The sequence below is a fragment of the Shewanella inventionis genome, assembly GCF_014641855.1.
GTDB lineage: Bacteria > Pseudomonadota > Gammaproteobacteria > Enterobacterales > Shewanellaceae > Shewanella > Shewanella inventionis.
In genome coordinates, this window is record NZ_BMII01000001.1 from 57,672 (window position 1) to 173,014 (window position 115,343).

The 115,343-nt window shown below is 43.4% G+C and carries 111 protein-coding genes, 1 other RNA gene and 1 pseudogene (1 of these 113 only partly in view); 64 read left to right on the forward strand and 49 right to left on the reverse strand.

What is annotated here, in order from left to right; all coding sequences use genetic code 11:
• Positions 1–1,349, forward strand: the 3' portion of a protein-coding gene (locus IEW93_RS00235; RefSeq protein WP_188735686.1) for a ShlB/FhaC/HecB family hemolysin secretion/activation protein. 298 nt of this gene lie to the left of the window's left edge; 1,349 of the gene's 1,647 nt are visible here — the last part of the coding sequence; its start codon lies off the left edge, out of view; the stop codon is at positions 1,347–1,349.
• Positions 1,350–1,382: 33 nt separating this feature from the next.
• Here the strand turns inward: IEW93_RS00235 and IEW93_RS22315 are convergent.
• The 4 genes and pseudogenes from IEW93_RS22315 to rsmI form a co-directional block, all read right to left on the reverse strand.
• Positions 1,383–1,577, reverse strand: a pseudogene (locus IEW93_RS22315) (hypothetical protein); the annotation flags it as partial.
• A gap of 83 nt (positions 1,578–1,660) precedes the next feature.
• The gene (locus IEW93_RS00240; RefSeq protein WP_373284845.1) at positions 1,661–3,781 is read right to left on the reverse strand and encodes a TonB-dependent siderophore receptor; all 2,121 of its coding nucleotides are present in this window, start codon (positions 3,779–3,781) and stop codon (positions 1,661–1,663) included.
• Between the two features lie 1,271 nt (positions 3,782–5,052).
• Positions 5,053–5,420: RNase P RNA component class A (rnpB, locus tag IEW93_RS00245), an RNA gene on the reverse strand.
• A gap of 54 nt (positions 5,421–5,474) precedes the next feature.
• Positions 5,475–6,317: a 16S rRNA (cytidine(1402)-2'-O)-methyltransferase gene (gene rsmI, locus IEW93_RS00250; protein WP_188735689.1), complete on the reverse strand. Its 843-nt coding sequence runs from the start codon at positions 6,315–6,317 to the stop codon at positions 5,475–5,477.
• An 89-nt stretch (positions 6,318–6,406) separates the two neighbouring features.
• Between rsmI and IEW93_RS00255 the strand changes: the two genes are divergently transcribed.
• The 4 genes from IEW93_RS00255 to dolP all read left to right on the forward strand — a co-directional run bounded on the left by IEW93_RS00255 (position 6,407) and on the right by dolP (position 9,854).
• Positions 6,407–8,239: a penicillin-binding protein activator gene (locus IEW93_RS00255; RefSeq protein ID WP_188735691.1), complete on the forward strand. Its 1,833-nt coding sequence runs from the start codon at positions 6,407–6,409 to the stop codon at positions 8,237–8,239.
• Positions 8,236–8,562: a YraN family protein gene (locus tag IEW93_RS00260; protein ID WP_188735693.1), complete on the forward strand. Its 327-nt coding sequence runs from the start codon at positions 8,236–8,238 to the stop codon at positions 8,560–8,562. Before IEW93_RS00255 ends, IEW93_RS00260 begins: the two co-directional genes overlap by 4 nt.
• 123 nt (positions 8,563–8,685) lie before the next feature.
• Positions 8,686–9,279 (forward strand): phosphoheptose isomerase, encoded by a 594-nt coding sequence (locus IEW93_RS00265; RefSeq protein ID WP_124017505.1) that lies wholly within the window; start codon positions 8,686–8,688, stop codon positions 9,277–9,279.
• A complete protein-coding gene (dolP, locus tag IEW93_RS00270; RefSeq protein WP_188736068.1) occupies positions 9,279–9,854 on the forward strand; it encodes a division/outer membrane stress-associated lipid-binding lipoprotein in 576 nt (191 codons plus the stop codon). Before IEW93_RS00265 ends, dolP begins: the two co-directional genes overlap by 1 nt.
• 92 nt (positions 9,855–9,946) lie before the next feature.
• On the opposite strand, the gene trpS is transcribed toward dolP, so the two are convergent.
• From trpS to rpe, 3 genes are read right to left on the reverse strand one after another with little or no spacing between them, the layout of a single operon-like run.
• Positions 9,947–10,945 carry a tryptophan--tRNA ligase gene (trpS, locus tag IEW93_RS00275; protein WP_188735695.1) on the reverse strand — a complete coding sequence of 333 codons (999 nt, stop codon included), beginning with the start codon at positions 10,943–10,945 and terminating at the stop codon, positions 9,947–9,949.
• A gap of 37 nt (positions 10,946–10,982) precedes the next feature.
• The gene (locus tag IEW93_RS00280) at positions 10,983–11,687 is read right to left on the reverse strand and encodes a phosphoglycolate phosphatase (protein ID WP_188735697.1); all 705 of its coding nucleotides are present in this window, start codon (positions 11,685–11,687) and stop codon (positions 10,983–10,985) included.
• Positions 11,688–11,694: 7 nt separating this feature from the next.
• On the reverse strand, positions 11,695–12,363 hold the full coding sequence (gene rpe / locus IEW93_RS00285; RefSeq protein ID WP_188735699.1) for a ribulose-phosphate 3-epimerase: 669 nt from the start codon (positions 12,361–12,363) through the stop codon (positions 11,695–11,697).
• A 342-nt stretch (positions 12,364–12,705) separates the two neighbouring features.
• Here rpe and IEW93_RS00290 point away from each other — a divergent pair, with 342 nt between their 5' ends.
• Positions 12,706–13,077 carry a hypothetical protein gene (locus IEW93_RS00290; protein WP_223418851.1) on the forward strand — a complete coding sequence of 124 codons (372 nt, stop codon included), beginning with the start codon at positions 12,706–12,708 and terminating at the stop codon, positions 13,075–13,077.
• A 5-nt stretch (positions 13,078–13,082) separates the two neighbouring features.
• Positions 13,083–13,262: a DUF2970 domain-containing protein gene (locus IEW93_RS00295; RefSeq protein WP_188735701.1), complete on the forward strand. Its 180-nt coding sequence runs from the start codon at positions 13,083–13,085 to the stop codon at positions 13,260–13,262.
• A 24-nt stretch (positions 13,263–13,286) separates the two neighbouring features.
• On the opposite strand, the gene IEW93_RS00300 is transcribed toward IEW93_RS00295, so the two are convergent.
• The 9 genes from IEW93_RS00300 to IEW93_RS00340 form a co-directional block, all read right to left on the reverse strand.
• Positions 13,287–14,123: a Dam family site-specific DNA-(adenine-N6)-methyltransferase gene (locus IEW93_RS00300; protein ID WP_188735703.1), complete on the reverse strand. Its 837-nt coding sequence runs from the start codon at positions 14,121–14,123 to the stop codon at positions 13,287–13,289.
• Positions 14,124–14,251: 128 nt separating this feature from the next.
• Entirely contained in the window at positions 14,252–15,649 is a 1,398-nt protein-coding gene (locus IEW93_RS00305; protein WP_188735705.1) for an ATP-binding protein, read from the reverse strand.
• An 18-nt stretch (positions 15,650–15,667) separates the two neighbouring features.
• Positions 15,668–16,744, reverse strand: coding sequence for a 3-dehydroquinate synthase (gene aroB / locus IEW93_RS00310; protein ID WP_188735707.1), 1,077 nt, complete (start codon positions 16,742–16,744; stop codon positions 15,668–15,670).
• 9 nt (positions 16,745–16,753) lie between these two features.
• Entirely contained in the window at positions 16,754–17,269 is a 516-nt protein-coding gene (gene aroK / locus IEW93_RS00315; RefSeq protein ID WP_188735709.1) for a shikimate kinase AroK, read from the reverse strand.
• 265 nt (positions 17,270–17,534) lie between these two features.
• Positions 17,535–19,583 carry a type IV pilus secretin PilQ gene (locus IEW93_RS00320; RefSeq protein ID WP_188735711.1) on the reverse strand — a complete coding sequence of 683 codons (2,049 nt, stop codon included), beginning with the start codon at positions 19,581–19,583 and terminating at the stop codon, positions 17,535–17,537.
• 21 nt (positions 19,584–19,604) lie between these two features.
• Positions 19,605–20,123, reverse strand: a complete 519-nt coding sequence (locus tag IEW93_RS00325; protein WP_188735713.1) for a pilus assembly protein PilP — start codon at positions 20,121–20,123, stop codon at positions 19,605–19,607.
• A complete protein-coding gene (locus tag IEW93_RS00330) occupies positions 20,123–20,737 on the reverse strand; it encodes a type IV pilus inner membrane component PilO (RefSeq protein ID WP_188735715.1) in 615 nt (204 codons plus the stop codon). Before IEW93_RS00330 ends, IEW93_RS00325 begins: the two co-directional genes overlap by 1 nt.
• Entirely contained in the window at positions 20,734–21,318 is a 585-nt protein-coding gene (locus tag IEW93_RS00335; protein ID WP_188735717.1) for a PilN domain-containing protein, read from the reverse strand. The genes IEW93_RS00330 and IEW93_RS00335 overlap by 4 nt, the downstream gene beginning before the upstream one ends.
• Positions 21,306–22,385: a pilus assembly protein PilM gene (locus IEW93_RS00340; protein ID WP_188735719.1), complete on the reverse strand. Its 1,080-nt coding sequence runs from the start codon at positions 22,383–22,385 to the stop codon at positions 21,306–21,308. The genes IEW93_RS00335 and IEW93_RS00340 overlap by 13 nt, the downstream gene beginning before the upstream one ends.
• Positions 22,386–22,573: 188 nt before the next feature.
• Between IEW93_RS00340 and IEW93_RS00345 the strand changes: the two genes are divergently transcribed.
• Positions 22,574–25,177, forward strand: coding sequence for a penicillin-binding protein 1A (locus tag IEW93_RS00345; RefSeq protein WP_188735721.1), 2,604 nt, complete (start codon positions 22,574–22,576; stop codon positions 25,175–25,177).
• Positions 25,178–25,247: 70 nt separating this feature from the next.
• On the opposite strand, the gene yjjG is transcribed toward IEW93_RS00345, so the two are convergent.
• From yjjG to IEW93_RS00360, 3 genes are all read right to left on the reverse strand, one after another.
• Positions 25,248–25,940 (reverse strand): pyrimidine 5'-nucleotidase, encoded by a 693-nt coding sequence (gene yjjG / locus IEW93_RS00350; protein ID WP_188735724.1) that lies wholly within the window; start codon positions 25,938–25,940, stop codon positions 25,248–25,250.
• A gap of 38 nt (positions 25,941–25,978) precedes the next feature.
• The gene (locus IEW93_RS00355; protein ID WP_188735726.1) at positions 25,979–27,046 is read right to left on the reverse strand and encodes a phosphotransferase enzyme family protein; all 1,068 of its coding nucleotides are present in this window, start codon (positions 27,044–27,046) and stop codon (positions 25,979–25,981) included.
• A gap of 70 nt (positions 27,047–27,116) precedes the next feature.
• Positions 27,117–28,409 (reverse strand): DUF805 domain-containing protein, encoded by a 1,293-nt coding sequence (locus IEW93_RS00360; RefSeq protein ID WP_188735729.1) that lies wholly within the window; start codon positions 28,407–28,409, stop codon positions 27,117–27,119.
• A 365-nt stretch (positions 28,410–28,774) separates the two neighbouring features.
• Between IEW93_RS00360 and gmk the strand changes: the two genes are divergently transcribed.
• From gmk to IEW93_RS00510, 30 genes are all read left to right on the forward strand, one after another.
• The gene (gene gmk, locus IEW93_RS00365; protein WP_188736072.1) at positions 28,775–29,398 is read left to right on the forward strand and encodes a guanylate kinase; all 624 of its coding nucleotides are present in this window, start codon (positions 28,775–28,777) and stop codon (positions 29,396–29,398) included.
• 60 nt (positions 29,399–29,458) lie between these two features.
• On the forward strand, positions 29,459–29,737 hold the full coding sequence (gene rpoZ, locus IEW93_RS00370; protein WP_188735731.1) for a DNA-directed RNA polymerase subunit omega: 279 nt from the start codon (positions 29,459–29,461) through the stop codon (positions 29,735–29,737).
• A gap of 13 nt (positions 29,738–29,750) precedes the next feature.
• Positions 29,751–31,859, forward strand: coding sequence for a bifunctional GTP diphosphokinase/guanosine-3',5'-bis pyrophosphate 3'-pyrophosphohydrolase (gene spoT, locus IEW93_RS00375; protein WP_188735732.1), 2,109 nt, complete (start codon positions 29,751–29,753; stop codon positions 31,857–31,859).
• A gap of 28 nt (positions 31,860–31,887) precedes the next feature.
• Positions 31,888–32,271, forward strand: coding sequence for a deaminase RidA (gene ridA, locus IEW93_RS00380; protein ID WP_188735735.1), 384 nt, complete (start codon positions 31,888–31,890; stop codon positions 32,269–32,271).
• Positions 32,272–32,647: 376 nt separating this feature from the next.
• Positions 32,648–34,303, forward strand: a complete 1,656-nt coding sequence (locus tag IEW93_RS00385) for an AMP-binding protein (RefSeq protein ID WP_188735737.1) — start codon at positions 32,648–32,650, stop codon at positions 34,301–34,303.
• Positions 34,304–34,444: 141 nt separating this feature from the next.
• Positions 34,445–35,374: a calcium/sodium antiporter gene (locus IEW93_RS00390; protein WP_188735739.1), complete on the forward strand. Its 930-nt coding sequence runs from the start codon at positions 34,445–34,447 to the stop codon at positions 35,372–35,374.
• 169 nt (positions 35,375–35,543) lie between these two features.
• Positions 35,544–36,224, forward strand: a complete 681-nt coding sequence (locus tag IEW93_RS00395) for a tetratricopeptide repeat protein (protein ID WP_188735741.1) — start codon at positions 35,544–35,546, stop codon at positions 36,222–36,224.
• A 65-nt stretch (positions 36,225–36,289) separates the two neighbouring features.
• Positions 36,290–37,381: a histidine kinase gene (locus tag IEW93_RS00400; RefSeq protein WP_188735743.1), complete on the forward strand. Its 1,092-nt coding sequence runs from the start codon at positions 36,290–36,292 to the stop codon at positions 37,379–37,381.
• The gene (locus IEW93_RS00405) at positions 37,378–37,977 is read left to right on the forward strand and encodes a response regulator transcription factor (RefSeq protein WP_188735746.1); all 600 of its coding nucleotides are present in this window, start codon (positions 37,378–37,380) and stop codon (positions 37,975–37,977) included. Before IEW93_RS00400 ends, IEW93_RS00405 begins: the two co-directional genes overlap by 4 nt.
• Positions 37,978–38,109: 132 nt before the next feature.
• Positions 38,110–40,185 (forward strand): ATP-dependent DNA helicase RecG, encoded by a 2,076-nt coding sequence (gene recG / locus IEW93_RS00410; protein ID WP_188735747.1) that lies wholly within the window; start codon positions 38,110–38,112, stop codon positions 40,183–40,185.
• A gap of 144 nt (positions 40,186–40,329) precedes the next feature.
• A complete protein-coding gene (locus tag IEW93_RS00415; RefSeq protein ID WP_188735749.1) occupies positions 40,330–41,223 on the forward strand; it encodes a DUF3014 domain-containing protein in 894 nt (297 codons plus the stop codon).
• 242 nt (positions 41,224–41,465) lie between these two features.
• A complete protein-coding gene (locus tag IEW93_RS00420) occupies positions 41,466–42,197 on the forward strand; it encodes a beta-ketoacyl synthase chain length factor (RefSeq protein WP_188735751.1) in 732 nt (243 codons plus the stop codon).
• The gene (locus IEW93_RS00425; RefSeq protein ID WP_188735753.1) at positions 42,190–43,071 is read left to right on the forward strand and encodes a lysophospholipid acyltransferase family protein; all 882 of its coding nucleotides are present in this window, start codon (positions 42,190–42,192) and stop codon (positions 43,069–43,071) included. The genes IEW93_RS00420 and IEW93_RS00425 overlap by 8 nt, the downstream gene beginning before the upstream one ends.
• Positions 43,049–43,303, forward strand: a complete 255-nt coding sequence (locus tag IEW93_RS00430) for a phosphopantetheine-binding protein (protein ID WP_188735754.1) — start codon at positions 43,049–43,051, stop codon at positions 43,301–43,303. Before IEW93_RS00425 ends, IEW93_RS00430 begins: the two co-directional genes overlap by 23 nt.
• An 8-nt stretch (positions 43,304–43,311) precedes the next feature.
• Positions 43,312–43,560, forward strand: a complete 249-nt coding sequence (locus IEW93_RS00435; protein WP_188735757.1) for an acyl carrier protein — start codon at positions 43,312–43,314, stop codon at positions 43,558–43,560.
• Positions 43,560–44,111 carry a COG4648 family protein gene (locus IEW93_RS00440; protein ID WP_188735759.1) on the forward strand — a complete coding sequence of 184 codons (552 nt, stop codon included), beginning with the start codon at positions 43,560–43,562 and terminating at the stop codon, positions 44,109–44,111. Before IEW93_RS00435 ends, IEW93_RS00440 begins: the two co-directional genes overlap by 1 nt.
• Positions 44,104–45,471, forward strand: coding sequence for an AMP-binding protein (locus IEW93_RS00445; RefSeq protein ID WP_188735761.1), 1,368 nt, complete (start codon positions 44,104–44,106; stop codon positions 45,469–45,471). Before IEW93_RS00440 ends, IEW93_RS00445 begins: the two co-directional genes overlap by 8 nt.
• On the forward strand, positions 45,464–45,838 hold the full coding sequence (locus IEW93_RS00450; RefSeq protein ID WP_188735763.1) for an ApeI family dehydratase: 375 nt from the start codon (positions 45,464–45,466) through the stop codon (positions 45,836–45,838). Before IEW93_RS00445 ends, IEW93_RS00450 begins: the two co-directional genes overlap by 8 nt.
• Entirely contained in the window at positions 45,835–47,577 is a 1,743-nt protein-coding gene (locus IEW93_RS00455; RefSeq protein ID WP_188735765.1) for a glycosyltransferase family 2 protein, read from the forward strand. The genes IEW93_RS00450 and IEW93_RS00455 overlap by 4 nt, the downstream gene beginning before the upstream one ends.
• A gap of 4 nt (positions 47,578–47,581) precedes the next feature.
• The gene (locus IEW93_RS00460) at positions 47,582–49,141 is read left to right on the forward strand and encodes an HAL/PAL/TAL family ammonia-lyase (RefSeq protein ID WP_188735767.1); all 1,560 of its coding nucleotides are present in this window, start codon (positions 47,582–47,584) and stop codon (positions 49,139–49,141) included.
• Positions 49,142–49,573 (forward strand): acyl-CoA thioesterase, encoded by a 432-nt coding sequence (locus IEW93_RS00465; protein ID WP_188735769.1) that lies wholly within the window; start codon positions 49,142–49,144, stop codon positions 49,571–49,573.
• Positions 49,573–50,307 carry an outer membrane lipoprotein carrier protein LolA gene (locus tag IEW93_RS00470; RefSeq protein ID WP_188735771.1) on the forward strand — a complete coding sequence of 245 codons (735 nt, stop codon included), beginning with the start codon at positions 49,573–49,575 and terminating at the stop codon, positions 50,305–50,307. The genes IEW93_RS00465 and IEW93_RS00470 overlap by 1 nt, the downstream gene beginning before the upstream one ends.
• A complete protein-coding gene (locus IEW93_RS00475; RefSeq protein ID WP_188735773.1) occupies positions 50,307–52,706 on the forward strand; it encodes an MMPL family transporter in 2,400 nt (799 codons plus the stop codon). Before IEW93_RS00470 ends, IEW93_RS00475 begins: the two co-directional genes overlap by 1 nt.
• Positions 52,707–53,969, forward strand: coding sequence for an NAD(P)/FAD-dependent oxidoreductase (locus IEW93_RS00480; protein ID WP_188735775.1), 1,263 nt, complete (start codon positions 52,707–52,709; stop codon positions 53,967–53,969).
• Positions 53,962–54,555: a DUF3261 domain-containing protein gene (locus tag IEW93_RS00485; RefSeq protein ID WP_223418890.1), complete on the forward strand. Its 594-nt coding sequence runs from the start codon at positions 53,962–53,964 to the stop codon at positions 54,553–54,555. The genes IEW93_RS00480 and IEW93_RS00485 overlap by 8 nt, the downstream gene beginning before the upstream one ends.
• A 29-nt stretch (positions 54,556–54,584) precedes the next feature.
• Positions 54,585–55,787 (forward strand): beta-ketoacyl-[acyl-carrier-protein] synthase family protein, encoded by a 1,203-nt coding sequence (locus tag IEW93_RS00490; protein ID WP_188735777.1) that lies wholly within the window; start codon positions 54,585–54,587, stop codon positions 55,785–55,787.
• A 4-nt stretch (positions 55,788–55,791) separates the two neighbouring features.
• The gene (locus tag IEW93_RS00495; RefSeq protein ID WP_188735779.1) at positions 55,792–56,295 is read left to right on the forward strand and encodes a hotdog family protein; all 504 of its coding nucleotides are present in this window, start codon (positions 55,792–55,794) and stop codon (positions 56,293–56,295) included.
• Positions 56,296–56,333: 38 nt separating this feature from the next.
• Complete coding sequence (locus IEW93_RS00500; RefSeq protein WP_188735781.1) at positions 56,334–57,059, forward strand: 3-ketoacyl-ACP reductase FabG2; 726 nt, start codon at positions 56,334–56,336, stop codon at positions 57,057–57,059.
• On the forward strand, positions 57,056–58,282 hold the full coding sequence (locus IEW93_RS00505; protein WP_188735783.1) for a beta-ketoacyl-ACP synthase: 1,227 nt from the start codon (positions 57,056–57,058) through the stop codon (positions 58,280–58,282). The genes IEW93_RS00500 and IEW93_RS00505 overlap by 4 nt, the downstream gene beginning before the upstream one ends.
• Positions 58,283–58,306: 24 nt before the next feature.
• On the forward strand, positions 58,307–59,074 hold the full coding sequence (locus tag IEW93_RS00510) for a hypothetical protein (protein WP_223418894.1): 768 nt from the start codon (positions 58,307–58,309) through the stop codon (positions 59,072–59,074).
• Positions 59,075–59,136: 62 nt separating this feature from the next.
• Here the strand turns inward: IEW93_RS00510 and IEW93_RS00515 are convergent, their stop codons facing one another.
• The 6 genes from IEW93_RS00515 to IEW93_RS00540 form a co-directional block, all read right to left on the reverse strand.
• Positions 59,137–60,639 carry a methyl-accepting chemotaxis protein gene (locus tag IEW93_RS00515; RefSeq protein WP_188735785.1) on the reverse strand — a complete coding sequence of 501 codons (1,503 nt, stop codon included), beginning with the start codon at positions 60,637–60,639 and terminating at the stop codon, positions 59,137–59,139.
• An 8-nt stretch (positions 60,640–60,647) separates the two neighbouring features.
• On the reverse strand, positions 60,648–61,259 hold the full coding sequence (locus tag IEW93_RS00520) for an SCO family protein (protein WP_188735786.1): 612 nt from the start codon (positions 61,257–61,259) through the stop codon (positions 60,648–60,650).
• Between the two features lie 1,936 nt (positions 61,260–63,195).
• Positions 63,196–63,789: an FMN-dependent NADH-azoreductase gene (locus IEW93_RS00525; RefSeq protein ID WP_188735789.1), complete on the reverse strand. Its 594-nt coding sequence runs from the start codon at positions 63,787–63,789 to the stop codon at positions 63,196–63,198.
• 135 nt (positions 63,790–63,924) lie between these two features.
• The gene (locus tag IEW93_RS00530) at positions 63,925–64,407 is read right to left on the reverse strand and encodes a thioesterase domain-containing protein (RefSeq protein ID WP_223418896.1); all 483 of its coding nucleotides are present in this window, start codon (positions 64,405–64,407) and stop codon (positions 63,925–63,927) included.
• Between the two features lie 86 nt (positions 64,408–64,493).
• Complete coding sequence (dtd, locus tag IEW93_RS00535) at positions 64,494–64,931, reverse strand: D-aminoacyl-tRNA deacylase (protein WP_188735791.1); 438 nt, start codon at positions 64,929–64,931, stop codon at positions 64,494–64,496.
• 23 nt (positions 64,932–64,954) lie between these two features.
• Positions 64,955–65,956 (reverse strand): virulence factor BrkB family protein, encoded by a 1,002-nt coding sequence (locus IEW93_RS00540; RefSeq protein WP_223418897.1) that lies wholly within the window; start codon positions 65,954–65,956, stop codon positions 64,955–64,957.
• A 105-nt stretch (positions 65,957–66,061) separates the two neighbouring features.
• On the opposite strand from IEW93_RS00540, the gene IEW93_RS00545 reads away from it, so the two are divergent.
• Complete coding sequence (locus IEW93_RS00545) at positions 66,062–66,286, forward strand: hypothetical protein (RefSeq protein WP_188735793.1); 225 nt, start codon at positions 66,062–66,064, stop codon at positions 66,284–66,286.
• Positions 66,287–66,349: 63 nt separating this feature from the next.
• The gene (locus IEW93_RS00550; protein ID WP_188735795.1) at positions 66,350–66,997 is read left to right on the forward strand and encodes a DUF2959 domain-containing protein; all 648 of its coding nucleotides are present in this window, start codon (positions 66,350–66,352) and stop codon (positions 66,995–66,997) included.
• 75 nt (positions 66,998–67,072) lie between these two features.
• On the opposite strand, the gene IEW93_RS00555 is transcribed toward IEW93_RS00550, so the two are convergent.
• The 4 genes from IEW93_RS00555 to glnA form a co-directional block, all read right to left on the reverse strand.
• The gene (locus IEW93_RS00555; protein ID WP_188735797.1) at positions 67,073–67,543 is read right to left on the reverse strand and encodes an Lrp/AsnC family transcriptional regulator; all 471 of its coding nucleotides are present in this window, start codon (positions 67,541–67,543) and stop codon (positions 67,073–67,075) included.
• Positions 67,544–68,038: 495 nt separating this feature from the next.
• Complete coding sequence (locus IEW93_RS22290) at positions 68,039–68,569, reverse strand: type II secretion system protein (protein WP_188735800.1); 531 nt, start codon at positions 68,567–68,569, stop codon at positions 68,039–68,041.
• Positions 68,570–68,601: 32 nt separating this feature from the next.
• Complete coding sequence (locus tag IEW93_RS00565) at positions 68,602–70,185, reverse strand: diguanylate cyclase domain-containing protein (RefSeq protein ID WP_188735802.1); 1,584 nt, start codon at positions 70,183–70,185, stop codon at positions 68,602–68,604.
• 346 nt (positions 70,186–70,531) lie between these two features.
• Positions 70,532–71,941 carry a glutamate--ammonia ligase gene (gene glnA, locus IEW93_RS00570; protein ID WP_188735804.1) on the reverse strand — a complete coding sequence of 470 codons (1,410 nt, stop codon included), beginning with the start codon at positions 71,939–71,941 and terminating at the stop codon, positions 70,532–70,534.
• Between the two features lie 575 nt (positions 71,942–72,516).
• On the opposite strand from glnA, the gene typA reads away from it, so the two are divergent.
• From typA to IEW93_RS00600, 6 genes are all read left to right on the forward strand, one after another.
• Positions 72,517–74,328 carry a translational GTPase TypA gene (gene typA / locus IEW93_RS00575; RefSeq protein WP_188735805.1) on the forward strand — a complete coding sequence of 604 codons (1,812 nt, stop codon included), beginning with the start codon at positions 72,517–72,519 and terminating at the stop codon, positions 74,326–74,328.
• Positions 74,329–74,632: 304 nt separating this feature from the next.
• Entirely contained in the window at positions 74,633–74,950 is a 318-nt protein-coding gene (gene ppnP / locus IEW93_RS00580; RefSeq protein ID WP_188735807.1) for a pyrimidine/purine nucleoside phosphorylase, read from the forward strand.
• 165 nt (positions 74,951–75,115) lie between these two features.
• Positions 75,116–75,643: a DUF4124 domain-containing protein gene (locus tag IEW93_RS00585; RefSeq protein WP_188735809.1), complete on the forward strand. Its 528-nt coding sequence runs from the start codon at positions 75,116–75,118 to the stop codon at positions 75,641–75,643.
• A 135-nt stretch (positions 75,644–75,778) separates the two neighbouring features.
• Complete coding sequence (glnL, locus tag IEW93_RS00590; RefSeq protein ID WP_188735811.1) at positions 75,779–76,816, forward strand: nitrogen regulation protein NR(II); 1,038 nt, start codon at positions 75,779–75,781, stop codon at positions 76,814–76,816.
• 34 nt (positions 76,817–76,850) lie between these two features.
• Positions 76,851–78,263, forward strand: a complete 1,413-nt coding sequence (gene glnG, locus IEW93_RS00595) for a nitrogen regulation protein NR(I) (protein WP_188735813.1) — start codon at positions 76,851–76,853, stop codon at positions 78,261–78,263.
• 227 nt (positions 78,264–78,490) lie between these two features.
• Complete coding sequence (locus IEW93_RS00600; RefSeq protein WP_188735814.1) at positions 78,491–79,720, forward strand: sensor domain-containing diguanylate cyclase; 1,230 nt, start codon at positions 78,491–78,493, stop codon at positions 79,718–79,720.
• Positions 79,721–79,743: 23 nt separating this feature from the next.
• On the opposite strand, the gene fieF is transcribed toward IEW93_RS00600, so the two are convergent.
• Both fieF and IEW93_RS00610 read right to left on the reverse strand, forming a co-directional pair.
• Positions 79,744–80,613, reverse strand: coding sequence for a cation efflux pump FieF (fieF, locus tag IEW93_RS00605; protein ID WP_188735816.1), 870 nt, complete (start codon positions 80,611–80,613; stop codon positions 79,744–79,746).
• A 194-nt stretch (positions 80,614–80,807) separates the two neighbouring features.
• Positions 80,808–81,302: a Spy/CpxP family protein refolding chaperone gene (locus tag IEW93_RS00610; RefSeq protein WP_188735818.1), complete on the reverse strand. Its 495-nt coding sequence runs from the start codon at positions 81,300–81,302 to the stop codon at positions 80,808–80,810.
• Positions 81,303–81,577: 275 nt separating this feature from the next.
• Here IEW93_RS00610 and IEW93_RS00615 point away from each other — a divergent pair, with 275 nt between their 5' ends.
• From IEW93_RS00615 to IEW93_RS00640, 6 genes are all read left to right on the forward strand, one after another.
• Complete coding sequence (locus IEW93_RS00615; protein ID WP_223418899.1) at positions 81,578–83,011, forward strand: thioredoxin family protein; 1,434 nt, start codon at positions 81,578–81,580, stop codon at positions 83,009–83,011.
• Positions 83,012–83,121: 110 nt separating this feature from the next.
• The gene (locus tag IEW93_RS00620) at positions 83,122–83,808 is read left to right on the forward strand and encodes a response regulator (RefSeq protein ID WP_188735822.1); all 687 of its coding nucleotides are present in this window, start codon (positions 83,122–83,124) and stop codon (positions 83,806–83,808) included.
• Positions 83,808–85,184, forward strand: coding sequence for an ATP-binding protein (locus IEW93_RS00625; RefSeq protein ID WP_188735823.1), 1,377 nt, complete (start codon positions 83,808–83,810; stop codon positions 85,182–85,184). The genes IEW93_RS00620 and IEW93_RS00625 overlap by 1 nt, the downstream gene beginning before the upstream one ends.
• A 62-nt stretch (positions 85,185–85,246) precedes the next feature.
• The gene (locus IEW93_RS00630) at positions 85,247–85,930 is read left to right on the forward strand and encodes a hypothetical protein (protein ID WP_188735825.1); all 684 of its coding nucleotides are present in this window, start codon (positions 85,247–85,249) and stop codon (positions 85,928–85,930) included.
• An 89-nt stretch (positions 85,931–86,019) separates the two neighbouring features.
• On the forward strand, positions 86,020–86,484 hold the full coding sequence (gene trmL / locus IEW93_RS00635; RefSeq protein WP_188735829.1) for a tRNA (uridine(34)/cytosine(34)/5-carboxymethylaminomethyluridine(34)-2'-O)-methyltransferase TrmL: 465 nt from the start codon (positions 86,020–86,022) through the stop codon (positions 86,482–86,484).
• Positions 86,484–86,819, forward strand: coding sequence for a DUF2956 domain-containing protein (locus IEW93_RS00640; protein ID WP_188735832.1), 336 nt, complete (start codon positions 86,484–86,486; stop codon positions 86,817–86,819). Before trmL ends, IEW93_RS00640 begins: the two co-directional genes overlap by 1 nt.
• Before the next feature lie 3 nt (positions 86,820–86,822).
• Here IEW93_RS00640 and IEW93_RS00645 read toward each other — a convergent pair whose 3' ends face one another.
• From IEW93_RS00645 to IEW93_RS00675, 7 genes are all read right to left on the reverse strand, one after another.
• Entirely contained in the window at positions 86,823–87,353 is a 531-nt protein-coding gene (locus tag IEW93_RS00645) for a hypothetical protein (protein ID WP_188735835.1), read from the reverse strand.
• Positions 87,354–87,485: 132 nt separating this feature from the next.
• Complete coding sequence (locus IEW93_RS00650) at positions 87,486–88,910, reverse strand: M16 family metallopeptidase (protein WP_373284846.1); 1,425 nt, start codon at positions 88,908–88,910, stop codon at positions 87,486–87,488.
• A 20-nt stretch (positions 88,911–88,930) separates the two neighbouring features.
• Positions 88,931–90,259: a M16 family metallopeptidase gene (locus IEW93_RS00655; RefSeq protein ID WP_188735838.1), complete on the reverse strand. Its 1,329-nt coding sequence runs from the start codon at positions 90,257–90,259 to the stop codon at positions 88,931–88,933.
• A gap of 43 nt (positions 90,260–90,302) precedes the next feature.
• Positions 90,303–91,610 (reverse strand): amidohydrolase, encoded by a 1,308-nt coding sequence (locus IEW93_RS00660; RefSeq protein WP_188735840.1) that lies wholly within the window; start codon positions 91,608–91,610, stop codon positions 90,303–90,305.
• A gap of 118 nt (positions 91,611–91,728) precedes the next feature.
• Positions 91,729–92,367, reverse strand: a complete 639-nt coding sequence (locus IEW93_RS00665; protein WP_188735842.1) for a class I SAM-dependent methyltransferase — start codon at positions 92,365–92,367, stop codon at positions 91,729–91,731.
• A 30-nt stretch (positions 92,368–92,397) separates the two neighbouring features.
• Complete coding sequence (locus IEW93_RS00670) at positions 92,398–92,781, reverse strand: hypothetical protein (RefSeq protein WP_223418901.1); 384 nt, start codon at positions 92,779–92,781, stop codon at positions 92,398–92,400.
• Between the two features lie 19 nt (positions 92,782–92,800).
• Positions 92,801–93,412, reverse strand: coding sequence for a tRNA-uridine aminocarboxypropyltransferase (locus tag IEW93_RS00675; RefSeq protein ID WP_188735844.1), 612 nt, complete (start codon positions 93,410–93,412; stop codon positions 92,801–92,803).
• Positions 93,413–93,535: 123 nt separating this feature from the next.
• Here IEW93_RS00675 and IEW93_RS00680 point away from each other — a divergent pair, with 123 nt between their 5' ends.
• Positions 93,536–94,510: a hypothetical protein gene (locus IEW93_RS00680; RefSeq protein ID WP_188735846.1), complete on the forward strand. Its 975-nt coding sequence runs from the start codon at positions 93,536–93,538 to the stop codon at positions 94,508–94,510.
• Positions 94,511–94,610: 100 nt separating this feature from the next.
• On the opposite strand, the gene IEW93_RS00685 is transcribed toward IEW93_RS00680, so the two are convergent.
• Complete coding sequence (locus tag IEW93_RS00685) at positions 94,611–95,816, reverse strand: multidrug effflux MFS transporter (protein ID WP_188735848.1); 1,206 nt, start codon at positions 95,814–95,816, stop codon at positions 94,611–94,613.
• A gap of 126 nt (positions 95,817–95,942) precedes the next feature.
• Here IEW93_RS00685 and IEW93_RS00690 point away from each other — a divergent pair, with 126 nt between their 5' ends.
• Positions 95,943–96,926 (forward strand): LysR family transcriptional regulator, encoded by a 984-nt coding sequence (locus tag IEW93_RS00690; RefSeq protein WP_188735850.1) that lies wholly within the window; start codon positions 95,943–95,945, stop codon positions 96,924–96,926.
• A gap of 180 nt (positions 96,927–97,106) precedes the next feature.
• The gene (locus tag IEW93_RS00695) at positions 97,107–97,439 is read left to right on the forward strand and encodes a hypothetical protein (RefSeq protein WP_188735852.1); all 333 of its coding nucleotides are present in this window, start codon (positions 97,107–97,109) and stop codon (positions 97,437–97,439) included.
• A 175-nt stretch (positions 97,440–97,614) separates the two neighbouring features.
• Here IEW93_RS00695 and IEW93_RS00700 read toward each other — a convergent pair whose 3' ends face one another.
• Genes IEW93_RS00700 through IEW93_RS00710 form a run of 3 tightly spaced genes read right to left on the reverse strand, consistent with a single transcriptional unit; the run spans position 97,615 to position 100,037 of the window.
• Entirely contained in the window at positions 97,615–97,827 is a 213-nt protein-coding gene (locus IEW93_RS00700; RefSeq protein WP_188735854.1) for a hypothetical protein, read from the reverse strand.
• Positions 97,828–97,858: 31 nt separating this feature from the next.
• Positions 97,859–99,298 carry a DUF4145 domain-containing protein gene (locus tag IEW93_RS00705; protein WP_188735856.1) on the reverse strand — a complete coding sequence of 480 codons (1,440 nt, stop codon included), beginning with the start codon at positions 99,296–99,298 and terminating at the stop codon, positions 97,859–97,861.
• A gap of 22 nt (positions 99,299–99,320) precedes the next feature.
• A complete protein-coding gene (locus IEW93_RS00710; protein WP_188735857.1) occupies positions 99,321–100,037 on the reverse strand; it encodes a hypothetical protein in 717 nt (238 codons plus the stop codon).
• A gap of 171 nt (positions 100,038–100,208) precedes the next feature.
• Between IEW93_RS00710 and IEW93_RS00715 the strand changes: the two genes are divergently transcribed.
• Positions 100,209–100,760: a DUF2780 domain-containing protein gene (locus IEW93_RS00715; RefSeq protein ID WP_188735859.1), complete on the forward strand. Its 552-nt coding sequence runs from the start codon at positions 100,209–100,211 to the stop codon at positions 100,758–100,760.
• Positions 100,761–100,847: 87 nt separating this feature from the next.
• Positions 100,848–101,303 carry a tellurite resistance TerB family protein gene (locus IEW93_RS00720; protein ID WP_188735861.1) on the forward strand — a complete coding sequence of 152 codons (456 nt, stop codon included), beginning with the start codon at positions 100,848–100,850 and terminating at the stop codon, positions 101,301–101,303.
• Here IEW93_RS00720 and yjeH read toward each other — a convergent pair whose 3' ends face one another.
• Positions 101,304–102,587 (reverse strand): L-methionine/branched-chain amino acid transporter, encoded by a 1,284-nt coding sequence (yjeH, locus tag IEW93_RS00725; protein ID WP_188735863.1) that lies wholly within the window; start codon positions 102,585–102,587, stop codon positions 101,304–101,306.
• A gap of 170 nt (positions 102,588–102,757) precedes the next feature.
• Here yjeH and IEW93_RS00730 point away from each other — a divergent pair, with 170 nt between their 5' ends.
• On the forward strand, positions 102,758–103,186 hold the full coding sequence (locus IEW93_RS00730; protein WP_188735865.1) for an Lrp/AsnC family transcriptional regulator: 429 nt from the start codon (positions 102,758–102,760) through the stop codon (positions 103,184–103,186).
• A gap of 44 nt (positions 103,187–103,230) precedes the next feature.
• On the opposite strand, the gene IEW93_RS00735 is transcribed toward IEW93_RS00730, so the two are convergent.
• Entirely contained in the window at positions 103,231–104,064 is an 834-nt protein-coding gene (locus tag IEW93_RS00735) for an HDOD domain-containing protein (protein WP_188735867.1), read from the reverse strand.
• A 211-nt stretch (positions 104,065–104,275) separates the two neighbouring features.
• Between IEW93_RS00735 and menD the strand changes: the two genes are divergently transcribed.
• Genes menD through menE form a run of 4 tightly spaced genes read left to right on the forward strand, consistent with a single transcriptional unit; the run spans position 104,276 to position 109,348 of the window.
• A complete protein-coding gene (gene menD / locus IEW93_RS00740; protein WP_188735870.1) occupies positions 104,276–106,015 on the forward strand; it encodes a 2-succinyl-5-enolpyruvyl-6-hydroxy-3-cyclohexene-1-carboxylic-acid synthase in 1,740 nt (579 codons plus the stop codon).
• On the forward strand, positions 105,997–106,815 hold the full coding sequence (gene menH / locus IEW93_RS00745) for a 2-succinyl-6-hydroxy-2,4-cyclohexadiene-1-carboxylate synthase (RefSeq protein ID WP_229706548.1): 819 nt from the start codon (positions 105,997–105,999) through the stop codon (positions 106,813–106,815). Before menD ends, menH begins: the two co-directional genes overlap by 19 nt.
• Complete coding sequence (gene menC / locus IEW93_RS00750; RefSeq protein WP_188735872.1) at positions 106,815–107,921, forward strand: o-succinylbenzoate synthase; 1,107 nt, start codon at positions 106,815–106,817, stop codon at positions 107,919–107,921. The genes menH and menC overlap by 1 nt, the downstream gene beginning before the upstream one ends.
• Positions 107,918–109,348 (forward strand): o-succinylbenzoate--CoA ligase, encoded by a 1,431-nt coding sequence (gene menE / locus IEW93_RS00755; RefSeq protein WP_188735874.1) that lies wholly within the window; start codon positions 107,918–107,920, stop codon positions 109,346–109,348. The genes menC and menE overlap by 4 nt, the downstream gene beginning before the upstream one ends.
• Before the next feature lie 69 nt (positions 109,349–109,417).
• Here the strand turns inward: menE and rpoH are convergent, their stop codons facing one another.
• The 4 genes from rpoH to ftsY all read right to left on the reverse strand — a co-directional run bounded on the left by rpoH (position 109,418) and on the right by ftsY (position 113,603).
• Complete coding sequence (gene rpoH, locus IEW93_RS00760) at positions 109,418–110,275, reverse strand: RNA polymerase sigma factor RpoH (RefSeq protein WP_188735876.1); 858 nt, start codon at positions 110,273–110,275, stop codon at positions 109,418–109,420.
• Between the two features lie 233 nt (positions 110,276–110,508).
• Positions 110,509–111,474 (reverse strand): permease-like cell division protein FtsX, encoded by a 966-nt coding sequence (ftsX, locus tag IEW93_RS00765; RefSeq protein ID WP_188735878.1) that lies wholly within the window; start codon positions 111,472–111,474, stop codon positions 110,509–110,511.
• Positions 111,471–112,154 (reverse strand): cell division ATP-binding protein FtsE, encoded by a 684-nt coding sequence (gene ftsE / locus IEW93_RS00770; RefSeq protein ID WP_188735881.1) that lies wholly within the window; start codon positions 112,152–112,154, stop codon positions 111,471–111,473. The genes ftsX and ftsE overlap by 4 nt, the downstream gene beginning before the upstream one ends.
• A gap of 3 nt (positions 112,155–112,157) precedes the next feature.
• The gene (gene ftsY, locus IEW93_RS00775; RefSeq protein WP_188735883.1) at positions 112,158–113,603 is read right to left on the reverse strand and encodes a signal recognition particle-docking protein FtsY; all 1,446 of its coding nucleotides are present in this window, start codon (positions 113,601–113,603) and stop codon (positions 112,158–112,160) included.
• A 180-nt stretch (positions 113,604–113,783) separates the two neighbouring features.
• Here ftsY and rsmD point away from each other — a divergent pair, with 180 nt between their 5' ends.
• Complete coding sequence (gene rsmD / locus IEW93_RS00780) at positions 113,784–114,392, forward strand: 16S rRNA (guanine(966)-N(2))-methyltransferase RsmD (protein ID WP_188735885.1); 609 nt, start codon at positions 113,784–113,786, stop codon at positions 114,390–114,392.
• 2 nt (positions 114,393–114,394) lie between these two features.
• The gene (locus tag IEW93_RS00785) at positions 114,395–114,691 is read left to right on the forward strand and encodes a DUF1145 domain-containing protein (RefSeq protein ID WP_188735887.1); all 297 of its coding nucleotides are present in this window, start codon (positions 114,395–114,397) and stop codon (positions 114,689–114,691) included.
• A 70-nt stretch (positions 114,692–114,761) separates the two neighbouring features.
• Here IEW93_RS00785 and IEW93_RS00790 read toward each other — a convergent pair whose 3' ends face one another.
• Positions 114,762–115,325 (reverse strand): NapC/NirT family cytochrome c, encoded by a 564-nt coding sequence (locus tag IEW93_RS00790; RefSeq protein WP_188735889.1) that lies wholly within the window; start codon positions 115,323–115,325, stop codon positions 114,762–114,764.
• Positions 115,326–115,343: the final 18 nt, after the last annotated feature.

Below are 115,343 nucleotides of genomic sequence, written 5' to 3' on the forward strand. Positions count from 1 at the left end.
AAGCCCAGCGCTTACTACGCTACGAACCCTATATCCGTGACGCCGAAATCAATATTGCTCGCAAAGACCCAATGGCTGAAGACAATATTGAAAATGTTGTACTGGTTGAAACGTGGGATAACTGGTCTTTGTTACCCACTGTGAGTCTGAGTAAGAATGGCGGTGACACTAAATATTCATTTGGAATAAAAGAAGATAACTTACTTGGGTTAGGGGTTAAAACCCAAATTAAGTACCAGTCTAGCGCTGATCGCACCGGCTATAAATTTGCCTTTGATGCCCCAGTAAGATGGGTAAAACATGGCAACATCGCCGTCGATTTTTATGATAACAGTGACGGCCAGGCCTCTGCTTTAGCCTTTAACAAACCTTTTTACACCCTCGACACAAAAGACATGTATGGCGTAGCCTGGTCAACTGACACCCGTATTGACACCCTCAGACAAAACGGTAAAGACATTTACGAGTTTGAACACATCATTGATTACGCCAATATAGGTTTTGGTTGGTTACTCAATAAACAAGATGATTACTTACAACGAATTAGCCTTGGGATCACTCAGGATAAACACACATTTAATCACATTGAAATGTTCCCAGACTCTACATTGCCGTTTGATCGCGACTTTATATACCCCTGGTTAAGTTACGAGTACTTACAAGATCAATACACTGTGCTTAATAACATTCATTTAATCAATAATAATGAAGACTTTAACCTAGGTTGGCGCCATGTTGTTACCCTAGGCTTAGAAACCAATGACGTGGCGAACAATGCAAAATTGGGCTACCACCTAAATTTACTCACCACCCGTGGCTGGCAACAAGATAATCAATTACTGCTAATGACGCTAAATGGCCAGGCGGATATAGAAACAGGGCAACAAGATTTTTATAATGCCAGTTTAGCGGCAGAGTATTTTCATCAAATTAACCCTAAGTGGACAGCCTATACCAAAGCAAAGATCGCTACATCGCATAATAATTATTTAGACCAAACCTTCGCTTTAGGTGATGAAACAGGCGTACGAGGCTATCCAAATGACTATCAACATGGCGATAATCAATGGTTGTTCACCGGCGAAATCCGTTATTACCCTAACATCAACTTATACCAGCTAGCCGAATTAGGCTGGGCAATGTTTGCAGATGTCGGCCATGCTTTTGGTGGCTCAGATGAATTAAATGAAGTCACTGATATTATTGGCAGTGTCGGCATTGGCGCAAGGTTGTACTCATCTAAATCAAGTTATGGCAACGTTGCCCATATTGATATCGCCATGCCAATGACATCGGGAAATGACATCAACGCTTGGGAGTTTCGATTCCAGGTTAAAGACCATTTTTAACGCTAAGCTCGGTTTATCAATACTACCGAGCCTAGGGTCTGTTGATCTTTCAAGATTGTTTTTGCAGCGAATTGTTGGTCTTTTATACAAGGCAGAGACTTTGAGGTGTAGTTATTCTACATAAAAAGTCGATAACGCAGTAAAAATGGCCAACAAACGCTGCCTGAAAGGTTCGGCTAAAAACGTTTTACTCTTTGTTGAATGGATTTTGCTTAGATGACTAGGCATCAATCCATTCGCCTCGATTAAAACGTTTTTAACTCGAACAAAATTCAAACAGCAAAGATCAACAGACCCTAGCGACTACAACATTAAAATTGATGCGATACTTGTAAGACAACTTCCCTCGGCGCGCCAGGAAAATGACCGTTGCGCTCAGAAAATCCACTTACTGCGTATTCTTTATCAAATAGGTTTTTCACATTTAACTGGTATTGAGTTTGCTGCCATGTGATGGTCCAGCTCATATCAAACACGGTATAAGGTTTTACGATTTGTGCATCTGCGCTGACTTGCTCACTGACATAATCGGCACCAAATGCAACGGCTGAATGCAAACTGTCAATATCATAACGGGTCCATAATCCCGCCTGGTGACGAGGGGCATTAGCAAATCGACTGCCATCTGCATAGGTGTCATCAAGATCACCCTGGGTCACGCGAGCATCGTTGTAAGCGTAATTAGCCATAATGGTCCAGTCGGTTGTGATATCACCAACCAAAGTAAACTCAACACCTTTGCTTTCAACTTCACCTAAATTAACGAGTGCTGCAATCCCATCGTCTGCACCCGTATCATCTGGGTTGCTCATGGCGACATCTTTTTTATTGATGTGGTAAATAGCAAGTGTGGTCATCATTTGGCCATTAAACCATTGATTTTTGACACCCAGCTCAACTTGATCGCCAATTTCAGGTGATAAACCGCCATCTAAGTCGGCATCTTCTTGATCGCCAATAGACGTTGGATTAAAGCTTTCAGAGTAGTTCACATAAAATGAGGTGTCTGGTGAGTATTTGTAAACCACGCCTGCGCGTGGCGACACGTGCTCGTCGCTAAATTCAAAACCGCTCTCTTTGTCATAATCATTAAAATGATCATAACGTAGGCCAACTAATAACAACCACTTGTCGGTTAATGTGATTTGGTCTTGAGCGTACAAACCCGTACGTTCGGTTTTTTCACCGTCGCGATTTTGATCCGTCAATATGTAATCAGCTGAGTCGCTTTGACCATAATTTAGCTCAAATATATTCAGGTTGGCTACGCCATCGGCTTCGTAACGTGCGCGCCAATAATCATATTCACTGTCTACATGATGATAATCAGCGCCAAACAACACCGTTTGCTCTATTGCGCTTTCAAGGCGATAAACAAAGTCAGTGGTAAGACTCAGCTCTTGATTAGCACGGTATTGTTTGCGGTATTCACGTTTAATGGTTTCATCATCAACATTGGCTTCACCGTCGCCATTAACATCAACCCAGCCTTGCGACTCGTGATACCCTTGAACCCGTTCGTTATCAACATAGCGCACCTTGGTATCTACGCTAAAATTGTCACTAAAAAAGTGCTCTAATTGCGCTTGCAGCACTAATGCCTCTAAATCCTGATAGTCAGACGCTTCATTGGCGTTATAACTTGGGTCAACCAAAAAATTACCCTCATCATCGACTGGAACTCCACGTAACCGACTGCCGCCCAAATCTTGCTTAATATAATCAACCATAGTGGTTAGTGCGGTGTTATCGTCAAGCTGAAATAGTAACCCACCCGCTAACTCAGTATTTTTAGCGTCGGCATTATTACGAAAGCTGTCTTTTTGCTCATAAAAAGCACCAAGACGATAAGCAAGATTATCTGTTAAACCGCCTTTTGAGTCTATTGAGCCACCGACGCGGTCATAATCACCCACAATCATTGTCACTTCAGTCTCTTTTTCGAAACTTGGCTTTTTAGTGACATAATTAATCATGCCACCTGGCTCTCCGCCACCGTATAGCGCAGCCGCAGGACCTTTTAATACTTCGACACGCTCAACGTTAAATAATTGTGGGATACCAAAGTCAGAAAAAGGATCGCCGCGCATTCCGTCATAAAACACATTGCTGTCATCACGAAAACCACGAAAGGTTACACCAGAGTAACTGTAAGCGCTCACTCCTGCGATAGAACGATATAAATCAGTAATTTCGCGCGCGGCCTGGTCAACAATCAGTTGTTCATTTAGTACTTGCGCCGATTGCGGCAAGTCCATCATGTCAGTTTCAACTTTAGTACCAACAGAGCTTGAAGACTCAAGATAGAATGTTTGCGCTCTACCCATTACTGAAATTTTTTCGATTGATTCTGTTGGCTCTGTATTAGCAGGCTCATTAGCACTGACACTCATTACAGGTAACAATAGGCTGAACAACCCAAGATTAACCATTTTCAATTGCATATATCTCTCAACGACAGCATTAAAATTGGTCGGCAATATAGCACTAAACACAAATGCTAACTATTATCATTTAATAATTTACATTTGTTTGTGTTGTTGGCTAAATGTTGGAATTTATGATGATTTTACACATATTGGTAAAACAAAAAGCCTCGCATTGCTGCAAGGCCTTTCATATTAAAGAGGTTGAGTTGGCCGATAAGTCGCCATGACTTGGTTTAGCGCGGAGTGGATAGTTATTTGACCACATCAGTGCGGGCAATACCCTCACGCACTATGGTGTGAGTAAAACACAAAAGGCCTCACATTGCTGCAAGGCCTTCTATTTCGAAAGGTTTGAGTTGGCCGATAAGCCGCCATGCCTTGGTTGAGCGTGGAGTGGACAGTTATTTATTTGACCACATCAGTGTTGGCAATACCCTCACGCACTATGGTGTGAGTAAAAAAACAAAAGGCCTCACATTGCTGTGAGGCCTTCTATTTCGAAAGGTTTGAGTTGGCCGATAAGTCGCCATGCCTTGGTTGAGCGTGGAGTGGACAGTTATTTATTTGACCACATCAGTGCCGGCAATACCCTCACGCACTAAGGTGTGAGTCAAAAAACAAAAGGCCTCGCATTGCTGCAAGGCCTTTCATATTAAAGAGGTTGAGTTGGCCGATAAGTCGCCATGCCTTGGTTGAGCGTGGAGTGGACAGTTATTTATTTGACCACATCAGTGTTGGCAATACCCTCACGCACTATGGTGTGAGTAAAAAACAAAAGGCCTCGCATTGCTGCAAGGCCTTTCATATTAAAGAGGTTGAGTTGGCCGATAAGTCGCCATGCCTTGGTTTAGCGCGCAGTGGACAGTTATTTATTTGACCACATCAGTGCCGGCAATACCCTCACGCACTATGGTGTGAGTAAAAAACAAAAGGCCTCGCATTGCTGCAAGGCCTTCTATTTCGAAAGGTTTGAGTTGGCCGATAAGTCGCCATGCCTTGGTTGAGCGCGGAGTGGATAGTTATTTATTTGACCACATCAGTGCCGGCAATACCCTCACGCACTATGGTGTGAGTAAAAAACAAAAGGCCTCGCATTGCTGCAAGGCCTTTCATATTAAAGAGGTTGAGTTGGCCGATAAGCCGCCATGCCTTGGTTGAGCGTGGAGTGGACAGTTATTTATTTGACCACATCAGTGCCGGCAATACCCTCACGCACTATGGTGTGAGTAAAAAACAAAAGGCCTCGCATTGCTGCAAGGCCTTTCATATTAAAGAGGTTGAGTTGGCCGATAAGCCGGGTCCTGTCGTGGACAGTTATTCATCTAGGCCTGCAATCACTCACAGGCTCAAGCAACCTACCCGGTTCCTACGCGAGCAGCGCATATACTATTTAAAGTAATGGAACCCTATTTGGTCTTGCTTCGGGTAGAGTTTACCTTGCTACGGACTATTGCTAGCCGCACGGTGCGCTCTTACCGCACCCTTTCACCCTTACCACTTTAGCCAAAGCTAAAATGGCGGTCTCCTCTCTGTTGCACTTGTCGTCGGTTCACACCGCCCAGGCGTTACCTGGTACCCTGCTCTTTGAAGCCCGGACTTTCCTCCCCGTACCTAAGTACGCGGCAACTGTCTGGCCAACTCGGCGCGGATTATAGCCTAAGCAAGCCGACAAACCAATGTTAAAAAGCATTCGCGGTTATAAATCCAGTTCTAGGCCGTATTTATACAAGGCATTTTTCTTTAAGCCGTGAATTTGAGCTGCAATAGCGGCGGCTTTTTTAAGCGGTAATTCTTCACTTAACAGTTTTAATGTAGCTACAGCAACGGCAGGTATACCTTCTTCATCAGACAATGCAAAACCGTGGCACATTAACACAATTTCACCTTTCTGCTGATTGTCGTCAGCTTCTACCATTGCCAGTACTTCTGCTGCGGTTCCGGTTAAGAATGTTTCAAAGGTTTTAGTCACCTCACGCGCCATAACCACTTGCCTATCGTCTCCAAGCACTTGTGCTATCGCGCTTAAACTATATACAATTCGATGTGGAGACTCGTAAAAGATAAGGGTTCGAGGATCTTCTTTGAGCATTTCAAGTTTGTCGATACGGGCTTTTTCTTTTGATGGTAAAAAACCCTCAAAGCTAAAACGATCTGACGGCAAACCAGAAGCACTTAATGCTGTAATCGCGGCGCATGCGCCAGGTAAAGGCACAACGCGATAACCCGCTTGGCGAACATGATTAACGAGATGATATCCAGGATCTGAAATCAACGGTGTGCCAGCATCTGATATCAGTGCAATCGATTTGCCTGAGGCTAATTGCTCAACAATCCACTGAGCACGGTCGCGCTCATTATGGTCATGCAAAGCCGTTTTACGGGTTTCAATACCAAAATGGCTCAGCAACTTGCCACTGTGCCTCGTGTCTTCACAAGCGATTAAATCGACCTGTTGCAGCACCTCTAATGCACGAGCGCTAATGTCGCCTAAATTGCCGATAGGGGTGGGAACAATATACAGCGAGACCATTTGGTCCATAATTACCTCAATAATGAATCTACCTGATACTTTCGCCAAGCGTAAGAGCAGGTTAAACTAGTAACAGTATCTTACCAGAGTGAAGCCAAGTGTTAAAAAGACTGAATACAACAAAATTAGTGTGCGCGATGATTTTCTCTGTCTTGTTGGTAGGTTGTGCTACCGAGCAACAGCGAAAGCAAAGAGAATACGTTGAAATAAGCACATCATTGGTTGCCGCCGAACATCCGGCTAAAATCTACTTAACCGAAGCCAAAAATAGCAGTTTACCAGAAAAGCGTGACCGTTATTTATTACTGGCGGCTCATGCATACATTAATAATGGTAACGTTAACTCTGCTACTAATATTTTAACCTCAATGCAAAAGTCGATGGTTAATGTGCCTACGCTACAAGCAGAACATATTTACTTACGCGCTCGCATCGCTGAAAAAACAACCAGCAGTGAGGCCGCATTAGATATCTTGCAATATCCACCACATTGGCAGCTTCCTCGCTGGCAAATGGCGAGCTATCATCAATATAAAGCTAAACTGTTTAAAAATACTCAACAATCAATTGATCAAGTCAAGCAACTGAGCTTACTGAGTAATTACTTACCTAAGTCTGAAACGACAACGGTTAATAATGTCATTTGGGCAATTTTACAGCCATTACAAGAAGAAACCGTGCAATCATTTATGCGCGATCCTTCTAACCCCATTTTTGCTGGTTGGTTACAATTATCATACATTGCAAAACACTATGCGGTTGAACCAACGCAGCTTGTTCGTTACCTTGGCGAATGGCAGCGTAATAATCCTTATCACCCAGCGGCCATAAAGCTGCCTGCTGATTTAGAAAAAGCCTTAAGCGCTAAGCCATTTAGGCCACAAAACATTGCCGTGCTTTTACCGTTAACCGGCCCTCGCGCTGCGGTTGCCGAGCCAATTCGCCAAGGAATTCTGGCCAGCTATTTGTCTGAATATGATATCAATGTCGCCATTAACTTTTATGACACTCAATTAGGTATTTTAGCGGCGTATAATGAGGCCGTCACTCAAGGCGCTGAATTTATCATTGGGCCGTTATTACCAAATGAAGTAGAAGAGCTGCAAAAAATAAACGATAAGCAAAAGAGTACAATTCCGCAGCTTTATTTAAATCAAACTGAGCATTTTAATCCACAGCCGAACCAGTTTTACTTTTCGCTATCGCCTGCACAGGAAGCCAGCGACGCCGCGCATAAACTGTTCAGTGATGGTGTGAAATTACCACTATTATTGGCCAGTAACGACCCTATTGGTAAACGCATGGCCGACAGCTTTAAACAAACCTGGCTAAGCTTAACCAGCAACCATGCAGAAGTGCATTATTACGATGCAGGCGATCAAATGAAGGTGACGGTCCAAACTGCATTGGGCGTTAATGACAGCCAGGCTCGAATTAGCAGAATGCGTGATTTGCTGGGCAGTCGTCTTGAATCAGATTTTCGTTCTCGCCAGGATATTGATGCGATTTACCTGATTTCAGGCTCGCAAGACCTTGCCTTATTAAAACCGTTTTTAGACGTTAACTTTAGTGTGTTTTCAACGCCTATTGCGCTTTATACAAGCAGCCGCAGCCGTGTTGAAAATGAGTCATCTCAAACGGCGCAAGATTTAAATAACTTAATGATTAGCGATATTCCTTGGTTAATGCGTCAAAGTTCAGAAACTCAGCTGGTTTCTGAACTTTGGAGCAGTTGGAGCAACAGTCAAAAGCGTCTTTACGTGATGGGGTTTGACTCGCTCGAACTGGTCAATCGTTTAGCGCAGATGAGGGCATTCCCGGGTTACCAATTTATGGGCCGTAGTGGTGCATTATCGGTTAAGCCAAATGGCGTTATTGAGCGCCAATTATCATGGGGTAAATACACTCAAGGGCAACTAAAACCGCTATGAATCGCGGCCAGTTAGCAGAGCAACGCGCCAGAACTTATCTTGAACAACAAGGTCTGATCTTTGTAGAAGCTAACGTTCGTTATCCATTTGGTGAAATAGATTTAGTGATGCGCCAACATGATGTATGGGTATTTGTTGAAGTGAAATTTAGGGCATCGAACCAATTTGGTGGTGCAATCAATGCGCTAACTCACAAGCAAATTACCCGTATTCGCAAGGCTGCTGATCATTATTTACAACGGCAAAAACTCAATCCACCCTGCCGTTTTGATGTTATCGCAATGAGTGCAAATGAAATAAACTGGCTACAAGGTTGTTTTTAAGCCACAACTGATTACCAATTCTTGGTTTTGTGGCATCATATATCCAAATTACCGATGCGGATTAATTTGCAAAAAAGCTTATTACCGATGTGGGTAGATATTATTTATCGTAAGGATTGTTGCATGTTAGAACGTATTAAAGATAGTTTCACCGAGTCAATTCAGACCAAAATAGATGCTGCCGAAGCACTACCGGAGTCAATTGAAAAAGCAGCAGAGATGATGGTGCAATGTCTTCTTGGCGGCAATAAAATTCTATCATGTGGTAATGGTGGTAGCGCAGGCGACGCACAGCATTTTTCTGCAGAGCTATTAAACCGCTACGAAATTGAACGTCCACCATTACCGGCAATTGCCTTAAGTTGTGACACGTCAACCATTACCGCTATTGCTAACGATTATAGCTACGATGAAATTTTCTCTAAGCAGATTTTAGCCCTTGGCCAACCTGGCGATATTTTACTGGCAATTTCTACCAGCGGTAACTCAGGTAATATCATTAAAGCAATGGAAGCGGCGTTAAGCCGTGACATGACCATTGTTGCATTAACCGGTAAAGACGGTGGCGCGATGGCTGGCTTAATGAGCGCTGGTGATGTTGAAATCCGTGTACCTTCTAATGTGACAGCACGTATCCAAGAAGTGCATTTACTGGTTATTCATTGCTTGTGCGACAACATAGACCGCACTTTATTCCCACAGGATGAGCAAGCATGATGAATAGATTATTCATCATCTCAGTATTGGTAATACTACTTCAAGGTTGTGCTGGAGCGGTGATGGTTGGCGCTGTGAGTGGTGCCAAAATGGCTAATGATGAACGCAGCATGAGCACACAAATTAGTGATACTAATGCTGACTTCACTATTGCTAGTGCCTTATCTAAATACGATGACTTGAATAATCAAACTAATATTGCCGCTGTGGTAATGAATAACAACGTGTTGTTGATTGGCCAGGCGCCAAATTCAATGCTTCGCGATAAAGCGATTAAAGTTGTGCAAGACCTAGAAATTGGCGGAAAAATACATAACCAAATTCGCATTGGCACACCAACCTCATTTACCACGCGCAGTAATGACACCTGGGTAACGACCAAAGTTAAAGGGCGCATGTTAAACGAAAAGTCGCTCGACATTACTCGCATTAAAGTCATCACAGAAAATGGTGAAGTGTTTTTATTGGGATTAATTGATCGTAAGCAAGCTGAATTAGCCGTCGAGATTGCGCGTAATACAGCTGGTGTGCGCAAAGTGGTTAAAGTGTTTGAATACGTTGAACCCGCCAGTTAACACTTTAAGCAATGATTACATTAAAGCCATCGGTGAACGATGGCTTTTTTATGGGTAAATCATCACTGGCTTTAAGTCGTTATCGATTTACGTTATACAATTAAGCCGATTTTCTCGTAGACCTTTTTAATGGTCACTTCTGCACGAGCTTGTGCCTTTTGTGCGCCCTCTGCCATCACTTGTCTTAAGAATGCATCATCAGCGCGGTACTCTTTAAAACGAGCTTGCAATGGCTCAAGCATGGCCACAACAGCTTCACCTGTAGCAACTTTAAGATGGCCATACATTTTACCTTCAAACTCCGCTTCTAACGATGCGATAGACTGCCCAGTACAACCTGCCATTAAACTAAGCAAATTAGACACACCTGGCTTTTGTTCAATATCAAAACGCACAACTGGTGGCTCTTCGCTGTCTGTCATGGCTTTTTTCACTTTCTTTAAAATCGCCTTTGGATCTTCGAGTAACCCAATAACATTGTTACGGTTATCATCTGACTTAGACATCTTTTTAAGCGGGTCTTGCAACGACATCACCTTAGCACCGTGTTCAGGAATAAACGGCTCAGGAATAGTAAATGTGTCGCCATAAGCATTGTTAAATCGCGTAGCTATATCACGTGTTAGCTCTAAATGCTGCTTTTGGTCCTGACCCACAGGAATTTCATTGGCTTGATAAAGCAAAATGTCAGCAGCCATTAACACAGGGTAACCAAATAAGCCCACATTGATGTTATTAGCATGCTTTTGCGACTTATCTTTAAACTGAGTCATGCGGTTAAGCTCGCCCATTTGGGTATAACAGTTTAATGCCCAGCCAAGTTGGGTGTGTTGCGGCACTTGAGACTGAATAAATACTGTGCTTTTTTTAGGATCAACACCGCATGCTAGGTACAATGCAAGGGTGTCTAAACATGCTTCGCGCAATTTTTGAGGATCTTGACGTACTGTAATGGCGTGCAAATCAACGACGCAATATAAGCAATCGTGGCTATCTTGCATGGCAACCCATTGACGTAGTGCGCCCATATAATTACCTATGGTTAATTCGCCTGATGGCTGTGCACCGCTGAGAACTATGGGTTTAGTCATGTGTTTTATTGCTCCAGATTATCTTATAAAATTCGAATTATTGTGAAAGTAAGTATTGGCGTAGTTGGGAAAAGTGTTCGCATACCGCATCAGGTTCACTTAAGCCGATATCTTCGCCGTAGTTATAGCCGTAGGTCAAGCCAATCGACATTACATTTGCCGCTTTAGCCGCTAAAATATCATTTTTTGAATCACCCACCATTAATAGCTGTGACGAATTAATGTTCCATTGATCCATTAAATGTTGCAAAGGCAGAGGATCAGGCTTCATTTTAGCCAGTGAATCACCACCTAGTACCTGCGTAAACAGCCCATCTAAACCAAATGCTTGTAACAAAGGAATAGTAAAGCGATAAGGCTTATTAGTCACAACCGCCAATTTATAACCCGCTTGCTTTAGCTGTTGAAGTACCTCTAACACGCCAGTGTATAAACGGCTATGTTGCTGTAAATGCTCAGCGTAGTGGTGCATAAAGCGCGGCATAGTTTGCTCAAGCCTTGCTTGAAGCTCTGGGCTATCTTCCGCTGTTGAATATGAATAGCTCAATGCTCGTTGCATTAATATTTGAGCGCCATTTCCAACCCAGCTCCTCACTAAGTCTTCTGACACTTTGGGCAAACTGCACTCTGCTAACGTGGCATTTGTTGCTGCGGCTAAATCTGGCACACTGTCAATTAATGTGCCGTCTAAATCAAACGCAATGGCTTGAATATTAAGCCATTGACTCTTTGGTAATATCATTTTTAACTTACACCTTGGCTAATTCGGCGCGCATTAGATCAACAACGACTTTATAGTCTGGCTGATTAAAAATGGCAGAACCTGCGACAAACATATCAGCACCAGCTGCTGCAATTTCAGCAATGTTGTCTACTTTAACGCCGCCATCGACTTCTAAACGAATATCAAACCCGCTAGCATCAATACGAGCACGTACCTGACGCAGTTTATCAAGTGTACTTGGGATAAATGACTGACCGCCAAAGCCTGGATTAACCGACATTAATAAAATGACATCAAGCTTATCCATAACATGATCTAGGTAGTGTAATGGTGTTGCAGGGTTAAACACTAAGCCGGCTTTACAGCCTGATTCTTTAATGAGTTGTAATGTACGGTCGATATGCTCTGAGGCTTCTGGGTGAAAAGTAATAATAGATGCACCCGCTTTAGCAAAATCGGGAATGATTCGATCAACGGGTTTAACCATTAAATGCACATCAATATCTGCGGTGATCCCATAATTACGCAACGCCGTACATACCATTGGGCCAATCGTTAGGTTAGGCACATAATGATTATCCATGACATCAAAATGGACCACATCGGTACCGGCATCTAATACGGCTTTTACATCATCGCCTAAACGGGCAAAATCGGCAGACAAAATTGATGGTGCTATTAAAAATGGGCGCATAATCTTCTCTATTGGTAGACCAAAGTGACGACATTTTACCCTTTGCAGCCACAGGGCTCTAGGTTGAAACGTTAAAAAAGCGCATGAAGTAGCGTATATTTGTCAAAAACTAGACCAGAAGTCGGATTTGTTGTGTTTTACTGATAAAGCAGTGTTCAATATCTAGGCTGTTTTGCTATAATTAAGATGTTACAATTTATTGAGTAAATAACCTCAATAATAATCGATATAGCACAAAATTAATCACTGAAGAATCAATAACCAGCTAGGCCTGTATTGGTACTTTGGTTTATTACCAATGATATTCATGCTCCTCGCATAAACCACGGATAGGGTAACCTTATGGTTAAGCAATTATTAAGCAAGATGTCTAATCGTGATGGTAAATTTTTACCAACACCGGTATATGCTGTATTTGCAACGGCTACTTTGGCGCTGCTGATTAGCCAAGTGCTAATGGCTACAGAGAATACGGCATCTAACACTCAAGCTTGTGTATGCGATAATAACAACAGTTACAATGCCAGCCTACCCAGCAGTCATCCTGCGAACCGTTGCGCTGAACAATCAAATAATATCAGTTGGAGTAATTGGGTTACGGGTAACAGCCGTTCAAGTCAATTTCACTTTATCGATTTGTTAGAACTTTTACATGGGCATAAAGATAAACCGCTACAGGATATGCCAACGCCTAATAGTTCCGAGCAGATATAACCATAATGTCATTTTGGCGGGTTTTTAGCAGTACGGTTGCAGCCTTTTTTGGGGTGCAAACAGAACATAATCGCCAAAAAGATTTCCAATCTCAATCGCCATTGCCTTTTATTATCATGGGCATTTTATTAGCGGTAGGCTTAGTTTTAACATTAGTCTTAATCGTTAACCAGGTGTTGAGTTAGCCCTGCAACTCATCGTTTCTTCCACTATTCATCATAACGATAATGATGATCGTATAAAGCCATAATCTCGTCGACTTTATTGCGTGAGCTGCCTTTTTGGCTGATATTGCGCTGCACCGAAATGGTTGAAAATGTCGCACCTCGGTATAACTCTCGAGTCAGCGGGATATCATGGTTGCTGATTAACACTGGAATATTGCGCTCGTGTGCAATATGTCTTGAATGACGCGCCAGTAAAGCTTGGTCGTCTAGGCTAAAACCAGGACCTGCATAGGTTGTAAAGCTGGCAGTCGTAGATAGCGGAGCATAAGGTGGATCGCAATAAATCACATCACCAACATCTGCTAACTCAAAAGCTTGTTCATAACTGATACATTCAAACGTCGCTTTTTTTGCCTTTACAGAAAAATAACGTATTTCTGCTTCCGGAAAGTATGGCTTTTTGTATGAACCAAAAGGCACATTAAAACCGCCTTTACTGTTATAACGGCACAGACCATTAAAGCCGTGGCGATTCATATACAAAAAATATACAGATCGAATAAAGGGGTCGCTGGTAGCATTAAATTCGGTGCGGACCTTATAATAAGCTTCTTTATTATTCATATCATCGACAAACATTGCCCTAGCAGCTTGAATGTAAACTTCTGGCTGATGTTTGACAATATTATACAGATTGATTAAATCTTGATTAATATCGCACAACAGATAGTGCTCATAATCAGTATTAAGAAAAACAGATCCTGCACCAACAAAAGGTTCAATTAAGCGATTACCTGCCGGAAGGTGTTTGGATAGCTCCTCAATGAGCGAATATTTTCCGCCTGCCCACTTTAGAAAGGCTCTATGCTTTTTTATCATGAATAGGAACTATGCCAGCAAATTAAAGCTGATGATTGTACTCTGTTTCGTGGTATCGACATAGTGTAAAGTCGAATAATTATAGTGATTGTGCACATTATCAGCCCAAACCAACAATGCGTTTATGGTCACTCAACTCGTTGATATTCTGTTAAATCTGCCCATTTTCTTACCCAGGGTGCGGCTAAACGATATTGAGTTTGCAGCTGCTTTGCTTTCACGTCTGCCGCAGCTGGAGTATCAAAGTCGCCTAACAGAATGACAAACCGTTGTTTGTAACTCATTATATAAACCTGTGGTTCATCGACCAGTTTGGTTAATATCGGCGACAGCGACTTTTTATCATTTACACTGGCTAATTGAAGAGTAAAGCCTTTAATTTTATTGGGTGTTTTATCTCTATCAATGATCTGCTGAGGTTGACTAACTGCATGTGCCTGGGCTTTAGCTAGCTTGCCTTGAAACGACAAGCCTTCAACTGATGAGTTAACTACCACATCAGTATGATTATCGAGCGGCACAATATCTGCGTCTTCAACGTGGCTTTCAACAACCACATTTTTTGCATCAATTTGCTGTTGTATCAGTAACTCAGCCTGCTTGTTTGCTGCCAGTTTAGTTTGCGCTAAATGACGTTGCGAAAAATATGGTGCTAAGGTTTGCTTACCATAATCAGCAAGATAATTCGTCGCTTGTTTACGACGTTCAGCCTGTTCTGCGGTTAATTCAATTGAAGCTTTAGGCTGCTCAACAACCAATAGTTGTTGATTGATAAACCAGCCACTGAGCACAACTAACATCACCACGACAGAGAAAAAAACGAGTTTAAACTGAATCGACTTTTGTGTGCTTATTTCTTGTGGCGACTCTATGGCTAACGTGAGTAATTCAACAACTTCTTTTGGTGTGCCTGACTGTTTTTCTAATTGCTTATGAATGATTTCACGCGGAATAAAGGGTGTTTTTTGGCTACGTAATAAAAGGCTTTGATACAAACCGTCACGCTCTGCAATTGGGAGTGATTCAATACTCACCTGCAGCAATAATGCCCGAGTTTCATCTGCCAGATCTGCAATTAACTCACGCCAAAAATTAGGTTCAACCGTCATTGTCACAGCAACAGGTTTACCAGCACAATGAATTTGGCTTAATAAAATGCACTCTGCCCAAATCTCTTTTGGCAATAAGTGGGCATCATCAATGATAATGTGTAGCGGTTTACCCAGGCTTGATTGGATCCTAAAAAGGGTGTCCATTAAAGGTCGTTCATCGTCAAAAATTGGAGCTGAAATTAATTGCACCAAAATTTTACGGCGTATCTCAGCACAATCAGCATGTTGAGGGCAGATAATTAAAGCAGAATTGTAATCGTCTAGTTCGCTGGCCAATGCGGCAACAAGGGTCGATTTACCGGCACCTTTTTCGCCACAGAGCACCAATAATTGCTCACTATAACTGGCGATATGTTGTAAACGCTGAACCAGCGCTTCTTGGGTAGGAAGTAACAAAAGTCCTGAAGCAGTCAAAATATCACCACACTGTATTTATGCGCGGTTAATAACCTGTTTGAGTAAGTCTTCACTCACATCACCAAACACATCAGCACGACCAATTTGCGTTGGCAATATTAAACGAATTTTACCACCTAACACTTTTTTATCTCGGCGCATGTGCTTTATAAAATGCTCAAAAGTCATCGCGTCGGGTGAAGTAATAGGTAGGTCGAAAGCCTGCATTAACTTGCTGATGCGCTCAACACTTGCAGAGTCTAGTAGCGACAACTTACATGCGGTTTGAGCAGCTAAAATGGTTCCTGCTGCTACAGCTTCGCCATGCAACCACACGCCATAGCCCATTTCTGCCTCAATAGCATGACCAAATGTATGCCCAAGATTAAGTAACGCTCTTACGCCCTGTTCAGTTTCATCCTGCGCGACAACATCAGCCTTAATCTGACAACATTTTGCAATGGCATACGTTAAGGCATCGGTATCAAGCGATTTTAATGCTTGTACATTTTGCTCTAGCCATTGGAAAAATTCGCCATCCCAAATAATGCCATACTTGATCACCTCAGCCATGCCGGCAGCAAACTCTTTTGCAGGCAATGTCGTTAAACACAAGGTATCAATAATGACAGATTTAGGTTGGTAAAACGCGCCAATCATGTTTTTACCCAGTGGATGGTTGACGGCAGTTTTACCACCAACAGATGAATCCACTTGCGAGAGCAGTGTCGTCGGAACTTGGATAAAATCGATACCGCGTTGATAACATGCTGCAGCAAAACCAGTCATGTCACCCACTACGCCACCACCAAGTGCAACTAATACTGAATCTCGTGCAAAATTATGTTCGAGTAGACCACTAAAAATTAGATCGAGGTGTTGTAAATCTTTGTATTTTTCACCGTCAGGCAAAATAACAGTTTCTATAGATGTGCAAACACTCATCGCCTGTTGTACCTGTTTAAGGTACAACGGAGCAATGGTGTCGTTTGAAACAATTAAGGCTTTTTTATTTTTTAAGTAGCGAGTAAAAATCTCGCTGTCATTCATCAAATTCTGGCCAATGTATATGGGGTAACTTCTATCACCTAATTGAACCTGAATCTGTTGCATGATTTTTACCTAAAAGCCTAGTTGCTCGATAATTTGGTTAGCGACGATTTTCGCGCTTTGCTCGTCAGTCTTAACAATAACATCCGCAATTTCTTCATACAAAGGATTACGAATTTCAGCTAAGTTTTCGAGCACTTCACGTGGATCGTCTACTTGTAACAACGGACGACGCTTATCACGCTGAGTACGCGCGACTTGCTTGTCGATGGTTGTTTCTAAGTAAACAACTATACCTCGAGCAGAAAGATAATTGCGAATATCTTTACTCTGAACAGAACCACCACCTGTTGCGAGAACGATACCTTGCCTTTCTGAAAGATCAGCGATGACTTGAGCTTCACGACGACGGAAACCCTCCTCACCTTCAACATCGAACACCCAGGCAATATCTGCACCGGTACGTTGTTCAATCTCGTGATCTGAATCGTGGAAATCTAAATGCAGCATTTGAGCCAGATGGCGACCAATTGTGCTTTTACCTGCGCCCATAGGGCCTACCAGAAAAATATTACGTTTTTCAGCCATTTCGTATACGTCTGAATCTTATATGGAAGAATGCCTTATCGACTTAAACTCAAGCCGACCTATAATTTAACCTTGCTCTAATGAGACTTGACGAAGGATTATCTCAGTTATGGGCTATTACTTGCAAGCCATCCCGGCTATTTAAACTAATTAAATTAACTTGTGCGATAAAGTCTTGTTCGCAAAGCTGGCAATTACCAATATAAAAGCCAGCTACGGTGAGCTGGCTTTTTTGTTCAACATGCAATAACAGCGTTGATTTAGCTTATAGTTTTTCCGTTACAATTTTTGGTGTCACAAATATCAGTAACTCCTGGCGCTCGTTAGAATCGGATGTATTTCTAAATAAAAAACCAACCAAGGGGATATCACCTAAAATAGGCACTTTACTGACACTACTGATTAGGTTTTGCTGATAAATCCCGCCCAATACAATTGTTTCGCCATTATTAACAAGTACTTGAGTACCAATACGTTGCGTATCGATTGCCACGGCATCACCTGTTGCAGTTGCCACTGTTGTACCTTGTGAGTCTTGAGTGATCTCAAGGTCAAGGATAACACGGTCATCTGGTGTAATTTGCGGCGTTACCCGTAATGACAATACCGCCTTTTTAAAGCTGACGGTTGTTGCACCACTCGATGCTGATTCTACATAAGGGATCTCAACACCTTGCTCAATGTACGCGGCCTTTTGATTTGACGTTGTAATACGAGGGCTGGCAATAATTTCACCTTTGTTTTCTTGCTCTAATGCGCTCAGCTCAAAATCAAGCACGGTTCCGTCAGCAAGCTTAGCAACATGGAAAGCAATGCTTGACGCTGAAGTGGCCGCAGAAGGTAAGTTTACATTTAACCTGTCATCGATACTCGGGATTGTGCCACCTGCAATATCAGCGGCTCCCTCTAGTGTACCAGAAGTACCGTCTGAGCCTTGTTGATCACTAATACCCCAACGAACACCGAGATCTTCGCTAACATCATCTTTTACTGTCACCATACGGGCTTCGATTAACACTTGCTTAATAGGGATATCAAGCACTTCAATTAAGCGATGTATGTTTTCTAAAATTTCAGCAGTATCTTTAACTAATAATGTATTAGTACGCTCATCTACCGCAACACTGCCTCGACTTGACAGTAATGTTGAGTCTGGTGTTTTAAGTAATTCAGAAATATCGACAGCTTTTGCATAATTTATCTGTAAATACTCAGAAAACAGTGGTGCGAGCTCTTTAACTTCTTGCTGGTTTTTAAGATCGTTACTTTCACGGATTGCCAGTTCTTCACTTGGCGCAACCATTAAAATATTACCTTCAATACGCTTATCAAGACCTTTGGTTTGCAAAATCAAATCTAAAGCTTGATCCCAAGGTACATCATCTAAACGTAACGTTATCTCGCCCTCAACCGTGTCACTTGTGACTAGGTTGAAGTTGTTATAGTCAGCAATAATTTGCAGCACTGTACGCACTGAAATATTTTGGAAGTTTAACGATAATGAACGACCATTATATTTTTTAGCTTCTTTGGCGACAGATACACGCTCAAGTTTATCTATACTAACTTTAAATACATCACCATCTTGACGATAGTTGTAATCATAGTTGCCATTGATATCAACCATAATGCGTGCAGTTAAATCATCTTTAAACGTTTCAAAGCTGCTAACAGGTGTCGCAAAATCTTGTACATCCATGACATACAATAAATCGTTGCTAATATCAGTATTGTATAACTTAATTTCAAGTTTTGAGCCGACTTGCTCTACATTAGCTGCAACGGAATGGTTATTTAAATTAAACAGTATCTCCCCACCACCGGTTTTATTACGGCGAAAATCAATACTTTTAATTCCATTAACAAAAGGGTTGTTTGCTTGTTCTGGGCCCGCAACATCATCGTTAATAGTCAATCGATAGCTATTACCAACAATCTTTCCTTGATAGGGTTTCACATTGTTTAATGCAACAACAATTTGTAAATCGCCACCTTGTTGCTGTGCAGTTAGCTTTTCGACTCCGACACTATCTACAGGGATAACACCCTTATTTAAATTAGATATTGTGTCTGCAAAATTAAGCATAATTTCTGCAGGATCTGCAGAAAGATCCACCGTCGGCGATGTTACTTCCGACTCAAAAACAAGTTCTAATTCTAATTGGTGATCAACCATAGAATGGTATTTGACGTCCATAAGACGATTTGCAGCTAATGCGTTTGGCATAAAACCAACGAATAAAACTGCACCAATAAGCGCTCTACAAAATGATGAGTTTGTTATTGCTTTTTTCATCGCGGCAGAAGATTCCATTATTCCCTCATCCTTCGCACGTTATTTTCCTGAAAGTTCTAAGTTACTGGATCTTTCTGCCCAGCAACCTGAACCATCAGGGATTAATTCAATAATTTCGATAAATTGCGGAGTTACTTTTGCAATTCGGCCATGGTAAAGCCCTAAATATTCACCGACACCTAAACGATAAACATTGGCATCCGTTGATTCAACTAACGCCCATATTGTACCGTCTTCACTCAATGTTCCGCGCATTCTTAAATTGTCTAGTGCGTAAGTTTCTAATCGCCCTTTTCGACGCTTTAAGTCAGGTTGCAAACAATCTTTAGACGTATCGATGACTTCTTCTGTTAATTCCCTTGAAGGAGGCACAAAAGGACTACGCATTAATTCTGCTTGATATTCAAAATGCTCAAATTTTGGTGTTTCTTTTAAAGGCGGAATACGTGCGACATGTTGCGCCTTTGTAGTAGTAACAAATAGCTCTAAATCGCTACGATCGCCAATACAACCCGTTAATAAAAGCAACATAAGTGCAAAAAGAGGTAATAATTTCATTATTTTGCCCCCTGATTTGCTGGCGGTAATTCTGCGCCTTCTTTAAAGCGGTATGTTTTAGCCAGAATATCCATGGATAAACCGCCTGTTTCATTTCGCTTAATAACAAAATCATGCAAGCTTACAATACGAGGTAATTTAGCAACACCACTGACCATATGGCCTATTTCGTGATAATCACCTTCAACAGCCATTTTAATCGGGAATTCAATATAAAAATCTCGTTCGATTTCAGCATCCCAATCAAGACTATTAATGCGTAACCCTGAATCAGTAGCAACAAAGGTTAAGTCGTCTAATAACCCTGGCATTTCGTTTTCAGATGGCAGCATTTTTAATAACTCTGCAAACTGAGCTTCCATCACCACCAGTTGCTCACGATACAACTTTAAGTTTGCAGCCAGGCGATATTTATTTTCAAAATCTTCACGCAATTGAATTTCTTTAGCTTGTTCAGCTTCCATAATATCAATTGAATCGGCAATAAATAAATAATAACTTGCACCAATAACACAAATAGAGAGAAATGCAGCAAACACCACTTTGACTAATTTAGGCCAACTACCAATATTTTCAAAATCGATATCATTAAACTGATCTAGGTCGAGATTCATTTTCTCGCTCCTTGGCTGGTATCGACAGCAGTTGATTGTGAATCATCGCGAATGGTCACTCTTAATTTAAAGTTTTGTAGCTGCCTTAAATCTTCATTTTGTGTCACGATAGATTGCATATTAGGATCGTTTAAATAAGATGAGGTTTTCACCTTTCTCATCATATTAGCTACGTTATTATTAGACTCGCTTCGCCCTTCTATCCACAAAATACTGCCTTTCTTTTCAATGCTAGAAAGGTAAACCCCTGGCGGAACAACACGCACTAACTCATCTAAAACATGAGTGGGTAAATTACGCGACTGTTGTAAATTGAGAATAATTTCTGTGCGGCGTTCAATGTCTTTTTTACGCTCAGTGATTTTTCTAATTTCAGCTATTTGCGTATCGAGTAAAGTGATTTCAGATTGGAGATATGCATTACGTTGGCGCTGATCATCAGTCACCAATTCTAAAAAGCTTAAAAATAAATACACCAATAATGATGTCACCAAGAAAACTAACGCTAAAATACCAATATAATCGCGTTTTTGTTTTTCTCTGGCTTCTTCACGCCAAGGTAATAAGTTTATGTTCGCCATTGAGCGTAACTCCTTAGCGCAAGACCACATGCCACCATATATTTACTCATAGTAGGCTGAAGTTGGCTTTTCATCACATCGTCCGCATGTAAACAGCCCTGGAAAGGATCGGCGACAATGGTCATCGCACCTAATTCATTCGTCAGTAGCTCTGCCATTCCTTCTAATTTAGCGGTACCACCGCATAACACGATATAGTCGACTTTTTCACGACCGCTGGCAGTACAATAAATTTGAAGGGTACGTTTTATTTGCTGTAATAATTGGGTTTGAAAAGGTGATAAAACTTCGAACATATAATTTCGAGGAAGTTGCCCTGTGACTTTAGCGCGCTCGGCTTCATCATGTGGCATACCATAAAACGACAAAATAGATTGAGTAAATAATTCGCCGCCAAAGGCCTGTTCTCTAATAAACGTTGTTTCACCTTTTTCGACCACAGAAAACGTCGTCATATTGGCGCCAATGTCGACCATTGCAATTGATTTTTGCTTGGCGCCATCGGGTAATTGACCATATATCAATTCAGCTGAGCGACCTAATGCATAAGCTTCCACGTCGACTACTTTTACATCAAGTTCAACGGCATCTAATGCGTCAACTCGCGAGTCGATGTTTTCACTGCGGCATGCACTGAGTAGCACGTCGACCTTTGTTGGGTCGGTAACATTAGGACTCAGTCTCTCAAAATCAATACTCACCTCATCAAGCGAATAAGGAATGAGGTTGTCAGCTTCGATTTCAATCTGAGCCTCCATTTCTTCTTCATTTAATGCCGCATCCATGTATATGACTTTGGTCATCACCGCAGAACCAGAAACCGCAACAGCAGCAAACTTTACCGATTTCGGCAAAATACGCTTAACCTGTCGCAGCGATTCCAGCACCGCTTCAGAATCTCGAATATCATGATCGACTACAGCTCCCTTCTTAACAGGAACTGAGGCATGATTTTGAATTTTGTATCCATCAGCAGTCTTGCTCAACAAAATGGCTTTTATTTCATGAGACCCAATATCGATCCCAACCATTTGAGGTGCTTGACGCTTCCATAGTTTAGAAAGCATAGTCCGTCATCACAATTCTATTATTATTTTGTTAGAGATTAGCACATAATCAACTCGTTATAAGTATTTGTATAAAATGTTTATGCAATTTAAAAATACTATTTTAACTCGATCATGTTTTACTTCACCAAAAACACTGTGGCTTATATACTATCACCACTATTTTTGTTTTTTCTTGGAATTATCGAGTGAAGTGGTTTAAACGTTTATTAATCGCCTTTTTTAGCCTATCACTTTTAGGAGTTGCAGCTATTACTGCAGCTTACTTCTATGTGTTGCCCGATTTGCCCGATGTCAATTCATTAAAGACGGTACAGTTACAAACTCCGCTGCGAATATACAGCCGTGACGGCAAACTTATTTCTCAGTTTGGTGAAAAGCGCCGTATTCCAGTAGAGTATGATGACGTTCCTGCACAATTAATTAATGCGGTGCTTGATACAGAAGACGCGCGTTTCTTTGAACACAGAGGGATTGATCCTATAGGGATTATTCGAGCCGCAACCATTTTGATCACCACAGGGAAAAAAAGCCAGGGTGCGAGTACCATTACTCAACAGGTTGCGCGCGGTTTCTTTTTATCAAACGAAAAAACATACATTCGTAAAATAAAAGAAATTTTTTTGGCGTTAAAAATAGAAAAGACATTAACAAAGAAAGAAATTTTAGCACTTTACTTAAATCGCTCATTCTTGGGCAACCGGGCCTACGGTGTTGGTGCTGCCGCACAAGTATATTATGGTAAAGAACTCCACCAACTTACATTACCAGAAATGGCAATGATAGCGGGGTTACCCCAAGCTCCATCTGCTGCCAACCCAATTAGAAATCCTGAGCGTGCTATCGCCCGTCGAAATTGGGTGTTAAGTCGTATGCTAGAAAAACGCAATATCACTCAAGCAGAGTACGAAGAAGCCATCAACAGTCCATCAACTGCCAAGTATCATGGAGCTGAAATAGACTTATATGCTCCTTATATCTCTGAAATGGCTCGTGATTACATGATTCAAAAGTACGGTGTAGAAGCGGCCTACACCAACGGATATAACGTTTACACCACGATTTCATCTGATTTGCAGTTAATGGCACAAGAATCATTACGGGATAATGTGTTTGCATATGATCAACGCCACGGCTACCGAGGTCCTGAAGCTCAATTGTGGACTGAAATGCCATTAACACAAGATGAGATTACTAACAAATTAAGACAAATCTCACCAATGCAGGGGATTATTCCTGCCGCTGTGATGAGTGTGAACGGTCAACAAGCACAAGTCTTAGACAGTGATGGAAAGCTCATCACACTTGAGTGGAAAGGGCTAAAATGGGCGCGTAAATTTATTAGCGATAAACGTCAAGGCCTACCACCTAAACAAGCAGCTGACATTCTCAGTGCCGGCCAGCAAGTGTGGATCCGCAACAATGGGCAACATTGGCAATTATCGCAAATACCATCCGTTTCAAGCGCCACCGTTTCACTGGAACCTCACGATGGAGCAATTAGAGCGTTAGTGGGTGGATTTAGCTTTAGCCAAAGCCAATTTAACCGTGTCACTCAAGCCAAACGCCAGTTAGGTTCAAACATTAAACCGTTTATTTATGCTGCAGCGCTTGAAAAAGACTACACCTTAGCGACATTAATTAACAATGCGCCAATTAACAAGCCAGATACACGTCAAGGTACCGCTTGGCGCCCTAAAAACTCGCCTGATATATATGGTGGTCCAACTCGATTGCGGGTGGGATTGGCACAGTCAATAAACGTGATGTCTGTTCGTGCAATGCGTCATGCTGGCTTAGATAACACCATTAAAGAGCTGGTTAAATTTGGCTTTGATCCTAATGATTTACCTCGTAATGAATCTTTAGCTTTAGGCTCGCCATCCGTCACACCTCTACAAGTTGCAACCGCATTTAACGTATTTGCCAATGGCGGCTATTTGGTTGAACCGTATTTTATTGACCATGTGACAGATGGTTATGACAATATGATTGAACAAACCATACCGGCAATCGCATGTGAAAAACCACAAGAAATAAATACCCAAGAAATCGATGTAGAAGACCCATTTGCTGCTATGGCAGAAGAGTTATCTCAACCAATCGAAGCACAAGCATCGTCAACAGAAGTGATTGAAAACGAAGATGAATTCAATGCATCAACGGTTACAACAACCAAAGAAGACAACATTTGCAGTAACCCCAATGCCCGATTTGCAAAAAAAGTAATTTCAGAGCAAACGGCTTTTTTAATCACTGAAGCATTAAAAAGTGTTATTTGGGGCGGCGGAGACTGGAGTAAGGGCACAGGCTGGAACGGCACGGCTTGGCGTGCAGCTAAGTTAATCAAACGTCATGATATCGCAGGTAAAACAGGTACAACAAACGAATCACGTGATACCTGGTTTAGTGGTTTTAATCCAACATTAACTTCAACGTTTTGGGTTGGTTTTGATGATCATGGTCGCCAGTTAGGGCGTTCAAGCTGGATGGCTAATGGTGAACCTGATCAAATATCAGGTGCTGAAGCCGGTGCAAAAACTGCAGGTCCTGGTTGGAATGACTTTATGAATAAAGCACTTGCTGGAACGCCAGAATACCCTGTGGTTCCACCAAAAGGGATTGTGTCTGCGCGTATTGATCTCGCAACAGGCAAATTGACTCGCAAAACAGATCACACTACAGAGTTTGAGTATTTTGTTGAAGGTACAGAACCTAAAGAGTATGTAACTGAAACGCCGCAAAATGGTGATATCTTTATCGACAACGTAGCAGAAGATTTATTTCAATAACTCGAACAAGGTTTGATCTAAAAAGCCATTCAATCGAATGGCTTTTTTTATCCCGAAATGATGATCATTTTTATTGCTGTAGTAGCAATTGATGCAACTCCGTTAGCGTTTTAACCTGATAACTCGGGGCGATGTCATCACTCACAGCTTCACCATGATGATTTAACCAGCACGTATCTATGCCAGCTTTATTACCGCCTAAAATATCTGAATGAAGATTGTCACCAACCATTAATACCTGATGCTTTTCAGGCTCACCCATTAAACTAAAAGCATGATTAAAGATGGCAATATCTGGTTTTGCTTTGCCTATTTGCTCAGAAATAACCACAGGGCTAAACGCATGTTCAAAGCCTGTCTTACTTAAACGTACACTCTGTAACTCGGTAAAGCCGTTGGTAATAATACCTAAATTCACTCGCCCAATAAGTGAATCAACTAATTCACGCGCCCCAGGCAAAGGCTGACAAATATCAGCCATGGCAGTTAAAAAATGACTATTTAACTCTTGCGGGGTTACAGAAAGCTTATGGGCCCATTCATTAAAACGAGTATGTTGCAAATGAGCCGCCGTAATTACCCCATTTTGATAATCAACCCATAAGGGTTTATTAACTTGTTGATAGCGATCAAAATCGTCAGTATTAAAATCAATATCAAAACGAGAAAACATTAACTTTAAACCTGAAAAAGCATCAAAATGAAATAATGTTTCGTCAGCATCAAATAAAATCCATTTATACTTACTGAGCAAATTAGGCATCCATACAAACCTTACTTTTATATGATATTCGTAGCGAATTAGTTAAACAATGTAATGAGTTGTGCTTGTTGTTTAACTAAACTTTGATAAATGGTTAACTGATTAATTGCGCGGTCTAAATTGTGCTGTGAATGCTCGGTTGCAAAATACACATCACCAGTTAAATAGTCTGTTAAAAAGCGCGCGCCGAGCATTAAAGACATCACCTTAATACCGAGCCATAAACTTTGTTTTTCTAATGGTGTAATGATCCCATTTAACGCTTCAAGATATGCCTTAGTTGCTATCGTGATAATTTCTGGGCGTGCATAAACATGATTTAGAAGGGTTGAATCCTCTGGCTCCGGGGAGCAAAATGCCCTGACCATATCACCAAAATCATACATTAAATAACCCGACATGCAGGTATCTAAATCAATAATGGCCATACTGGACATATCACGTTTATCAAATAACATATTATTGATTTTAGTGTCATTGTGACAAATACGTTTCGGCAATTTAGTTTCAAAGTCGGCCAACTGCGCTAACACTTCTGTTTGTGACAAAGCATATTCAGCCCATGGTTGACAAGTCGCCAATCGTCCACAGAGATCGCTATCAACAGATTGCCTTAATTGCGCTAGGCGCTGAGGTAAATTTAAAAAATTAGGGATAACATCAACCACGCTGTCAGTATGCATGTCGCTGAGCGCTGAAGCAAAATGGCCAAAAGCGTAAGCTGCCACTTCTGCTTGCTGCGCAATAGTCACAACATCAATGGTATGGCTATATTCTAAATAGTCGATTGCACGCCAAAAGCCTTGCTCGCCGAGATCAAGCCCTAACAAGCCACTCTCTGTCAATACGGGACTAATAACCTGCATGGCATAGTGTTTTTCTTTGCGTTTAGACAACAAATGATGGCTAATATTAGCGCTATTGTTAACAACTGCGTCAGGCATAGTAAATATGGCGGTATTAAGCTTTTGTAACACAACTTTCTTGGTTGGGTTTGCAACCAAGAACGTGTGATTGATATGTCCATTACCCAGAGGGGTAATGGTTGTATCTGCTGAATAAAAACCAAACTGAGGCACCACAACCTGCCTAATAAACGCTATCAATCCATTGTCCCTAATCACAATAAATGGTCATTATTGCTACGGCTTTATGTTACTTGCCACAGCACTTTTATTACTGACTTAATAAGCTTTCAAACTGAGGGTTTTGCATCAATGCAGCCTGGCTGCCTTTTAAACTAAATTCATAACCACACAACTTAAAACTTCCACGCAGTGCCACGTTATTCACCATGACATTTTTATCTAACGGAGAAAACCTTGCCTCAGTAGCGCCATCGGCTAATAAATCAACAGTAAGCGGCCTAAATTGGCTGCCATCATTAAATGCTAAATGGGCACATGTTTGATCGCCAACCGCACTGGCTAAACGCCACAAGTTTTGTGCATCTCCAGCATCACCAAGCCAGCGTAAAATAAGCACATCACCTTCTAACGCTAACCAAAAACCGTCTGGCAGCTTAACCATTTGTCGAGTCATTGATACAGGTTCAATGACACCTTGTGTCATTTCTGCATCGATGTCGTCGGAATCAGAGCTAGAAATGGCATTAACTAAGGCCATCACAAGATAAATTAATGCACAGGCGATGCCGATAGCAGCAATAATTTTTCCCGCCAATATCAACTTAAGTTGGTGCAGTTTCGCAACATTAATCCATGATTTAGCCAATTCGGTTATCGAGCCAGACTTCAGTGCATCTTGGTCAACATATAAAGGCTGATGAACGCGCTCACGAGTTGCGGCAAACAAACCGGTACTCAGATCGTCATCAACATGATGGGCCAAATGTGGCTCATTAGGTAAGTCATCCTCTGCATCTTCAATATCGTGAGGTTCGACATCTACCGTTGAGTGCATAGTAGGCGCTGATGATTGATCGGCCTTATTGTCACGCTCAACATGTGGCGTTAACTCATGCCCAAAAGAGTTCGATGAGGCATCTGTTAGCGGTGAAGAATGCTGCCCTTTAATAACAGGGTCTTGTCGCTGATGCATTGAATTTGAAGTAGCACTAACAACCAAATTGGGGCCGTTGTAACCAAGCTCGTATTGAATGTTATTTTTACTCGGCAAAAAGCTTAAATAGGCACCACAGGCTAACCCAAATAAAAAAAGCCCTGCTAATGCGCCAAATGGCGCCATAAAATATGCTGAAACACCAAAAATGAATACAGGCAGTATGCAAACAGTCACAAGCTTAATGGTTTTGTTAGCGTCATATAAGCGGCGTATTGCAGATAAGCCGACAATAGGTAAAGACACTAGCGTGAAGATTAAAATGATAATACTTGCAGGAAACACCATCGCTGCGAGGCTCAATAACGCAAACGCTGCAAATACAATGACCATTAACCTTAGACCTGTGTCACGACCTTCGTGGCACAGCAGGGTTTTTACTAACATCAAACATTCCTATGTTGGTTTACTGAGTAAATTGATAAAACAGTGTTATTAGTACAGATTATTAACCTTACAGTGCATCCGAGCTTGCACATAAAGCGTTTATTGGCGTAGAAAAACAACACCATAAATAACCATTTCACACAACAGCGCAAAGCCTACAGAATTTATCTTATAAAGCCAGATCCAATGCATGTTTTAAGCAATTATTTTATCGAAATAATGCCCTATTACCCATCAAAATTATGTCTTGGGGTTATCACACTGTCCAGGTAACACTCTGGCGCCTAATAGCCCTAGCATAACCTTACTATTAGCGAGTATAATATTAAGCTTTCTTAATGAATAATCGGATGAAAAACCAATTTATGAGCACTCGTGGAAATCTTTTTATTGTGTCCGCACCCAGCGGTGCAGGTAAATCGTCACTTATCTCGGCACTTTTAAAAGATAAACCCAGCGATAAACAGGTTTCAGTGTCACATACCACCCGCCAACCTCGCCCAGGCGAAATCGACGGACAACACTATCATTTTGTGAGTGTTGAGCAATTTAAAGCGCTTATTGCACAGAATGCATTTATCGAATGGGCAGAAGTATTCGGTAATTTTTATGGCACATCTAAAACCGTAATAGAGCAAACCCTCGCACAAGGTATTGATGTATTTTTAGATATCGACTGGCAAGGCGCAGAGCAAGTCAAAAAGCTAATGCCTTATGCCATAGGGGTATTTATTTTACCGCCTTCAAAGGCTGAATTAGAGCAACGTTTAACTGGCCGAGGCCAAGACAGCCAAGCAGTTATCGACTCACGTATGGCGCAGGCCGTATCAGAAATGTCGCACTATTCACAATATGAATTTGTAATAGTAAACGATGACTTTGATAGTGCACTGGCGGATTTAAGCGCAATTATTCGCAGCCAAAGGCTAACCTGTGCTAGTCAGCAGCATACCCACAATGATATGCTTGTTGATCTCTTGGCAGATTAATTGTCATAGTGTACAATTTTGCGTCATTTTTTCCCATAGATAACACTGGAGTTTCAACACATGGCTCGCGTAACTGTAGAAGACGCCGTAAACAAAATCGGCAACCGTTTTGATATGATCCTGGTTGCAGCGCGTCGCGCACGCCAAATCGCTGTGCAAGGTAAAGATCCTATGGTTGAGGAGATGAATGACAAGCCAACGGTTATCGCATTGCGCGAAATCGAACTTGGTTTGGTCACCTCAAACACATTAGATGCTGACGAACGCCAAACTGTTCGTGAACGTGAAGCTGCTGAAATCGCCGCAGTTGCAGCCATTGCAGAAGGCCGCGTAATTTAAGGAGTAGCGCCACTTGTATCTGTTTGAAGGTCTAAAAGAGTCAGCTTCCAGCTACTTAGAGCCGGAGCAAGTCGAATTACTCAAGCAGGCCTATTTGGTTGCGCGTGATGCCCACGAAGGGCAAATGCGCACAAGTGGCGAGCCTTACATTACCCATCCAGTTGCGGTTAGCCGCATCCTGGCAGACATGCGTCTCGATCACGAGTCGCTTATGGCTGCCCTGCTCCACGACACCATAGAAGACACCCCCGTCACTAAAGAAGAGCTCACCGAGTTGTTTGGTATTACAGTTGCGGAGCTTGTCGAAGGTGTATCTAAGCTTGACAAAATCAAGTTTCGCGACAAAAAAGAAGCTCAAGCGGAAAACTTCCGCAAAATGATGATGGCAATGACTCAAGATATACGAGTGATCCTCATTAAGTTAGCTGACCGCACACACAATATGCGAACCCTTGGGGCCCTTCGCCCAGACAAGCGTCGTCGTATTGCTCGTGAAACCTTAGAAATTTATGCCCCGATTGCAAACCGTTTGGGTATTCATAACATCAAAATCGAACTTGAAGACTTAGGTTTTCAAGCATATTACCCTATGCGCCACAGGGTAATACGCGATGTGGTTAAAGCTGCTAGGGGCAATCGAAAAGAGCTGATCAACAGTATCGAATCAGCAATCGCTTCTCGCCTAGAAGAAGCCGGGATCCCGGCAAAAGTCAAAGGCCGCGAAAAAAACCTCTATTCTATTTACCGCAAGATGCGCAGCAAAGAGCTGCAATTCCAAGAAGTGATGGACATCTACGCCTTTAGAATTATCGTCGACTCTATTGACACTAGCTACCGCGTACTTGGCGCTATGCATGGCCTATATAAACCTCGGCCAGGTCGCTTTAAAGACTATATTGCCATTCCAAAGGCAAACGGCTATCAATCATTACACACCTCTTTATTTGGCCCCCATGCCGTTCCAGTTGAAGTGCAAATTCGCACCGAAGAAATGGATCAAATGGCCGACAAAGGGGTTGCAGCGCATTGGATGTATAAAAATAACACCGATGCTTCTAAGCAAAACACAACCCAGGTACGTGCACATAAATGGATGCAAAGCCTGCTTGAACTACAGCAAAGTGCTAGCAGTTCATTTGAGTTTGTTGAAAACGTTAAGACCGAACTCTTCCCAGAAGAAATCTACGTCTTTACCCCTGAAGGTCGCATTCTAGAATTACCTGTTAACTCAACCGCCGTCGACTTTGCCTACGAAGTGCACACCGACGTGGGTAACTCATGCGTTGGTGCACGCGTTAATCGTCAAGCATACCCATTAAGCCAACCGCTTATTTCTGGCCAAACAGTTGAAATTATTACCGCCAAAGGCGCGCGACCAAACGCAGCATGGCTCAATTTTGTGGTCACGGGTAAGGCTCGCGGTAAAATTCGTCAGGTATTAAAGAGCCTTAAAGGTGATAATGCCATCGCACTGGGTAAACGCTTATTAAATCATGCGTTAGGTGATACAAAACTTGAGAGCATTCCGCCAGAATTACTCGACAAAGTCATTAAAGAAACCAAACATACCTCGCTCAACTCACTGTTGGCAGACATTGGCTTAGGCAATGCCATGAGCATAGTGATTGCTCAGCGATTAGTTGGCGAACAATTTGACTCGCATGATAACAACAAAGAAAAACCACAAATGCCAATCCGTGGCGCAGAGGGCATGCTAGTCACTTACGCTAACTGCTGTCGTCCAATCCCCGGGGATGCTGTGATCGCTCATGTGAGTCCAGGTAAAGGCCTAGTGGTGCACATGGAGAGTTGTGCCAATATTCGTGGTTATCAAGGTGAGCCAGACAAATACATTTCGGTGCACTGGGATAACGTAGAGGGCGTTGAATATCAAGCCAACTTGCGGGTTGAAATTGTCAACCACCATGGTGCATTAGCTAAAATTACGTCAATTATTGCCTCGGCTGGGTCTAATATTCACAACCTCAGCACAGAAGAGCGTGATGGCCGTGTGTATTTGATTAATTTACGAATTTCAGTGAAAGATCGTGTCCACCTGGCCAATGTTATGCGCCGGATCCGCGTGTTGCCAGAAGTACTGCGCACATCGCGTAATCGTTAATTACTATAAATGATAAGAGAGTACCCAAATGGCTGAAAAAATCATTATCGCTACCGACAAAGCCCCGCAGGCAATTGGCACTTATTCACAAGCAGTAAAAGTAGGCAGTACTGTTTATCTATCAGGGCAAATCCCATTAGATCCAAAAACCATGACCATGGTAAGCGATGATTTTTCTGAGCAAGTTGTACAAGTATTCGAAAATTTAACCGCTGTGTGCGAAGCCGCGGGCGGAAAAATGAGTGATATCGTTAAGCTCAATATCTTCTTAACCGATTTATCGCATTTTGCCACGGTAAACGAAATTATGAGCCGTTACTTCCAACAACCTTACCCTGCTCGTGCCGCGATTGGTGTAAAAGAGTTACCAAAAGGGTCTCTGGTTGAGATGGATGGCATCATGGAAATATAAGTACGAAGGTACATTATTTTCATCAGGCGCCTAGGGCGCCTTTTTTATAGCTCATTCATTTTTGTAGAGTAAATGCTCAACACCTATTGTTTATTCAACAGATTCTGCTAACGTAACTAAAGCGTGATCCTGCACACAGAGTGTGCAAACGGTTTGCGCCAGCGCACAAAAATCGCCATACTAAAGTGATTCAGTCATGTCGTAAAAAGATAATAACGTTAATCAAGACAAGCTGTAAGGCTCATAATCTCATTAATGTACACGGGTCACTATGCCCGTATCAGCGTACCTGAAAGTGATAAAACATGGGGATGTTTTTAACGATTCAGTTGATAGTATTAAAACCCAAATAACTATAAAGAAAATGGAAGTGTCGATGGAAAATTTAATTAAAACTCCCGTTGAGATGCTGTCTCACTGGGTAGATACACAAGGTGATAAAGTTTACCTTCGCCAGCCAATTGGCGGCAAATATGTTGATTTCACCTGGCGCGAAGTTCAACAAAAAATGCAACAAATTGCAGGTTCACTTCGCCACCTTGGTTTAGAACGTGGCGACAAAATTGCGGTTTTGTCCAAAAACTGTGCCGAATGGTTTATTGTCGACTTAGCCCTCATGTACGGTGGATACATTAGTGTACCTATTTACCCTACCGCCAATGCCGAAACCATCCGTTACGTGCTTGAACACAGTGGCGCCAAAGCCATTTTTACCGGCAAACTTGATCATTGGGCCGAGCAAGAAACCGCCGTAGGCGGTGAGATCCTGCGTTTAGCCATGCCATACGACACTATGCCAGCCCAATATCATTGGGAACAATTATTAAAACTCGGACAACCGCTTGTAGAAGAAGCACTACCCACAACAGACCAGGTGATGACACTGATTTATACATCTGGCTCAACAGGTAAACCTAAAGGTGCGATACAAACTTTTGCCAGCTATGGTTGGGCTTGTGAAGCCGTCATTCGCGACTTAAAAACCAATACGGCCGACAGATTACTCTCTTATTTACCGCTTGCACACATCACTGAGCGTGTCGCAATAGAAGGCTCATCTTTCTATTCTGGAGCAACCGTTTCTTTTGTTGAATCTCTCGACTCATTTGTTGACGATATTCAGCGCTGCCGCCCTACCGTATTTTTCTCGGTGCCGCGTTTATGGACAGTGTTCCAGTTAAATATCATTAATAAAATTGGCGAGAAAAAACTCAACACTTTACTCAAACTGCCCATTATTAGCAGCATAGTGAAACGTAAAATTAAAAAAGGGCTTGGGTTAGATCAATCTCGCTTAAACGGTTCAGGTTCTGCACCCATTCCACCATCGTTACTTGAATGGTACAACCGTATCGGAATCGATATCTGTGAGGCGTGGGGTATGACAGAAAACTGCGCATACTCAATCATTAATTATCCATTTAATGCCAAAAAAATTGGTACTGTTGGGCGTCCTGTTGAAGGTTGCTTAGTGCGTCAATCTGAACAAGGTGAACTGTTAGTTAAAAGCCCAGGTTTAATGAGCGGCTACTACTTACAAGAAGAAGCCACCGCTGCCGCATTTACAGAAGACGGGTTTTTCCATACTGGCGATTTATGCGAAATTGACGAAGACGGCTATATCGACATTACTGGTCGAGTTAAAGATAACTTCAAAACCTCAAAAGGTAAGTATGTCGCCCCAGTTCCCATTGAGCGTAAATTAGCTCAAGACTCGCATATTGAATTAATCTGCGTGATCGGTTCAGGCTTACCTCATCCGGTGGCACTAGTTCAATTGTCTGAAGGCTCTAAATTACAGCCTCGTGAAGAAGTAAGAACGTCATTAAAAGAAACCCTCGACAGCGTTAATCCTCACTTAGAATCACACGAGCATGTTGATGCTATTGTGGTTGTTAACGACGAGTGGAGTATCGAGAATGATGTATTAACACCAACATTAAAAATTAAGCGTCATGTGCTTGAAAAAGCATTCAGCACAAAAGTTGAAGGTGTACGCGGAGCCAAAGTTCGTTGGGAAGATGAATTGTAATTTGCAATCATTTTTTATTGCTAAATGAGAAAAAAATACACGCTACACAGCGTGTATTTTTTTGACATATTCTGTCATTATAGCCGCACTTAATTAGGCTGTACTAATGTGGTACCGCTTGACTTCACAAGGCAGAAAAACATGTTCATTGCGTTATCGATTATTGGCGGTTTTATTATTTTAACCTTTGGAGCAGAAGCGTTAGTGCGCGGAGCAAGCGCTGTGGCACTTCGTTTAGGGATTGCCCCGCTCATCATAGGGTTAACCATTGTTGCATTTGGTACAAGTGCGCCAGAACTCGCAGTAAGCGTTAAATCAGCGCTTGCAGGTAATCCCGGTATTGCACTGGGCAACGTAGTGGGGTCTAACATCGTTAACATCGGGCTTATTTTAGCCATAACCGCACTTATCCGCCCGATTACCGTGCAATCACAAATGGTTAAACGCGATATTCCTATCATGATCGCTGCATCGATTTTGGTGTGGTTTTTATTACTTGATGGCGATGTCAGTTTTATTGATGGTGCTATTTTATTTAGCCTACTCATCGGTTACTTGGGCTTTAGTTATGTTAGCTCAAAAAACAGCCCTGAAGAGTTAGACATTGATGCCACGCCACAAAACCCGCTAATTTCAATACTACTGATTGCAGTAGGTATTGCCATGTTAGTGGGTGGCGGTATTTTGTTTGTTGATGGAGCAGTTGATTTAGCTAAACAATTTGGTATTAGCGAAGTGATTATCGGCTTAACGATTGTGGCAATTGGCACAAGTATGCCTGAGCTGGTCACCTCGGTGATGGCTGCGTTAAAAGGTCAAAGCGACATCGCCATTGGTAACGTTGTTGGCTCAAACATCTTTAATATTTTAGGCATACTCGGTGCCACTGCACTTATTCATCCTGTTTCGGGTGCAGGTTTTAACGAGATTGATTTTATTGCCATGCTAATTTTTGCCATTATGGTTTTGCCATTTGCTTGGAGTGGTTTACGTATTGGCCGACGTGAAGGTGGTGTATTACTCGCGGGATATATTGGCTATACCAGCTACCTAGTTATGCAAGTGGTTTAATCCATCAAATATTGAGCGAACCCAATAAGGCCAACAACAATGTTGGCTTTTTTGGCTACAAAATGACATTTGTCACCCTTTATTGATGACCTTTGTGCCTGACAATCAAATCTGTGTTTCTCCATACTAACCTGACTCCCACATATCAGGGACAACCAAGGAGAGCACCATGAAAACACTACTATTAATTACCAGCCTTAGTTTAGTTAGCCACCACAGCCTTGCCGATATCAAGGAGATTGATGCCGCAGCTAACACCATGAACATGAATCAACTCGCGCAATATAGCCAAAACACCAGCGACTATGAACAGGCCTACGCGTTCTATCGATTAGCCATCACAGCGAACATTAGTGGCCAACGTAAGCAGGCTGGGGATTCGTTAAACGAAGCGCAAAAAGCCTTAGAAAACTTACTCGACGCACAAACAACCGCTGACTCACAAGCATTACTGGCTGCGGTATATGGCATGCAAATCGCGTTAGATAACAGCAAAGGAACTGAGTACGGTATGAAAACTGCCACACTATTGCAGCAAGCCACAGCGTTAGAGCCCAACAACCCAAGAGTGAGCTTAGTCAAAGCAATCAATGCCTTTTACACTCCGAGCGTATTTGGCGGCGGACTAGAAAAGGCACAAAACTTAGCAAGCCAGGCAATTACACTTTACGACCTACCTTGCGACACCATTTGTTGGGGTCATGCAGAAGCCTACACATGGCGCGGCTTAGCAAAGCAAGAACAAGGGGACATAAGTGGGGCACTACAAGATTGGCAACATGCAATCGATATCGATCCACAATACGGCTGGGCTAAATATCTATTAAGCCAACAAGCTGTAACGCAGTAATGCCTTACGTATTTGGCTTGAGTTAACGCGCAGTTACTCTATGATTAACTGCGCTAGGAGGCACAATGACAACTTGCTTACCCATAAAAAAAGAAAAAAGCTACGAACAAAAAATAGCTTGGGTTTACTTATTAAACCTTGGGTTTTACTTTATTCCACTGTACTTTATGGATGAACAGTGGCTAAAAATATTTTTTGCTATTGCACTGCTTATCCCTTTTGTTGTTGGCTACTTTTGGGCATATAGCAGTACAAAAGAGCACGCATTCAAACCTATTCTATTAATGCTCACCATTGCCATCGCGTCGGGGTTTCTCACAAGCGGCGCCATGTCTTTATTCAGTTTTTGTTGTTTCTTTATCGGTTTTTTCTACTCATTGCGCACCGCGATATTAAGCTATATAGGTATCAGTTTGCTGCTATTAGCTATCAATATTATCGTGGGGTATTCTGGTTACTTTTTTACTTTTTACGGGATGGGGATATGCCTAGGTGTGGGTGTTTTTGGGATTGTTGAGCAAAATCGTCAACGCATTAAGCGCCAACAAAAACAGTCTAAAGATGAAATATCTCACCTCGCCACAGCACTTGAGCGCGAACGCATAGCCCGTGATTTACACGACGTTATGGGTCATCATTTAGCCTCTATCGCACTTAAAACAGAACTCGCTGATAAACTCATAAGCGCAGGTAAAACTGATATGGCCCAACAACAAATCAACCAAGTGAGCCAAATAACCCGCGACTGCTTAAGCCAAATTAGACAAACCGTCACCAACTACAAACATCAAGGCCTAAGCCAAACCCTAAATACGCTATCACAAACCCTGAGAGATAAATCCATTGAGGTTAATATTGAAGGCCAGTGGCCAACGTTAAACAACCTCACAGAATCACAATTGTGTTTGATGCTAACCGAATTAGTTAACAATACCGTTAAGCACAGCAAAGCAGACCAATGCACTATTGCTTTTCAATCTACACCGCAAAGCATGGTAGTCAGCTATATCGAAAACAGTGCCGTTGATACCCTCATCAAAGGTAACGGACTAAACGGAATAACAGAACGAGCAGCGTTATTAGATGCCCAAGTGCAGTATCAATTAGGCCCCCACTTTACGGTTACCATTACTTTGCCAGTAACAGAGACACAATGAATATTTTATTAGCAGAAGATCAAGCCATGGTCCGTGGAGCGCTTGCAGCTCTACTCACATTGGCCGTAGATAACATCAATATCACTGAGGTCGAAGACGGTGATAAAGCCCTCGCCATGCTTAAATCTCAGCACTACGATTTATTATTAACCGACATAGAAATGCCCGGAAAGTCAGGTTTAGAACTCAGCCAATGGCTGCAGCAACAAAATTGCTCAACAAAAGTGATTATCCTTACAACCTTTGGCAGAGCTGGTTATATAAAGCGAGCATTAGAATACGGTGTCAGTGGTTTTTTATTAAAAGATGCCCCCTCAGATGAGCTTATCAGCACCATAAAACAAGTAATGGCTGGTAAACGCGTCATTGATCCTGAACTGGCGTTTAGCGCAATAGGTGAACTTGATCCGCTTAACGATAAAGAGCGTCGAGCGCTTCGCCTTGCAAGTGAAGGGCTGTCTACGGCTGATATTGCCAGCAAATTGTTTATTGCCGAAGGTACTGTACGTAACTATTTATCTGAAGCCATCAGCAAACTTAACGCCAGTAATCGAATCGATGCTGCAAGGATCGCTAAGCAAAAGGGGTGGTTGTAATCATGGTTAACATATTGCCTTGTGAGCAAACTCTGCTAAGATAACCTAAATATCTGTATATAATTACAGTGATCGGCTGGGGCCAATTGATATCACTGCTATTTTTACTTATCAATTTTAGGTGCACGCAATTTGCTACAACTGGATCGCGTTCCAATCACAGACCTTCAAGGCGTTGCCAAAAAGGTCGCTGAAAAGCTAGCTAAGCTCGGTATAAAAACAGTACAAGATGTGTTGTTTCACTTACCGCTGCGCTACGAAGACCGAACGCAAATCTACCCTATTGCCGCATTACCTCCAGCCAGTTACGGCACCATAGAAGCAGAAATTCAATCAACACAAATCATGCAAGGCCGTAAGCGCATGTTAGTGTGCCATGTCCGCGATCACAGCGGCGTAATGAGCTTGCGCTTTTTTAATTTTTCAATGGCGCAACGAAATGCCATGGAAAACGGTGCGATTATCAGAGCATATGGAGAGATAAGGCGCGGCAACCATCATAAAGAAATCGTTCACCCTGAATATCAAATCATCCACCCAGGTGAAACCGTCAACTTAAGTGACACACTAACGCCAATTTACCCAACAACAGAAGGCTTAAAACAAGCCAGTTGGATACGTCTAACTGAGCAAGCATTGGCTATGCTAGACCAAGGCGGATTACCTGAATTACTCCCAGCCAATTTGCAGCCCAATAACATTAGCCTGCGCGATGCGCTGCATACCCTGCACCGCCCATCTAGCTCAGTATCGCCTTATGAATTAGAGCAAGGACAACATCCTGCTCAGCAACGCTTAATACAAGAAGAGCTACTGGCCCATAACCTCAGCATGTTGCAACTACGCCAGCGAAGTAATCAAGACGCGGCAGTCGCCATGGCCGCTACAGGGCAGTTATTACAACCATTTTTGACTCAACTGCCCTTTTCGCCAACTGGGGCACAACAACGCGTGGTCGCAGAAATCAACCAGGATTTACAACACCCTACCCCCATGATGCGCCTTGTGCAGGGGGATGTGGGTTCAGGTAAAACCTTAGTGGCGGCACTTGCCGCTCTGCAAGCAATAGAAAATGGCTACCAAGTGGCAATGATGGCTCCCACCGAATTATTAGCCGAACAACACGCGGCGAACTTTGCCGCCTGGTTTGAGCCTTTAGGCATTAAAGTCGGCTGGTTAGCTGGCAAGCTGAAAGGCAAAGCCAGGGCTCAATCACTTGAAGACATCGCCAGCGGTGCAGCACAAATGGTGATTGGCACCCATGCTATTTTTCAACAAGCCGTTGTGTTTAATAAACTGGCATTAATCATTATTGATGAGCAGCACCGCTTTGGGGTGCATCAACGCTTAGGCCTTCGAGAAAAAGGCATTAGCCAAGGCTTTCACCCTCATCAGCTGATTATGACCGCAACGCCAATACCGCGCACGCTCGCCATGACCGCCTATGCCGATCTGGATACCTCCATTATTGATGAGCTGCCACCAGGGCGCACACCTGTAACAACGGTGGCGATTGCCGATACTCGCCGGCAACAGATCATTGAACGTGTCAGACATGCCGCCATTAACGATAACCGCCAAGCTTATTGGGTATGCACCTTAATTGAAGAATCTGAAGTCTTAGAATGCCAAGCCGCAGAAGACACCGCGGCAGAACTGAGCGCTGCACTGCCCGAGTTAAAAGTAGGTTTAGTGCATGGCAGGATGAAAAGCGCTGAAAAACAAGCCATCATGGCGCAGTTTAAGTCAGGTGAGTTGAACCTATTGGTGGCGACTACCGTCATAGAAGTCGGCGTAGATGTGCCTAATGCCAGTTTAATGATTATTGAAAATCCTGAGCGGCTTGGGCTAGCGCAATTACATCAACTTCGAGGTCGTGTTGGTCGTGGCGCAGTAGCCAGTCATTGTGTGCTGCTTTACAAAGCGCCGTTATCGCAAACGGCTACCAAACGCCTAGGAGTATTAAGAGACAGCAACGATGGCTTTGTGATTGCGCAAAAAGATCTTGAGATCAGGGGCCCCGGTGAAGTACTGGGCACAAAACAAACTGGCTTAGCCGACCTTAAAATTGCCGACTTAATTCGCGATCAGCACCTTATTGCCCCCACTCAAAAATTAGCTGTGCATATTAACCAACTGGTGCCGCAAAATATCGATGCCATCATTGAGCGATGGTTAGGAGACCGCCAACAGTACGTTCAAGCTTAAAAGTTTGCGCTAAAATTGAATTAATGCGGTTTATCACCAGTTACCACTAGACAAGTCCGTTGAATATTGCAAAATGATATTACGCAGTATTTTTCGATTCCATTTAGATACCTATATCGATAGCACACATGCCAAGGATTTGAAATGCAAGTTAATGAAGAAGATAGAATTACACCACAAGCAGATGAAAAGTCTGGTACCAATATAGCCTTTATTGCTATCGCAGTTATCGCGTTACTTGCTGCAAGTAGCTATTTTTACTTTACTAACGACAACACCGAAGAGTTAGATCCCGTTGTCATGACACCGGTTGAGTTACCTGAAACATTACCCGAAACACCGATTGAACAAGCACCGATTGAAGAGCCGCAACAAATCGTTGCAGCTGTTGATGATGATGTGGTTCCTACGGGTGAGCCTGAATCAAATGATGAAACCATTGCCGCTGAACCATTACCTGCGCTAGCAGAATCAGACGACTTTATTGAAAATAAAACCTTAGCCATCGCTAATGGGATGAAAATTGCGCCAATGATTTTGAAAAAAGACATTGCCCGTCAATTTGTCGTATTTGTCGACAACCTAGCGCAAGGCGAATTAGTGCGTAAAGCTAGCCCATTAAAAGGGCCAGAAACTGAGTTTTCAGTGAGCGAAATTACCAACAAAATCTTCTTAAATCCTGACAGCTACCATCGTTACGATTTGTATGCTGATTTTGTTGCTGGCTTAAATGAAAAAGATTTAGTCGCAACCTACACTGAGCTAAAACCGTTATTTGCCGAGGCATTTGCAGAGCTTGGGTACAGTGATATTGATTTCGATAATCGTATGCAAGCTATGTTTACTATGGTCGAAAACGCCCCCATTATTGAAGATCCTATCGAACTGTCTTCAGTAACAGTAAACTACCACTTTGCTGATCCAAATTTAGAAGCATTACCTAACGCGCAAAAATTATTGATCCGTATGGGCCCTGAAAACACGCGTAAGATTAAAGCCGCAGTCAAAAAACTACAGGCGAGTTTCCCAGCACAATAATCATGCTATGCCTATTGTTTTAAATAGCTTAGATAGCGCGACTTAACCAGCCGCGCTATTTTTTTCCTGTTTTGTGCACACCTTGTTTAACAAATAATCTAAAAAACGATTTTTCTTCTACGTGACTTCTTAAACCGCCTCTGTTAGGTGTACAATTGTCGCCGTTAACGAATACTCAGCAAATGCATGATTATTTATTAACACTTAGATAAGGATAGCTAGGCAGTTATAGAGGCAAAGTAGTGCACTTAACATTTCAACTTCTCTCATGGGGCGCGTGGTCTCCAAACTTTCAAACCAGTGAAAGCTGGCAACATTGGCAACAGCCAAATACAAGTGTGTCTGCTAGCCAAGCAACCCCAGCTCTATCACATATTCCTGCCATGCAACGCCGCCGATTTAGCCGCTTAACTAAAATGATGTTAACGGCAGCGCACCAATGTCAGGTTGCGCCACACACTCGCAGTATTTTTTCCTCTCGTCATGGTGAGTTAACCCGTACCCTAGGTTTGCTAGAAGACATAGTACAAAAACAACCACTGTCCCCAATGGCGTTTAGTCAGTCGGTACATAATACTGCCAGCGGTATCTTCGGTATTGTTACTCAAAACACAGCCGCATCGACATCGATTGCTGCAGGTGAACAAACCCTACCTCAGGCACTGATTGAAGCCTACGCTCAACTGACACAAAACCCCAGCCCATTATTATTGGTGTTTGGCGATGACCCTGTCCCGCCGGTCTACAGTGAATTTACCCACGAAGTTGAACTGCCTATTGCCCTAGGTTTGTATCTAGCACCCGCCAATAGCGTTACCAATGCCAGTATTACCCTAGGCTTATCTGAACGCCCAGTCACAGGGCAAAATCAAGATAACATCAGTTTTAGCCAATTAATTCACCATATTGCCACAGGTAAAAACATCCAAGGGTGTTTATGTCATTGGTATTGGTCTGTTGAACATCATGACTAATTCTTCGCAGTCAGCTCCTTTTACATCTCAACAGGGCCTTGCCCCAAAACTGACTGGGCTGAGGTATGCCCCAAGATGGTTTGGCGGGGTCATGTGTTATATGGTCTTTGGCCTTGGTGGGTTGCTCAGCTCATTAACCATCCTGCCAGTATTACGTTATTGGCCAGGGTCCAAGCAGGCACGTATAGCGCGAGTGCAACGTACCGTGAGTCTAATGTTTAAAGGTTTTGTTACCATGTTAACCGCGGTTGGCATCATTAAAGTGAGCACTCACAATCTGCATGTATTACAACAAGCTCGGGGTAACATTGTAATAGCCAACCACCCCACCTTGGTGGATGTAGTCGTACTGATTAGCCTTATGCCAAATGCGGGTTGCATTGTTAAACAAGCTTTATGGCACAATCCGTTTATTCGCGGCGTGCTCTCTAGCGTAGGTTATATCCCTAATCGCAGCGCAAATTTACTGCTACAAGATTGTAAGCAAGTATTAAATCGCGACACAAATTTAGTGATTTTTCCTGAAGGTACCCGCACACTGGTTGGCAACGTAATCAATCAATTTGCGCGCGGTGCGGCCAATATTGCGATACGTACTCAAAGTAATATTTTACCCGTTGTACTTCGCACTGATGTTCCAGGCTTAACCAAACAAGAGTCTTGGTTTCAAATACCAAGACAAACCATCAATATGTCGGTTGAAGTCGCCGACAGTGTACTGCAACATGACAATGAGATTACCCAAGGTAACGAAGCAAAAATGGCTCGGAAACTCACCCGAGATTTGCAACAGTTTTATTTAAACACCCTATCAACCACCATTGATAGCCATACTGATAAGAAACAAAAAAATGAACTTACACAACCAAATTAAACAGCTGATTATCGACAGCTTAGACCTAGAAGATGTCACCATTGACGACATAGATACTGATGCCGCGCTATTTGGCGAAGGCCTAGGTTTAGATTCAATTGATGCGCTAGAGCTGGGTTTAGCGGTAAAAAAAGAATTCGACGTCAAAATTGAAGCCAATTCAGACGCAACTAAAGCACACTTTTTCAGTGTGGCTAGCCTAGCTAGCTTTATTGAATCACAACGCGTTTAGGAGCCAGCATGCAAAGCCGTGAACAAATTTTTGCCATGCTCAGCACCATTTTAGTGGATGAGTTTGAAATTGACCCAGCAGACATCAGCTTAGACGCCTCATTGTATGAAGAGTTAGATTTAGACAGCATCGATGCGGTGGATCTTGTGATTAAGTTGCAACAACTCACGGGCAAAAAAATTCAGCCAGAAGAATTTAAAACCGTTAGAACCGTGAATGACGTGGTGAATGCCGTTGAAGGATTAATGCAAAGCTAATGCGGTTACTGTTGCAAATCATTACCACGTTAGTGATTGTTGCTTACCCATTAGCTGTGTATTTTGGTTTACAGTATTTACCCCCAGGTTACATAGCCTTATTACTGTGCGCGTTATTGCTCACACGAATGATAGTAACCAAGCAACAAGTGCGGGCAATGGTATTGCCGCTCATTGTTGGGATAGGGTTAACTGGGGCAAGTTTTATTGCTAAGCGTAATGACTGGCTACTGTATTATCCGGTGGTCATCAACCTCAGCTTATTGAGTTTATTTGGTTATTCTCTCATTCATGGCCCCAGTATGATTGAGCGCTTAGCACGTATAAAAGAGCCTGATTTACCAGGCTCAGCAACACCATATTTACGCACCATTACCCAATTATGGTGCGGGCTATTTGTTGTCAATGGTGCCATGGCAGCCTACACAGCAGTAGCCACCACAATTGAAATGTGGACGCTTTACAACGGACTGATAGCTTATGTGCTCATAGGTATGCTACTCAGTGGTGAATGGACTTATCGCAGGTTTTGGCTGAAAAAACATGACTAAACTTTTGCTTAACTGGCTTACTAATGGCCCCACTGCTCAGCAGCTGATTAGCTTTGACCATCATGACATCATGACAGGCTCGCTATTTTGCGCTCACGTCACGCACTTGCACAAACAGCTTAGCCAAAGCGATGCTAAGCGTTGGTTACTGGCAGCGAAAAAGAGTGATTTATTTGCCGCGGGTTTATGCGCAGCACTGCTCGCGGGTAAGCAAGTCATACTGCCAGCCAATACCCAGCACGGCACATTAAGCGAGCTAAACCACGAGTTTGATGCCATTATTGCCGATAAGCCATTATGCGAAGTCCGCGAATACGTTGCCCTCAAAAAAGAGCTCAGTCTTCCCGCTGCAACCTGGCCACAAGCCTCGACCTTAGGTGAACTGATTTTATTTACTTCTGGCAGTAGCGGCCAACCCAAAGCCATAACCAAAACCCTTGCCCAATTGGATGCAGAAGTCAGTATTTTAGAGCACACTTTTGCCCAACACCTGCCACATTGCTCTGTGGTATCAACGGTATCGCATCAACATATTTATGGATTGTTGTTTAAAATTTTATGGCCATTAGCGGCAAGTCGTGCTTTTTTAAGCGAACAAATCGACTTTCCAGAAACCCTAAGCTATTACCTCGCCATCATGCCCAATCTGTGTTTAATTAGCAGTCCAGCGCAGCTAACCCGCTTACCAGACGCGCTTGATAACCAGGCGCAACAACGCATTCCGAGCTTGATTTTTAGCTCAGGTGGGCCATTAAATTTTGAGTCGGCACAGGCGGTAAAACAGTGCTTTAAGCAATTACCCATAGAAATATTTGGCAGTACCGAAACTGGCGGTATCGCCTACCGCCGTCAACTTCACCCCATGCAAACCTGGCAACCCTTTGAACGTGTTAGCGTTGATATGGACCCAAGCGACGGAGCCTTGTTATTGCAGTCGGTTTACTTAGAAGATCCCGAAGCCTGGGTAAAGTGTGATGATAAAATTGAACTCGTTGAACATGGTCAATTTCGTTTACTGCACCGCTTAGATCGCATTGTAAAAATAGAAGAAAAACGCTTATCACTGGCACAGTTAGAGCATTTGTTACAAACACACCCGTTTGTCAGCGAAGCTGCCGTCACGGTATTAGAGCAACCACGCACCATGCTCGGCGCGGCTGTATGCTTAAATGAATTAGGCAGACAAACCCTCAAAAACGAAGGTAAGTTAGCAATTAACACCGCGCTTAAAAATCACTTACTCAGCCAGTTTGAACGCATCACGTTACCTAAACGTTGGCGCTACCCAAAAACCTTGCCGCTTAACAGCCAGGGCAAACGCACGCCAGCCGATATAGCAGCATTATTTATTCATGATTAAATCAGTATTACCGCAAATAATTAATCAGCACGTCGCGGGCGAGAGATGCCATTGGCGCTTATTCATTAGTGACAATTTGGCATTTTTTGATGGCCACTTTCCTGAGCAAGCCGTACTACCGGGTGTAACGCAATTAGATTGGGCTGTAAAGCTAGGGTGCGATGCTTTTGGTTATCGTGCCAATGTCGCCACGCTTGAGGTACTTAAATTTCAGCAACTCATTTTGCCTAATACCTATGTCGATTTAGTCATTGAACATCAGCCACAAAAGTCAAAGTTAATATTTAGCTACAGCGATGGTGACAAACGCTTTGCGTCTGGACGCATAGTGCTCAATGGCACAAAGCATGACGAGCGTGTCTCATGAAGCTGGCGTTAGTGATCCCTAATTACAATCACCATATCGCGATAGAAAAAACCTTAACCGATTTGGCCCAGTACCAATTACCCTGTTATTTGGTCGACGACGGCAGTGACGATCAAACCCGTTACGTGCTGCAAGGGCTAGCCGATAAGTTTAACTGGGTCACGTTAATTCAACATCCTTATAATCGCGGTAAAGGTGCGGCGGTTATGAGCGGCCTCCGCCAAGCTTACCGTGATGGTTTTAGCCATGCCCTGCAAGTTGATGCCGACGGCCAGCATAATTTAGCCGACATTCCCTTAATGCTCTCCACCAGCGAGCAGCACCCTGCAGCTTTGATATCAGGCCAACCACAATATGATGAGTCGGTGCCCAAAGGACGATTATATGGCCGTTACATTACCCATTTTTGGGTGTGGATAGAAACCTTAAGCTTTGATATTCAAGATTCTATGTGCGGTTTTAGGGTGTATCCGCTTGCCGCAACTGAACAGCTATTTAGCCAACAGGCGTTGGGTGAGCGAATGGATTTTGACATTGAAGTCATGGTTAAACTGCACTGGCAAGGCACACCCGTGGTGCATGTGCCAACCAAAGTAATTTACCCAGAAGATGGCATCAGTCATTTTCAAGGCGTAAAAGACAATGTGCGTATTAGTTGGATGCATACCAAGTTATTTTTTGGCATGTTAGCTCGTTTGCCACGCATTATTACTAAGCAAAATCAAACCGCTCAATCATTACAAACAACCCAGCATTGGTCAGCCATAAGTGAACGTGGCAGCTTTTGGGGGATTAAATTTTTAGCCCAATGCTATCGCTTTGGCGGTCATTGGTTGTGCCGCGCAGTCATGTATCCGGTGATTTGTTATTTTTTCCTTACTGGTAAAACCGCCCGCGATGCCTCGCTCGGTTTTTTGCAGCGGGTACAACAGCAACAGCCTAATCACCCAGACCTCAATAACCCAGTTAATTGGCGTGATAGCCTTAAGCACTTTTTTACGTTTGGTAATGCCGCCCTCGACAGAATCGACGCCTGGTGTGACAGAATTAACCTATCTCAAGTCGACTTTAACGACCGGCATATTCTGGCAGAACAAGTAGCTAGTGGACGCGGCGCAGTATTGATAGTGTCGCATTTAGGTAATATGGAATTGTGCCGCGCTATCTCCATCCACCAGCAAAAAGTGAAGGTGAATGTGATGGTGCTGACCCAGCACGCTGAGAACTTTAATAAAGTACTGCAACAACTTAACCCGCAAAGTAGCCTGAATTTAATCCATGTCAATGAACTCGACCCTAGCACTGCGATGCTGTTGCAACAAAAGATTGAACAAGGTGAAATTGTGGTGATTGCAGCAGATCGTACCTCATCGAGCAGTCAAGGTCGTGTGACCTATTTACCTTTTTTAGGCCAAGAAGCCGCATTTCCGCAAGGGCCATTTATTTTGGCCAGTTTACTCGATTGCCCAGTTTATACCCTATTTTGTATTCGCCAACAGGGCCGTTATCAAGTGCATGTTGAGCACTTAAGTGACACGCTAAAAGGCTCCAGGGCTGGCAGAAATGCTCGCTTAACCGATGCTATGAGTCTATATAGCCAGCGTTTAGCCCATTTTGCGCAACTCGCGCCAATGCAATGGTTTAACTTTTTCGATTTTTGGCGCAAGGACGAGCTGGTTACCCGTAACAACCAGCCTTCACAATCAAGTGCAGCCCCATTACCCAGTCAGGACAGATAATCTCATGAGCCACACATCTTCAGCAGACGCTTTCGATAACACAGTGCATTTTGGTCAGCAGTACCTCAACCTAGAACAAGTGGTTGCGGTCGCTAAAGGCGCCAAGGTTAAACTGACTGACACAGCCAATTACATTGAATATATTCAAAAAGGCGCACGCTTTATTGACAGTTTATTACATGAAGAAGGCGTAGTGTATGGTGTCACCACCGGCTATGGCGACTCTTGCACCGTCAATGTCAGCCTAGATTTAGTCCACGAATTGCCACTGCATTTAACCCGTTTCCATGGTTGTGGCTTAGGCGATATTTTTAGCCCAATGGAATCACGCGCCATTATGGCATGCCGTCTAAACTCACTCGCCGTGGGCAAATCTGGCGTAAGCTATCAACTGCTGCAACGCATTGAATGGCTATTAAACAACAACATCACGCCTATCATTCCTCAAGAAGGCTCGGTGGGTGCCAGTGGCGATTTAACGCCACTGTCTTATCTTGCTGCAGTGTTAGTTGGCGAGCGCGAAGTGATGTATCAAGGTAAACGCCAAGCCACTAAAGATGTGTATTTACAACTTGGCATAGTGCCACTGAGATTACGCCCAAAAGAAGGCCTTGCATTAATGAACGGCACAGCCGTGATGACAGCACTGGCATGTTTGGCTTACGACAGATCGCAATACTTAAGCCGTTTATCGAGTCGTATCACGGCAATGGCCTCGTTAACCCTTAAAGGTAACTCCAATCATTTTGACGATATTTTATTTGCCGCCAAACCTCACCCAGGGCAAAACCAAATCGCCAGCTGGATCCGTGAGGACTTAAACCACCACACGCATCCGCGTAACTCAGACCGCTTACAAGACCGATACTCAATACGCTGTGCACCGCATATTATTGGGGTATTGCAAGATGCGCTGCCGTTTATGCGCCAGTTTATTGAAACCGAACTTAACAGCGCTAACGATAACCCGATCGTGGATGCTGAGGGCGAACACATTCTCCATGGTGGTCACTTTTATGGTGGGCATATTGCCTTTGCCATGGATGCACTGAAAAACGCGGTGGCCAATATTGCCGACTTAATCGACCGCCAAATGGCATTAGTGATGGACCCGAAATTTAATAACGGTTTACCCGCCAATCTATCTGGAGCAACGGGTGAGCGCCGCGCCATTAACCACGGCTTTAAAGCAGTACAAATTGGCGTGTCAGCCTGGACCGCAGAAGCCTTAAAAAACACCATGCCTGCCAGTGTGTTTTCTCGCTCAACTGAGTGCCATAATCAAGACAAAGTTAGCATGGGCACCATTGCCGCGCGTGATTGCATGCGCGTATTACAACTCACAGAGCAAGTGGCAGCAGCGGCCTTGTTAGCCATGAGTCAGGGGATCAAACTACGGGTACTACAACAAGAGTTAGATCCGCAGTCATTGACCTCTTCGCTGGCTAAAACCCTTGAACAAGTGAGCACCGATTTTGAGTTGCTCACTGAAGATCGTCCTTTAGAATCTGTACTGCGCCAAACGGTTGAAAAAATTCAACTCGGTCAATGGGAGGTGTGCTAAATGAAAGGATTGTTACTCACCGAAATGGAAATGGTGATCCCGTTTCACGATGTCGACTCAATGGGCATTACCTGGCACGGTAATTACCTGCGTTACTTTGAAGTAGTGCGCTGTCAACTGCTCGATAAACTTGGCTATAACTATCGCACCATGCTCGAGTCTGGTTATGCCTGGCCAATTGTCGATGTGCAAATTAAATATGTTAAAAGCAGTACCTTTGATCAAAAAGTCAAAGTGATTGCCGCCATTGTTGAATGGGAAAACCGGTTACGAATTAACTATCAAATCATCGATGCTCAAACCAATGCACGTATTACCAAAGGCTATACCATTCAAGCTGCGGTAGAGATTGCCACCCAGGAGTTATGCTTTGTCACGCCAGAGGTATTTCAGCAAAAAATTAGGCCGCTATTAGATGAGAGCCAACGCTAATGCTTGCAGTTAAGTTGCTACCGCTAACATTTATTAGTCTTTTGCTGTGCTTAAGCGCACCGACGCAAGCCAATACTCAACTTAATCAGGCTTTGCTCACCGATGCTCAATTGACACAAATTAACAGCTTGTACCAACAGCCAGCTAGCACTCCCGCACTTGAGGCATTAGCTCAGCAACTGAATTTACATGCCGATACCCGCGGACAGTTTCTGCAACAGCGTCATCTAGCTGTACTCAAAAAGCCGTTACTCAGCCAAGGGCGATTTATCTTCAGCCCTAATCAGGGGTTGATTTGGCAACAACTTACTCCCTTTAATAGCTTAATGGTGCTTAAAGATCAGCAGTTAATTCAGCAAAACAGTCAGGGAAAAGTGCAACAACTCAGTGCAGCAACCAGCGGCAATCCCATCGCGCAGCAACTGCCACGCTTATTACAGGCCATCATGGCCGGCGACATAAACGCGCTCAGCACTGACTTTGCCTTATTTATGCCAACAGAAAAAACAGGCTCAGTGTGGCAACTCGGCTTACAAGCAAAAGACCCACAAATACATGCCGCTATGGGTAACATCACTCTCAGTGGTGATACACACATTCGTTCACTCATCATGAGCAGCCAGCAAGCCAATATTAGCGACTACACCTATATACAATTTACCGATACTGAACAAGGCGCGCTGAGTGACAGCGAACTAGCATTATTTAACCTTAACAGTGAGCTAGCCAAATAATGCCTCGCGGCCAGCAAAATAAAATAGTTTCAGCCAAAGGCGGTTTTGCGCTATGGCTAGTATTGCTATTAGCCATGTTATTAGGTGGCGCGATGCAATGGCAGCAAGGCGCAAAGATCCAAACTGATATTTTGGCCATGTTGCCACATTTGCAACAAGACAAACTCACCGAAACAGCATTAGAAACCGTCGAAAAAAAACTGGCTAACCAGGTGTATATAGCCGTGATGGCAGAAAACGACAACCAGGCCATTCATGCTGCTCAGCAGTTAATGGCTTCTTTACAAAGCCAGCCACAACAGTCTTTTATCGCCATTAGAAGCGGCGCCGACAACCAATTAGAACAGTTAGCCAAAGTGTATTTTGAGCATCGTTTTAGCTTACTGACCCAGGAGCAAGCACACGCGCTAGAAACAGGTAACTGGCAAGCGTTATTAGCGACAGCGCAAAACCAACTTTACAGTGCCTTTGGTTTTGCTAACAGCCAACTATTAGCGAACGACCCGCTGTTATTATTTCCAGCAAACTTGTTGGCGCTATCACCCAATAGCAAACTTCGTCGCCAGCAGGGTGTTTTACTTACCGACATAGACAATGGCGTGGCCGCTATCGTCATGGCCAAAGGCCGCGACAGCGCGTTTAGCCCCACGGCACAGCAACAGCAAATACTGGCGCTAGAAAGTGCATTTAGCCAGGTAAACCAACAGTATCCGCAAATCAGTTTTCTCAAAGCGGGTGCACTGTTTCACGCTATCGCCGCAACCGAGTCAGCCAAACAAGAGATCAGCAAAATCGGCCTAATCTCACTGCTGGGCATAGTATTACTGGTGTGGTTGGCATTTCGCTCGGTAATGCCATTAGTGGCTGCAACACTGACCTTAACCACAGGCGTCGTATTTGCTTTTGTTGCCACCCTAAGCCTATTTGGTGAGTTACATTTACTGACATTGGTGTTTGGCACCAGCTTAATTGGTGTGGCCATTGATTACAGCTTTCATTTTTATTGTGAAAAACAAGCCCACCCTACTGACAATGCTAGCGACACCATCAAACGTATCTTCCCTGCATTAACGCTCGCATTAGCCACCAGCGCCAGTGCATTTATCGCCATTGGTTTTACGCCTTTTCCGGGGATGCAACAAGTCGCGGTATTTTGCGCTGCGGGCTTAATCGGTGCCTATCTCACCTTGCTGTTGGTGTTCCCACTTTTGGGTAATTACCCATTAAAGCACACTCAAGGGCTTGGGTTTGCTCAGGCATATTTAAACGGGTTACAGCGCGTATTTACCCCAACAAAAACGGTACAAAAAGCAGTACTCATGTTGCTGCCTGTTGCTGTGTTAGTCATACTGTTTTTCGGGTTATCGCAACTCACCGCCAACGATGATATTCGGCAATTGCAGCAAAGCCCCGAGGCAATAACGGCAGAAGAAAACCAGCTGAGGCAATTACTCAGCGGCGGCACAGATAACCAATTTATTTTAGTCAGTAGCGCTAATGAACAAGACTTACTGCAAACACTTGAGCAACTCACCCCAGTATTAGGTGCCGCCATCGCAAACAATGAAATCGCTCAAGCGGTTGGCCTCAGTCGCTTTATGCCAAGTATTGCGCGCCAGCAACATCATTACCAATTACAACAGCAGCTCTACCAACAGCACCTGGCAGACATAATCGACCAAATGGGCCTAGATAACGACATCCAACCACATTTAATGGCAGAGCTTAATCAAGCCAATTCTGTATGGCTGACACCTCAAACTGTGCTTAAGCACGCCAATGATGACTTAAAAACCTTGTGGCTTGGCGATGTTGCAAGCGATGACAACGCTCAACAATTTGGTGCCATTGTATTACTGGGCGGCATTCATTCTCTGCCGTCGTTAGCCCAGCGACTCGACAGCCATAACTGGGCTTTGGGGCAAGTAAAAGTGATTGATAAAGTCGGCGACATATCCACATTAATGGGTCAGTATCGCCAGCTAACCTTTCAACTGTTACTGTGGGTATTTGCACTTGCCAGTGTTGCCTTTAGCGTTAAATATGGCATTAAACTGGCGCTTGCCATTGTTGCGGTACCGGCGTTTGCGGTGTTACTCACGCTGGCTTGTTTAGGTTTAGTTGGCTCAAGCATTAGCTTATTTCATGCACTAGCCTTTATTTTAGTGCTGGGTATTGGTATTGATTACAGCTTATTTTTTGCCGAGGCCAAACACAGCAATAGTGGCGTGATGATGGCCATCTTTATGTCGGCCTGCTCAACCCTATTAGCCTTTGGTTTATTGGCACTGAGCCAAACCCATGCGATTCATTTTTTCGGCCTGACGCTTTTATTTGGCATTAGCTTTGCTTTTGTATTAGCGCCATTTATCTCATTTTTTACAAGGAAGTCACTGTAAATGTTAAGCAGTCAAACAAGCATAGTTAGCCACATGGACGTTGATGTCGCCATTATTGGTGCTGGCCCGTCAGGCGCGATTGCAGCAAGCCTATTGCGTCAACAAGGTCATAAGGTTGTGGTCGTTGAAAAACAGCAGTTTCCACGTTTTTCTATCGGCGAGAGTTTGCTGCCATGTTGTATGCAATTTATTGAGCAAGCCGGCATGCTAGATGCGGTGAATCAGGCTGGATTTCAGTTTAAAAATGGCGCGGCATTTCGTCATCAAGGCCGTTATACCACATTCGATTTTACCGACAAGTTCACGCCAGGCCCTGGTACCACGTTTCAAGTTCAGCGTGGCCAATTTGATAAATTACTGGCTGACACAGCCATCAGTCAGGGCGTCGATATTCGCTTTGGACATCAGGTGGATTCGGTCGATATTAGTGGCGAACCGACCCTAAAAGTAACAAACGAGCAAGGCCAGCCTTATCAAATCAATGCCAAGTTTATTGTCGATGCCAGTGGTTTTGGCCGGGTATTGCCAAGGCTATTAAACCTTGAGCTACCATCAAGTTTACCGACACGCAGCGCGATTTTCACCCATATTGAAGACAACATCAGTGATAACGAATTTGACCGCAATAAAATCTTAATTAGCGTACACCCTGAACATAAAGACATTTGGTATTGGCTTATCCCGTTTAGCAATAACCGCTGCTCTATTGGGGTGGTCGGCGAGCCGCATTTATTAGCGCATTTAACAGGGAGTCTAGAGCAACAACTGCTGGAAATTATTGCGCAGGAGCCTGATTTAAAGCGTTTACTCGCCAATGCCAAGGTAGTGCAACCCTGTGCAACGCTCCAGGGTTATTCGGCCAATGTGACCACACTTGCCACCAACAAGTTTGCCTTATTGGGTAACGCGGGTGAGTTTCTTGACCCGGTATTTTCATCTGGGGTCACTATTGCCATGCAATCGGCTGCCATGGCGTGCAAAAGCCTTGATAGACAATTAAAAGGCGAAACCGTCGATTGGCAAGCCGATTACGCCCAGCCGTTAATGCTGGGGGTTAATACCTTTAGGACCTATGTTCAAGCCTGGTATGACGGCCGCTTTCAAGATGTGATTTTTTATCAGCAAGCGAGTAATAACGTAAAACAAATGATTTGCTCAATTTTAGCAGGCTACGCATGGGACTCTAAAAACCCGTTTGTGAAAGAGTCAGAGCGTCGTCTTAATACCATTGTTGAGTTATGTCGGGAGTTAGACGTTGCTTAAACGTAGTCGTGCTATCAAAGTGATTGGCGCAGTGTTGTTGCTGTGCGCATTGGCAAGTTGTAGCCAACAATTTGCCCGAAAAAGCTGTATGGCGATAACCAGTCAGGCTCAATATTGTCTTGCGCCTACAGTGAACGCATTGAGTGCCCAAAGTGACATCAGCCTTAGCCAAATGATCAGTATGAGCCATGGGCAGGATAACCATGAGTTAATGACTCAATTAGAACTCAGCTCACAACGCATGACCTTAGTGGGGCTCGCGCCATTAGGCCAGGCACTGTTTACCCTGGTGTACGATGGCGACACCTTACAAAGTGAGCAAAGTCGCTTGTTAGGCGATACATTTAATGCCGAATATCTCATGGCCATCATGCAGCTTATCTACTGGCCAACGGAGCAAATAAATCAGCACCTCACTGACGCTCAGCTAAGGGTTACGCCTTGCGAAAATGCCTTATGTAAACAGTTAATCGATGCCGATGGCGAGCAAATCACTATTAACTATAGTGAGCTCAACCCGTGGCAAGCAAAAATTAGCGTTACCATAAAGTCAGCCGACATTTTGTTGAACATTACGCCACTCTAGTAACCAATGACAAAGACTGAGTACAGAATATGAATAACCGAATCGCCATTTCCCATATCGGACTTTGTACCCCAATAGGCAACACGCCTGAAACCGTGCTGCAGCGCTTAGTAAATGGCGACAACAGCCCCATGCAATACCGTGATGACCTGTTGTTTAGTGGCCCAACCATTGTCGGTAGTGTAAACGATGACAGCCTGATTGATATTCCAGAGCACTTGCAGCTGTTTGCTTGTCGAAATAACCGCTTACTCCATACTGCAGCAATGCAAATCGCACAGGCAGTGAGCGAGGCTAAAGCGTGTTATGGCGCTGGTAGAATTGGCGTAGTTTTAGGCACCAGCACATCGGGGATTTCCAAAGGTGAAGCCGCATTAGCATACCAACTCGAACACGGCCACTTTCCACCGAGTTACCATTACTCACAACAAGAGTTGGGCAGCACGAGTGACTACCTCAAGCAGTTATTTGAGATCAGTGGCCCTTGCTACACAGTATCGACCGCATGTTCATCAAGTGCCAAAGTGTTTGCCAGCGCACAACGATTATTACAAGCAAACCTGTGTGACATGGTTATCGTGGGGGGAGTAGACAGTTTGTGCCAATTAACCGTAAATGGCTTTAACTCACTCGAATCTGTAGCTAAAGGGCATTGCAATCCATTTAGTCTACATCGCGACGGCATTAATATTGGTGAAGGAGCCGCCTTATTTACCCTGGAGCGTGGCCAAAGTGAGGTGATGCTGGCTGGTGTAGGTGAGTCTGCTGACGCACATCATATTTCAGCGCCGCACCCTGAAGGCTTAGGTGCGATAGCTGCCATGCACGCGGCATTAACTGCGGCCAACATCCAGCCTTCACAAATTGACTATGTAAATTTGCACGGCACCGCCACCCCCAAAAACGATGCAATGGAATCGCGCGCCATCACGGCAGTATTTGGCCAAACACTGCCAGCGTGTAGCTCAACTAAACCATTAACAGGCCACACCTTAGGTGCAGCAGGCGCCATTGAAGCGGCATTTTGTTACTTGTTACTTAGCCAACACAATCAGCTTGCACTGTTACCGCCGCATATATGGGATGGTCACGCAGACCAAAACGATCCAAGTATTCCCTTGGTAAGCGCCAACGCTTCACAGCCAGGCAATACACTCAGCTACATTATGAGTAACTCATTTGCTTTTGGTGGCAGCAATGCCAGCATTATTTTTTGTAAGAAGGATGCCTAACACCATGACGAGCCTAATTGCAGAACCCAGCTTATTAGCTCTCGATATCAGTGAGTTTGTACCGCATCGTGCGCCAATGATTTTGATAGATAATCTTCTAGAGCACCAACCGGACACCCTACTTACGGCTATCCACATTAGTCAATCAAGCGCTTACTTTGACAGCATTATCAATGGCGTGCCTAATTACGTGGGCATTGAATACATGGCACAAAGCATTGCCGCGCTAGCGGGGGTTGAAGCTAAGTTAGTGGGTGACAAGGTACGCGTTGGCTTTTTACTGGGCAGTCGCAAATTACAAATGCATATTGACCATTTTGAACTCGGGCAAACCTATCACACAAAGGTAAGTAGGCTTTATCAAGAACCCTCTGGCTTAGCCGTGTTCGACTGCCATATTTATCATCAAGACCAGGTTGTTGCGTCGGCAAACGTCAATGTGTTTCAACCTCAAGATACCCAAGCTTATATCAACGATAATCAACTCGAGCATAGTGCCTCAAAATAACTAAAACAGCCTAGCTCAACAACATCATGGAGAGACTTGTGACTAAAAGAGTATTAATTACCGGCTCAAGCCGAGGGATTGGCAAGGCCATTGCGATTAAATTGGCCGAAAACGGCTTTAACATTGCGCTGCATTTTCACAGTAATCACAGCGCCGCTGAAGAGGTAAAGCAAACACTTACCCACCTTGGCGTTAATGTGAGTTTATTGCAGTTTGATATTGGCGATCGCGCTGCAGTAAAACAGGCCATTGAAACTGATATTGCTGAGCATGGTGCTTATTACGGGGTGATTTTAAATGCGGGCATCAATCGCGACACGGCCTTCCCCGCGATGACAGAAAACGAATGGGACAGTGTTATCCACACCAATTTAGACGGTTTTTATAATGTGATTCACCCAACCGTTATGCCAATGGTGCAAGCACGTAAAGGTGGACGCATTATTACTCTCGCATCGGTTTCGGGCATTGCCGGCAATCGTGGCCAAGTCAATTACAGTGCTTCTAAAGCAGGCATTATTGGTGCAACTAAAGCATTGTCGCTTGAGCTCGCTAAACGCAAAATCACCGTCAATTGCATTGCGCCAGGTTTAATCGAAACCGACATGGTGAGCGATTTCCCAACCGATTTAGTTAACCAAATGGTGCCGATGAAACGCATGGGCAAACCCAATGAAATTGCCGGCCTAGCTAACTTTTTACTGTCTGACGATGCCGCTTACATCACTCGCCAGGTTATTTCGGTCAATGGAGGTATGATATGAAGCGCGTTGTTGTCACGGGCATGGGCGGGATTTCTGCTCTGGGTCAAGACTGGCCACAGATTAAAGCAAGCTTATTGGCCAAGCAAAATTGTGTAATCCGCATCGACGAATGGGATCGCTACCCAGACTTAAATACTCGCCTGGCCGCACCCGTGCAAGATTTTGAAGTCCCCTCGCATTACTCGCGTAAAAAAATTCGCTCAATGGGCCGGGTGTCGCTCATGGCAACCCGCGCTAGTGAGCTGGCATTAGAGGATGCAGGCTTATTGAACGACCCAATATTAAGCTCAGGTCAGGTCGGCGTAGCCTATGGCTCATCAACCGGCAGCACCGACCCAATTATGGGCTTTGGTGACATGCTCAAAACCGGCGAAATGTCAGGGCTTACTGCCACCAGCTATATCAGAATGATGGCCCACACTACCGCGGTAAATATCGGGGTATTTTTTGGCTTACAAGGCCGTATCCATACAACAAGTAGCGCCTGCACCTCTGCCAGCCAAGGTATAGGTTATGCCTACGAAGCCATAAAATATGGCATGCAAACCATAATGTTAGCCGGCGGCGGTGAAGAGTTATGCCCCACAGAAGCCGTGGTATTTGACACCTTATTTGCCACCAGCACTCAAAATGATACTCCCGAGCAAACCCCACGCCCATTTGACAAGCAGCGCGATGGTTTGGTTATTGGTGAAGGAGCCTGTACGTTAATACTCGAAGAGCTAGAACACGCTCAAGCGCGCGGAGCTACAATCTATGCGGAGCTTGTTGGCTTTGGCACCAACTCAGATGGCCAGCACGTTACCCAGCCCAATGCCAGCACCATGGAAGTGGCCATTCGTTTAGCCTTAAAAGACGCAAAACTCACGCCGCAAGATATTGGCTACATTAGCGCCCATGGCACAGCGACTGATCGTGGCGACATTGCTGAAACCACAGCCACCCACGCGGTATTTGGTGCCAGTACGCCGATTTCATCACTCAAAAGTTATACCGGACACACGCTTGGCGCCTGCGGCTCACTCGAAGCATGGACCAGTATCCAAATGATGAATGAAGGCTGGTTTGCACCTACTTTAAACCTTGATGAAGTCGACCCAGAATGTGGCGAGCTTGATTACATTAAAGGCGATATTCGCCAGCTTGAGACGCAATTTATTATGAGTAATAACTTTGCCTTTGGTGGCATCAATACCTCACTGATTTTTAAACGCTGGAACTAAGAAACTATTCTAAAAGGACGTAGCATGACCAAAAATGTAACAAGCATGGCAATCAATGGATTTCTGATAGCCGTAGGATTATTGAATTCATTATTCACTTCATTAGTCAGTGCGCAAGAACCCCTTGTCCAAGAGCAGCAATACTTGGCGATTTTTCAAAGTGACAGCCATGCTCAACAAATACAGGCCATTGAGACCTTAATTATTTCAGGGCCGCAAGATATAGCAGTATATGATGCGATAGAAGCATCGCTTAAACAGAGTTTAGCCAACACGAACAAACAAGCTATCGATCATTCATCTTGGCTTGCTAAAGGTTTAGGCTATTCTGGCAATGAGAAATATCGCTCGACGTTAACGCAAATCGTCGAGGGGGATTATCATAAAAAATTACGTAAATATGCTAACGAGGGTATTAGTAATATTAGCCAATACGCTATCTGGAATCCCATTTTGCATGTGCAAACTCACGCTGATTTATCGCCACGGTTAAATGCATATAGCAATGCCTTAGCCAGTAATGACTTAGTATTAATTCGAATCGCTGCTAAGCGGATCATGTATGAACGTGAATATAGCGAGGTGATATTAACTCAGTTAAGCGAACAGCTAACTCAACCTCGTCTGCTTGACGACAGCCGCTTAGCCATTGATACCTATGCCTGGCTAGCCAAAGCTCTGGCCAGCTCAGGTAACGATAAGTTTAAACCGGTCATTGAAGATATAGCTAATAACGCCGCCAATAAAAAGCTGCGCAGCTACGCCAAAAAGTACTTAAAAACCTATTTTTAAATGTGACCTCCAATTATGTATCAATAAAAACAGATGTGAGCAATCGCTGACATCTGTTTTACCTACACTTTATAAGCTGCGGCTTTAGCTTGATATTCTTCAGTAATACGTTTCATTTCAACGGCACCGACTGCAAGTTTTTGCACTTGCTCAGACAGTACCACTACCGCTTTGGCGTTATCTAAAATTTCAGCACCAATTTGATTCAGCTTATTAGCTTGCTCTTGTGTACTATTTGCAACGTTATTACTTAAGGTAGATACTTGGCCAATTTGTGCGGAGCGCTGCTCTAAACCCTTAGCAATATTATTAGTATGCTGCACGTTTTCTGCCGTTCGCTTTTTACCTTGATCCATCGAGTCGACCGTTTTTAACATGCTAGTATTTAATCTACTTAGCACCTTCTCAATTTCATCTGTTGAATGACTAGTTCGCTGCGCAAGCGCTCTGACCTCATCGGCCACTACCGCAAAACCGCGACCACTTTCTCCCGCTCTAGCCGCTTCAATGGCAGCATTAAGTGCCAGTAAATTGGTTTGCTCTGAAATACTGCGTATAGCTTGTAGCAATGACGTGATTGCACCGACATCTTTGGTCAGTTCGGTTAACGACTCAGTCACCGCGGTGGTATTGGTTTCAAGCAGCTGCATGTCTTTCATAATACTCAACGCACTTTGACGATCGCTTACGCTTGAGCTTGCTGCATCTTTTGCTTGCTCGGCAGACAACTGGCTGTCATGAGCCATTTGCTGAAAATGGTCGATCACTACTTGGGTTGCATCTGCAATCACTTGAGCTTGATGCGTTTGTTGCTGCACAGCATGCTGTGTCTTATCACTTAGCCCCATTAACTTGTCAGACGTATTGGCCATGTTAACCGCTATATCACGGTAATCGTCAAACAGCTGAGACAACTCTTCAAGCATAAGGTTAAACGACATTTCAGCGGGTGTATCAGCTTGAGCAAGGCGCACCGATAAATCTTTGTTAGCTGAAATAGTCTCAATAGCACCAGCAATACGCTGATTGGCAACGGCATCTGTTCGCATAAAAAGACAGATACGGATCAAAATAAAGGTCTCAGCCGCTGCAAACAGCGCATGGACAAACATGATCATCCAATTGCATTCACCGGAAAAAATCATGACTTGAGTATCAAATAAGCTGACACCTTGCAACTGTATGTACGTTAACACAATATGGTGTAGAGCCACTGTGAGCAATGCTGCCAACAAGGGTTGCCAGCGCAAATAGATTAAAAACACACCCATAGAGGCAAAAATATGAAAGTGCATTTCAATCATGCCCATTTGGCTTTGGATCAATAGACCTGAAACCGTCATCATAATGACCGCCGCTACGATGGCAAATAATTCAGTCCCTTTCAGTAAGCTATAAGCTAGCTGCACCAACACTATAATAGCGATGGCAGCAATGGTGCTAAACGTGAGCATGTTTGCACCCAAAAAACCACTGATAAACAGCAGAGGTGCTTGTAACATTAAGATTTTATATATATATGAATCATGTTTTTTTAATAGTGTTATTGTTTGATTATCATTCATAAATAGGCCTAAAGTTCAGATGAAATAATGTGTTTAAGCTCAAGCATCATTTTGGGGGTTGAAAGCTGCTCGGCGGTATATACCCTTACTATTTGTCCATCCGGGGACACTAAAAACAGTTTACCGACATGGTTAATACTGCTGAGTTCATGATTGATATTTTCAGACAATCGCCTATCGAGTTGCTGTAACTCTTCATCTGATAATGACGCACTCATAAAGCGAGACGATCGATTATCGATTAAGCTTTTACGCACGGCGGGAGTGTCGTTATTAGGGTCAATCGTCACAAACATAAATTGCACCTCAGCTTTCGTTAACAAAGCATCCTGCTGTAAATGTTGCTCCAATTGAATCAGTTGCTGGACTCGTATCGGGCATATTTCAGAGCACGATAAAAATCCTAAGAATAAGTATGTATATTTACCCGCGGACGCAGGAAATTGATGCGATTGTTTTTCAACATCCTGCCAAGTAAAGCGCAGGTTTTGGTTGTCGTTTATATTAATGCCGTAAGCTTTATCAGCTTGATACCATTGGCTTAACACCATCAGTATAGGTATCAACCCTAAGCAAATACAAATCAAAACCAATGCAATAACCACTTTTTTTAACTGCATAAATCACAGCCTTCTGTGCCGTATCGCAATATGATTACCAACATAATTATAGCCACTATGATGCGATTGCAATATTTGCTCATTATACAAACAAATAAAACGCTTAAAGATAGCGTAAATACGCAAGGTAGAATAGCGTTGATCAGTTTTCAGATTGAAAAATAACAACCAACTTAAAAAAATAACACAAAAACCATAAAAAACAATTAATTAGTTACTAAACTTTGTTTGGTTATTTGCAAGCTCGCCCACCACATCGTTTTATGCAACACGCCGTAAACCCATCCTTGGGGGCTTGACGAAAACATCCTGTTTTCAACATTTGCCTATGCCAATATGGCAGGCTACCCGATAGATCGTTGGTAGTTGGTAGTTGGTCGTTGATAGTTGGTAGTTGGTAGTTGGTAGCTTTATGCCACTTAGCATGTCGATGCTATTGTTGCGTTAAACACGGTCAAAAGGCGTAAAACATTAAGATGGGGGATTAGTTGTCTGCTGGATTATGGGTTATCCCGCCCACCACATCGTCCTATGCAACACGCCGTAAACCCATCCCTGGGGGCTTGACGAAAACATCCTGTTTTCAACAGTTGCCTATGCCAATATGGCAGGCTACCCGATAATCCGTTGGTAACGTCATGCCACATATCATGTCGATGCTATTGTTGCGTTAAACATGGTCAAAAGGCGTAAAGCATTAAGATGGGGGATTAAGTTGCCTGCTGGTTTATGGGTTATCCCGCCCACCACATCGTCCTATGCAACACGCCGTAAACCCATCCTTGGAGGCTTGACGAAAACATCCTGTTTTCAACAGTTGCCTATGCCAATGTGGCAGGCTACCCGATAGGTCGTTGGTCGTTGATAGTTGGTAGTTGGTAGTTGGTAGCTTTATGCCACTTAGCATGTCGATGCTATTGTTGCGTTAAACATGGTCAAAAGGCGTAAAACATTAAGATGGGGGATTAGTTGTCTGCTGGATTATGGGTTATCCCGCCCACCACATCGTCCTATGCAACACGCCGTAAACCCATCCCTGGAGGCTTGACGAAAACATCCTGTTTTCAACAGTTGCCTATGCCAATATGGCAGGCTACCCGATAATCCGTTGGTAACGTCATGCCACATATCATGTCGATGCTATTGTTGCGTTAAACATGGTCAAAAGGCGTAAAGCATTAAGATGGGGGGATTAGTTGTCTGCTGGATTATGGGTTATCCCGCCCACCACATCGTCCTATGCAACACGCCGTAAACCCATCCTTGGAGGCTTGACGAAAACATCCTGTTTTCAACAGTTGCCTATGCCAATGTGGCAGGCTACCCGATAGGTCGTTGGTCGTTGATAGTTGGTAGTTGGTAGTTGGTAGTTGGTAGTTGGTAGTTGGTAGTTGGTAGTTGGTAGCTTTATGCCACTTAGCATGTCGATGCTATTGTTGCGTTAAACATGGTCAAAAGGCGTAAAGCATTAAGATGGGGGATTAAGTTGTCTGCTGGGTTATGGGTTATCCCGCCCACCACATCGTCCTATGCAACACGCCGTAAACCCATCCATGGGGGCTTGACGAAAACATCCTGTTTTCAACAGTTGCCTATGCCAATATGGCAGGCTACTCGATAATCCGTTGGTCGTTGATAGCTGATAGTTGGTAGTTGGTAGTTGATAGCTTTATGCCACATAATAATTTGATTAAATAAGTGATCAGAAATTGCGTTGGAATAGTCCTTTATAATAAGGCAGGAAATTGCAGCGAGCTCGTTGTTCTACCTTCAACAATTCTAACGACGTTATAAGCGATGTGAACCAGTAAGATTGAGCACATTTTTGTGCTCATTGATATAACTCGAATTCTGGTTAAACATCCAGAGTTCTGGTTAAATAAAAAACGCCTAAACCTTTCGATTTAAGCGTTTTTTATTCGTAAAAACTGTCTATTTATAGCTTAATGGCATCAATTGCTTGCTTAGCTAGGGTAATGCCTGATTGCGCTGCCTCAGGGCCCATATTCAACGCTTCTGCATACACAGTTTCCACCTGAGTAATGCCAATAAAACCAAGCACGGTCGTTAAATATGGCACGACATGATCTGTAGAGCCACCTTTGTGAGCTCCACCACGCGTGGTCACAATAATGGCACGTTTACCTTCAATCAATCCAACAGGTCCTGTGTCTGTGTATGTAAATGTCACACCAGCACGAGCAATCAAATCAATCCAGCTTTTTAATGTGGTCGGAATACCAAAGTTATACATAGGTGCGGCAATCACAATGATGTCATTAGCGTTAATTTCAGCGATTAATTCATTCGACAATGCCAGAGCAGCTTGTTGACGCTCAGATAAATTGTCGCCACCACGCAAACCTGATGCTATTTCACCATCGAGCATTGGTACAGGATTAGAGCCTAAATCACGAACAGTTATTTCAGCACCGAGTTCGTTCCATTGATGTTGAGCATAATCAACCAGTGTTGAGGATTGTGAGTATTCGCCTAAAATGCTCGATTTTAACATTAGTACTTTTTTCATCAGTCATTCCACCTGTCTGGTTACGTATATTCTGTGAGGTCTCTACATGTTCGACCAATGACACCAGTATATTTGACGATAAAAAAGAAAAATAGCGGAATAATTTAGCGATTACATTCGATTTTATAGAACAATTTAGTTTGATGGCGTTTTAGGAATAGAAACATAATGGCCTGTAAATGCCGCACAAAGTTGATCGTTACAATACAAGCCAATATCGAGCATCACTTGTGCACGTAGTCCTTTAGCTAACCCTGATATATCTGTATTTGGCCAAATGACTTTCGCAATCGGTTCGCCAGTAATTGGCTTAATATATTTTACGCTCGCGTCAGCAATAACGATGTCACCTTGCAGTGTTAAACGTTGTTGCTGTAACCACATCATTCCCCAACCCGTTAAAGTCATTAGCGTATAAATACTGCCGGCAAACATGGTGTTATGCAGGTTAATATTAGGAGCCAAAGGTGCAGTAACCTGTAACTCGGTGCCACTGAAACTGAGCGGTTTCACCTGCATAAACTCACTTAACGGAATCGTGCTATGCCAAGTGTTTTGCAATTGAGATAACAGTTCACTAAAGCCACCACCGATTGGCATTACATTGTCTTGTGACATTACCGCCCCTTTTTGCCTTTACTTAACTTATTGAATCGATTTTTTATGGCCAAATAACGGCCAGCATGAACACTTTGCAAACAAAACTAAACCTGTAAATTAAAGGTCACAGGGCCATCGTTAATCAGCTCGACCTGCATATCAGCACCAAACTGGCCGGTTTCAGTTTCAACCCCTTGCTGGCGACAAAATGCAACAAAATCAAGATACAATTGCTTAGCTTGTTCAGGTGTTGCTGCACACGAAAAACTCGGTCTTAAGCCTTTTGCAGTATCTGCTGCTAAGGTAAATTGCGACACAACTAATAACTTACCACCCACTTGCGACAAATTGAGGTTCATTTTGCCATTATCATCACTAAACACGCGGTAGTTCATTACTTTGGTAGCAAGTTTAGCTAATTTATCGGCATTGTCTTCACGCTCGACACCTAATAACACCAGTAAACCTTGATCAATTTTGCCGACCACTTCGTCATCAACCGTAACAGATGCACGCTTGACGCGTTGAATTAATGCAATCATAACAACCTACTAATATTAAACGATTAAGACTTTTCGATTGATGAATCACTTGCTGATTTGGCATGTGACTGCGATGGTGCCACAGGATCATGCACATTCATCTTTGAAGCCTGTTTTTCTTTGCTTAATGCTTCACCTTCGGTGAATATCTCGGCTTTCATCTCTTCAGCAATCACTGCCAACTCTTCTAAATATTCTGGCAATGCAGCGGTAATTTCAGCCCCTAGCAACACAATCATCCACGATAAATACACCCACACAAATAAAATCGGGATAACCGCTAGCGCACCATAAATGGCTTCATAACTAGGAAATTGCGTCACATAAAACGCAAAGCCCTTTTTACCTGCTTCAAACAATACCGCAGCGACAATTGCACCGAGTAGCGCATGTAAAAAACGAACTTTTTTGTTGGGTACTACCATGTATAACAGCAATATAGAGGCCACTGAAAACATCAGCGGTATACGCTCAACAATCCAGGGCACAAGGCCAGACAATTCACTGCCTGTAACCACCTCTAACGACACCACATACGACGTCGCCACTAAGCTTGCACCAATCAATACTGGGCCAAGAGTGAGCACCATCCAATACATTGAAAAAGACACTACATACGAGCGTTTTTCAGTAATTCGCCAAATATTATTGAGCGCTTTGTCGATTGCCGATATCAGCATTATCGCCACAAACACTAATGCCACAATACCCACAAAAGTACCTTTAGAGGCATTAGCAACAAACTCATTAATATACACTTGCACCGTGTCACCCGCAGCCGGTATGAAGTTGTTATAAATAAACCCTTCAATTTTACCCCTAATGCCTTTAAACACCGGAAAGGCCGATAACATAGACATGGTTACGGCCACCATGGGCACTAACGACAATAACGTTACATAGGCTAAGTGGCCCGCGCGAATGTTAATTTGGTCTTCGGTGAGGCGCTGCTTAAGGTGCAGTAAAAACTGGCCAATACCATAAAAAAAATTGATAAAGGGTCTGAAATCAAACTTCTTGGGCATAATATTCCTTATTTCATAGTCCGTTAGTGGAGATAACATTTGTATTAAGCCACTAACTTCGTACAATGTTATAACATATTAGCGCGAAAAGAATGGAGCGAATTGATGTCTCAACAAGGATCGGCGGGTAATGTCCTCGCAGCTGTAGCAAATTTATTTTTTCCTGGCCTTGGTCAACTTTTACAAGGGCGTATTTTAGCGGCGTTGCTGTTTTTCTGTATTACTGTCACCTGCTATGCACTCTATTTTTTAATTATCCCGGCCATTATTGGTGGCTTGTTCCATTTATGGAGCATTATCGACGCTGCACGATTTAAATCAGGCAGTTAACTAATCAGATGGCTAATCTCACATAGATTGCTGTCGCCTCAAACAATAAAAAGAGACACATTGATGAAAAAATGGATATCACTGGCACTATTAAGTAGCAGTTTACTGTTGAGCGGTTGTCAAAGCGCCTATTACGGTGCCATGGAAAAAGTCGGTTATCACAAACGCGACATTATGGTAGACCGAGTTCAAAACGCCAAAGAGTCACAACAAGAAGCCCAAGAGCAATTCAGTTCAGCTCTAGAAGAAATGCAAGCACTGCTCGCATTTGATGGCGGCGATTTAGAAGATGCTTACAACAAAGCCAAAGACGAATATGAGTCAGCCCAAGCTGCAGCAGATGAAGTCACCAGCCGTATTGATAAAGTAGAAGATGTTGCCGATGCATTATTTGCAGAGTGGCAAGATGAAATCACTGAAATCAGCAAAGCCAGCTTACGCCGTAATAGCACAAATAAACTTAACGAAACCAAACGAGCTTACGCATCGTTAGTCAAAAGCATGCGCCGCGCAGAAGCTAAAATGCCACCCATTTTAACCGCCATGAAAGATAACATGCTTTACCTAAAGCATAATCTAAATGCTCAAGCGATTGGCGCCATAAAAGGTGAGTTTGCTAATTTACAGTCTGACATTTCGAGCTTGATTAATGAAATGAACAAATCGATTGAAGAGTCAAACAAGTTTATTGCGTCTATGGAACAAGGCTAGTCGTCTTAACTGAATCATCGAGGTAAGTATTGGCTATGTAAACTCGCGGAGCATAGCCAATACCCATGCAGCGAATTATTCTATTGGTGAAGCGTCCACGGGTAACACGTTATGACTAAAGATTTGTTTTAATACTACTGTGGTTTCAATATTAGACACGTATTTTAAGTTACCTAACGATCTTTTAATGAACTGCTCGTAAGTCACGAGATCTTGAGCGACGATTTTTAACAAATAATCATGCGAGCCCGTTACCACAGAGCATTCCATCACGGCAGGCAGTTGCGCCACGGTATTTTCAAATAAAGCGGTAGACTCATCAGAGTGCTCACTCAAACGCACCGACGCATATACCACCACGCTTAACCCCACTTTAGCGGGATCAACTTGGGCACCATAGCCTAAAATCACTTTATCAAGCTCTAGCTTTTTTACACGGCGTAAACAAGGTGTGTCAGACATATTAACCTTGTCGGCTAATTCAGACACTGCCATGCGGCCATTACGCTGTAATATTTCTAATAGCTTTAGGTCTTTCTTATCCATGACATTGGCCGTTTTTTTGCTGAGTGATTTTCAGTGAAAATATCATATTTTTGAGTGAAATCCTCTACTAATTTAACTTAGAATCAAATATTTCAAGAAAACCATCAAAAATGACATGAGAAAGTCATCAATCCCCTAAACTCTCAATAAATATGATTGCTATAAACAAAAATGCCATGAAACAATCTTCATGGCATTCGTATTAGCTTAAGGGATTAACTGGGGTCTGTTGATCTTTGCTGTTTGAATTTTGTTCGAGTTAAAAACGTTTTAATCGAGACGAATGGATTGATGCCTAGTCATCTAAGCAAAATCCATTCAACAAAGAGTAAAACGTTTTTAGCCGAACCCTTCGGGCAGCGTTTGTTGGCCATTTTTACTGCGCTATCGACTTTTTATGTAAAATAACTACACTTCAAAGTCTCTGCCGCGCACTTGTATATGAGTAATAGCCAACAATTCGCTGCAAAAACAATCTTGAAAGATCAACAGACCCTAGCATTCATCTATATACACTTCGATTAGTGGCTCCTCGCCAGCGGCTAAAGGCTGTGAGTAGCGTATTTCACACTTGTTTGCGTCGTAGTCTGCGTCTGGGCGAATACGCAAACCAGTACGGCCAGAAGAGTTATAAGTGGTTATTTCAAAATCCACACCATCGGTAATGTTTATCATTCTAGCAATACCCGTTGCAGTATGACGCGGGTACCCATAAGCTAAAATAACAACCTCACCCTCAACAGTAATACTATTTCCAGAGCCATTACCACCTCCTGCTGGCGCAGTTTCATCGCAACTGGTGCTTATCACACAGGCGGAATACACCATGGTTTTACCACTACTAATGGCTGCGGCAACACCTTGCATTGAGCTGGCATACGCATCACTTTTTAAACTAATAAATTTAGGTGCTGCAACTGCGGCTAATACGCCCAAAATAATAATCACAACCACTAACTCAATTAAGGTAAAGCCATGTTGCTTAGCGTGTTGAGCATTAGGTAGGCTAACAAGTCGATTCTTCATTTTATTCCTTTATCGGCATACGCTTTAGTCAGTTAACTCGCATGCATCACTTGATCTTTACCCGCATTCTTAGCTTGGTACATGGCAACATCTGCTCGATGGATCAAGCTATCGATATCGGTATCTGTACCATCATATTGAACAACACCAATGCAAGCGCTCACCTGTAATTGATGTGAACCAATGTCATAGGGCTGTTTAATGGCCTCTAGCACCCTATTCGCCTTCTGATTAACTTTATCGCATTGCTTATCATTTTGTAAAACTAATACAAACTCATCACCACCATAACGCGCCAAGATATCGTCACGCTCTAAATATACTGTCACCTGCTGACCAATACTGGTTAATAAGCTATCACCTACACCGTGGCCATAAGTGTCATTAATCTTTTTAAAACCGTCTAGGTCAATAAATAACAAAGAAAAAGGTTTTTTGGCATTAATCAGTTGTTTAATGGTATGTCTAATCGACATACGATTAGCTAAACCGGTAACTTGATCATGATTGGCTAAATGCAATGCAGCCGCTTGTGCTTTGGCTAAATCCGCCGTTTTATCTTTTACCCTTTTAGCCAGATCTTTTTGACTATTAATCACTTGCAAAGACATCTGATGAAAACTGTCAAACAAGGTCACAAACTCATTTGTCTCAATGCGCTGCTTAGGTAAAGGGCTTAACTGTGTTTGCTGTTCTGCTAGGTCGCACACTTGCGTGGTGAGCGCGGCAATGGGCCGAGTAATTAACCCCGTCATCCACCAACTGAGTAAAAGGCAGGCAACAAAAGACCAAACGGCTATCCACAAAATCGTGTTAATTTGAGATTCGGCTCGCACATACAACTCAACTAATGGTTGCGGGATCATCACCCCCCACCCTGTTGTTGGCACCACAGTGTATGCCGCTATCATATCTTGTTGTACTGCTGGTGAATAAAACTCCATTACACCGGTATTACCTGCCATCATCTGTTGCACAATATTGACTTTAGCTAGGTTTTTACTGTCGGCTTGCCACTGTTTGTTAGGATGAGCCAACACATTGCCTTTGCGGTCAACAATTGCGGCGTGACCTTCTTTGCCAAACTTAACCGCAGACTGTAATAAATCAATAAATTCTGGGTTCATTACTGCTAGCCAAACACGTTGTTGTTGGTCTTTGCGGACCATATACAAAGTAGGCGTTTCGCCACCCAGATTTTGCACATCGGTAAATGTTGCTTGAGATCTTTGTGCAAGGTCAAATACGTTCACACCTTTTGTGAGTGAAACGGGCTGAAGACTTTCAGGACCAAATAACACATTAACCAGCTGACCTTGAGCGTCATACTCACCGATAGACTCAACATCAATATCCTGAAGCAGTGAAACTAAATGAGGGGAAATATCTTGTTGTACCACGGAGTCAGTTGCATGAGTAAAAATGGATAAAGCATCAACACTATATCGGTCTAATGCCTGAGATAGATTTTTAGCTAAAAGTAGATGCTTGTCATGAACCGTGCGGTATTCATTGTCAAGTGCGTTATGGCTGCTCCATAACGCTAAAATACAAATGGGGATTAATGAAACTAAACTCATGGCAATTAACAATAGATACCGAAATGATAATTTCATTTAATTCTCACATACCCAATCAACTTAATTAAATTACGCTAATGCCAAGCATAAAAAAGACAAAGACAACACCTTAGACACATCCATTTACATTTGCAACACACTGTATACCCAATCAACCTGAAAATGCTCAATTTCAGCAAGAATTTACACGCGTTTAGGCAAGGCATTGATTACGGATAATGGTTATTCCCTTTTCAAAATCAGCTAATTCAACAAAAGCCGCAGCATAAACACGGTGAAACTCTGAAACACATATCTTTTGGGTATAAAACAAAAACCCCCGATAATAACTTATCGGGGGTTTTGATCTAGCTATACTTCGTCGTCTAAAAAGACAAACTCATTATAGGCTGTAGTACATTTCAAACTCTAATGGGTGAGTTGTACGTGATACACGCTCAGCTTCTGCAGACTTAAGAGTGATATAAGAATCAATAAAGTCTTTACTGAACACACCACCTTTAAGTAAAAAGTCGTGGTCAGCTTTTAAGTTTTCAAGTGCGTTTTCTAATGACGTTGCAACTTGTGGGATCTCAGCCGCTTCTTCAGCAGGTAAGTCATACAAGTCTTTATCCATTGCTTCACCTGGGTGGATCTTGTTTTGAATACCGTCAAGACCAGCCATTAACAATGCAGCAAAACCTAAGTATGGGTTTGCATGTGGATCAGGGAAACGCGTTTCGATACGACGGCCTTTAGGGCTTGGTACCACAGGAATACGAATTGAAGCACTGCGGTTACGCGCAGAGTAAGCTAACATTACTGGCGCTTCAAAGTGTGGCACTAGACGCTTGTAAGAGTTAGTGCTTGGGTTAGTGAATGCGTTCAATGCACGAGCGTGCTTGATAATACCACCAATGTAGTAAAGTGCAGTTTCACTTAAACCAGCATATTTATCACCAGCAAATAAGTTAACGCCGTCTTTTGCTAAAGATTGGTGAACGTGCATACCGCTACCGTTGTCACCAACGATTGGTTTTGGCATAAATGTCGCTGTTTTGCCATAAGCATGCGCCATGTTGTGCACAACATACTTAAGAATTTGGATTTCGTCCGCTTTCTTAGTCAAGGTGTTAAAGCGTGTTGCGATTTCATTTTGACCAGCTGTAGCCACTTCATGGTGATGCGCTTCAACAACTTGGCCCATTTCTTCTAACACTAAACACATTGCAGAACGCAAGTCTTGTGAAGAATCAACTGGAGCAACTGGGAAATAACCCCCTTTCACCATTGGACGGTGGCCAGTGTTGCCTTCTTCATAGCTTTTAGCTGAGTTCCATGCTGCTTCTTTGGCATCGATTTTAACGAAAGTACCTGACATGTCAGTACCAAAACGGACGTCGTCAAATATAAAGAATTCTGGTTCTGGACCAATCAATACTGTGTCGGCAATACCGGTAGACTTTAAATACTCTTCTGCTTTTTTAGCGATTGAGCGTGGGTCACGGTCATAACCTGTCATTGTGCCAGGCTCTAAAATATCACAACGGATTAGCGCTGTGGTTTCTTCGGTAAATGGATCTAAAACGAAAGTCGTTGGATCAGGCATTAATACCATGTCTGATTCGTTGATGCCTTTCCAACCAGCAATTGAAGAACCGTCAAACATTTTGCCGTCTTCAAAAAAATCTTCATTTACTTGATGAGATGGGATAGACACATGCTGCTCTTTACCTTTGGTATCGGTAAAACGTAAGTCAACAAACTTAACTTCTAACTCTTCAAGTTGCTTTAAAACTGATTCAACTGACATTCTCAAGCCTCCGGTAGGGTAAAGGGTTATCCCTTAAAATAATTTTGTATATTCGCCAGAAATCGTATCTGGAAAACGAATTTGCATTCATCCGATGACCAACAACTTAGCGATAATCATGCCAATTAGCTAACTAATTGATTTTATGCATTTTGAAAATATTGCAGCCAGTAGCAAAACTCATTTTGCACCAGTGCAGTGCACCACTATGTTTCAATATGGTGCAAAAGTCCATTGTGGTGCGTAAGCAAATAGATAACATTATTACCAGTGTCACATTTCTGCATGACAAGCCTGTTACGTTATCAAAGCATTAACGCGATAAACATCAGTATCAGCATTTAAACTGATGCATTTATCTGCCGTTCAAAAGAACAAAAAGCGTAATACTTTCTATTAAAATAATGGTTTTCAGATGATTTTTGGCCACAAGCACACAAAAATTGCCATGTGTTCAAAAATAATCCTATCTACAAAAGCCGCTCTGAAGTAGAATGGCACGCTTTTTTATAGTGTCTATAATTATGTTTCACTATAAAGCCCCCCTTTTTTATTGATGGTTTAGAGGTTTATCCGTGCTAGAGAATTTACGTAACATCGCCATTATTGCCCACGTTGACCATGGTAAAACTACCCTGGTAGACAAGTTGTTGGCGCAGTCAGGAACCCTTGCATCTCGTGGAGAAGCTACTGAGCGGGTTATGGATTCTAACGATCTTGAAAAAGAACGTGGGATCACCATTCTGGCAAAGAACACTGCCATCAAGTGGAATGACTACCGTATTAACATCGTAGACACCCCAGGTCACGCCGACTTCGGTGGTGAAGTAGAACGTGTTCTATCTATGGTAGATTCTGTTTTATTATTGGTTGACGCTGTTGATGGCCCAATGCCACAAACTCGCTTCGTAACCAAAAAAGCGTTCGCGCAAGGCTTAAAGCCGATTGTTGTAATCAACAAAATTGACCGTCCAGGCGCTCGTCCAGATTGGGTTATTGACCAAGTATTCGATTTATTCGACAACTTAGGTGCTACTGACGAACAGTTAGATTTCCCAATTGTGTATGCTTCTGCATTAAATGGTTTTGCTACTTTAGACCCAGAAGATACTAGCACTGACATGACTCCGCTTTTCCAAACTATCGTTGAGAAAGTTGCTTTCCCTGACGCTGACGCGGAAGGTGCATTCCAGATGCAAATTTCACAGCTAGATTACAACTCTTATGTGGGTGTAATCGGTGTTGGTCGTATCAAGCGCGGTAGCGTTAAAACTGGTCAGCAAGTGACTGTAATTGGTGCTGACGGTAAAAAACGCAACGGTAAAATGGGCCAAGTATTAGGTTACATGGGCCTAGAGCGTACTGAAGTTGAAATCGCAAACGCCGGTGACATCGTGGCCATTACTGGTTTAGGCGAGCTTAAAATTTCTGACACTGTTTGCGCTGTTACAGACGTAGAAGCATTACCACCTTTGTCTGTTGATGAGCCAACATTAACCATGACGTTCCAAGTAAACACTTCACCATTTGCTGGTAAAGAAGGTAAATACGTGACTTCACGTAATATCCTTGAACGTTTACAGCAAGAGTTAGTGCACAACGTGGCACTACGTGTTGAAGAAACTGACAGCCCAGATCGTTTCCGCGTATCTGGCCGTGGTGAATTACACTTATCAATCTTAATTGAAAACATGCGTCGTGAAGGCTACGAGTTAGCAGTATCACGCCCAGAAGTTATTCTTAAGACAATTGATGGTGAACTATGTGAGCCATTTGAAACCGTAACCGTTGACGTTGAAGAAGAACATCAAGGTACCGTGATTGAAAAGTTAGGCACACGTAAAGCTGAAATGAAAGACATGCAGCTTGACGGTAAAGGTCGTGTACGTATTGACTTCGTAATCCCAAGCCGTGGTTTAATTGGTTTCCAAACTGAGTTCTTAACTGCAACATCTGGTACTGGTTTGATTTATCACTCATTTGATCACTATGCACCACATAAAGGCGGTGACATTGGTCAACGTGCTAACGGTGTATTGATTTCAAACGCGACAGGTAAAGCACTAACATTCGCCCTATACGGTTTACAAGACCGTGGTCGTTTGTTTATTGGTCACGCTGTTGAAGTTTATGAAGGCCAAGTAATTGGTATTCATGCACGTTCAAACGATTTAACTGTTAACTGTCTAAAAGGCAAACAGTTAACCAACATGCGTGCATCTGGTACCGACGAAGCTCAAGTACTGACCCCGCCAATCAATATGACACTTGAGCAAGCACTTGAGTTCATCGATGATGACGAATTAGTTGAAGTGACGCCTAAGAGCATCCGTGTTCGTAAGAAATTCTTAACTGAAAACGAGCGTAAGCGCCACAACCGTGGTTAATTCTGTTCAGTAAAAATATCTAGCCCAGATAATTATCTGGGCTTTTTTATGCCTGCAAGAACATGAAAACATTTAACTAGGAAGTTTAATAAAATATCTGTAATACTCTAAATAATAACAATCAGGATAAATAAGTGCTCAGAGGTTGCTTAGGAAAAATCGTTTAGAATAAGATAAAAATTGCAGCGAGCGAGCTGTTCTACCTTCAACATTTCTAACGACGTAATAAGCGACGTTAACCCGTAAGAATAGTCACATCCTTGTGCTGATTGGTTTAGTATAATTACATTAATTGGGAGTCGATATGAGTATGTTGCAACATGTAAGCGTGGCAAAACAAGCCAACGTATATTTTAATGGCAAGGTCACCAGTAGGAGCGTGTTGTTTGCCGATGGCAGTAAACAAACTCTGGGGGTTGTACTTCCTGGCGAATATGAGTTTTCAACTGCAGAAGGCGAAATCATGCAAGTAACTTCAGGTGAATTTGATGTGTTATTACCTGGTGCAACTGAATGGTCAACCTATGCCGCCGGCACTCAATTTGAACTTGCACCAAATGTGAGCTTTTCGATTCGTACAAGTCAAATATCAGAATACTGCTGCCATTACATCAAAGCGTAACAGCGCATTAACCGCAAGACACAAACGGCTGCGCCTTGGCCGTTAGGTTAATCAGCTTACTCATTATTGAAGGGAAGCACAGTTTACCCTGACAAAGATGATTAAGCTGATTTTTTTATAAAAAGCGTCTACTCTATGAAAATATTGGTTTTCAAGGAGTTTAACATGCGTGCCTTTTTGCTTATTGCTTTGCTGATCTTAAGCGCCAGCAGCCCTGCTACTGTCTATCGCTGGGTAGATGAAAACGGTAAAGTGCATTATTCTGATGAACCCAAATCAAATGCAGAAGCTGTTGATTTAAATAAAAATACTCAAAACAGCATGACCATCAACACCCCACCGCAAGCTAAAGAGTCCCCAAAAACAGAGTCTCAGATTAACTACAGTGTCACGATTATTTCACCTCAAGAAGAAGCCACCATCCGCGACAATAATGGCGACCTCACAGTCAATGTTAGTGTTAGCCCTAAATTGCCACGTGGAGCAAAAATGACATTACTCGTAGACGGTGTGGTGGCAGTCGAGCCACAAACTGCACCAATATTTAAACTTACTGGAATTTATCGCGGCGAACATAACCTTGTTGTTAATCTAGTTACACAAAACGGCAAAGTACTTGCATCTAGCTCTCCAAGAAAGATATTTCTGCACCAAGCATCAGTTTATAGCCCAGCAAACAAAGCTAGGCAATAATTTAAAATAGATTAAAATCAAACTCTTATATTGATTGATTGCTTTTTAAATCTTAACTCTTGTTTGTGTAGAACAGGTTGCGGCCTGCACCAAAACGGTGCATCATGTTAGTGCAACCTCAAATTAGGACAGCTAATGGACACAAACAACCTACTCAATCATTTAGTGACAGCTGTGCTGGTAATCGATACCGCGCTAAAGCCGTGCTATGCCAACGCCGCTGCGGCGCAATTACTTGGAGTAGGAAACCACAAACTACTTGAACAACCCTTACCAGAACTCTACCAACTCATGGGAGTGGAGCCTCAATTACTGCGAGACGCCATTAACGCAGGCCAAGGACTGACGGTAAACACCGCAGCATTAATCACGCTTGATGGTCAACATCACACCATTGATATCACTTTGATGCCCCTAGAAAATGACACCAATATGAGCATTTTAGAGTTACGGCAAGTAGACCAACAACGCAGAATTCATCAGCAATTGAACATGGACGCACAACAGCAAGCTGCACAGTTTTTAGTGCGCAATTTAGCCCATGAAATCAAAAATCCATTAGGTGGTTTACGCGGTGCCGCGCAATTACTCTCAAGAGAGTTAACCTCACCAGAATTAAAAGAATTTACCAGTTTGATCATTGAGCAAGCTGATCGGTTGCGTAATTTAGTTGACAGGCTTTTAGGACCACAACGCCCTACACAACATTCAGTGCACAGCATTCACCAAGTGGTGCAAAAAGTCTTAAAGCTGGTTCAAATGGCGCTGCCAGAAAATATTAAGTTAAAACGCGATTATGATCCGTCGATCCCCGATCTACAAATGGACGCAGATCAAATGCAACAAGCAGTATTGAATATTGTGCAAAATGCGATTCAAGCGTTGGAGCCCTGTGGCGGCGAAATTTTAATTAAAACTCGCACCCAGCATCAGGTCACCATTGGCACTCAACGCTATAAATTGGTACTCGCGTTGTCGATTATCGATAACGGCCCTGGCATTCCTCCCGACTTAATGGACACACTTTTTTACCCTATGGTCACCGGCCGAGAAGAAGGTTCAGGATTAGGGTTATCAATTGCACATAACATTGCCCGTTTGCATGGCGGCCGTATTGATTGTGTGTCGGCACCAGGACACACCGAATTTATTATTAACCTGCCCTTACAATAATTAGCACGCCTTTGTAGGCGCGAAGAGGTTTACCATGAACATAAGCGAACAAGTTTGGATCCTTGATGATGATAGCTCTATTCGTTGGGTATTAGAAAAAGCTCTTCAAGGAGCATCACTATCGACCGCCAGTTTTGCCGCCGCTGAGTCACTATGGCAAGCATTAGAGTCATCACAGCCGCAGGTTATTGTGTCTGACATACGCATGCCTGGCACGGATGGATTAACCTTATTAGACCGATTACAACTTCACTACCCGCATATTCCTGTCATTATCATGACAGCACATTCGGATTTAGACAGTGCGGTAAGTGCTTATCAGGCAGGTGCGTTTGAATACCTGCCAAAGCCGTTTGATATCGATGAAGCAATTAGTCTTGTTGAGCGAGCCTTGACTCACGCAACCGAACAAACACCGCTACCGGTAAGCGATGCAGAAGTCAAAACACCTGAAATCATCGGCGAAGCTCCGGCAATGCAAGAAGTCTTTAGAGCCATCGGCCGCTTATCACGTTCATCAATCAGCGTGCTTATCAATGGTCAATCCGGTACAGGTAAAGAGTTAGTCGCAGGAGCATTACACAAACACAGCCCTAGAAAAGACAAACCCTTTATTGCATTAAACATGGCCGCAATCCCTAAAGACTTAATTGAGTCGGAACTATTTGGTCATGAAAAAGGCGCTTTTACCGGGGCGGCTAATGTGCGCCAGGGTCGGTTTGAGCAAGCCAATGGTGGCACCTTATTTTTAGATGAAATTGGCGACATGCCCCTAGATGTACAAACACGATTATTGCGCGTATTGGCTGATGGCCAATTTTACCGGGTCGGCGGCCACCAAGCGGTGCAAGTAGATGTGCGCATTATTGCCGCTACCCATCAAAATCTAGAAGTGTTAGTGCAAAAAGGCACCTTCCGCGAGGATTTATTCCACCGTTTAAACGTGATCCGCGTACATTTACCACCTCTTTCACAACGCAGAGAAGATATTGCTCAGCTTGCCACGCATTTTTTATCGACGGCGGCCAAAGAAATCGGAGTAGAACCCAAAATACTCACCAAAGAAACGGCAATAAAGCTCGCAAACCTGCCCTGGCCAGGTAACGTACGTCAATTAGAAAACACCTGTCGCTGGTTAACCGTGATGGCATCTGGTCAAGAAATTTTGCCGCAAGATTTACCGCCAGAGTTATTAAAAGATCCTGTGGCAAGTCAGCAAAAACAAGCTGGTGCAAGCGATTGGCAAACAGCCCTAACCGACTGGATTGACGAGAAATTAGCCGCAGGCGAAAGTGACTTATTAACCGAGGTGCAACCAGAGTTTGAGCGGATATTGCTCGAAACGGCGCTGCGTCATACTCAAGGCCATAAACAGGAAGCCGCCAAACGCTTAGGTTGGGGACGAAATACCCTTACACGTAAATTAAAAGAACTGTCGATGGATTAACCATGCTCGCACTCAGATAAATGACCGGCGAAATAACACTGCAATGTATAAATAACCCATTATTTTACAAGTTATTATGCTATTTTATATCGAGCTGTGAGCGTTAGCGCAAATTGAAAAATTATTTTGTAACTTACTCATAACAGCGCATGCAAATAAAAAGATGAGTGCTAAAATAAATCATCCGTAGAACAATCATTACTCATCCCCAAGTGCAAGGATAGATTTTGGATTTTGATGCTCAATTTGGTGTGGTCATTCACCAGGACTTTATACCGCGACATGCGGATGACACCTATGCAAAAATATTTGGCTACAATAACGCTCAGGAGATCCTTGCGTTAAAAAGCATATTAGAACTCATCGATCCTGAGTCTCAAGATATTGCAGCTCATACTTATTACGCACTAATGAGTGGCATTGAAAAACCCCAAGTTCGCAGTTATATCAACCGTAATCGCCTTGGTGAAGTGATGAATGTGCTTTCTATTGAACATATTGTTGAATGGCAAGGCCGCCCTGCATTGCAAGTCACAATTGTTAATTTAACGCGCTCTATTCAGCTTGAGCAATCACTTCAACAAAGTGAATATCGTTACCGACAATTACTTAATGGGTCAATCCAGGGCGTATTAATACACCAACACTTTACCCCCCTGTTTTGCAATCAAGCATTAGCCACTATCTTAGGTTACCCAAACCCACAAAGTATTTTGGCATTACCGTCGATGCTAGACTTTATTGACCCAGACTATCGCACCCGACGCGAAGAAGCGCTTAAGAACCTATTTAATCACCAAACCAAACCTTATCCAGTAGAAATTAAATGCCTGCATCATAGTGGTAAGCCTGTTTGGGTAAAATTACAAGAAACCATTATCGACTGGGACGGCAAACCAGCCATCCAAGTCACCATGACAGACATCACTGAATCATATTTGCTCAAAGAAAAGTTTGAACAGCAAATCCATTTAGATTACCTCACAAAAACCCTCAATCGCAGAGGCATGACAACGGCTGGCAAAGCTTTGCTTGCCGACAGTACAGTGCAACACAAAAATCTGTATTGTTTGTTAATGGGCTTAGATGAGTTAAAACAAATTAATCATTTATTTGGCCACGACATTGGCGACAAAACACTTATCCATTTTGCCAGACAGTGCCAAAGCAAACTTGCTGATGCTGACATACTCGGACGCTGGAGTGGTGACGAATTTATCGCGATAATACAAGCAAGCAGTAACAAAATTGCCCGCAACATCGCAGAAAGTGTTCGTCATAGTATTGATGGTATTGATCTTATCGATCCAGAAACAGGCAAACACCTTAGCTTCAGTGCAAGCGTTGGCATATCAAAATGGCAAGAAAATGACACATTAGATGAGTTGATTTTACGAGCAGATTCAGCACTAGAACAAGCAAGATCGCAAATAACTAACCAGCTGGTCATGGTGTAAAACACCATGACCATTGGGTCCCACTAAACGGGGTCTTGATGGATAATGACTTCAGCGTCGTCAAAAGCAGCCTTTATCGCTAACCCTGCTTTGTCTGCAATGGCATGCGCCTCTACTAACGACAACTCGCCCGATAATTCCATATGCAATTGAATAAACGTTGTTTTACCCGCCTGACGCGTGCGTAAATCATGGATACCTTTAACTCTAGGGTCTTGTTTAGCCAATGTCTTGATTTGTTCACGAGTGGCATCATCTAACTCGCGATCAAGCAAACTTTGTATTGAGCGATAACCTAAATCTAGCGCTTGCTGGCCTATAAACACTGCAATTAATACTGCAAATAAACCGTCAGCCCACCACCAGCCATACATAGCCAATACTAATGCCAATAACACTGCACCATTAAGTAGCAAGTCAGATTTATAATGTAACGAATCCGCTTCGACTACCGTACTGTTGGTGTTTTCTAATGCTTTTTGTTGCAGTAATACCAGCGCTAAAGTCATCACAATAGCGATCACCGACACGACAATACCCACGCCTGTATTCACGACAGGCACAGGGTTTATCAACTTTTCACCACCATAAAGCAATAAGAGCGTTGCTGACCCTAAAATAAATGCAGCTTGTGCCAACGAGGCTAACGGCTCAGCTTTACCATGCCCATAACGATGATCTTTATCCGCTGGCACAATGGCATAACGAATGGCAATAAAGTTAACAATTGAAGCTAAAGCATCTGCAAATGAGTCGGTTAACGACCCCAGCATACTGGCAGAGCCAGAATACAACCAAGCTAATAACTTGATCACAATAAGGCATAAGGCTGTAGCAACTGAAGCGCGGCTCGCGAGTTTGACCCAAAAATCATAATCAGAAGATGTGGACATAAAAAATTATCGACTCTATTGGCTGTATATATCGACCGTGATTATAGCAAGCTAGACACTATATGAGGACAAAGTTTACACACCACACCAACCTCCATTTATCAAACTGTGACCATTAGCAAACTTGCATAAACAAAAAAGCCGTCACACAAGGTAACGGCTTTAATTTATTGGCTTTAGCATACTGCTAGAGATTAACGACGACCTTTACCGCCTTTATCTTTAGCAAACTTTTCTTGAAACTTTTGCTGTTGTTCTGGGGTTAATAATTGATAGATTTCGTTTTGCATTTTTAAATGCGTCAACATGCGCTGTAAATGCATTTGCTGCTTTGATTCAGCCATTTCAGTTGCTTTCGCTTCGTCAAAGCTTGCGCCTGTAATTAGCGTTAACATTTCAGCACGGTGCGCAGCACGTTGCTCTTCAGTTGGTTTTTCTGGGCGATCAGCTTTGTATTTTTCAACAACCGCTTTAACTTGCTCTTTTTGAGCATCGGTTAAATCCAGTTTGCGTAACATCTTGTGCATGCCATCTTTAGGGCCTTGATGCCTTTTACCTTTTTTGCAAGTTTGCTCTGTTTTCACAGTCGAGTCTGCTGCGGTATCAACTGCATATAATTGTCCAGCTAATAATGCCGAGCTTGCCACTAAGGCCACTAAACTGGTCTTGATGATCGATGATGTCTTCATTGTTAAGTACCTCGGTATGTATGAGTATTTAGTTTCTGCCTTAACAGATTGATACTCAGTGTAACCAATGCAATGTCAAGTAGGGTTAATCATGGGTAAAACTATGTAAAGAGCCATTTTATGGATTATTCAGGTCAATAATCCTTGATCCACTAGACATATTGGATCATAAAAATCGATGTAATGAGAGCCAGTTAACGAAAAATAGACTTAACCCTTTCAGCAAACAGATAAGGGCATAAAATCATCATATTAGCGTTTTAATGGAATTGAAGATGAACCGATTAATTGGCCACATACTCTTACTAGTTGGCATGTTTCTATTAGCACCAAATGCGGTCGCCGCTTCATCTGCAGCAATAGATGACACTATTTGGTATAGCCAACAAAACCAACAACCTGTTATAAAACTGCATTTTTTTTGGTCTAAAACCTGCCCGCATTGCCGCGAAGCGCATCCCTTTATTGATGCACTTGGTGAACGCTTTGATTGGATTGAGTTGCACGATTACGTGATCAGCGACAAAGGCAATGTCGATAAACTCATGCAAATAGGCAAGCTGACTGGCGTTGAACCCAAATCAGTACCGTATTTTGCCATTTGCGGCGAAGCCGTTGTTGGCTACAACAACCACGATGTCACAGGTCGCTACATTTTAGAACGCCTCATTGACTGCTACCAACGCCAGGGTGGTCAAGCCAAGATAGGCAATACACTCGATGACTTCCTTGTGGCGGCACCAAGCAACGATGCCCCTTTATTTGAAACCTGTGCCGACACCAGTGATGACCCAAATGCCCAAGGCAGCTGCGGCATGTCATTTGACAGCACGAGCCAAATCGAGCAAAAACCACAAGTACAGCCTGTTGATATTCCATTAATTGGTGCGGTTCATCCTGAGCAAATGTCATTACCTGTACTCACCTTAGTGTTGGCCGGTGTTGATGCCTTTAATCCCTGCGCCTTTTTCGTGTTGCTGTTTTTACTGAGCATTATGGTTAATGCGGGTAGCCGTAAACGCATGCTGCTAGTGGGTGGCATTTTTGTGTTCTTCTCTGGTTTTATCTACTTTATCTTTATGAGTGCATGGCTCAACTTATTCCAGCTCTTAGGTGGTGGCGATGGCGGTATCATTATTACCTGCGCGGGTGTGTTGGCACTGGTCGCGGCAATGGTCAATATTAAAGATTACTTTTATGGGCGCGGCGATGTGAGCTTATCGATGTCGGTCGAAAACCGCGGCTCACTCATCAAACGCATGGGTAAACTCTCCAAAGCTAGCTCATTACCGACCATGATTTTAGGCTCAACGATTTTGGCCATTTTAGCCAATGCCTATGAACTATTATGCACAGCTGGATTTCCAATGATTTACACTTCGGTTTTGTCATTGTCAGACGTTGATACCATGCAACGTTATATGTATCTTATTGCCTATAACATCGTATACGTCATTCCATTAGCGGCTATCGTAATTGTATTTTCAATGACCCTAGGCAAACGCAAACTCACCGAAAAAGAAGGCGAAGTACTTAAGCTTATGTCTGGCATTATGATGCTCGGCTTAGGCGGGATGTTAGTGCTTAATCCTGCTGCATTACAAAATGCAGTATTCTCAGTCGGCTTGATATTAGGGGCTATTTTACTGACATTTGTCGTAGTCAAAGTCACTCGTTACGTAAAAAAGCAAGCAAACGCTAAAATGTAAAACTATGCAATGTTAATGTAAATTGCCTCGAGTATGAGATAATCTTTAATTGATTGAAAATCGGTATGTTAAGTTAACTTACCGATTTTATTTTGTGCTAGAGGACAGTTATGAATCGCATTTTATTGATAGACGATGACGTTGGGCTATCTGACTTACTCAGTCAACTGCTCGAGCTTGAAGGCTTTGCATTAACCCAGGCCTACGACGGCGAGCAAGGGTTATCACTCGCACAACAACAAGATTTCGATTTAATTCTACTCGACGTAATGCTGCCCAAATTAAATGGCTTTGAAGTATTACGCGCACTGCGTCAGCGCAAGCAAACACCCGTATTAATGTTAACCGCTCGCGGTGACGAAATCGATCGCGTTGTTGGGTTAGAAATTGGTGCTGATGATTATTTGCCAAAGCCATTCAACGACCGTGAGTTAGTAGCCCGTATTCGTGCTATTTTGCGCAGAGCACAAACGACTCAGCAAGATCAACAAGTCAACGACATGATGCAGTTTGGCGATTTACGCCTCGACCCAACGCGTCAAGAAACCTATTGCAATGACCAACTGATTATCTTAACCGGTACTGAGTTTTTATTGCTGTTTCATTTGCTTGAAAAAAGCGGCGAGCTGGTCACCAAAGAATCATTAAGTGAAAACGTATTAGGCAAAAAATTAATGCCGTTCGATCGCAGCCTAGACATGCATTTATCCAACCTACGTAAAAAGCTGCCTGAACGCCAAGATGGCCGCCCACGAGTTAAAACTTTACGTGGCAAAGGTTATATCTGGATACCGTAATGCTAAAGCAAAACCCTTTCAATCGCTTGTTTTTCAAACTGCTGCTAGGCTTTTGGCTGTGCAGCTCATTGATTATTGCTTTGGTGTCATTATTACCGCTATTGCAGCAAAATCATGACCGCTCAAAGCTCCCACCTAGCCTTGAAAAGGTACTACAGCATGTGGCTGAACGCATTCAGCAGCAACCGCAATTACTAGAGAGCGAAAACCTGCAACGTTTACAACGCGGCCGCAACCATAAAGGCGGTCCTATCCGTTTATACTTAACCGACGACCAAGGTAAAGTACTAAACAATAAACGTGTTTCTCGAGAATTTAGACGTTTTCTATTAATGGCAGAAGAAGCCGACCAACCAATTAGCCACCAGTTTAGAGATGAACTGATTTTTGGGCCTTATTCTTTCGAGGTTAACAGCAAAACCTATCAATTATTCGGCCGTTTGCCTGACAATCACCCGCGGCCCTGGTTTTTATTTTTTGCCGACAATAAATTACTCACCGCAGGATTAGCAATTTTATTATCCGGTTTTTTATGTGGCCTTTTAGCCTGGTATTTAGGTAAACCATTACGCTCTTTAAAGCAAAGTGCCAACGCCTTAGCACGGGGTGATTTAGCCAATCGTGTAGACGAGGCAACCGCTAGCCGCCGAGATGAAATGGGTCAACTTGCCGTGGCATTTAATGCCATGGCAGATGCAGTAGAAACCATGGTGAATAACCAGCAACGCTTAATGGGCGATATCTCCCATGAGCTACGCACGCCATTAACACGCTTACAATTGTCACTTGCGCTTGCACGTAAAAAAGGCCAGCACAGTACTGAGCTCGATCGTATTGAATATGAGGCGCTGCAACAAGAAGCGCTCATTAGTGAACTGCTTACCTTGTCACGAGTAAGACTTAACGCCACTGAAAAACGCCTCACTGCCGAGTTAACAGAAACCTTAAGCCAGGTACTTGATGACGCGGAGTTTGAAGCAGAGCAACAAGGAAAACAGCTACACATCAACATCGATGACTCGATTTGCTTTGAACACTTTCCTAAAACCTTATCACGCGCGATTGAAAACTTACTGCGTAACGCCATTCGCTATGCAGAAAAGCATGTTTATATCGAAAGCCAACAAACTAAGCATCAGGTGAGTATACTTGTTAAAGATGATGGACCAGGCTTACCAGAAGAAGAACTAGAAGCGATTTTTACTCCTTTTTATCGTCCAGACAGCTCACGCGATAGAGAATCTGGTGGTTGGGGGCTTGGTTTAGCCATTACTCAAGCGGCAATTCAAGCTCATAGGGGGCACATAGCGGCTCAAAATCAGCAACCCCACGGCCTAATCGTTACCATCAGCATACCGAATCAATTAAGTCATTAAGATTAAACACATCGCCGATGTGATGCTATGCTTAACATTATCATCACATTAACGATTTCCATATGTATCGAATAATCATTGGTTTATTATGCTGTTGTATATTTGTCAGTCACGCCCAAGAAATCGACGTCATTGCTTTTGAGTATCCGCCTTATTTGACTCAACACACGAGCGAGCAAGGTGAGGTAGTGGTGTTGCTAAAACGCGCTTTTGCATACAGTGCTTTTAGCCCAAAAATAACATTTATCAGCAGTCGCGATGCACAAAAATACATCACCCAAAAAAAGTGGTGCTTGAGTTTTATTCCACCACAAACACCTGCTAAGCAACACTTGCAGGTGATATTGGCCGATAAAACCATACCATTAACCTTATTTCGCCTTGCTGAGCCTCAAGTGTTTATAGGTAACGAACTCAAAAACAAAGTGATTGCCCACCTACCTCTCTCACTTGACGATCGAAAAGTACGTTCATTTGCCAAGGCTGGGGCTAAACTGACCCTTGTTGATACCATAGAGCAAGGTGTGTCGTTATTGCTAAATCAAGAGGTCGATTATGTGTATGGCGATCAACAGGCAATTGATTACGCCAGCAATAACCTCAACTTCCCGGCAATGTTATTACAAGACTCAGCTATGGTATTTTACCAATTCCCAATGGCTGTTTGGTTAAATAGTCAGTGTGCAAGTGCAGATAAAATCCGTACTCATCTTGAGCAGCAACATTACTCTATTCACCGCTTTTAGCTTTACCTGAGTTGCAATGGATGACGCTTAAGCTCTGCTCAGGTATAATTTCTTCCCTGTTTTAAGCCTCGCAAAGTCTTAAGGTTACTATGTTTCATATCGCACTCTACGAACCAGAAATCGCCCCCAATACTGGCAACATTATCCGTTTATGTGCTAATAACGGTACACAACTGCATTTAATTGAACCGTTGGGTTTTGATTTAGAAGAGAAAAAACTACGCCGTGCCGGTTTAGACTACGCAGATTTAACTCGGGTTACCCGCCATAAAGACTACGCAAGTTTTTTGGCCGCCATGCCTGGTAAACGTATCATGGCTTGCACCACAAAAGGCAGCCGTCCACATACCCAAATCGCCTTTCAAAAAGATGACGTACTGTTGTTTGGCCCAGAAACTCGTGGCCTGCCCATGGATATCATCAACGCCACACCATTAGAACAGCGTTTACGCATTCCTATGACAGCCAACAGCCGCAGTTTAAACTTATCTAACTCAGTTGCCATTATCAGTTATGAAGCTTGGCGTCAGTTAGATTTTATAGGCGCTGAATAATGAAACAAACGCCCTCGCCAGAAACTCAAAACGATGCACTTGCCATGGCCAAAGCCACACAAAAGCCTGGTCAAACCAAAGAACAAACTAAGCTCATCGCTGCTGGGATAGAAAAGGGCATTGCAGAATACAAGAAACGTGAAAAAGCCAAAGCGCGCGACAGAGACAAAGCGCGTAAACAACGCTTAAAAGCAAAAAACCAGGTTAATGATATCGATGACACTGAGATGGACCATAGCGAATCAAGCGCTCAAATGACCACAATGGCTTGGGGGTTGCTCGGGTTATTGGTACTAAGTTGGGCGGGATTTGCTACTTACATATTGGTGCTTTAACCATCACTTAGACGGATACAAACTTAGCGCTCTAACCACCTGATATTGCTCGCTATCATCGTCAAGGTAGTGGGCACTTTGCTGCCATTGCCAGCCATTTTTCGGCTTGTCTGCTGTGGCCTTTATCGGGTCAAATTGCAATTGCACTAACGCTGGGCGCTGATTGATCTCTCCTTTACCCAAAAAAGAAAAACTACCCGACTGCCGATATAACGTCAGGTGCTGCATTACGTCATCGGTCACACCATTAGCGTAAATTAATAACACGTTATCTTGTTGCTGCCTAAACCACCAAGTTTCGCTATTTGAAAACCGGCTACCGCGACTGACACTAATGTATAAATTACCTTGATCGGCCGAGCACATCACCGAGGTTGTCACCGCCATTGGCGCCAAGTTGGGGTTGGCTGCAGTACCTTGCCATTCACCCACCAAGTGCGGGCATAACTCAGCCAATAACACCTTGTCGGCATTCGCACTCAAAGACAGAGTAATACTCAATGCTCCTAGTAATAGTAACGAGCGACGCTTCATCCCCCCCCCCTAAATGCCATACCAACTTAGAGTGTCAGTGTACTCCAACTCGCGGATAAAAAAATGACCCACTGAACAAATCAGTAGGCCATTTTATGTCTATTGATTACCTCGTGCCGAGGTCAACGACGCTTATTGACCAAAGCCAGTATCGGTAATGTTCACTTGAGTCACTTCACCGTATTGTGCAGCAATATCGGCAATTTCAGCAGCATTACCAATTAACACAAACTGCAGATTTTGCTGCGGAAAGTATTGAGCCACTAAGCGTTGAGTTTCAGCTAATGTGAGGCCATCCACTTTAGCTTGGAACTGGTTAATAAAATCATCGTTCATGCCATATAAGTACATGTCAGACAGTAAACCGGCTAATTGGCCACTGGTTTCGTACTTAGGCGGAAACTGCCCTTTAACGTACGCTTTGGCTGAGTCGAGCGTCGCTTGATCAATGCCCTTTTCCCATAAACGCGAATAGGTGAGCAAGGCTAAATCGATGGCTTCTTTGGTGGTCGATGACTTAGTAAAGGTACTAATTTGAAATACCCCAGACTGTGAATATGGGCTAAAGCCAGAGCGCGCACCATAGGTTAAGCCAGCGTTTACGCGTAACTCATCATTTAACCATGAGGTAAAACGGCCACCTAAAATGGTGTTCACCACAGTTAAACCAACATAATCCGGATTGTCATATCGAATGCCCACACCACCAATTAAAAACGTAGTTTCAATCGCGTCAGGCTTGTCGACTAACAAGACTCTTGGCTTGGTTAGTGTTGGTAAGCCCTGGCTCAAATCTGGTTGCATCACGGTTTCTGTAGCTTGCCAATCACCAAACGCTTTGTTGAGCTTGGCTGTCATGTCATTTACATCAAAATCACCAACCACGTTAATGCTCATGTTATTCGGTTGGTAATAACCTTTATGAAACGCTCGTAGCTCATTAACATTAATCGTCGAGATTGACTCACTGCTGCCAGATGCGGGATTTGCATAAGGGTGTTTGCCAAACACCAACTTGTTAAAGTAGCGACTAATCACTGCGCGTGGGCTTTCTTTTTGTTGCGATAATCCCACAATTTCGCGCTGTTTTAGCTTATCAAACTCGGTAGAGTCAAAGTCGGGTTGGCGTATAACATTGCTGAAAATGGCCAACACAGTGTCGATGTCTTTGGTCATCATATTAGCGCGCACATAAGTGCCCTCGGCATCGGCGTTAGTATTTACACTGGCACCAATAAAGTCGAGTTGTTGCTCAATATCAGCTTTAGACTGACCCGCAGCACCTAGCATTAAGCTTTGCGAGGTTAAATAAGCCAAACCTGAAGTGGTGTCATTAACCGCTCCGGCTTTTATCACTGCATCAAGGGTGACTAATGGCACTTCTTTTTGCACCATTAAATTAACGGTTAGGCCGTTATCTAAGGTCACTTTTTGATAACTCGGCATGACAAAACTTGGGGTTGCGGCAACCGGTTCAACGCTGGTTTTTTGAGTTGTTGCACAACCACTTAAAGTTAAACAGCATGCCAGCGAAATGGCAGATAACGACAGGGTCATTGTTGAATGAGTAAGGGTTTTCATTTGTCTGACTCCTCAGTCGCCGCGAGCACACCAACAGTGCGATTTGCTTTAATTAAATAGGTTTGTGCCACACGCTGAATGTCTGCTGGAGTCACTTTGTTATAAGCTTCAGGCGCATTAAAAAGCTTGGTGTAATCACCAAAATACAACTCGTAGGTACCAAGAGTATTAGCTTTACCATTAATGGTTTCCATGGTTTGATAAAAATCCATTAGCTTGATATTTTTTACTTTTTCGAGCTCTTGCTGAGTTACACCTTGGCTGGCAATTAAATCAATTTGCTCAATAAGCGCTTTCTCTAGCGTATCAGCACTGACGCCAGCATTAGCCACACCCAGGATATAAAAAAGATTAGGGTCAAATGACATGGGCATATAAGTGTCAGCCGCTACAGCCACTTGCTTATCAACTAACGCCTGATAAAAACGCGAACTATTGCCCTCACTTAACATTGAGGCTAATAAATCAAGTGCATAATAATCGGCATGGCTTGTGGCGGGCACGTGGTACGCCAGCATCACATTAGGGGTACTCACCGACTCTTTTTTAACAAACACACGGCGCTCACCTTTTTGCTCAGGCTCTACAGTACGTACGGCTTTTGGCGGCGCTTGGGCTGGAATAGGCGCAAAGTATTGGTCAGCTAACGCTTTTACCTGGGCAAGTTTTACATCACCGGTAATCACCACTAACGCATTGTTGGGTGCATAATAGGTTTTGTGGTATTGCTGTAAATCTTCCAAAGTCCATGCGGCAATGTCAGACTCATAACCAATCACCGACCAGCTATAAGGGTGCGCTGAAAATGCCACACTTTTAAGAGCCTCTTGAATGGTGCGCCAGTTAGAGTTTTCAAGCCCTGTGGTGCGCTCAGATTGCACAACACCACGCTCGCTTTCAACCATGTCAGGGTCAATGTCTAAATTGGCGATACGATCAGATTCAAGATCAAAAATAGTCTCAATACCACTGGCAGGAAACCAGTTGGTGTACACGGTTAAGTCTTCACTGGTATAGGCATTATTTGCGCCACCCGCGGCTTCCATGGTGCGGTCGAACATCTTAGGGCCAAACTTTTTTGAGCCGTTAAACATCATGTGTTCAAAAAAGTGCGAAATACCGGTAATACCAGGTACTTCGTTGCGCGAACCGACTTTCCAAAAAATGTACATGTTGGCATTAGGGATGGAACTATCCTCAAGCACCATGATTTTCATGCCATTGCCTAGGGTAAAGCTGTTAATGTCTTGTGCTTGTGTTGCTGACACAGAGGGCGTACTCAATACGCCAATTGTCATCAACAACGCGATTAACTTGCGTGTCATATCTCGCTCCTTTGAGCTATTGTCCAATATTATATTTACTGGGTTATTGTGCCGTGCCAAGTGCGGTCAATGCAACTTGAGTCATGGTTTGCACGCCTACTTTTAGTGCGCTCTCATCTACATAAAAAGCAGGCGAATGGTTACTGGCCACCTGGCTTGGCACTTTATCTGTTGGCGTCACGCCTAAAAAGAAAAACATGCCTGGGGTTTCTAGCGCATAGTAAGAAAAATCTTCTGCGCCAGTGATTAATCCTGGCTCAATCAATTTATTGTCACCCACCACAGAGGCTATCACCGGGCGCATTTTGCTAACCAACTCTGGGTTATTCACGGTAACTGGATAACCAGGTTGGATTTCTGTTGTCGCGGTGGCACCAAGGGTTTTAGCCGCATTAGTGGCAATTTCGGCCAGTTTCACTTTAATATCGGCGCGCATATCCTGATCAAAGGTGCGAATAGTGCCAATAAGCTCAACTTCATCTGGGATAATGTTTGAACGAATACCGCCATTAATGGCGCCAAAGCTAACAACCGCTGGCGCTTTAGTAATATCGACCTGACGGCTAATAATGGTTTGCACGCTGTTAATAATCTGCGCAGAAGCCACGATAGGGTCAACACCGCCCCAAGGGCGCGAACCATGGGTTTGTCTGCCCGTCACTTTAATAGTAAATGAATCTTCACTGGCCATGGCTGGGCCAGAGCGTAAACCAATCACACCAGTTGGCATGCTTGAGGTAACATGCATACCAAACACTTGCTCAGGCTTGCGTTTGGCAAACAAGCCTTCTTTTAGCATTAACTCAGCGCCGCCTTGCTCGCCTTCTGGCGCGCCTTCTTCGGCCGGCTGGAAAATAAACATCACATCACCAGCCAAACTGTCTTTTACCTTCACGAGGTTTTCGGCCACGCCCATTAACATCGCCACATGCGTATCGTGACCACAGGCATGCATTACACCGACTTTTTGGCCCCGATAAGTGTCTGTCGCTTTAGAGGCAAAAGGTAAATCAACCACTTCGGTCACTGGCAGCGCATCCATGTCAGCACGTAAACCAATGAGTGGACCAGGTTTACCACCTTTAAGGATCGCCACCACACCAGTATGTGCAATACCCGTTTGCACCTCGAGCCCTAGCGATTTGAGGTGTTTCTCAATCACTTTACTGGTGCGAAATTCACGATTTGATAATTCAGGATGTTGGTGAAGGTCGCGGCGCCATGCAATCACTTTGCTTTCGACTTGAGCAGTTAATTCTGCGGCATTAGGCACACTGGCCACGGTAGATGAACTGTAAACACTGCTAGCAAATACACTAGCAAGCATGAAAGCGAGGGAGGTCGGGCGCATGTAAGGTCCATTTTTGTTGTTATTTGAGAAACAAAACTACCGTGAAACGCCCCATTTGTTAACTGTTTTACCGATTTACCCTACAGACAATTGTATCTATTTATTAACATATGCGAGTTTATATCGAGGGCAGCTGTAAAAACACGACGTCATTGTCGATGATTTCAAGTTGCCAACCGCGTTGTTGTGCCAACCATTCAAAGGTCTCAACAGAGTAAAAGTTAATATGGGTTGGGTCACTTTTATAGTGCCATTTTGTGAACGCTTCCAAATCGAGCACACGCTTGGTCATAATGGCCAAAATGCCGCCGGGCAAAAGCAGTTGGCTTAATTGTTCAATTAACTGATGAGCATCGGCAATATGCTCTATCACTTCGGTTAAACATACAAAGTCATATTGCTGATTAAGCACCTGAGTATCTGGATGATAAAACAAATCATAATTAGCGATACTGACACCCTGGGCTGCAGCCATTTGGCTAAGCACGGCGCCTTCACCGCAGCCAAAATCTAAGCCTTTGGCATTAAGCCCAGTGCGAGCCAATAATGGCGTGAGTGTACGCGACAAAAACCGTTGGTAGCCTGCATCGGCAAAGTCATTGTCGTGTAAATCATATTGGGCTTTTTCAGCCGTTTCATCTAAATAAAACTGCGAGGGCACCGACACTAAATGGCATTGTTGGCAACGTACATATTCACGATTTTTGTCTTGATGAAAAGCAAACGTTTGCTGGTGACACAATGGGCAAGACGACAAAGACAACACTCCAAATTATAGCGAAAAAGGTTATTGTTCAGATTGAGCAGGATCGCTGGTTTCTTGTGGGATTTTTCGGGTTTGTGCTGCGGCCTCTTGCGCTTGCTGGAGGTATTTTTGCTCGCGAGTTAAACGCTGTTCCGATTGCGCTTTCGCTTTTTCGAGCTGCTGTGCTTCCCAATCATTTGCTTCTTGTTTGGCTAACACTTTTTGTTCACGCTCTGCAGTGGCACTGGCTGCGTCACGGGCTTTTTGCAATTGAGTTTGCTCAAGCTCGGCAGATTCAATCCGCGCTTGTTCGCCCTTTTCTGCCAAGGTCATTTTTTTATGTGGCTTGTCTGTCGCTAAAGCATTGACCGAAAGCATGCTAGCAAAACACATCAGCATTATCATCGCAATAAGGCGAGCATTCATAACATCTGTCCTTTGAGTCTTATCCCTTAAACTTATCGCTATTATAGCGCCCACGCACCGCCACTGGCATAGCGGATAACTTATGGTGCACCATTGCGTTAAACACTGCAAATATTGGCGCGATATCGGCACTAGGCTCAAGTCTTGCTAGGGTATAAGCCGCTGCCTCAAGGGTCGATAAACTGTCGCTGCGTTTGGCTTTGCGGATAACATATTGCGACTCATCTTCACACTCAAGGTGCAATGACGGATAGTTAAGCAACCATGGGTTAAGCTGCAACATACGGTAAGCTTTACGCCAGGTGCCATCAATTAGCACAATAATCGCTGTATTATCAGCGCCCACCTCACTTACCGCTTTGCTGTGCTCATTAGGGTACACAATATACACAGGCCGATTTTGCGCAGCTAAATACCCTTGCAACTCAGCAAAATCCTCTGCGGTTTCACCGACATAAACCTGAGTTTGTGGCAACGCCAGCTTGAGCAACCTAACGGTATTTTTAGCATGCCCCACCTCAGATGGATGCTGCATGATGATAATGTCAGTTGCTGTAGAGATTGGTTTTACTGCATGACAAATGCAAGCTGACTGTGGGTATTGGCAATTAATACAATAACTTCTACTCATATTTAATCTTATTTATGTTGCAATTTTGTAAAGCGCAATCCAGTATATTCCACTCTTATGATACCACCTCAAGGAAGAACCACTATTATGACAAGAGTTATGACTACAACTAAGGCAATGACAATGACTACAGTGTCTATTGCCTTAATGCTCGCGCTTTCTACAAGTTCGGTTTATGCCGCTCAAGATAATGCCTATCACCACGAAGCTGAAATAGGCTTTTTAGATTCAGACGATGGCGGTGATGGTATATTTAATGCCAACTATCGTTATTATTTTAAAGCGGTTGAACAAGCAGATAAGCCTTATGCGCTCGCTGACTTTTTTCACCAAGGGTCAAAGGTTGCAGTACGTTATTCGACTTCTGATTTCGATGATATATATGCACTTTCTGGCCAATATGTTTTTGACTCTAATTGGTTTATCAATGCAGAAGTGAGTCAGGTAGACTTTGAGGAATATGAATACTCTACCACTCTTGATAGCTTCACCATTTACGCAGTCAATCTAGGGTATTTTTTCACCGACTATTCAGCTTTAACCCTAGGTTACAGCACTATGTCTGAATCTAAAGCGACAAGCTTTACATCTTCAAGCTATAACTCTGAAAGATATTACAGTAATGACTTTGATGCTTTCCGTTTAACTTATGAGCACTTTATTCCACTGCAATCAACCGTCGGAGTAATGCTCACAGGTACATTGGCCTACAGCGATGAGCAATATAGTGATCATTTTTTAAACTCCGACACTAATGACCAAGGGCAAGTAACAAACAGTAATTCTGAGCAGAACATTACTTACGACAGATATAATGTTGCCATTAATGCCGATTGGTATATTAATAATTCATGGTCTGTCGGTGCTGTTATTGAGCAAGGTAATACCGATACTCATTATAATTACAGTAGTGCCAATTATGACGATGTAGGCAGTATTGACCAAACAGACACATCTACTAGCATAAACACACGCTATACATGGCGTTTTGCCGATATATTCTCAGCTAAGTTCTCACTTAGCTATTCAAATTTTGATGGCGAATATGAGAACGACTCACAAACTAACTTTAGTGTAGGTGTTAACGCGCGCTTCTAAGAAACCTAGTATTGAGAAAAAAATACCCGCAGAATGTGGTTAGCATTCTGCGGGTTAAAGGTGATATTACCAATATGTAATCTGAGCTCAGGTTATTTAATTAATCGTGTTGTAGTTGCTCTTGATGCAGATGGCTTAAACGGTTCATTGCCATCATGGCGAGTAACACACTGCAAAAACCACCCATCACAATCGCAATGGCATAAGGTGCTGGTATATCGGTTAACTGGATTAATGCAGTTAATATCGATGCGCCGCTCATTTGAATACAGCCTAACATTGCCGTTGCAGTACCTGCGCGCTCACCAAAGGCCGATAACGCCATACTGGTAGCAGGCCCAAGTAAAATCGCAAAGCCAACACAAAGCAGCATCATAGGTGCCATAAAGGCAACACCCGCAGCAATACCTTGCTCTGGGCCAGCTAATTGCATTACCACTTCAACCACAGCCGCTAACACCATTAACCACAACGCCACTATGACACCAGGGCGATTACCAATACGCTTAATTAATACTGGTGCAGCAAAACAGGCCGCGACATTCACTAGGGCATTTAACCCAAATAAGCCGCTAAACATCAGCTCTGAAATACCTAAGTGACCAATTAACCACACTGGTGAGTAAGACACGTAACATAAAATAGAAGCCATCGCGATCATGCAGCAAGAGGCATAAAACATAAAGTGAGCATCGCCAAGCACCGGCTTATAACGCCCCCACCGGTAAAGCGGGCCTGTGCTGTCGGTATTGAGTGGACGCGTTTCTGGGAAACGAAAACCTACTAAAAACAAAACGATTACGGCATAAATGGCCATAAAGATAAACGTCGAACGCCAGCCAAATTGCAATGCTAATAAGCCTCCCAATGTAGGCGCTAATGCGGGTACCACACAAATAGCCCCATTTAAATAACTGTACATCGACACACTTTGCTTGCGATCGTAACAGTCACGTACCGCACTAAATACCACAATAGACGTTGAACATGCGGCTAAACCTTGAAACACACGGGCAATTTGCAACAGCTCAAATTCAACCGCATACGCGCCCAACAAACTGCTAATGCCGTAAAGCACAATACCAAACAAGGCGACAGGCCTGCGGCCAAAACGGTCGGCTAATGGCCCAATCAATATCTGCCCGACACCCATCGCAAATAAAAACAGTACTAAAGTAGACTGAACCTCACTGTTCGATACTCCATACTCAAGTGCCATTGTCGGCATAGACGGAAGATAAATATCGATTGCCAGTGGGCTTAAAAGCACCATAAACATCAATAATGGCAGTAAGTTACGACGCATAATGTTCTTTCTCTTAGTGTTTAGCTGATAAAAGGTCACCCTTAATTGAGCGCTATGATAAGTCAAATGGTGGTATGAACAGAAATGATATAAAATCCAAAGTGAATTTCCATTTGAGAATATCTAATGAATCTTGATAACCTCGCACGTGTTGACCTTAATTTACTGGTTATTTTACAAGTACTGCTTGAGGAGCAAAGCGTCACTCGAGCAGCCCATCGTTTACACCTTAGTCAATCTGCTGTGAGCAAAAGCTTAAACCGCCTACGCGAAGCATTAGACGATCCATTGTTTCAACGAACAGCTCATGGCCTTAAACCTACAGCCCATGCATTAACTTTACGGCACAAACTGTCCCCAGTACTGCAAAACTTATATCAGTTAACGCAACCCCCCACATTTCACCCAGCCAGTAGCCAACGTCACTTTACGTTTTCAATGGTCGAAAGCGCTTATGAAACATTGATCCCCTATTTTATTGGGCCATTGTTACAACAAGCACCGTCGATAAAATTAGATTCATATGTGTGGACAGAAAAGTCGATGCAAGATTTACAGCAAGGGCAAATCGACTTTGGTATTGCAGGCCGCGACATTCATCCACAAAGTGACTTTAAGATAGAACATGTTCCCGAAGGTATCGAATATCAAACGCTATTTAACGACCATCAAGTGTGTTTGGTGCGTCAAAACCACCCTATTTTACAGGTTTTCGAGTCGGGTCACTGGGATCAATCTCAATACTTAAACATGTCCCATGTACAGGTAAGATGCGAAGGCAACGATTGGTGGGCACTCGATTATCACTTGGCTAATTTAGGTTTACACCGTCACTTATCAACCACAGTGCCAGACTTTTATGGCGCAGCCAGTGTATGCGCCCATACCGACCTTATTTTTACGCTGCCATCGAGCTTTGCCATCCATGCACAAAAACTCTATTCGTTAGTGTCTATCCCTTTACCATTTGATTTTATGCCCATGGCATATGTGTTTTTGTGGCACGAACGGAATAACCAGGAGCCCGGGCATCAATGGTTTCGCAATCTTATTTTTAACAGTGTCGACAGTGCCATGGCGAATACCAATCACCTACCTGAAAAACGCTAAAGCCTGCATTTTCAAGAACGAGCAAATTAAACATCTTGTCTGGCGCGTTCTCTGCACTGTTAAACACTACAGTATCAAGATTAACTAGGTTTAACGTGACATATTATGTCTTGAAGTTGCACACTGGATCTTCAATAGTCATTCGTTATCGATGCAAACAAGCCGCATTTAGGAGCCAACATGAACGTTAATCAAGCATTTAACAGCGCCCATTTTAAACATCGCATGGCGACGATGAACCCTATTATGACCTTATTGATGGTTGTTGCTATAACCTTGATAGCCATCACTTTACTGCCATTTTTATTTTTGTTTGGCTTAATCAGTTTTGTCGCCTTGCGTTTTTGGGGTAAAAAAATGCTCCGTCGTCAACAAGCTCAACAAGCGTATGCGTACCAAGATTTCGCCAATGTACAACGCGAACCCGCAGCGCCATATGCCGATATGTTTAAGCGCTCAAACGCAAACCAAGCGAAACCTACAGGCAGAACATTTGAACACCAGGCAGATTAACTCGGCAAAAAAGCTGACGAATGGCTTTGCTTAAGCGTTAGTGTCAGGAATTATCTAAGTGATAAGTTTTCGAAGTGCTAAAGAAAAGGTTGTTACATAGACAGAGACTTTACTTTTTGAGCAAATGCCGTTGCTGAGTCGCGCTTGTTACGGGGGCCAAAACCCGTGACTGCAGCTATCTATATAGCCAGCAAAACACTTTTAGACATAAATAATAAAACAGGCTGATGAAGGCAATTTTAACAAACAACGCGGCGATATATTCAAGCGATAAACTGGCTTCAACATCAATATCTAAATACCAAAAGATACTTTGAGCAATACCCAGTGCAACCACTAAAGATAGCCAATGAATTAATCCGCTTTCACGGGGATCCGTGCTTTTCATGCTCACAATACTCCCTTTGAACTCGTGAATGTTACCCCAAAAGCAACTTAGCCTGTTGCAACGCAATCATTTCATCATCACTGGGATTAAGCTCAATAACACTGTCGATTTGCATTGCCAGCGATTGCCATAACGGCTCAATAACCGCCAACTGTTTATCATTGGCATGGGCTTTCGCTAATGTCAGTAAATACGCCGCTTGCACCACATCAATACGACCTAAAATACCATCAGCCAACGCCACACTAAGCTCAATCATGGCTGCCACATTATGACCATATTTAATCGCTTGGTGTAAATAGCCTTCAGCCTTAACACGTTGTTGTTGACTAGCATTATCGTCATGCAAAATGTGACTGCCACAATGCAACATGGCATCAACCTGCCCTTGCTCTGCTGCCTCAAGCATCCATTGCCCGCTGGCCGCTAAGTCTGATGAGCAACCCAAGCCGTCAGCCAACATCAACGCCAAATGATATTGCGCATTAGGGTAACCCGCTTGAGCCGCCTTATTCACCCACAAAAACGCATTTTCAAACTGTTGGGCCTGGTAGTACAGCACCCCAAGGTTTGACATTGCCTCAGCGTTTTCGGCGTTGGCAGCCAGAGTGAGTAAACGTTCGGCTTGTACCAAATCAACCTCAAACTGATTACTGCCCACCAGATAAAAAAAGCCCAACAATGCCTGAGCGTCAACAATGCCACTATCAGCTGCCTGTGCAATAAATCGCTCACCCTCACTGAGATTGACCTCGCCGCAATAGCCATGCAGTAAACTTACGCCATGCTCAAAAACCGCGTCTTGATAATGGTTCGACGCAAGTGAAAACCAATAACCCGCTTGAGCAAAAGCCTCTGCTGCTGTGGTGTGTGTGCTAGCCTTATCAGCTTTGTCAGGCGCGCATATGTCTGTTGATGTTTGTGCTAATGCCTGCTCTTGTTCTTGCAGCATAAGGCCTTTAGCCTTTAACGACATTCCCACTAGATACTGCGCCTGAGCATCATTATTCATAACAGCGCGATAGCACAAATCTCGCCCAGCAAATGAGTCAAAAGGTTCAAATGTATAAGCTGGCGCGGCGTGTTGATGTACTACAGGATAAAGTTTAGTTACCAAACGCAAAATGTGTTCAATCGACTTTTCTGCCACAGTGACAAGTTGCGCCTGGGTTAAGTGATATTTTTCAGGGTGTGCACCACGGTTGCCGTCACTGCGCAAGCGGTGTAATGCGCGCACAGCAGCAGGCTCTATAAGCTTTGCTTGGTGTAATTGTTCAATACGGTCGTATAAATTAGGGCTGGTGAATGCAAAACCATAAGATTCGCCTAGTTGGCTTGTCAGCTTGTGAGTAAAGCTACGGACATACACCAATGACTGGGTTGGAATATCGCGTGCATAACTTTTCGCTAAGCGATAATCTTCGGTTAAGAGCTCGGAGAAACCATCAATAAACGCACTATCATTTAACAATGGCCTCTCCTTTTATTGCGGTCTATTGTTGCAAGTCTTCTGTTTGGCGGTTAACCATATACAATCTAAATAATGCTATGTTCACAAACAAGCCTAAAAATGCAAAAGCGGCTTCAACCACTAACTGTAACGGGAAACCAACCTGGCTAGCAAACTGAGTAAACACACCAGCAAATAAAGACAGCGGAACATATAGCATTAATACCGCAATGGTATTAAATGCAATTGAACCTGCACTAAAAGAAAAGCTTTTTTTAATGGCTTCTAACGGCGTTAAGCGTTCAACCACCACCATAAAGTTCACATAGGCCAAGCGAGCAAACAAATACAAGCTCACTACCAGACCAATTAACCATAAAGGACCAAACGCGGCAAAAATCATTACCGGCGCTAAAATCGCCAGCCCCGAAAACACGCCCGCAAGCAATAAAGGTGGCACAAACTGTAAACTGGCTTTTAAAATTTGCCCAGGAGATAACTCATGGCCTTGTGAGCGTAACTCCAAAAATAGGGTTAACGCAGCAATAAGCACCGAAAACACTAACAATAGCAACATCATCACAGCAGCATGAGATACACCAAATTGTGGGTTTTCTGGATCGGCGGTTAACATTTCATTACCAAGCCACAATTGTATCGCGACTTGGATTAACAGCAGTGGCAAAGTCAGTGCTGCCAGCTGACGAATATGGTTTCGAAAAAAGTTTAATGCTTCAGTCAAAATAGCAAACAATGACATGTAAATTCCAATAATCGATTAACAATAAATATGGCGCTTAGGATACCCAAAAAAACGCTAATTTGCACAAGTCAAATCGCTAAAAAACCGATTACCTGTCGCAATTAGATAAATCAGGGTAAAATAGCGACTACGTTTAACCATTTATTTCCCATCAACAGGACACGCATTATGAAATTAGCATCCGCTTTATCGGTACTTTTTACCGTCTTCGCTATCTCAACACCGGCATCAGCAGGTTGGTTAGACAAAGCTTCTGAAGCAGCCAAAAAAGTCGTTGAAACACCAGCCACGACGGCAACAGCAGCAGACACTAGCACTGCGGCACAATCAACTGAGCTCGTAGGCAGCGTAATGTCACAGCTTGGTTTAAGCCAATCTCAAGCAGAAGGTGGGTTAGGTTCATTACTGAGCTTGGCGCAGTCAAACTTAGGTGGCAATGATTTTAGTCAGCTAACAAGCAGCATCCCTAATGCCGACAGTTTACTGGCTGCAGTTCCATCAATGTCATCAGACAGTGGTATGTCAGGTTTATTGTCTAAAGCTGGCGATTTAGGCTCCTCGCTACAAGGCACTGCGATGGTCTATGATGCGTTTGAAAAACTCGGTATTTCAAAAGAATACATTGTGCCTATGGTCGATATTGCTAAAAACTATTTAGAGCAAAGTGGCAGCGAAGGCACTGTTGATCTATTAACCAAGGGTTTAGGTTCGTTGCTATAAGTTAACATTAATTAATCCCAAGCCATTCGCTTGGGATTATCATTTTTGCTAGCATCAAATTGCTTTAACCTCAGCCGTGGAGTCAATATGATCGCCAAACTAAAACAGTTTATCCAATCACATACTCAGGCAAGTAGCCCTGAAGAAAAAGCTCAAAACCTTAATTTAGCTGCTGCAACCTTATTGCTAGAAGTGGTTTATGCTGACGAAAAGCTAGCAGAAGCCGAAGCCGCTTTACTGCCAGAAATGCTCATTAACACCTTAGGTATAACCCCCGAGCAAGCAAAAAGCTTAATCGCTGAGGCCAAACAAGCGCGCCATGATGCAACGTCGCTGTTTGAGTTTACTGCAGAAGTTAATGCCCAATTTAGCCTTGAGGATAAACAGCAATTGTTACTGTCGATGTGGCGTTTAGCTTATGCCGATGGGGAGTTATCCCGCTTTGAAGATCAAATCATTCGCCGCACTGCCGATTTGTTATACCTCAAGCACAGCGAATTAATTCAAATGCGTAATATTGCTATTCAACACTCCAGCCAATGATCACGAGTTAACTTGGGGCTTAATTGTTTTGCGATATAAGTGATTTTTTTGCCACCACATAAAAGGGGCAATCACCATAATTAATACCAGTACATAGATCATATTATCTGCCAGGGCGATGCCAAGCCCAATACAAAACACACACCCAGCGGCAACCAAAGGTAGGTAACGTTTGCTGAGTAACTTAGCTGCCGATAACATGGCGAGCAAGTAAATAATCACAAACACCCCGTTACTCCAGGCAATCAACTTCTCTAAATCTTGCCCCGAATAAAAGGTCAACACTATCACCACTGCCATACTGCCGAGTATGCAAAAAAGCGCTCTAAATGGCACACCATGGCGATTCAATTTAACAAAGTATCTAGGCAAAATGCCTTCATTGCTAAAACTCCACAATAACCGCGCAGCACTGGCAGAATAAACGTTAACTGTCGCCAGGCCACTGGCAATACCTAAAATACCTATCGCCTGCGCGCCATATCCCTGTAAAAAGCTGTCTGATAACAAATAATCAAACGCGCTTATCATTGCCACACCGGTTTTATCTGTCGGCACCATTAACAACAAAAAAGTACAGGCTAAATAAATAACCCCAACCAACAATGTGCCCATCAAAATAGCCGGCAACATGTCTTTGTCTGGACGTCGAAAATCACTGGCTAAATGTGTCATGGCCTCTATGCCCAAAAAGCTCCAAAAACCAATCCCCATAGCAACCATAACGGTATTTAATTGTGGGTGACTGGTTTGATTAAATGATTCGAGCTGTTCAGAGTTAAGCCCGCTAGCACCAAATAACAACGCCACCACAGTGACTATGGCAAGAGTGAGCGCAAACTGAAGCTTGGCAGACACTTGAATGCCCCGAATATTCAAACCAAGTAACATCAGCACCACAACAAGCTCTGCCACTAATTGCCAACCACCATGCAGTGGGATTAAGGCGTTCATAAATTGAAAGGTCATTAAAATGGCGGCGGGGGCACCTATGGGGATCACCAATAGAAAAATTAACCCTATGGTTCTTCCGGCAATTCGGCCAAAGGCTTTTTCAACAAAATACGCAGGCCCGGCGGCATGTGGAAAGCGACTCGCCAGCAAACCAAACACTAACGCCACAGGAATAATGGCTAAAGTTAATATTAACCAGGCCAATAATGCCCCAGAATCAGCTACGGCTATGGTCATTTGCGGTAAAATAAACACACCGGTGCCCAGCAATGTGGTGGCCATTAACCCTGCACCTTGCCAGCGTCCAATCGTTCCTGATATTTGATTCATAATAGTAATCTTGCTGTGATATATTGCGATATTATAAGTGGCATTGGCTTAACATTCTGCGGGTTAATCAACGCAAGTTGTAGCTTAAAACCGACAAAATGACGGAATTATTATACTTTGCCGTCAAAATGTTGTAGCGCGGGCATGAATGACAACTCAGGAATACGCTATTGGATAAGTTTGATAAAGCGATTATAAACGAATTACGCCTTAATGCTCGACAGAGTATTTCGTTCATTTCCGAACAAGTGAATTTGTCACGCAGTGCAGTGACAGAGCGAATTAAGAAACTTGAGCAAAGCGGCGTTATTCGTGGTTATCAGGTTTTACTCAGTGAATCGCAAAAACAAGGCGTATCAGCCTACTTTGAAATCCAACATCGCTGCGCGCGCTGCGCAGAGGTGATCCATATTTTTACCACGATTCCTGAGGTCATAACCTGCCAGGGGATTACAGGCGATATGGATTTGCTGGTGTATGTCCATGCCAACTCAATGCAACGTTTACATGAAATTCGTGAGTTTATTGATGCTCAGGCCGATATTGTTAAAATAAAAACCCATGTTGTCATGAGTGAGTGGATTAACAATAAAGCATAAAAAAGCTCTTTATAAACAGAGCTTTAAATTTTAAAATAACTACATTATGCCAGTTGTTTACCGATTTCTAATCCTTTGCCTCTTAGTGCAACAAACTTTTCAGCCAAGCCAGACATATCCATTTTAATGATACCCGCTTCTTTATTTGCTTTACCCGCTAACCATGCAGTAAATGATTCATCGTCGCGCTCATCGTCCCAATGAGAAAATACCGCATGTGATAAATAAATTACCGATGCCAGTTTTGAAGCCGGTTTAGCTTGAAGCGGCGCACGTTGAAACTCAATGCCCTGCACTAACGACGGAGCAAACTTCCAATTTTTTGCTAATAAAGCACCAACAGATGGAGAATCAAACCCTAATAAACTGGTTTCGAGTTGCTGCTTATCCGCACCTTCTGCAACTGCAGCTCTAATTTGTGCCGCAATAGCAGGCTCAACAACTGCAATTAATAAATCACCAATGTTATGTAAAATGGCACAGGTAAATGCCTCATCTGCTGCCACGCCACATACTTTCGCCATTTCTTGTGAATATAACGCGACTTCAAAGGTTTCACCCCAAAAGTGAGCTAAATCGATACCTTCTGCATTAGGCATAGCGCCTACAACAGCAGAAGCGATCACTAAAGTACGTAGTGTTTGCATTCCTAAACGCACAACAGCATCTTCAATGGAGCCCACTTCACGGCTGCGGCCAAAATGAGCTGAGTTTGCAAGGCGAAGTACCCTCGCACTGATAATTGGGTCCTGGGCGACCTTGGCAGAAATGCTTTTTATCGAGGTGTTTTCATTATTAACTGCATCAAGTAACTCACTGACAGCTTTAGGTAAACGCGGTAATTCATCGACTCTTTTTAATAGTGCTGCAGACGGCATATGTTTAGGTCCTTAAATTAACTAGTATATAAATAAATCACTTTTATCACTTTAGCACAACATAATTTATACAATTAGTATTGCAGAAAATGATTAATATTAGTGACTCGTGAATATTTATAACTTGGTTTAAAAAAGTCTGCGTTAAACCTTAGATATCATGCACACTTGGCGTTACACTAAAGCGTGTTTATCTTCTACATGAGCCAATATGCAACAACAGACTAGTGCTGATATGAATTTATTATGGGGACAATTGATCCTCGAAGAACTCGCGCGATTGGGCGTTAAACATGTGTGCATGGCACCGGGTTCTCGCTCAACGCCATTAACATTAGCTGCTGCTAGCCAAACCCAAATTACACGACATATTCATTTTGATGAACGAGGTTTAGGCTTTATGGCACTCGGGCTTGCTAAAGCCAGTGACGCCCCAGTTGCCATTATCACCACCTCTGGTACTGCGGTAGCTAATTTGTACCCAGCAATAGTTGAAGCCTGGTTAACCCATGTGCCGTTAATTGTTTTAACAGGAGATCGACCTGGTGAGTTAATAGATTGCGGAGCCAATCAAGCAATTGTACAACCCGCTATTTTTGCAGGCTATGCCAAACAAGTAAATTTACCGACACCCGATAACGCTTATCCTGCCAATGCATTATTAACCGCCATTGACCATGCTATAGCCAATCAGCATCAACCTGTACACATCAATTGTATGTACCGTGAGCCGCTGTACCCAGCTGAATTAGTGACATTAAACCATGTAAAAAAAACCGCGAGTGTTACGACTGCAACTTACCTTGCACCGCTTAATTCATGGTTTGACAGTAATAAGCCGTTAACGCGCTATGCTGCGCTTAATGGGTCCGAATTGCCCACCACTGACACCTTAATGCGCTTTGTGCATGGTAAAGGGATCATTGTTGTGGGTACGCTTTCGCCGGCAAATAATCCTCAACTTATTGTGGCATTGGCTCAAAAACTTGGTTGGCCAGTCGTTGTTGATGCGCAATCGCAATTACGCCAGCACCCAGGCGTCGTCGGTCATATCGATCAGTTATTACTTAACCCCAAAGCCAGTAAATTACTAGAACAGGCTGAGCGAGTATTAGTATTTGGTGGTCGCTTTGTGTCAAAACGTTTGATCCAATACCTCGCCCAACAACAGTGGCATAGCCATTGGCAGATATTAGCTCACAGTGACCGGTTAGACCCAACCCATCAACATAAACAAATATGGCAAACCAGTGTACAGGCCATGTGCCAATTGCCTTGGCCAAGATCATCTGAGGCCAATTGGGCGCTGCAATTGTTACCTTACAACGAGTCGTTAGAGTCGGTACTAAAACAGCAAATAGACAACACCAGTTTTGGCGAAGCACAAGTTGTGCGAACCGTTGCGGCGAATCAAACCAATGAACACATTTTATTTATTGGTAATAGTTTACCCATACGTCTTTACGATATGTATGCCCCAATTGCTACCAATACGCCTTTAATTTATACCAACCGCGGCGCCTCGGGTATCGATGGTCTTATTGCGACGGCCTGTGGCGTGGCGGCAGACAAAAAAGCGCCTACCACTTTACTGATTGGCGATTTATCCTGTTTACATGACTTCAACTCAATGGCGCTGCTAAAACAGATGTCACGCCCTTTTGTGCTGGTCATTATTAATAATGATGGCGGTAATATTTTCAATTTATTGCCCGTACCCAATGAAAACTTGCGTAATGATTTTTACCGTTTAAGCCACGGGCTGGAATTTGGTTATGGCGCTGCCATGTTTGGTTTGGCCTATCGTCAGGTAGACGACATAGAGTCGTTCCAACAAGCTTATCAAGAGGCATTTGAGTATAACTGTGCCTCAGTGATTGAAGTCAATGTTGCGCCAAATCAAGCTAGCGATCAAATTGCGCAAATTAACCAATGGGTAAAACAACACTAATGGTCAGCATCCGTCGTTTTGGCCACCCCAATTTACCAGCATTAGTGATGTTACATGGTTTTTTGGGCAGCAAAGACGACTGGTCTATTTTGATGCCAAGCTTAAGCCAGCATTTTCATTGTATTTGCATCGACTTGCCCGGCCATGGTGCTAACCACTTAGCATTAACATCACCCGGATTTAGCCAGGTTTCAGCGCATATTCTGGCTAAAGTAAACGAGCTTGGCGTTAAGCAATTTCATTTGCTGGGGTATTCATTAGGCGGCCGCATTGCACTGCATATTGCTAAAGATTTTCCTGAGGCTTTACTGAGTTTAACTCTGGAGTCGGCCCATCCTGGATTAATCGATGACGATCAACGTGATGCCCGCGCCAACAGCGACGGCTTATGGGCTAAAAAGCTACAACAGTTACCCATAACGGCTTTTTTGTCGCTGTGGTATCAACAAGCGGTATTTAACGACCTTAGCAAACAGCAAAAGCAACAGTTAATCACCTTACGCAGTCAAAACGACCCACTGCGCCTGAGCAACTGCTATCTGGCCACCTCACTTAGTTTGCAGCAAGACTGCAGAAACGTATTGAGCCAGCTCTCGTGCCCGTGTTATTACCTTTACGGCGAGGATGACACTAAATTTGCTCAGGTGGCGATAGATTGGCAGGCACAGTCCGGTCAATCGGCATTGCAACTGCAACCACTTAACGCCGCTGGGCACAATATTCATAGTCTGCACCCGGCATTATTTTGCGACACCTTATTAGCCTTACTTACCCCCAAAAATCCAGCTAAGGAGGCGTAATGCAATTTGTCGACGAGTTAACCATTAGCGCAGTGTCTTTGTATCGATATCATATCGCGCTAACCCCAACATTGCCGGTGGCCAAACAACGCATAGATCACCGCCAGGGCTTGGTGCTGCTAACCAGCGTTATCAACAGCAATCAGCAAGATCAACAGGTTTGGGTTGAAATAGCGCCGCTATCAGGTATTGATACCGAAGGGCTGGCTATTGAAGGATTTAGCCAAGAGTCACTTGATGAGGTGATTACAGCCTTACCACAGATTGCCCAGCAACTTATTGGCAAATCGCCTAATGCGTTAATGGCTTTAGCCGCAACCTCAACTTTTGCATCTGTAGCGTTTGGACTGAGCTTATTACACGCCAAATTGTGCCATCAGTTACCTTGCAGAATAGAGATACCAAATACTCAATCGGTCACGGTTCCTTTGGTTTATTCTGGTATGAGTGAACAACAACTGCAGACTAAACTGCACCAAAATGGCAGCATCAATAGCGTTAAAGTCAAAGTGGCACAAACCTCAATGGAAGATGAAATTGCCTTTGTTTATCGGGTGCTAACGCTTGCCCCGCAGGTAAGCTTACGACTCGATGCCAATCGGGGCTTTACCCCAGAACAGGCCATCGATTTTTTAGCCTGTTTACCCAAAGACAAAATAGAATTTATTGAAGAACCTTGTATTAATCCAGCAGACAATCCTCTGATTTACCAGCAATTAGGGGTGCGTTATGCATTAGATGAGTCACTTAACTCAGCAACATTTGATGTGATCAATGCCATCAAACAGCAAGCAGGAATAGCTGCGCTAGTCATTAAACCTATGTTGCTTGGCTCTCTGACTGATTTACAACACTTGATTGATGCCGCCCATATTGAGGGGGTGCGCTGCATATTAAGCTCAAGCTTAGAGTCTGATATTGGCATTACTGATTTACGGCTTCTCAGCCAGGCCTTAACCCCAAACGAAACGCCGGGTTTAGATACTCTAGGCGCATTTAGTCAGTTGCTATTGATTGACTCGACACCCTCTAGCAAGCTTAATGTGAACGCTCTCCAGTTAGTTTATCATGCTGGAAATATAGATAAGACCACCACAGCATTATGATGATTTCGCCACTGCATCAAACAGCACTAACTGCGCCCGACGCCGTTGCCATTGAAGATGTAAGCAACAAATACACCTATGCCCAATTAAGCGTAATGGTGATTCAATTAACTCAATCTCTGCAAAAGCAGGGTATTCACGCTGGCGATATTGTGGCGTGTTTGTCACACAATAATCTGCAGATGATTTGTTTGTATTGGGCTTGTATCGATGCCGGTTGGGTGTTTTTGCCATTATCGCCACGCTTGTCTAACCAGCAGATTAATCAGCTCATAGACACATACCAGGTCAACTGGTTATGGACAGATAATCCAAGTCGGCAAGCTGACATTGCTGTTTCACATTATTTAACCTTGTCTCTATACACACAAGGCATTGCAGACTTATCTGCTGCTAAAATTTCCCCGCATGTTGCTTCAAATATCATTCTAACCTCTGGCTCTAGCGGCACACCCAAAGCAGCTGTCCACTGCTTGCTCAACCATATTGCCAGCGCCCAAGGCGCAGCGAGTTATATCCCGCTAAGAAGCAACAACGCGTGGCTTTTGTCTTTGCCGTTATTTCATATCGGCGGCTTAGCCATATTACATCGCTGCACGTTAGCTGCAGCCCGCATTGTATTGCGTGATATGGCTAAATCTTTAGCCGAACAATTACAACAAAGCACCATTAGCCATGTGTCATTAGTCCCCACTCAAGCCTTACAACTGTTAACTTTGCAACCTCAGGCATTAACTCATGTTAAGGCGCTATTACTCGGCGGCGGCATGATAGAACCACAACTGATAAATACCCTTAACGCGCACCATGTGAAGACATATACAAGCTATGGTATGACCGAAATGAGCTCGCAGATTACTACCGCTAAAGCCAATCTGAGTGGCCACCATGGCCGCCCTTTGCCTGCCCGACAACTCAAACTAGTCGACGGGGTAATCTGGGTTAAAGGTGAGTGTTTGTTTATGGGTTATTTAACCCCTCAAGGTGTGTTACTACCGGTAGATGAGCAAGGTTGGTTTTGCACCCAAGACAAAGGTCTGCTCAATGAAAAAGGTCAGTTAATGATTTTAGGCCGTGCAGATAATATGTTTATTTGTGGGGGTGAAAACCTCCATCCAGAGCAAATAGAAGCTGCGCTAATAACGCACCCTAATGTGGCGCAAGCCATTGTGTTTGCCATGCCCGATCACGTTTTTGGTAACTTACCAGCAGCGATTATCGACTATATTGATGACAATGGCGCCGAGCAGCTCAATACGGAAGCCATTAATCAAGTTAACACTCAACTGAGTGAGTTAATTGAACTAAAGTTAGCCCGCTTTATGCGTCCAAGACAATATTTTAGTTGGCCCAAACAAGTCGTATCCAGCGGCATTAAAGCATCGAGAAAATTGATCATTGATGCTGTGCAACAGCCGCGAGCATAATAACGTTAACGCCAAAATACAAAAAACCTGCCGCAGCAGGTTTTTTAGTTTAAAAAGCGTAAGAGAAAATTATTCCATACAGGCTTTAAGCTTGTTCATGGCATTTTTTTCTAGCTGCCTGATCCGCTCAGCTGACACCTGATAGGTAGAGGCTAATTCTTGCAGTGTGGTTTTATCGTCATCTAACCAACGAGCGCGAAGAATGTGCTGGCTACGCTCATCTAAGGTTTTAATCGCCGACAGTAAACGCGCTTGAGAATCTGCTTCCCAGTTGTCGTTTTCAACTTGCTCAGCCAAATCAGAAGAGTGATCTTCTAAATACAATGCAGGGGCAAAGTCATGTTGATCGTCGTCGTTGTCACTGGCTAAGTCAAATGCTGGATCTTGTGCTGCCATACGCGACTCCATTTCAGTCACATCGGCTTTAGACACACCCAGATTTTCTGCCACCATGGTCACTTCAGCGTCGCTAAACCAACCCAAGCGTTTTTTCGATTTACGAATGTTAAAGAATAACTTGCGCTGCGCTTTAGTGGTCGCCACTTTTACGATACGCCAATTTTTAAGCACGTACTCGTGAATTTCGGCTTTAATCCAATGCACTGCAAAAGAAACCAAGCGAACACCCACGTCAGGATCGAAGCGTTTTACCGCTTTCATCAAGCCAATGTTACCTTCTTGAATAAGATCGGCTTGTGGCAAACCATAACCAGAGTAGCCTTTGGCCACGTGAACAACGAAACGTAGATGCGACATAATTAATTGCTTTGCAGCTTGCAGATCGCCTGTTTCTTGTAAACGCTTGGCAATGTCGTACTCGGTTTCTGCGTCCAACATGTCAATGCTGGTCACAGACTGGATATACGCTTCTAAACTACTACTGCCTTGAGGGACAGTCAGTGCCATTGATTGCGTTTGATAAGTCATTCGCTCTCCTACTACATTCAAAAAATTAACTTCTATTAGCTAAATACGTTTTATGAAACCCATTGGTTCATCTACTTCAAGACCGATTTAGCTGATGAACTATCAACTAAATGACATCATATGTCAACTTAGCGTCAGTTCATTAAATATTTTCACCGCTGGCCATTAAAAAAGCAAGTGAACAATCGTTCATTAATAGCACCTATCGCGCTATGTTATGCCTTAAGCTGTGATTATGAGGGTTCAATATTACGTAAATGTTGTCTAACCGATAAATACGAGCCCAACCAACCTAAAAATGAAGCCAACAACACCAACTTAACGAGTTCCGTAAGGGTGAGCGACTGTATTGTCAATTGGCTACCATATAAGCCCATCAGCTCTGCTAATGCACCGTCGAGGTACCATACTAACGCATTAATAATAAGCCAGGCCAAAATACCACCAATGACTCCGTACCAAATACCGGTATACAAAAAAGGTCGTTGAATAAAGGCTTCGGTGGCTCCAACTAACTTCATCACTTCAATTTCGGTGCGCCGATTCATGATGGCTAATCGAATTGTGTTACCAATAACCAGTACCACAGCCAATACCAGCAATACCGCTATGGCCAATACCGTCTTTTCAAGCAATTTAAGCAATGCTTGTAAACGCTCAAGCCACTCAATATCAAGACGGCCAAAATTGACCTCGGGCTCACGTTCTAATTTTGCTAATAATTCACGAGCACCTGTAGGGCTTGAGTATTTGATTGATGGCGTGACAGTCACTACTGCTGGCAAAGGGTTATCGTCAAGGTAAGACAGAGCTTCGCCAAACCCAGATAGACGCTGAAATTCTTCAAGCGCCTGATCACGGCTAATATAGCTAACGGTGTCGACTTCTCTAAAGGCTTTAATCCGCGATAATAAACTTTGGATAGATTGCTCACTGCGGCCTTTATTAATAAACAACGAGATCTCAGCAGCGCTGTTCCACGATTGGGTAACGTTTTCGGCATTTTTAACCAACACCTGTAATGCCGCAGGCAAGCTTAAGCTAACCCCAAGTACAGCCATGGTCATAATGGATGAAACCGGGCTACGCCACAGCTCGCCCATACTTGACATGCCTTGCTGCACATGACGAATAAAAAACATCACAATACGGCCACTTAACGGTAGCTTGCTTTGGGTAATATTAGGCTTTTTACTCATCGCATTGTCTCCCGGCTACTACTTTCGCCACCCAGCATACGGCCCTGACGTAAAGTAAAGGTGCGGTATTTCATTCGCGCAATTAATCCCAGGTCATGGGTTGCAATTAATACGCTGGTGCCAGAGTCGTTAAACGTTTCAAACAAACGTAAAATATCCATCGACAATTTAGGGTCTAAGTTACCGGTTGGTTCATCGGCAAGCAGTAGCGGAGGCTTGTTGACAATAGCGCGTGCAATACCGACGCGTTGCTGCTCACCACCAGATAACATTATCGGCAGATGACGCTCTTTGCCATATAACCCCACCATATCAAGGGCTCCGGCTACCCGCTTACGAATTTCGCCGTGCGAGAAACCTTCAATCACCAATGGCAGAGCGATATTGTCAAACACACTTTTATCCATCAACAAATGATGATTTTGGAAAATCATGCCAATGTTACGGCGTAAATACGGCACATGCTTAGGGCCAACATTAGCAATGTTGTGCCCATTGATAGACACTCTACCTGCGGTTGCCCGCTCAATGACAGTGATCAATTTAAGCAAGGTACTTTTACCTGCACCTGAATGGCCAGTTAAAAAAGCCATTTCACCTTTTCTAAGATGAAAATTGACATCCATGAGGGCTTTCTGGCCACCTGGATAAATTTTACTCACCTGCTCAAATTGGATCATAAATTAGTGGTCCGTTTTTTCTTGACTGAATAACGCTTCAATAAAGTCATTTGCGTTAAAGGGGCGTAAATCATCAATTTGTTCGCCTACGCCAATATGGCGGATCGGGATATTAAATTTATCTGCAATAGCAAAAACGACCCCACCTTTAGCGGTGCCATCAAGTTTGCTGATGGTTAAGCCAGTAACGCCAACGGCTTCCTGGAATAACTGCGCCTGGCTTATGGCATTTTGGCCTGTGCTTGCATCTAGGGTAAGCATGACTTCATGGGGAGTGTCTGGGTCGAGTTTTTTCATTACTCGCACGACTTTTTTAAGCTCTTCCATTAAGTGGCTCTTATTTTGTAAGCGCCCTGCTGTGTCGGCAATTAATACATCCACTTTACGGGCTTTCGCCGCTTGTAATGCGTCAAATAATACCGATGCGCTATCGGCCCCCGTGTGCTGAGCGACAACAGGAATATTATTACGCTGGCCCCACACTTGTAACTGCTCAACAGCGGCAGCACGGAAAGTATCACCCGCTGCTAACATGACAGATTTACCTTGATTTTGATACTGTTTTGCCAGCTTACCAATTGTGGTGGTTTTACCCACACCGTTAACACCAACCATTAAGATAACAAATGGGCCATTGGCGTTGTCTGGCACCAGCGGAATCGCGACTGGTTCAAGCATTTTTTGCATTTCGTCACGCATTAAATCGTAAAGCGCTTCTGCATTTTTAAGCTGTTTACGCGACGCGTGCTCAGTAAGACTTTTAATGAGTTTAGTGGTTGTTTCAACGCCTACGTCGGCTATTAGCAATTGCTCTTCTAGTTCTTCAAATAACTCATCATCGATTTTTTTGCCGCTGAATAAGCCAATAAAACCAGAACCGATGTTTTCGCTAGTGCGCATTAACCCACGCTTTAAGCGGGCAAACATGCCTTCTTTTTTAGGCTTCTCTTGTGGTTCGTCCTGGACTTCTAGCTCAATTGATTCAATTGGCACCTGCTCGGCAGCAAGTTTTTCAGCAGCCAACGCTTCTGCTTCTAATCGCTCTGCGGCGGCTTGTTGTTCGGCTAAGGCTTGCGCTTTTGCGGTAACTTGCTCAGCCTCAAGACGAGCTTGTTCGGCGCGCAGAGCTTCTTCGCGAGCAGCTTCTTGTGCTGCCTGCTGTGCTGCTAACTGCTCTGCGGCTTGTTGTTCGGCGGCTTGCGCTTTTGCGGCAACTTGCTCAGCCTCAAGACGAGCTTGTTCGGCGCGTTCATTTTCAATACGTTGCTGTTCAAGCTGCTTTTCACGTTCTAGCGTTTCAAGGCGAGCAGCTTCTTCTGCTTGCTGTGTTTGCTCTGCGGTACCTGTGGCAACATCATGCGATATGTCTGCATCAGTTTGCTGCTGTTCTTCAACTTCAGGGGCGGGTTTATCTTTACGAAACCAGGAAAAAAAACCTTTCTTTGCCATGTTTGCTACCAGTATTTATATGTTTAAAAATTCAGTTGAAGCCGTTTGTTGCATCTCTGTGCAGTAAAATGATGAATACTCACATTTAATCACGAGTTTGATATAAAATAACGACGGTTCAGATTGTGGCATAGTCTACCACTTTCTTTTTTCTTTGTTCAGGCAAATCACGAGGGTGAGATGGCTAAAAAAAACACCAGCAGCGGTCAGGTGCGAATTATTTCTGGTCAATGGCGCTCTCGTAAGCTGCCTATCCATGATTTAGAAGGTTTACGCCCAACCACAGATCGGGTTCGCGAAACCCTATTTAACTGGATAGCCAGTGATATTCGGGGCGCAAGAGTACTCGACTGCTTTGCGGGTAGCGGGGCGTTATCGCTTGAAACCCTATCGCGTTATGCTGACTTTGCCACCATGATTGAACTGCAAAAAGACGCTGCTAATCAATTAAAACAAAACCTAGCCACCTTGCAATGCAAAAATGCTGAAGTGATTAATGGTGACAGTTTGCAAGTACTGGCCAAAGGCACTAAAAACGGTTTTGACATTGTGTTTATTGATCCACCGTTTCGCAAAGATCTTGCAACTAAAGCAATAGATTTATTAATGGCTCACCAATGGCTCAACAACAATGCCTTAATTTACGTTGAAACCGAGTCAGAAATAGCCAGCTTACATGTCCCTGCTTCTTGGCTACCACTCAAAGAGAAAAAAGCCGGCCAGGTGGCTTACCGACTTTATCAATATCAACTGACTGATACGTCGGTTGATGGTCCCTCGGTGCTATAATCATGCTCAATAAGATGACCTTAAGCGATATAGCCCGCAACGATTTGGTATTAATCGGGAAAACCGCCACGTTATCGATGTGGGGGTTATTTGCCTATGGTTTTTTTGTATTTAGCCAAGATGTTACCAGCATACTCACTTTTTTTGCTGCGTTTACTGCCACAATGCATCTGTTATTAATTTTAGTGGTTCGCCTTAGCGCTAAAGGCCACTACCAACCCAACATAAATTATGCCGCCATTTTGTTATGGGGTGTATTTGCCTTAGGCGAACTTAAACCTCAACCTGCGACCTCATAGGGCATTTCACTTAATAGCATTTACAAAAAAGCCTCGTTAATTTAACGAGGCTTTTTGAGTTAATGCGGTATTACTTTTTAGGGTAAGGGTGAGCAACACCTTTATGACAATCTACACAGGTTTTTCTGTCTTCTGGTGCTTTTTTGAAGTTATTGCTGTGCATTCTAACAGCCATTTTCTTCATAGTTTCTGGCTGGTTTTCATAAATACGAGTGTGACAGTGCTGACAGTTAGCAGAGTCATTGCTACGGAAGTATTTTAATGCGATATCAGCTTGGTCTTTACGGTTTTCATCTAACCATTCTTGAGTCATAAAGCCATCAATAGTCATCAAACCTATGATGTCTTTTGACACGATAATTTTCTTGATCAAGTAATCAACTGGACCATGAGGTAAGTGACAATCTTGACATTGAACCGTCACACCAGCACTGCCACCACCATGGGCAGATGCCATGACCTCATCTCTTAACGAATGGTCACGGTGACAAGTCATACAAAAAGCATCTGTGCTGGTTGCATGCAATGTCTGTTGAGTTGCGAAATAACCTACGACACCCACAATTACACCAACCACTATAAGTGCAATAATTGAGTACTTCGCGCTTGGTTTAAATAGTGCACGCCAGTTCATTGTTCAATCTCCATAATA

Excerpts from the sequence above, each read along its gene's own strand:
- IEW93_RS00240 (WP_373284845.1), bottom strand. The coding sequence starts at position 3,781 with ATGGTTAATCTTGGGTTGTTCAGCCTATTGTTACCTGTAATGAGTGTC.
- rsmI (WP_188735689.1), bottom strand. The coding sequence starts at position 6,317 with ATGGACCAAATGGTCTCGCTGTATATTGTTCCCACCCCTATCGGCAAT.
- IEW93_RS00260 (WP_188735693.1), top strand. The coding sequence starts at position 8,236 with ATGAATCGCGGCCAGTTAGCAGAGCAACGCGCCAGAACTTATCTTGAA.
- IEW93_RS00265 (WP_124017505.1), top strand. The coding sequence starts at position 8,686 with ATGTTAGAACGTATTAAAGATAGTTTCACCGAGTCAATTCAGACCAAA.
- dolP (WP_188736068.1), top strand. The coding sequence starts at position 9,279 with ATGAATAGATTATTCATCATCTCAGTATTGGTAATACTACTTCAAGGT.
- trpS (WP_188735695.1), bottom strand. The coding sequence starts at position 10,945 with ATGACTAAACCCATAGTTCTCAGCGGTGCACAGCCATCAGGCGAATTA.
- IEW93_RS00280 (WP_188735697.1), bottom strand. The coding sequence starts at position 11,687 with ATGATATTACCAAAGAGTCAATGGCTTAATATTCAAGCCATTGCGTTT.
- rpe (WP_188735699.1), bottom strand. The coding sequence starts at position 12,363 with ATGCGCCCATTTTTAATAGCACCATCAATTTTGTCTGCCGATTTTGCC.
- IEW93_RS00290 (WP_223418851.1), top strand. The coding sequence starts at position 12,706 with ATGGTTAAGCAATTATTAAGCAAGATGTCTAATCGTGATGGTAAATTT.
- IEW93_RS00295 (WP_188735701.1), top strand. The coding sequence starts at position 13,083 with ATGTCATTTTGGCGGGTTTTTAGCAGTACGGTTGCAGCCTTTTTTGGG.
- IEW93_RS00300 (WP_188735703.1), bottom strand. The coding sequence starts at position 14,123 with ATGATAAAAAAGCATAGAGCCTTTCTAAAGTGGGCAGGCGGAAAATAT.
- aroB (WP_188735707.1), bottom strand. The coding sequence starts at position 16,744 with ATGCAACAGATTCAGGTTCAATTAGGTGATAGAAGTTACCCCATATAC.
- aroK (WP_188735709.1), bottom strand. The coding sequence starts at position 17,269 with ATGGCTGAAAAACGTAATATTTTTCTGGTAGGCCCTATGGGCGCAGGT.
- IEW93_RS00320 (WP_188735711.1), bottom strand. The coding sequence starts at position 19,583 with ATGGAATCTTCTGCCGCGATGAAAAAAGCAATAACAAACTCATCATTT.
- IEW93_RS00325 (WP_188735713.1), bottom strand. The coding sequence starts at position 20,123 with ATGAAATTATTACCTCTTTTTGCACTTATGTTGCTTTTATTAACGGGT.
- IEW93_RS00330 (WP_188735715.1), bottom strand. The coding sequence starts at position 20,737 with ATGAATCTCGACCTAGATCAGTTTAATGATATCGATTTTGAAAATATT.
- IEW93_RS00335 (WP_188735717.1), bottom strand. The coding sequence starts at position 21,318 with ATGGCGAACATAAACTTATTACCTTGGCGTGAAGAAGCCAGAGAAAAA.
- IEW93_RS00340 (WP_188735719.1), bottom strand. The coding sequence starts at position 22,385 with ATGCTTTCTAAACTATGGAAGCGTCAAGCACCTCAAATGGTTGGGATC.
- yjjG (WP_188735724.1), bottom strand. The coding sequence starts at position 25,940 with ATGCCTAATTTGCTCAGTAAGTATAAATGGATTTTATTTGATGCTGAC.
- IEW93_RS00360 (WP_188735729.1), bottom strand. The coding sequence starts at position 28,409 with ATGTTAGTAAAAACCCTGCTGTGCCACGAAGGTCGTGACACAGGTCTA.
- gmk (WP_188736072.1), top strand. The coding sequence starts at position 28,775 with ATGAGCACTCGTGGAAATCTTTTTATTGTGTCCGCACCCAGCGGTGCA.
- rpoZ (WP_188735731.1), top strand. The coding sequence starts at position 29,459 with ATGGCTCGCGTAACTGTAGAAGACGCCGTAAACAAAATCGGCAACCGT.
- ridA (WP_188735735.1), top strand. The coding sequence starts at position 31,888 with ATGGCTGAAAAAATCATTATCGCTACCGACAAAGCCCCGCAGGCAATT.
- IEW93_RS00385 (WP_188735737.1), top strand. The coding sequence starts at position 32,648 with ATGGAAAATTTAATTAAAACTCCCGTTGAGATGCTGTCTCACTGGGTA.
- IEW93_RS00390 (WP_188735739.1), top strand. The coding sequence starts at position 34,445 with ATGTTCATTGCGTTATCGATTATTGGCGGTTTTATTATTTTAACCTTT.
- IEW93_RS00395 (WP_188735741.1), top strand. The coding sequence starts at position 35,544 with ATGAAAACACTACTATTAATTACCAGCCTTAGTTTAGTTAGCCACCAC.
- IEW93_RS00400 (WP_188735743.1), top strand. The coding sequence starts at position 36,290 with ATGACAACTTGCTTACCCATAAAAAAAGAAAAAAGCTACGAACAAAAA.
- IEW93_RS00405 (WP_188735746.1), top strand. The coding sequence starts at position 37,378 with ATGAATATTTTATTAGCAGAAGATCAAGCCATGGTCCGTGGAGCGCTT.
- IEW93_RS00415 (WP_188735749.1), top strand. The coding sequence starts at position 40,330 with ATGCAAGTTAATGAAGAAGATAGAATTACACCACAAGCAGATGAAAAG.
- IEW93_RS00425 (WP_188735753.1), top strand. The coding sequence starts at position 42,190 with ATGACTAATTCTTCGCAGTCAGCTCCTTTTACATCTCAACAGGGCCTT.
- IEW93_RS00430 (WP_188735754.1), top strand. The coding sequence starts at position 43,049 with ATGAACTTACACAACCAAATTAAACAGCTGATTATCGACAGCTTAGAC.
- IEW93_RS00435 (WP_188735757.1), top strand. The coding sequence starts at position 43,312 with ATGCAAAGCCGTGAACAAATTTTTGCCATGCTCAGCACCATTTTAGTG.
- IEW93_RS00440 (WP_188735759.1), top strand. The coding sequence starts at position 43,560 with ATGCGGTTACTGTTGCAAATCATTACCACGTTAGTGATTGTTGCTTAC.
- IEW93_RS00445 (WP_188735761.1), top strand. The coding sequence starts at position 44,104 with ATGACTAAACTTTTGCTTAACTGGCTTACTAATGGCCCCACTGCTCAG.
- IEW93_RS00450 (WP_188735763.1), top strand. The coding sequence starts at position 45,464 with ATGATTAAATCAGTATTACCGCAAATAATTAATCAGCACGTCGCGGGC.
- IEW93_RS00455 (WP_188735765.1), top strand. The coding sequence starts at position 45,835 with ATGAAGCTGGCGTTAGTGATCCCTAATTACAATCACCATATCGCGATA.
- IEW93_RS00460 (WP_188735767.1), top strand. The coding sequence starts at position 47,582 with ATGAGCCACACATCTTCAGCAGACGCTTTCGATAACACAGTGCATTTT.
- IEW93_RS00465 (WP_188735769.1), top strand. The coding sequence starts at position 49,142 with ATGAAAGGATTGTTACTCACCGAAATGGAAATGGTGATCCCGTTTCAC.
- IEW93_RS00470 (WP_188735771.1), top strand. The coding sequence starts at position 49,573 with ATGCTTGCAGTTAAGTTGCTACCGCTAACATTTATTAGTCTTTTGCTG.
- IEW93_RS00475 (WP_188735773.1), top strand. The coding sequence starts at position 50,307 with ATGCCTCGCGGCCAGCAAAATAAAATAGTTTCAGCCAAAGGCGGTTTT.
- IEW93_RS00480 (WP_188735775.1), top strand. The coding sequence starts at position 52,707 with ATGTTAAGCAGTCAAACAAGCATAGTTAGCCACATGGACGTTGATGTC.
- IEW93_RS00490 (WP_188735777.1), top strand. The coding sequence starts at position 54,585 with ATGAATAACCGAATCGCCATTTCCCATATCGGACTTTGTACCCCAATA.
- IEW93_RS00495 (WP_188735779.1), top strand. The coding sequence starts at position 55,792 with ATGACGAGCCTAATTGCAGAACCCAGCTTATTAGCTCTCGATATCAGT.
- IEW93_RS00505 (WP_188735783.1), top strand. The coding sequence starts at position 57,056 with ATGAAGCGCGTTGTTGTCACGGGCATGGGCGGGATTTCTGCTCTGGGT.
- IEW93_RS00510 (WP_223418894.1), top strand. The coding sequence starts at position 58,307 with ATGACCAAAAATGTAACAAGCATGGCAATCAATGGATTTCTGATAGCC.
- IEW93_RS00515 (WP_188735785.1), bottom strand. The coding sequence starts at position 60,639 with ATGAATGATAATCAAACAATAACACTATTAAAAAAACATGATTCATAT.
- IEW93_RS00520 (WP_188735786.1), bottom strand. The coding sequence starts at position 61,259 with ATGCAGTTAAAAAAAGTGGTTATTGCATTGGTTTTGATTTGTATTTGC.
- IEW93_RS00525 (WP_188735789.1), bottom strand. The coding sequence starts at position 63,789 with ATGAAAAAAGTACTAATGTTAAAATCGAGCATTTTAGGCGAATACTCA.
- IEW93_RS00530 (WP_223418896.1), bottom strand. The coding sequence starts at position 64,407 with ATGTCACAAGACAATGTAATGCCAATCGGTGGTGGCTTTAGTGAACTG.
- dtd (WP_188735791.1), bottom strand. The coding sequence starts at position 64,931 with ATGATTGCATTAATTCAACGCGTCAAGCGTGCATCTGTTACGGTTGAT.
- IEW93_RS00540 (WP_223418897.1), bottom strand. The coding sequence starts at position 65,956 with ATGCCCAAGAAGTTTGATTTCAGACCCTTTATCAATTTTTTTTATGGT.
- IEW93_RS00545 (WP_188735793.1), top strand. The coding sequence starts at position 66,062 with ATGTCTCAACAAGGATCGGCGGGTAATGTCCTCGCAGCTGTAGCAAAT.
- IEW93_RS00550 (WP_188735795.1), top strand. The coding sequence starts at position 66,350 with ATGAAAAAATGGATATCACTGGCACTATTAAGTAGCAGTTTACTGTTG.
- IEW93_RS00555 (WP_188735797.1), bottom strand. The coding sequence starts at position 67,543 with ATGGATAAGAAAGACCTAAAGCTATTAGAAATATTACAGCGTAATGGC.
- IEW93_RS22290 (WP_188735800.1), bottom strand. The coding sequence starts at position 68,569 with ATGAAGAATCGACTTGTTAGCCTACCTAATGCTCAACACGCTAAGCAA.
- IEW93_RS00565 (WP_188735802.1), bottom strand. The coding sequence starts at position 70,185 with ATGAAATTATCATTTCGGTATCTATTGTTAATTGCCATGAGTTTAGTT.
- glnA (WP_188735804.1), bottom strand. The coding sequence starts at position 71,941 with ATGTCAGTTGAATCAGTTTTAAAGCAACTTGAAGAGTTAGAAGTTAAG.
- ppnP (WP_188735807.1), top strand. The coding sequence starts at position 74,633 with ATGAGTATGTTGCAACATGTAAGCGTGGCAAAACAAGCCAACGTATAT.
- IEW93_RS00585 (WP_188735809.1), top strand. The coding sequence starts at position 75,116 with ATGCGTGCCTTTTTGCTTATTGCTTTGCTGATCTTAAGCGCCAGCAGC.
- glnL (WP_188735811.1), top strand. The coding sequence starts at position 75,779 with ATGGACACAAACAACCTACTCAATCATTTAGTGACAGCTGTGCTGGTA.
- glnG (WP_188735813.1), top strand. The coding sequence starts at position 76,851 with ATGAACATAAGCGAACAAGTTTGGATCCTTGATGATGATAGCTCTATT.
- fieF (WP_188735816.1), bottom strand. The coding sequence starts at position 80,613 with ATGTCCACATCTTCTGATTATGATTTTTGGGTCAAACTCGCGAGCCGC.
- IEW93_RS00610 (WP_188735818.1), bottom strand. The coding sequence starts at position 81,302 with ATGAAGACATCATCGATCATCAAGACCAGTTTAGTGGCCTTAGTGGCA.
- IEW93_RS00615 (WP_223418899.1), top strand. The coding sequence starts at position 81,578 with ATGAACCGATTAATTGGCCACATACTCTTACTAGTTGGCATGTTTCTA.
- IEW93_RS00620 (WP_188735822.1), top strand. The coding sequence starts at position 83,122 with ATGAATCGCATTTTATTGATAGACGATGACGTTGGGCTATCTGACTTA.
- IEW93_RS00625 (WP_188735823.1), top strand. The coding sequence starts at position 83,808 with ATGCTAAAGCAAAACCCTTTCAATCGCTTGTTTTTCAAACTGCTGCTA.
- IEW93_RS00630 (WP_188735825.1), top strand. The coding sequence starts at position 85,247 with ATGTATCGAATAATCATTGGTTTATTATGCTGTTGTATATTTGTCAGT.
- trmL (WP_188735829.1), top strand. The coding sequence starts at position 86,020 with ATGTTTCATATCGCACTCTACGAACCAGAAATCGCCCCCAATACTGGC.
- IEW93_RS00640 (WP_188735832.1), top strand. The coding sequence starts at position 86,484 with ATGAAACAAACGCCCTCGCCAGAAACTCAAAACGATGCACTTGCCATG.
- IEW93_RS00645 (WP_188735835.1), bottom strand. The coding sequence starts at position 87,353 with ATGAAGCGTCGCTCGTTACTATTACTAGGAGCATTGAGTATTACTCTG.
- IEW93_RS00650 (WP_373284846.1), bottom strand. The coding sequence starts at position 88,910 with ATGACCCTGTCGTTATCTGCCATTTCGCTGGCATGCTGTTTAACTTTA.
- IEW93_RS00655 (WP_188735838.1), bottom strand. The coding sequence starts at position 90,259 with ATGACACGCAAGTTAATCGCGTTGTTGATGACAATTGGCGTATTGAGT.
- IEW93_RS00660 (WP_188735840.1), bottom strand. The coding sequence starts at position 91,610 with ATGCGCCCGACCTCCCTCGCTTTCATGCTTGCTAGTGTATTTGCTAGC.
- IEW93_RS00670 (WP_223418901.1), bottom strand. The coding sequence starts at position 92,781 with ATGAATGCTCGCCTTATTGCGATGATAATGCTGATGTGTTTTGCTAGC.
- IEW93_RS00675 (WP_188735844.1), bottom strand. The coding sequence starts at position 93,412 with ATGAGTAGAAGTTATTGTATTAATTGCCAATACCCACAGTCAGCTTGC.
- IEW93_RS00680 (WP_188735846.1), top strand. The coding sequence starts at position 93,536 with ATGACTACAGTGTCTATTGCCTTAATGCTCGCGCTTTCTACAAGTTCG.
- IEW93_RS00685 (WP_188735848.1), bottom strand. The coding sequence starts at position 95,816 with ATGCGTCGTAACTTACTGCCATTATTGATGTTTATGGTGCTTTTAAGC.
- IEW93_RS00690 (WP_188735850.1), top strand. The coding sequence starts at position 95,943 with ATGAATCTTGATAACCTCGCACGTGTTGACCTTAATTTACTGGTTATT.
- IEW93_RS00695 (WP_188735852.1), top strand. The coding sequence starts at position 97,107 with ATGAACGTTAATCAAGCATTTAACAGCGCCCATTTTAAACATCGCATG.
- IEW93_RS00700 (WP_188735854.1), bottom strand. The coding sequence starts at position 97,827 with ATGAAAAGCACGGATCCCCGTGAAAGCGGATTAATTCATTGGCTATCT.
- IEW93_RS00710 (WP_188735857.1), bottom strand. The coding sequence starts at position 100,037 with ATGTCATTGTTTGCTATTTTGACTGAAGCATTAAACTTTTTTCGAAAC.
- IEW93_RS00715 (WP_188735859.1), top strand. The coding sequence starts at position 100,209 with ATGAAATTAGCATCCGCTTTATCGGTACTTTTTACCGTCTTCGCTATC.
- IEW93_RS00720 (WP_188735861.1), top strand. The coding sequence starts at position 100,848 with ATGATCGCCAAACTAAAACAGTTTATCCAATCACATACTCAGGCAAGT.
- yjeH (WP_188735863.1), bottom strand. The coding sequence starts at position 102,587 with ATGAATCAAATATCAGGAACGATTGGACGCTGGCAAGGTGCAGGGTTA.
- IEW93_RS00735 (WP_188735867.1), bottom strand. The coding sequence starts at position 104,064 with ATGCCGTCTGCAGCACTATTAAAAAGAGTCGATGAATTACCGCGTTTA.
- menD (WP_188735870.1), top strand. The coding sequence starts at position 104,276 with ATGCAACAACAGACTAGTGCTGATATGAATTTATTATGGGGACAATTG.
- menH (WP_229706548.1), top strand. The coding sequence starts at position 105,997 with ATGGGTAAAACAACACTAATGGTCAGCATCCGTCGTTTTGGCCACCCC.
- menC (WP_188735872.1), top strand. The coding sequence starts at position 106,815 with ATGCAATTTGTCGACGAGTTAACCATTAGCGCAGTGTCTTTGTATCGA.
- menE (WP_188735874.1), top strand. The coding sequence starts at position 107,918 with ATGATGATTTCGCCACTGCATCAAACAGCACTAACTGCGCCCGACGCC.
- rpoH (WP_188735876.1), bottom strand. The coding sequence starts at position 110,275 with ATGACTTATCAAACGCAATCAATGGCACTGACTGTCCCTCAAGGCAGT.
- ftsX (WP_188735878.1), bottom strand. The coding sequence starts at position 111,474 with ATGAGTAAAAAGCCTAATATTACCCAAAGCAAGCTACCGTTAAGTGGC.
- ftsE (WP_188735881.1), bottom strand. The coding sequence starts at position 112,154 with ATGATCCAATTTGAGCAGGTGAGTAAAATTTATCCAGGTGGCCAGAAA.
- ftsY (WP_188735883.1), bottom strand. The coding sequence starts at position 113,603 with ATGGCAAAGAAAGGTTTTTTTTCCTGGTTTCGTAAAGATAAACCCGCC.
- rsmD (WP_188735885.1), top strand. The coding sequence starts at position 113,784 with ATGGCTAAAAAAAACACCAGCAGCGGTCAGGTGCGAATTATTTCTGGT.
- IEW93_RS00785 (WP_188735887.1), top strand. The coding sequence starts at position 114,395 with ATGCTCAATAAGATGACCTTAAGCGATATAGCCCGCAACGATTTGGTA.
- IEW93_RS00790 (WP_188735889.1), bottom strand. The coding sequence starts at position 115,325 with ATGAACTGGCGTGCACTATTTAAACCAAGCGCGAAGTACTCAATTATT.